This window comes from Massilia pinisoli (genome assembly GCF_024753285.1).
Taxonomy (GTDB): domain Bacteria; phylum Pseudomonadota; class Gammaproteobacteria; order Burkholderiales; family Burkholderiaceae_D; genus Telluria; species Telluria pinisoli.
In genome coordinates this window covers 1-102,058 of sequence record NZ_JANUGW010000024.1, presented here as the reverse complement: position 1 = coordinate 102,058, position 102,058 = coordinate 1, and the positions used below count along the sequence as shown (strand labels likewise).

Annotated in this window: 80 protein-coding genes and 1 tRNA gene; 29 read left to right on the top strand and 52 right to left on the bottom strand. The window is 67.7% G+C overall.

What is annotated here, in order from left to right:
- Positions 1-167: 167 nt before the first annotated feature.
- From NX784_RS24545 to NX784_RS24500, 10 genes are all read right to left on the bottom strand, one after another.
- Entirely contained in the window at positions 168-449 is a 282-nt protein-coding gene (locus NX784_RS24545; protein WP_258819305.1) for a protealysin inhibitor emfourin, read from the bottom strand.
- Positions 449-1,477, bottom strand: a complete 1,029-nt coding sequence (locus tag NX784_RS24540) for a M4 family metallopeptidase (protein ID WP_307736121.1) — start codon at positions 1,475-1,477, stop codon at positions 449-451. Before NX784_RS24540 ends, NX784_RS24545 begins: the two co-directional genes overlap by 1 nt.
- Positions 1,478-1,586: 109 nt before the next feature.
- Complete coding sequence (locus tag NX784_RS24535) at positions 1,587-2,525, bottom strand: 2-hydroxyacid dehydrogenase (RefSeq protein WP_258819304.1); 939 nt, start codon at positions 2,523-2,525, stop codon at positions 1,587-1,589.
- The gene (locus tag NX784_RS24530; protein WP_258819303.1) at positions 2,522-3,220 is read right to left on the bottom strand and encodes a fumarylacetoacetate hydrolase family protein; all 699 of its coding nucleotides are present in this window, start codon (positions 3,218-3,220) and stop codon (positions 2,522-2,524) included. The genes NX784_RS24535 and NX784_RS24530 overlap by 4 nt, the downstream gene beginning before the upstream one ends.
- A 102-nt stretch (positions 3,221-3,322) precedes the next feature.
- A complete protein-coding gene (locus NX784_RS24525; RefSeq protein WP_258819302.1) occupies positions 3,323-4,264 on the bottom strand; it encodes a LysR family transcriptional regulator in 942 nt (313 codons plus the stop codon).
- 56 nt (positions 4,265-4,320) lie between these two features.
- Positions 4,321-5,271 (bottom strand): glycoside hydrolase family 43 protein, encoded by a 951-nt coding sequence (locus tag NX784_RS24520; RefSeq protein ID WP_258819301.1) that lies wholly within the window; start codon positions 5,269-5,271, stop codon positions 4,321-4,323.
- 105 nt (positions 5,272-5,376) lie between these two features.
- Entirely contained in the window at positions 5,377-6,369 is a 993-nt protein-coding gene (gene yjfF, locus NX784_RS24515; RefSeq protein WP_258819300.1) for a galactofuranose ABC transporter, permease protein YjfF, read from the bottom strand.
- Entirely contained in the window at positions 6,366-7,403 is a 1,038-nt protein-coding gene (locus NX784_RS24510) for an ABC transporter permease (RefSeq protein ID WP_258819299.1), read from the bottom strand. Before NX784_RS24510 ends, yjfF begins: the two co-directional genes overlap by 4 nt.
- Positions 7,400-8,914, bottom strand: a complete 1,515-nt coding sequence (locus NX784_RS24505; protein WP_258819298.1) for a sugar ABC transporter ATP-binding protein — start codon at positions 8,912-8,914, stop codon at positions 7,400-7,402. The genes NX784_RS24510 and NX784_RS24505 overlap by 4 nt, the downstream gene beginning before the upstream one ends.
- An 11-nt stretch (positions 8,915-8,925) precedes the next feature.
- Entirely contained in the window at positions 8,926-9,888 is a 963-nt protein-coding gene (locus tag NX784_RS24500; RefSeq protein WP_307736127.1) for an ABC transporter substrate-binding protein, read from the bottom strand.
- Between the two features lie 296 nt (positions 9,889-10,184).
- Here NX784_RS24500 and rsgA point away from each other — a divergent pair, with 296 nt between their 5' ends.
- Positions 10,185-11,267 (top strand): ribosome small subunit-dependent GTPase A, encoded by a 1,083-nt coding sequence (gene rsgA, locus NX784_RS24495; protein ID WP_258819297.1) that lies wholly within the window; start codon positions 10,185-10,187, stop codon positions 11,265-11,267.
- A gap of 32 nt (positions 11,268-11,299) precedes the next feature.
- On the opposite strand, the gene NX784_RS24490 is transcribed toward rsgA, so the two are convergent.
- Genes NX784_RS24490 through NX784_RS24480 form a run of 3 tightly spaced genes read right to left on the bottom strand, consistent with a single transcriptional unit; the run spans position 11,300 to position 14,760 of the window.
- A complete protein-coding gene (locus NX784_RS24490) occupies positions 11,300-12,976 on the bottom strand; it encodes a GH39 family glycosyl hydrolase (protein WP_258819296.1) in 1,677 nt (558 codons plus the stop codon).
- A gap of 8 nt (positions 12,977-12,984) precedes the next feature.
- On the bottom strand, positions 12,985-13,971 hold the full coding sequence (locus NX784_RS24485; RefSeq protein ID WP_258819295.1) for an aldo/keto reductase: 987 nt from the start codon (positions 13,969-13,971) through the stop codon (positions 12,985-12,987).
- 12 nt (positions 13,972-13,983) lie between these two features.
- On the bottom strand, positions 13,984-14,760 hold the full coding sequence (locus NX784_RS24480; RefSeq protein ID WP_258819294.1) for an SDR family NAD(P)-dependent oxidoreductase: 777 nt from the start codon (positions 14,758-14,760) through the stop codon (positions 13,984-13,986).
- Between the two features lie 107 nt (positions 14,761-14,867).
- Here NX784_RS24480 and NX784_RS24475 point away from each other — a divergent pair, with 107 nt between their 5' ends.
- A complete protein-coding gene (locus NX784_RS24475; protein ID WP_258819293.1) occupies positions 14,868-15,782 on the top strand; it encodes a LysR family transcriptional regulator in 915 nt (304 codons plus the stop codon).
- Between the two features lie 16 nt (positions 15,783-15,798).
- Here the strand turns inward: NX784_RS24475 and NX784_RS24470 are convergent, their stop codons facing one another.
- The 12 genes from NX784_RS24470 to NX784_RS24415 form a co-directional block, all read right to left on the bottom strand.
- Positions 15,799-18,165 carry a glycoside hydrolase family 127 protein gene (locus tag NX784_RS24470; RefSeq protein WP_258819292.1) on the bottom strand — a complete coding sequence of 789 codons (2,367 nt, stop codon included), beginning with the start codon at positions 18,163-18,165 and terminating at the stop codon, positions 15,799-15,801.
- Positions 18,162-19,187: an arabinan endo-1,5-alpha-L-arabinosidase gene (locus tag NX784_RS24465; protein ID WP_258819291.1), complete on the bottom strand. Its 1,026-nt coding sequence runs from the start codon at positions 19,185-19,187 to the stop codon at positions 18,162-18,164. The genes NX784_RS24470 and NX784_RS24465 overlap by 4 nt, the downstream gene beginning before the upstream one ends.
- Before the next feature lie 15 nt (positions 19,188-19,202).
- Positions 19,203-20,717, bottom strand: coding sequence for a glycoside hydrolase family 43 protein (locus NX784_RS24460; RefSeq protein WP_258819290.1), 1,515 nt, complete (start codon positions 20,715-20,717; stop codon positions 19,203-19,205).
- 2 nt (positions 20,718-20,719) lie between these two features.
- Positions 20,720-22,273 carry an alpha-N-arabinofuranosidase gene (locus NX784_RS24455; RefSeq protein WP_258819289.1) on the bottom strand — a complete coding sequence of 518 codons (1,554 nt, stop codon included), beginning with the start codon at positions 22,271-22,273 and terminating at the stop codon, positions 20,720-20,722.
- 144 nt (positions 22,274-22,417) lie between these two features.
- Complete coding sequence (locus NX784_RS24450) at positions 22,418-23,185, bottom strand: SDR family NAD(P)-dependent oxidoreductase (RefSeq protein ID WP_258819288.1); 768 nt, start codon at positions 23,183-23,185, stop codon at positions 22,418-22,420.
- Positions 23,186-23,313: 128 nt separating this feature from the next.
- Positions 23,314-24,894, bottom strand: coding sequence for an aldehyde dehydrogenase (NADP(+)) (locus NX784_RS24445; RefSeq protein WP_258819287.1), 1,581 nt, complete (start codon positions 24,892-24,894; stop codon positions 23,314-23,316).
- On the bottom strand, positions 24,891-25,883 hold the full coding sequence (araD1, locus tag NX784_RS24440; RefSeq protein WP_258819286.1) for an AraD1 family protein: 993 nt from the start codon (positions 25,881-25,883) through the stop codon (positions 24,891-24,893). The genes NX784_RS24445 and araD1 overlap by 4 nt, the downstream gene beginning before the upstream one ends.
- Before the next feature lie 107 nt (positions 25,884-25,990).
- The gene (locus NX784_RS24435) at positions 25,991-27,733 is read right to left on the bottom strand and encodes an IlvD/Edd family dehydratase (RefSeq protein WP_258819285.1); all 1,743 of its coding nucleotides are present in this window, start codon (positions 27,731-27,733) and stop codon (positions 25,991-25,993) included.
- A gap of 154 nt (positions 27,734-27,887) precedes the next feature.
- Positions 27,888-28,766 carry an SMP-30/gluconolactonase/LRE family protein gene (locus NX784_RS24430; protein WP_258819284.1) on the bottom strand — a complete coding sequence of 293 codons (879 nt, stop codon included), beginning with the start codon at positions 28,764-28,766 and terminating at the stop codon, positions 27,888-27,890.
- Between the two features lie 27 nt (positions 28,767-28,793).
- The gene (locus tag NX784_RS24425; RefSeq protein ID WP_258819283.1) at positions 28,794-29,852 is read right to left on the bottom strand and encodes an aldose epimerase family protein; all 1,059 of its coding nucleotides are present in this window, start codon (positions 29,850-29,852) and stop codon (positions 28,794-28,796) included.
- Positions 29,853-29,864: 12 nt separating this feature from the next.
- The gene (locus NX784_RS24420; RefSeq protein ID WP_258819282.1) at positions 29,865-30,815 is read right to left on the bottom strand and encodes a glycoside hydrolase family 43 protein; all 951 of its coding nucleotides are present in this window, start codon (positions 30,813-30,815) and stop codon (positions 29,865-29,867) included.
- Between the two features lie 25 nt (positions 30,816-30,840).
- Positions 30,841-32,181 carry an MFS transporter gene (locus tag NX784_RS24415; RefSeq protein ID WP_258819281.1) on the bottom strand — a complete coding sequence of 447 codons (1,341 nt, stop codon included), beginning with the start codon at positions 32,179-32,181 and terminating at the stop codon, positions 30,841-30,843.
- A 267-nt stretch (positions 32,182-32,448) separates the two neighbouring features.
- Between NX784_RS24415 and NX784_RS24410 the strand changes: the two genes are divergently transcribed.
- Entirely contained in the window at positions 32,449-33,246 is a 798-nt protein-coding gene (locus NX784_RS24410; protein ID WP_258819280.1) for a hypothetical protein, read from the top strand.
- 109 nt (positions 33,247-33,355) lie between these two features.
- Positions 33,356-35,446 carry a sensor domain-containing protein gene (locus NX784_RS24405; RefSeq protein WP_258819279.1) on the top strand — a complete coding sequence of 697 codons (2,091 nt, stop codon included), beginning with the start codon at positions 33,356-33,358 and terminating at the stop codon, positions 35,444-35,446.
- A gap of 151 nt (positions 35,447-35,597) precedes the next feature.
- Here the strand turns inward: NX784_RS24405 and NX784_RS24400 are convergent, their stop codons facing one another.
- Genes NX784_RS24400 through NX784_RS24385 form a run of 4 tightly spaced genes read right to left on the bottom strand, consistent with a single transcriptional unit; the run spans position 35,598 to position 40,925 of the window.
- Entirely contained in the window at positions 35,598-36,848 is a 1,251-nt protein-coding gene (locus tag NX784_RS24400; protein WP_258819278.1) for an MFS transporter, read from the bottom strand.
- Between the two features lie 34 nt (positions 36,849-36,882).
- On the bottom strand, positions 36,883-37,527 hold the full coding sequence (pgmB, locus tag NX784_RS24395) for a beta-phosphoglucomutase (protein WP_258819277.1): 645 nt from the start codon (positions 37,525-37,527) through the stop codon (positions 36,883-36,885).
- Positions 37,524-39,857: a glycoside hydrolase family 65 protein gene (locus NX784_RS24390; RefSeq protein WP_258819276.1), complete on the bottom strand. Its 2,334-nt coding sequence runs from the start codon at positions 39,855-39,857 to the stop codon at positions 37,524-37,526. The genes pgmB and NX784_RS24390 overlap by 4 nt, the downstream gene beginning before the upstream one ends.
- Before the next feature lie 60 nt (positions 39,858-39,917).
- Positions 39,918-40,925, bottom strand: a complete 1,008-nt coding sequence (locus NX784_RS24385; protein ID WP_258819275.1) for a LacI family DNA-binding transcriptional regulator — start codon at positions 40,923-40,925, stop codon at positions 39,918-39,920.
- Between the two features lie 242 nt (positions 40,926-41,167).
- Here NX784_RS24385 and NX784_RS24380 point away from each other — a divergent pair, with 242 nt between their 5' ends.
- The 3 genes from NX784_RS24380 to NX784_RS24370 all read left to right on the top strand — a co-directional run bounded on the left by NX784_RS24380 (position 41,168) and on the right by NX784_RS24370 (position 47,205).
- Complete coding sequence (locus tag NX784_RS24380; protein ID WP_258819274.1) at positions 41,168-43,642, top strand: TonB-dependent receptor; 2,475 nt, start codon at positions 41,168-41,170, stop codon at positions 43,640-43,642.
- 142 nt (positions 43,643-43,784) lie between these two features.
- Positions 43,785-43,985 (top strand): hypothetical protein, encoded by a 201-nt coding sequence (locus NX784_RS24375; protein WP_258819273.1) that lies wholly within the window; start codon positions 43,785-43,787, stop codon positions 43,983-43,985.
- A gap of 361 nt (positions 43,986-44,346) precedes the next feature.
- The gene (locus tag NX784_RS24370; protein ID WP_258819272.1) at positions 44,347-47,205 is read left to right on the top strand and encodes a TonB-dependent receptor; all 2,859 of its coding nucleotides are present in this window, start codon (positions 44,347-44,349) and stop codon (positions 47,203-47,205) included.
- Between the two features lie 454 nt (positions 47,206-47,659).
- On the opposite strand, the gene NX784_RS24365 is transcribed toward NX784_RS24370, so the two are convergent.
- The 3 genes from NX784_RS24365 to NX784_RS24355 form a co-directional block, all read right to left on the bottom strand.
- Complete coding sequence (locus tag NX784_RS24365) at positions 47,660-48,472, bottom strand: prohibitin family protein (RefSeq protein WP_258819271.1); 813 nt, start codon at positions 48,470-48,472, stop codon at positions 47,660-47,662.
- Positions 48,473-48,621: 149 nt separating this feature from the next.
- Positions 48,622-49,095 (bottom strand): AtaL-like protein, encoded by a 474-nt coding sequence (locus tag NX784_RS24360; RefSeq protein ID WP_258819270.1) that lies wholly within the window; start codon positions 49,093-49,095, stop codon positions 48,622-48,624.
- A 14-nt stretch (positions 49,096-49,109) separates the two neighbouring features.
- Positions 49,110-49,973, bottom strand: a complete 864-nt coding sequence (locus NX784_RS24355; RefSeq protein WP_258819269.1) for an NmrA/HSCARG family protein — start codon at positions 49,971-49,973, stop codon at positions 49,110-49,112.
- Positions 49,974-50,086: 113 nt separating this feature from the next.
- On the opposite strand from NX784_RS24355, the gene NX784_RS24350 reads away from it, so the two are divergent.
- Positions 50,087-50,965: a LysR family transcriptional regulator gene (locus NX784_RS24350; protein WP_258819268.1), complete on the top strand. Its 879-nt coding sequence runs from the start codon at positions 50,087-50,089 to the stop codon at positions 50,963-50,965.
- Here NX784_RS24350 and NX784_RS24345 read toward each other — a convergent pair.
- The 3 genes from NX784_RS24345 to NX784_RS24335 form a co-directional block, all read right to left on the bottom strand.
- A complete protein-coding gene (locus tag NX784_RS24345) occupies positions 50,950-51,705 on the bottom strand; it encodes a hypothetical protein (protein ID WP_258819267.1) in 756 nt (251 codons plus the stop codon). The genes NX784_RS24350 and NX784_RS24345 overlap by 16 nt on opposite strands.
- A gap of 56 nt (positions 51,706-51,761) precedes the next feature.
- Positions 51,762-53,330 (bottom strand): sensor domain-containing diguanylate cyclase, encoded by a 1,569-nt coding sequence (locus NX784_RS24340; protein ID WP_258819266.1) that lies wholly within the window; start codon positions 53,328-53,330, stop codon positions 51,762-51,764.
- Between the two features lie 94 nt (positions 53,331-53,424).
- Positions 53,425-55,302 carry a potassium transporter Kup gene (locus NX784_RS24335; protein ID WP_258819265.1) on the bottom strand — a complete coding sequence of 626 codons (1,878 nt, stop codon included), beginning with the start codon at positions 55,300-55,302 and terminating at the stop codon, positions 53,425-53,427.
- A gap of 227 nt (positions 55,303-55,529) precedes the next feature.
- Here NX784_RS24335 and NX784_RS24330 point away from each other — a divergent pair, with 227 nt between their 5' ends.
- The 7 genes from NX784_RS24330 (at position 55,530) to kdpE (ending at position 64,310) form a co-directional block, all read left to right on the top strand.
- A complete protein-coding gene (locus NX784_RS24330) occupies positions 55,530-56,171 on the top strand; it encodes a P-loop NTPase family protein (protein WP_258819264.1) in 642 nt (213 codons plus the stop codon).
- 11 nt (positions 56,172-56,182) lie between these two features.
- Positions 56,183-56,275, top strand: coding sequence for a potassium ABC transporter ATPase (locus NX784_RS24325; RefSeq protein ID WP_258819263.1), 93 nt, complete (start codon positions 56,183-56,185; stop codon positions 56,273-56,275).
- 85 nt (positions 56,276-56,360) lie between these two features.
- Positions 56,361-58,166 carry a potassium-transporting ATPase subunit KdpA gene (gene kdpA / locus NX784_RS24315; protein ID WP_258819261.1) on the top strand — a complete coding sequence of 602 codons (1,806 nt, stop codon included), beginning with the start codon at positions 56,361-56,363 and terminating at the stop codon, positions 58,164-58,166.
- A gap of 21 nt (positions 58,167-58,187) precedes the next feature.
- Entirely contained in the window at positions 58,188-60,299 is a 2,112-nt protein-coding gene (gene kdpB, locus NX784_RS24310) for a potassium-transporting ATPase subunit KdpB (RefSeq protein ID WP_370662970.1), read from the top strand.
- A gap of 13 nt (positions 60,300-60,312) precedes the next feature.
- On the top strand, positions 60,313-60,888 hold the full coding sequence (gene kdpC, locus NX784_RS24305) for a potassium-transporting ATPase subunit KdpC (RefSeq protein ID WP_258819260.1): 576 nt from the start codon (positions 60,313-60,315) through the stop codon (positions 60,886-60,888).
- Positions 60,889-60,898: 10 nt separating this feature from the next.
- Entirely contained in the window at positions 60,899-63,622 is a 2,724-nt protein-coding gene (locus tag NX784_RS24300) for a DUF4118 domain-containing protein (protein WP_258819259.1), read from the top strand.
- Positions 63,615-64,310 carry a two-component system response regulator KdpE gene (kdpE, locus tag NX784_RS24295; protein WP_258819258.1) on the top strand — a complete coding sequence of 232 codons (696 nt, stop codon included), beginning with the start codon at positions 63,615-63,617 and terminating at the stop codon, positions 64,308-64,310. Before NX784_RS24300 ends, kdpE begins: the two co-directional genes overlap by 8 nt.
- Before the next feature lies 1 nt (position 64,311).
- Here the strand turns inward: kdpE and NX784_RS24290 are convergent, their stop codons facing one another.
- Positions 64,312-66,144, bottom strand: a complete 1,833-nt coding sequence (locus NX784_RS24290; RefSeq protein ID WP_258819257.1) for a sensor domain-containing diguanylate cyclase — start codon at positions 66,142-66,144, stop codon at positions 64,312-64,314.
- A gap of 345 nt (positions 66,145-66,489) precedes the next feature.
- Between NX784_RS24290 and NX784_RS24285 the strand changes: the two genes are divergently transcribed.
- The 3 genes from NX784_RS24285 to NX784_RS24275 are packed head-to-tail and all read left to right on the top strand — an operon-like array spanning position 66,490 to position 70,300.
- Positions 66,490-66,987: a (2Fe-2S)-binding protein gene (locus NX784_RS24285; RefSeq protein WP_258819256.1), complete on the top strand. Its 498-nt coding sequence runs from the start codon at positions 66,490-66,492 to the stop codon at positions 66,985-66,987.
- On the top strand, positions 66,984-67,985 hold the full coding sequence (locus NX784_RS24280; RefSeq protein WP_258819255.1) for an FAD binding domain-containing protein: 1,002 nt from the start codon (positions 66,984-66,986) through the stop codon (positions 67,983-67,985). Before NX784_RS24285 ends, NX784_RS24280 begins: the two co-directional genes overlap by 4 nt.
- On the top strand, positions 67,982-70,300 hold the full coding sequence (locus NX784_RS24275) for a xanthine dehydrogenase family protein molybdopterin-binding subunit (RefSeq protein ID WP_258819254.1): 2,319 nt from the start codon (positions 67,982-67,984) through the stop codon (positions 70,298-70,300). Before NX784_RS24280 ends, NX784_RS24275 begins: the two co-directional genes overlap by 4 nt.
- Here NX784_RS24275 and hisN read toward each other — a convergent pair.
- Complete coding sequence (gene hisN / locus NX784_RS24270; protein ID WP_258819253.1) at positions 70,278-71,060, bottom strand: histidinol-phosphatase; 783 nt, start codon at positions 71,058-71,060, stop codon at positions 70,278-70,280. The genes NX784_RS24275 and hisN overlap by 23 nt on opposite strands.
- Positions 71,061-71,105: 45 nt before the next feature.
- Complete coding sequence (locus tag NX784_RS24265; protein ID WP_258819252.1) at positions 71,106-71,906, bottom strand: MBL fold metallo-hydrolase; 801 nt, start codon at positions 71,904-71,906, stop codon at positions 71,106-71,108.
- Positions 71,907-71,996: 90 nt separating this feature from the next.
- Between NX784_RS24265 and NX784_RS24260 the strand changes: the two genes are divergently transcribed.
- A complete protein-coding gene (locus NX784_RS24260) occupies positions 71,997-72,977 on the top strand; it encodes a GlxA family transcriptional regulator (RefSeq protein WP_258819251.1) in 981 nt (326 codons plus the stop codon).
- A gap of 82 nt (positions 72,978-73,059) precedes the next feature.
- On the opposite strand, the gene NX784_RS24255 is transcribed toward NX784_RS24260, so the two are convergent.
- The 3 genes from NX784_RS24255 to NX784_RS24245 form a co-directional block, all read right to left on the bottom strand.
- Positions 73,060-75,630 carry a PAS domain S-box protein gene (locus NX784_RS24255; RefSeq protein ID WP_258819250.1) on the bottom strand — a complete coding sequence of 857 codons (2,571 nt, stop codon included), beginning with the start codon at positions 75,628-75,630 and terminating at the stop codon, positions 73,060-73,062.
- 81 nt (positions 75,631-75,711) lie between these two features.
- Positions 75,712-75,930 (bottom strand): tautomerase family protein, encoded by a 219-nt coding sequence (locus NX784_RS24250; protein WP_258819249.1) that lies wholly within the window; start codon positions 75,928-75,930, stop codon positions 75,712-75,714.
- A 130-nt stretch (positions 75,931-76,060) separates the two neighbouring features.
- On the bottom strand, positions 76,061-76,618 hold the full coding sequence (locus NX784_RS24245; RefSeq protein WP_258819248.1) for a type II secretion system protein: 558 nt from the start codon (positions 76,616-76,618) through the stop codon (positions 76,061-76,063).
- Between the two features lie 209 nt (positions 76,619-76,827).
- On the opposite strand from NX784_RS24245, the gene NX784_RS24240 reads away from it, so the two are divergent.
- The 4 genes from NX784_RS24240 to NX784_RS24225 all read left to right on the top strand — a co-directional run bounded on the left by NX784_RS24240 (position 76,828) and on the right by NX784_RS24225 (position 79,694).
- On the top strand, positions 76,828-77,628 hold the full coding sequence (locus tag NX784_RS24240) for an alpha/beta hydrolase (RefSeq protein WP_258819247.1): 801 nt from the start codon (positions 76,828-76,830) through the stop codon (positions 77,626-77,628).
- A 48-nt stretch (positions 77,629-77,676) separates the two neighbouring features.
- Positions 77,677-78,357: a GNAT family N-acetyltransferase gene (locus NX784_RS24235; RefSeq protein WP_258819246.1), complete on the top strand. Its 681-nt coding sequence runs from the start codon at positions 77,677-77,679 to the stop codon at positions 78,355-78,357.
- Positions 78,358-78,478: 121 nt separating this feature from the next.
- Positions 78,479-78,814 carry an antibiotic biosynthesis monooxygenase family protein gene (locus NX784_RS24230; protein ID WP_258819245.1) on the top strand — a complete coding sequence of 112 codons (336 nt, stop codon included), beginning with the start codon at positions 78,479-78,481 and terminating at the stop codon, positions 78,812-78,814.
- 4 nt (positions 78,815-78,818) lie between these two features.
- Positions 78,819-79,694 carry a sigma-70 family RNA polymerase sigma factor gene (locus tag NX784_RS24225; RefSeq protein ID WP_258819244.1) on the top strand — a complete coding sequence of 292 codons (876 nt, stop codon included), beginning with the start codon at positions 78,819-78,821 and terminating at the stop codon, positions 79,692-79,694.
- Here NX784_RS24225 and NX784_RS24220 read toward each other — a convergent pair.
- Complete coding sequence (locus NX784_RS24220) at positions 79,678-81,078, bottom strand: GntP family permease (RefSeq protein ID WP_258819243.1); 1,401 nt, start codon at positions 81,076-81,078, stop codon at positions 79,678-79,680. The two genes, NX784_RS24225 and NX784_RS24220, sit on opposite strands and share 17 nt — an antisense overlap.
- A gap of 325 nt (positions 81,079-81,403) precedes the next feature.
- Here NX784_RS24220 and NX784_RS24215 point away from each other — a divergent pair, with 325 nt between their 5' ends.
- On the top strand, positions 81,404-82,294 hold the full coding sequence (locus tag NX784_RS24215) for a PAS domain-containing protein (RefSeq protein WP_258819306.1): 891 nt from the start codon (positions 81,404-81,406) through the stop codon (positions 82,292-82,294).
- 7 nt (positions 82,295-82,301) lie between these two features.
- On the opposite strand, the gene NX784_RS24210 is transcribed toward NX784_RS24215, so the two are convergent.
- The 6 genes from NX784_RS24210 to NX784_RS24185 all read right to left on the bottom strand — a co-directional run bounded on the left by NX784_RS24210 (position 82,302) and on the right by NX784_RS24185 (position 89,195).
- On the bottom strand, positions 82,302-84,569 hold the full coding sequence (locus NX784_RS24210) for a putative bifunctional diguanylate cyclase/phosphodiesterase (protein ID WP_258819242.1): 2,268 nt from the start codon (positions 84,567-84,569) through the stop codon (positions 82,302-82,304).
- Between the two features lies 1 nt (position 84,570).
- A complete protein-coding gene (locus NX784_RS24205) occupies positions 84,571-85,212 on the bottom strand; it encodes a methylamine utilization protein (protein ID WP_258819241.1) in 642 nt (213 codons plus the stop codon).
- Positions 85,212-85,625, bottom strand: coding sequence for a nuclear transport factor 2 family protein (locus NX784_RS24200; protein WP_258819240.1), 414 nt, complete (start codon positions 85,623-85,625; stop codon positions 85,212-85,214). Before NX784_RS24200 ends, NX784_RS24205 begins: the two co-directional genes overlap by 1 nt.
- Before the next feature lie 142 nt (positions 85,626-85,767).
- Positions 85,768-86,739 carry an HDOD domain-containing protein gene (locus NX784_RS24195; protein ID WP_258819239.1) on the bottom strand — a complete coding sequence of 324 codons (972 nt, stop codon included), beginning with the start codon at positions 86,737-86,739 and terminating at the stop codon, positions 85,768-85,770.
- Positions 86,740-86,774: 35 nt separating this feature from the next.
- On the bottom strand, positions 86,775-88,340 hold the full coding sequence (locus NX784_RS24190; RefSeq protein WP_258819238.1) for an FAD-dependent monooxygenase: 1,566 nt from the start codon (positions 88,338-88,340) through the stop codon (positions 86,775-86,777).
- A 51-nt stretch (positions 88,341-88,391) separates the two neighbouring features.
- A complete protein-coding gene (locus NX784_RS24185) occupies positions 88,392-89,195 on the bottom strand; it encodes a helix-turn-helix transcriptional regulator (RefSeq protein WP_258819237.1) in 804 nt (267 codons plus the stop codon).
- Between the two features lie 230 nt (positions 89,196-89,425).
- On the opposite strand from NX784_RS24185, the gene NX784_RS24180 reads away from it, so the two are divergent.
- The 3 genes from NX784_RS24180 (at position 89,426) to NX784_RS24170 (ending at position 96,258) form a co-directional block, all read left to right on the top strand.
- Positions 89,426-90,271, top strand: coding sequence for a sigma-70 family RNA polymerase sigma factor (locus NX784_RS24180; protein WP_258819236.1), 846 nt, complete (start codon positions 89,426-89,428; stop codon positions 90,269-90,271).
- A 77-nt stretch (positions 90,272-90,348) separates the two neighbouring features.
- The gene (locus NX784_RS24175; RefSeq protein WP_258819235.1) at positions 90,349-90,498 is read left to right on the top strand and encodes a hypothetical protein; all 150 of its coding nucleotides are present in this window, start codon (positions 90,349-90,351) and stop codon (positions 90,496-90,498) included.
- Between the two features lie 51 nt (positions 90,499-90,549).
- On the top strand, positions 90,550-96,258 hold the full coding sequence (locus NX784_RS24170) for an alpha-2-macroglobulin family protein (protein WP_258819234.1): 5,709 nt from the start codon (positions 90,550-90,552) through the stop codon (positions 96,256-96,258).
- A gap of 51 nt (positions 96,259-96,309) precedes the next feature.
- Here the strand turns inward: NX784_RS24170 and NX784_RS24165 are convergent.
- Positions 96,310-96,400 (bottom strand) — tRNA-Ser (locus tag NX784_RS24165).
- Positions 96,401-96,621: 221 nt separating this feature from the next.
- On the opposite strand from NX784_RS24165, the gene NX784_RS24160 reads away from it, so the two are divergent.
- Positions 96,622-99,327, top strand: a complete 2,706-nt coding sequence (locus tag NX784_RS24160; protein WP_258819233.1) for a polysaccharide deacetylase family protein — start codon at positions 96,622-96,624, stop codon at positions 99,325-99,327.
- 138 nt (positions 99,328-99,465) lie between these two features.
- Here the strand turns inward: NX784_RS24160 and NX784_RS24155 are convergent, their stop codons facing one another.
- Together NX784_RS24155 and NX784_RS24150 are read right to left on the bottom strand one after the other, a co-directional pair.
- The gene (locus NX784_RS24155) at positions 99,466-100,398 is read right to left on the bottom strand and encodes a lipase secretion chaperone (RefSeq protein WP_258819232.1); all 933 of its coding nucleotides are present in this window, start codon (positions 100,396-100,398) and stop codon (positions 99,466-99,468) included.
- Positions 100,399-100,409: 11 nt separating this feature from the next.
- A complete protein-coding gene (locus tag NX784_RS24150; RefSeq protein WP_258819231.1) occupies positions 100,410-101,336 on the bottom strand; it encodes an esterase/lipase family protein in 927 nt (308 codons plus the stop codon).
- Between the two features lie 159 nt (positions 101,337-101,495).
- Here NX784_RS24150 and NX784_RS24145 point away from each other — a divergent pair, with 159 nt between their 5' ends.
- Positions 101,496-101,816, top strand: a complete 321-nt coding sequence (locus NX784_RS24145) for a KTSC domain-containing protein (RefSeq protein ID WP_258819230.1) — start codon at positions 101,496-101,498, stop codon at positions 101,814-101,816.
- Between the two features lie 8 nt (positions 101,817-101,824).
- Here NX784_RS24145 and NX784_RS24140 read toward each other — a convergent pair.
- Positions 101,825-102,058, bottom strand: a 234-nt coding sequence (locus NX784_RS24140) for a transposase (RefSeq protein WP_258819229.1), incomplete at its 5' end; no start/stop codon positions are given.

The window sequence follows — 102,058 nt, the reverse complement described above, 5'->3', positions numbered from 1 at the left end:
AGACAAGTGTTACCTATGTCTATGTGCTGAACAGGTTGCCCACCCTACGGCCGATGCCGCGTCCGGTAGGGTGGACGGCTTGCCGTCCACGCGTTCAACTACCGTATGAGCTGGCGCTACGGCCGTTTCACCACTGGTTGAACGCGTGGACGGGGAACCCGTCCACCCTACGTGTTCTCGATGAATTCGACGAGGTCGCGCAACGCTGCCGGCGCGGCATCCAGGTGAAAGCGCACCTGCCTGTCATCAACCGTCAACGTGTACGTGAAATCCCACGACTGCGGCCGCGGCTTCAGCAACGTGGCCGGCAGGTGCGCGACGTCGAGCGCCTGCACGAGCGCGCGCACGCGCGCCGCGTCGGCCGCGGGCAGGCGCTCGACGTCGACACTGCGCGTCTGCGCCCCCGCCGGCCCCGTGAAGCCGCCCACGCTGTGCAGCGTCAGGCGCATCAGACGACACCCACCTCGTGCCACGCGCCCTGCACGGCCGCCGCTTCCGCCGACCCGGCGCCGTAGCGCAGCTCGGCCGCCTTCATCGTGGCCTGGGCGGCATCGGCGAACGTCGCGTCCGGATGCAGCAGCGGCAACGCCTGGTACCAGATCGGCGCCGCCTTGTCCCAGCTGTGCCCGCCCAGCTTCATCGCGGCGAGGTAGAACGCGTGGTTGGGGATGCCGGAATTCGTGTGCACGTCCCCGCCGTCCACATACCCTTTCATCGTGCCCGGCTGGTCGTCGCCCGACCATGTGAGGCTCGTGTTCCCCGGATCGGCCATGGAGCGCAGCGCCTTGCCGACGGCCGGCGTCATGATGCCGGCACCGATCAGCCAGTCAGCTTTCTTCACCGTCTGCTTGAGGTGCCATTGCTTGACGACGGAGCCGAACACGTCGGACATCGATTCATTCAGCGCCCCGCTCTGGCCGTCGTAGACGAGGCCCCCGCCCGGCACCGTGTACTGCGTGACGCCGTGCGTCAGCTCGTGCGCGATCACGTCGAGCGCGTGCGTGAATCCCGTGAACAGCTTGCCGTCGCCGTCGCCATAGACCATCTGGCGGCCGTTCCAGAACGCGTTGTTGAAGCGCTTGCTGTAATGGACGCTCGAGTCGATGCCCATGCCGCGGCCGTCGATCGAATTGCGGTGCAGGACCTGCAGGTAAAAGTCGTAAGTGGCACCGGCGCCGTCGAACGCTTCATTGACGGCCGCGTCGGCGACGGGGCCCGCCGTCTCCGTGCGAACGAGCTTGCCGGGCAGGCGCGTGCCGTTGTGCGCGTCGTAGACGGTGCGGTGCTTCTGGCCGGACGCGACGAGCAGGCCCGGCGCCGCGAGGCCGCTGGCCGCACGCTGGCCGCGCAGGAAGGCCGAGCGTTCCAGCTGTTCCAGCAGGCGGCGGCGTTCCGCCCCGTCGGCCTCGTCGGCCAGCTTGCGCAGCATGGAGGAAGGGATGATGAAGCAGGTGCATGCGGGCGTGTGGATGTGCATAAGACCTCCGGCTAAGGAACTCTGGTAACGCGTGCTCGTCCCGCCGAGCGTAATCCACACGACCGCGTTGCGGCGCACAATAGCGAAGGCAGCGAAGGCCGGCGCGCCGTCAGTCCGGCTCGACGGGCGTCAGCGCGCGGCCGCTGCGGAACCACGAGCGCACGTTGTCCAGCATGAGCTGCGCCATCGCCGCCCGGGTCTCGTGCGTGGCGCTGCCGAGGTGCGGCGTGAGCAGCACGTTGTCGAGCAGGAGGAAGCGCGGATCGATGTCCGGCTCGTTGTCGAACACGTCCAGCGCGGCGCCCGCGATGCCGCCCGCGGTGCCGCCCGCCTCCAGCGCCGCGAGCAGCGCCGTCTCGTCCACGAGCGAGCCGCGCGCCACGTTCACGAGGTAGCCGTGCGGCCCCAGCGCGTTTAGCACGCGCGCGTCGACGAGGTGGTGCGTGTCCGCGCCGCCGGGTGCGCACAGGATGAGGATGTCGCAGTCGCGCGCGAGCGCCGCAAGGTCGGCCTCGTAGCGCCACGCCAGCCGCTGGTCCGTGCGGCCGTGGTAGGCGAGCGCCACGCCGAACATCTCGAGCTTGCGCGCGATCTCCTTGCCGATGCGGCCCATGCCGACGATGCCCACGTGCTTGCCCGCGAGGCTCGTCGCGAGGGGAAATGCCGCGGTCTTCCAGCGGCCGTCGCGCACGAAGCGGTCGGCCTGCGGCAGGCGGCGCAGCAGCGCCAGCAGGGAACCGATGCACAGCTCGGCCACGGCGGCGTTCAGCACGTCCGGCGTGTTCGCCACGACGATGCCGCGCTCCGCCGCGAGCGCGCGCGGGATCAGGTCGTAGCCGACGCCGCACGTGGCGATGATCTCGAGCGCGGGCAGCCGGCGCACGACGTCGGCCGGCACCTCCTGGTTGCTGCGTGTGACGATGGCGGAGACGGTGTCCGCCAGGCCCGGCTCGCGATCGAGGTCGGCGAGGTCCAGGCAGCGGAATTCGGCGTCGAGCTGGGCCTGGATCTCGGGCGCGAAGCCTCCGATCTGCAGCACAGTCTTCATGCCGTGGCGCCGATGGCCAGCTCGAACGTGGTGACGCCGTCGACGCCGCCGCGCACTTTGTCGCCCGGGTTCAGCGCGTCGACGCCGGCCGGCGTGCCCGTGTAGATCAGGTCTCCCGGTGCCAGCGCGACGAGGCGCGACAGCGCGGCGATCACGTCGGCCACGGGCCAGATCATCTCGTTCAGGTTGCCCTCCTGCTTCAGCTGGCCGTTCACTTCGAGCCAGATGCGCGCGTCCCGCGGGTGGCCCGTCCGTTCGGCGGGGATGAGCGGGCTGCATGGCGCCGACGCGTCGAAGCCTTTCGACATGTCCCACGGACGGCCATCCTTCTTGGCGATGGCCTGCATGTCGCGCCGCGTGAGGTCCAGGCCGACGCCATAGCCCCACACGAGGTCCAGCGCCTGCTCGGGCGCGATGTCCTTGCCGCCGCCTTTCAATGCGACGACCAGCTCGACCTCGTGGTGCAGCTCGCGCGTGGCGGGCGGATACGGCACGGTGCCGCTGGCCGGCACGACGGCGTCGGCCGGCTTGGTGAAGAAGAACGGGGGTTCACGGTTCGGGTCGGCACCCATCTCGCGCGCGTGGGCGGCGTAGTTGCGGCCGACGCAGAACACGCGGCGCAGCGGGAAAACCTGGTCGGAGCCGGCCACGGCGAGGGCCGGGACGGCGGGTGGCGTGATGACGAAGCCAGTCATGTGATTCCTTGTATTGACGATGTCCGATGCCTCCGGACGACGGCCGGAGGCATCGGAAAGCCTAACACAATCGCGCCGTGGGCGAAGGGGCGGTACGCCGCCTCAGTACATCTCTTTCGCCGCCGCCCGCACCGCCCGCAGCAGCAGATCCGCACCCGGCGACAGCAAATGGTCCTGATGACGGATGATGCCGAACGCGTCCATCTTGCACGGCAGTTCGATGGGCAGGATGCGCATCACGTTCAGCGACGCATAGTATTGCGCGACCTCGATCGGCATCACGTGCAGCGAATCGGTCTGCTGCAGCAGCGCCGTGATCATCAGCATCGCCGTCGTGTCGACGACGTTCGCGGGCGGCTCGAGGCTCGCGCGGCGGAACATCATGTCGAAGCGGTAGCGCAGGATACTGCCGTGCGGCGGCACGATCCACGGCAGCGGCGCGATGTCCGCCAGCTTCAGGTCGCGGCGCTCCAGCAGCGGATGGCCGGGCCGCACGACGGCGCACGCCGGCTCCTCCGTCAACTCTTCGTAGATCAGGCCGGACGTGTCTCCGGTGTCGAAGATACGGCCGATCATGAAGTCAAGCATGCCGTGCTGCAGCTTGTCGAGCAGGAGGTTACTCGTCTCCAGCTGCACGCCGATGCGCAGCAGCGGTGCCGACTCCTTCACGCGGGCGATCGCGCGCGGCAGCAGCGCCATCGCGGGGGTCATGATCACGCCGACCTCGACCTGGCCCGTCAAACCCGCCTTCAACGTGACGATGTCGTCGTGCGCGAGCGCGAGGCTCGTCAGGGCCATGCGCGCGTGGCGGATCATCGTCTCGCCGTAGATCGTCGGCTCCATGCCGCGCGGCAGGCGCTCGAACAGCTTGACGTCCAGCATCTCCTCGAGATCCTTGATCTGCTTGGAGGCGGCCGGCTGCGTCATGTGCAGTTCGTCGGCCGCGCGGTGGATGTTGCGGTAGTCGTCGAGCGCGATCAGCAGCAGCAGCTGCCGCGTCTTCAGGCGGGCCTTGAGAAACCAGTTTGGATTGGTCGTGTCCATACATGCATCATATCATTATCGATATTGCTTTAGCGGAATTCTCCGCAAAACCGTCATCACTTGCAGGCGGCCGACGGATTCGCGGCCGGCCCTTCTGCCGTCTGCGGCACGGGCAGGATCTTGCCGTCCGGGCCGTAGTGCAATTCCTCGACGGCGACGGAGCGGCGGTACTCGCCGCCCGTCGGCAGCTTGCCGTTGTGATAGATGATGTAGGACTTGCCGTTGAAGTCGACGATCGCATGGTGGATCGTGCCGACGTTCGTGTTCTTTTCCATGATCACGCCGCCGTACGACCACGGGCCGGTCGCGGTCGGTCCCGTCATGTACACGGTCTCTTCCGGCCACTTGCGCGAGTACGACAGATAGTATTTGCCCGCGTGCTTGTGCAGGTACGACGCTTCCGTGAACGCTTCCAGGCCCACCGTGTGGATCGGGCCGTCCAGCTCCGTCATGTTGGCCTTCAGCTTCGCGTACTTCATGACCGTGTTGCCCCAGTACAGATACGCCTGGCCGTCGTCGTCGACGAAGATGGCGGGGTCGATGTCGTCCCAGCCGATCGGCGTCTCGTGCGTCATGTCGTTCGTGACGAGGGCCGAACCGCGCGCGTCGACGAACGGGCCCGTCGGGCTGTCGGAGACCGCGACGCCGATCGCCTTGCCGGGAATGGTCTTGTGCTCGACCGTCACGTACAGGTAGTACTTGCCGCCCCGCTTCGTGACGTCGCTGGCCCACGCGTCGCGCGCCGCCCACTTGAACGTGGAGACGGGGACGGCGGCCGGGTGCTCCGTCCAGTGCTGCATGTCGCAGCTGGAGAACACGCGCCACTCGTTCATCAGGTAGTCCTTGCCGCCGACCGGGGCCTCGTCATGGCCCACGTACAGGTACACGCGGCCGTTGTCGACGAGGGCCGCGGGGTCCGCGGTGAAGATCCTGCTGGTGACGGGATTGGCGGCACCGGCGAGCGCCGTCATCGCGGCCAAGGCCGCGGCAAGGATGGGTTTCAGCATGTAGTCTCCGTTATTTTTATAAATCGCCGGCGTTGGCAGCGCCGGCGTACAACAGCGCGGAGCCGCCCCCGTTATGGCCGGGGGTCGGCGCGCGCGAACCGCCTTTTATTCCTTGGAACGGCCGCCCATCACCCGCTGCACGACGCAGAAGATGAACAGCAGCGCTCCGATGACGATCTTGGTCCACCACGAGCTGAGCGTGCCATCGAAGGCGATCAGCGTCTGGATGGCACCCAGCACGAGCACGCCGGACAGCGCGCCCGCGATATAACCGTAGCCGCCCGTGAGCAGCGTACCGCCGATGACGACGGCCGCGATGGCGTCGAGCTCCGTGCCCTGCCCGTGCAGGCCGTAACCGGACAGCATGTAGAAGGCGAACAGCACGCCACCCAGCGATGCGCAGAAGCCCGACAGCGCATACACGAGCACCTTCGTGCGGCCCACGTTCAAGCCCATCATCGCGGCCGACTGCTCGTTGCCGCCGACGGCGTACACCGCGCGGCCGAACGCCGTGAAGTGCGCGAGCCAGATGGCGACGAGCAGCACGACGAGCGCGATGATGGCGCCCGGCGACAGGAAGCCGCCCAGGATCGGCACCTGCGTCTGCGACATCGCCGTGAACACCGGATCGTCGATCGTGATGGATTCGACGCTGATGAGATAACAGAGGCCACGCGCCAGGAACATGCCGGCCAACGTGACGATGAACGGCTGCAGCTTGAACAGGTGGATGATCGCGCCCATCGCGCCGCCGAAGCAGGCGCCCAGCAGCAGCACGAGCGCGACGACGGCGACGGGCGGCCAGTGCGCATGCTGCAGCAGCCAGGCCGAGATCATCGTCGCCAGCGCCAGCACGGAGCCGACGGACAGGTCGATGCCGCCCGACAGGATCACGAAGCCCATACCGACCGCAATCACGAGCAGGAAGGCGTTGTCGATCAGGAGATTGAAGATCACCTGCAGCGACAGGAAGCCCGGATACACGGCGCCGCCGATGCCCAGCATCGCCACCAGCAGGATCACGGTGACGAGGGACGTGAACCACGGCGCGCCGGTGAAGGCGGCGCGGCCGCGGGTTGGGGTTGCGACCGCGCTCATGCGGACCTCCGCAGGATGGTCTTGAATTCGCTCGACTGCGAGATGCAGACGGCGAAGACGACGATGGATTTGACGACCATGTTCACTTCGGGCGGCACGCCCAGCGAGTAGATGGTGGACGTGAGCGTCTGGATGATCAGCGCGCCGATCATGCTGCCCACGAGGCTGAACTTGCCGCCGGCGAGCGACGTGCCGCCCAGCGTGACGGCGAGGATCGCGTCCAGTTCCAGCAGCAGGCCCGCGTTGTTGGCGTCCGCGCTCTTGATGTTCGACGTGATCAGCATGCCGGCCAGGCCCGCGCAGGCGCTGCAGAACACGTACACGAACGTGATCAGGGTGGCCGTGCGCAGGCCCGCGAGGCGCGCCGCGACCGGGTTGATGCCGACGGCCTGAATGAACAGGCCCAGCGCCGTCTTCTTCACGAGGAGCAGCGTGACCGCGAACACGGCCGCCACGACGAACAGCGAGAACGGCAGGCCGGCGAGGTAGCCGCCGCCGAGGAAGAAGAACGGTTCGTAGTACACGGTGACGATCTGGCCGTCCGTCAGCAGCTGCGCGAGGCCGCGCCCCGCCACCATCAGGATCAGGGTGGCGACGATCGGCTGCAGCTTGATGCCGGCGACGAGCACGCCGTTCCACAAGCCGCACAGCAGTGCGACACCGAGCGACGCCGCCAGCGCGAGCGCCATCGGAGTGGACGGCGTGCTGCCGCCGATGAGCATCGCGGAGACGGTGCCGGACAGCGCGACGACGGCGCCGACGGAGATGTCGATGCCGCGCGTGGCGATGACGAGGGTCATGCCCAGCGCCGCCAGCATCAGCGGCGCGGCGCGATTCAGGATGTCGATGATCGCACCGTACAGGTGGCCTTCCTTGACCTCGAGGTGGAAGAAGCCCGGCACGAGGAACGCGTCGACGAGGAGCAGCGCGACGAGCGCGCCGATCGGGCGCACGAGCGGATGCTGCAGCCACGTGGTGCGCTTGCCTTCCTGCGCCGTCGGTTTGACGGCGGCTTCGGTAACGCGCGCGTTCATGCCGTCTCTCCCGCGATCACGTGCAGCACGGACGTCTCGTCGAGCTCACCGCGCCGGTATTCGCCGCAGGCCTTGCGGTCACGCATGACGACCATGCGGTCCGACACGCGCAGCACTTCCGGCAGCTCGGACGAGATGAAGAGGATGGACATGCCCTTGCGGCACAGGTTACTGACGTAATCCATGATTTCCTGCTTCGCGCGCACGTCGATGCCGCGCGTCGGTTCGTCGAGGATCATCAGGCGCGGATCGGTCGCGAGCCAGCGCGCCAGCAAGACCTTCTGCTGGTTGCCGCCGGAGAGCGTCCCGATCGGCGTCTCGATGCTGGCCGTCTTGATGCCCAGCCATTTGACGTAGTCGGTCGCCAGCTGCTGCTGGCGCTTGAATGGAATGGCGCGGAAGATGCCCTGGCGCGCCTGCAGCGCGAGGATCAGGTTTTCGCGCACGGACAGCGCGAGGATCGCGCCTTCGTGCTTGCGGTCTTCCGAGCAGAAGCCGATGCCCTCGCGGATCGCGTCGCGCGGGTTCGAGAAGGTCACCTGCTTGCCGTCGATGTCGAAGGTGCCGGCATCCGCTTTATCCGCACCAAACAGCAGGCGCGCCGTTTCCGTGCGGCCGGAGCCGAGCAGGCCCGCGAGACCCAGCAGCTCGCCGCGGCGGATTTCCAGGTCGACCGGCGACAAGACTCCCTTGCGCGCGATGCCGCGGGCGCGCAGGAAGACCTCGCCGTGTTCGTTCGTATCAGCCGTCGCCGTCTCCGTCGCGTGCTCCGCGTCGGCCGGCGCGCCGATCATCTTGTTGACGAGCGCGAGGCGCGACAGCTCCGCGCACGCGTACTCGCCTTCGCGCTCGCCGTTGCGCATCACCGTGATGCGGTCGGAGATCGCGTAGGTCTGGTCGAGGAAGTGCGTGACGAACAGGATCGCCATGCCCTCTTCGCGCAGGCGGCGCAGCACGGAGAACAGCATCTGCACTTCGGCCTCGTCCAGGCTGGACGTGGGTTCGTCGAGGATCAGCACGCGCGATTTCGTGTTCAGCGCGCGCGCGATCGCGACCATCTGCTGGATCGCGAGCGGGTAGTCTGCGAGCGGCTTGCTGACGTCGACGTGGATCTGCAGGCGTTCGAGCAGCGCGGTGGCCTGCGTGCGCATCGAGCGCCAGTCGACCATGCCGAAACGGCGCGGGTAGCGCCCGATGAAGATGTTTTCCGCGACCGACAGATTCGGGCACAGATTGACTTCCTGGTAGACGGTGCTGATGCCGAGGTTTTGCGCGTCCTGCGTGGAGCGCGGGCGAATGGTCCGGCCTTCGAGGACGATGCTGCCGGCATCCGGCTGGTAGACGCCGGTGAGGACCTTGATCAGCGTGGACTTGCCCGCGCCGTTCTGGCCCATCAGCGTGTGCACTTCGCCGGGGAACAGTCGCAGCCCAGCTTCGGACAGCGCCTTCACACCCGGGAAGGCTTTATGGATGCCGGTGACTTCGAGCACCGGCTGCTTCGAATCGATCATGCCCCGCCCGATCAGTATTTGCGGTTCGGGAGTTCCTTCGCCGCCACCTCGGCCGGGAACACGCCTTCGTTCACGACGATGCGCTTCGGCACGGGCTTGCCCGCGACGACGTCCTGCGCCGTCTGGATCAGCGTGGGGCCCAGCAGCGGGTTGCACTCGACGGTGACGTTCAGCTTACCGGCCTTCATGGCCTCGAACGCGCCCTTCACGCCGTCGATCGAGATGACGATGATGTCCTTGCCCGGCTTCAGGCCCGCTTCCTCGATGGCCTGGATGGCGCCGATGGCCATGTCGTCGTTGTGCGCGTACAGCACGTTGATGTTCTTGCCCTCGGACTTCAGGAAGGCTTCCATCACTTCCTTGCCCTTGGCGCGGGTGAAGTCGCCCGTCTGCGAGCGGATGATCTTCAGCTTCGGATTCGCGGCGATGACTTCGGCGAAGCCGGTCTTGCGGTCGATCGCCGGCGCGGCGCCCGTCGTGCCCTGCAGCTCGACGATGTTCAGCGGCTTGCCGCCGTTCTTCTTGTCGTAGTCGAGCAGCCAGCGTCCGGCGCGGCGGCCCTCTTCCACGAAGTCGGAACCGATGAAGCTGACGTACAGCGACGGATCGGTGACCTTGACGGCGCGGTCGGTCAGGATCACGGGGATCTTGGCGTTCTTCGCTTCGCGCAGCACGGTCTCCCAGCCGGTTTCCACGACCGGCGAGAACGCGATCACGTCCACGTGCTGGGCGATGAAGGAACGGATGGCCTTGACCTGGTTCTGCTGCTGTTGCTGGGCGTCGGCGAACTTCAGGGTGACGCCGGCCTTCTTGGCGGCGTCCTTGATCGACGCGGTGTTCGCGGTGCGCCATTCGCTTTCGGCGCCGACCTGCGAGAAGCCGATCGTGAGGGGTTTGGCGGCAAAGGCCGGGATGGCGGTTGCGCACGCGATGGCGGCGGCAACGCCCAGGAGGGTTCTGCGGGTGATGATCATCACTTGGTCTCCGGAATTGTTGTGCACGGATACTATGACAGAACTGGGATATCTATCCAATCATTTTTTTGATGGAATCAATACCCATTTCGACATCAATACACGCTGCGCCCCACGGCGACAATGGCCGCGCTATACTGTGCGTCTTCTTCCACCCGACAGGAGCGTGCCATGACCCACCCGGACCTTGCCTTCCTGTCGGCTGCCTGATTCTCCGCCTCCGTCGATCACCGACGTCGTGACCGGGCGCGCCAGGCGCGCCGACTTCCCTGACCGAATCTCCGCTGCCGCACCGTGTGCGGCAGCGTACCCGCGCGTTCGCGCTTCGCAACAGGAACACAACGATCACGATCGACTTCGACATCGCGGCACTGCGCCGCATCGGACTCACCCACGCCATCGCCGCCCGGCTGGCGATCCACGACCGCGGCACGCCCGCGCGCGTGGCAGCCGTGCACCGCAACGCACTCGTGCTGCACGACGGCACCCAGGAATTTCCGGCCCGGCCGCATCCCGGCCTCGATACCCTGCCCGCCGTCGGCGACTGGGTGCTGTTCGACCACAACGACCTCGGCGAAGCGTGGGTACACACCCTCGTCGACCCGCTGAACGAATTGGCGAGGCGCGACGCCGACGGCGCGCGCCAGCGGCTCGCCGCCAACGTCGACACGGCGCTGTTCGTGATGGGCCTCGACGGCGACTTCAACCCGCGCCGGCTGGAACGCTACCTCATGGTGGCGCGGTCGGCCGACGTGTCGCCCGTCGTCGTGCTGACGAAGGGCGACCTCGTCGACGATGCGGACGCGAAGGCGGCGCAGCTCGGCGCACGCCTGCCGCCGGCGATTCCCATCGTGCGCGTGCACGCGCAGGAGGCCGGCGCCGCCGCGCTGCTTGCGCCGTGGACGGGCGCGGGGCAGACGCTCGTCCTGCTCGGCACGTCGGGCGTGGGCAAGTCCACGCTCACGAACACGTTGACCGGCGCGCACCAGCCGACGGGCGGCGTGCGCAAGGGCGACGACCGGGGCCGCCACACGACCACATCACGCTCGCTGCACCTGTGCGCGGGCGGCGCCTGCGTGATCGACACGCCGGGACTGCGCAGCTGGCAGCCGGACGGCGACGAGGACGACGTCAACGCGGCGTTCGACGACATCGAGGCGCTGGCCGCTGACTGCCGCTTCCACGATTGCAAGCATGACGAGGAGCCGGGATGCGCGGTGCGGGGCGCCGTCGATGCGGACCGGCTGCGCAATTACCACAAGCTGTTGCGCGAAGTGCGGCATGCGGCGGCGACGCCGCTCGACCGCATCGCCGAGCGGTCGAAGTGGAAAGTGTTGAACCGCATGGCCCGGGCGCGCGCGCAGGCCAAACGTCCGTAGGCGGGCTCCCTGCACAGCACGCTCACGGCGCTTCAGTAGGTGAGTGTCACCAGCGACACCGCCTGCCGCGGCAACTGCATCCTGACCGTGGCGGCGCCATCCTGCGTCGCCACAGTCGCCGCCTCGACTTGCGCCAGTTCGCTCGCCTTCTGCAACTCGGCCACCTGCGCCGCCGTCGGATGCGAGGGCGATCCCATGCGCTTCCATGCGGCGTACGAATTGCTGTGCTCCTGGTCGATACGGTAATGCCGTAACTGCACCCGTTTGGCGGGAATGCCGGCGATGTGCAGCTCGACCGGTGAGCCGGCGTCGATGACGTCGTCGTCGTGGTAATTCCAGACCATGATGGCAATGTGGTGGGCGTCCTTCGCCGCCAGCGCGTCGATGTCGGTGCGCGCGCCGCGCACGCCGGCCGCCTGGATGCGCGCGGCGTCATAGGTCCGGTCGCCCGTCACGGCCACGCGGTCGCCGCGCATCTTGCCGAGCATGCGGAAGACGTTCAGCACGGGCTTGTCGACGCCGTTGGTCGCGAGGTCGCGGAAGCCCGCGAACCAGGGCTGGTCTTCGAACTCGAACGACCAGTTCACGGCGCCGATCAGGTTGACGCCCCGCCGCGTGGCCAGGTCGTACTCGCGCGCGATCGAGGCGGCCGTGTAGCTCGCGTACAAGGTGCCGTTGCGGTAGGCGTTTTCCGGATTCGTCTGCATGCTGCACGCGGCGCAGCCTTCCGGATCGGATTCGCCGACGATGACGGGGATGCCATTCAGTTCCGGGTATTTTGCGACGACCGCGAAGCCTTCGTCGAGGTGGCGGAAATGCGTGTCCATGCCCATCCGCACGACGCCATCGACCACCTTCGGCGCGCCCTTCGCGTGGAACGCGACGAAGTCGAGCGGCGTGCCCGTCTTGCCGGTCGCGTAGTTGGTCTCGCGCAGGCAGTGGCGCAGGAAATCGTCCATGAAGCGGCCCGCGCCGGCCGTGTGCGGCCCGCCGATGCGCGCCGTCGGCAGCGCGCGCTTCACCGCATCGGCCGCGTAGTCGTACATCTTGAAGTACTCGTGCTTCGGGTCCGGCGCGCTCAGGTAGCCCCCGTCCGGCTCGTTCCACACTTCCCAGTACCAGCTCTCGACTTCCTTCCGGCCGTAGCGTGCCACGCTGTGCTTGACCCATTGGTAGATCAGCTCGGACCACTTGCCGTAGTCCTTCGGCGGCGTGGCCCAACCGGTGAAGAGTTCCGGGTACGGCGGGCCCGGCTTCCAGTGGTGGCGGTAGGGCTGCGGACGCTGCGACAGCGCTTCCGGCATGAAGCCGATCTGCGCCAGCGGTTTCATGCCGCGTTCGATGTACTTGTCGAAGATGCCGTCGATGATGGTCCAGTCATAGACCGGCTTGCCATCCTTGTCTTCGCTGTACATATTCGTCGAGCCCCACTTGAGCGCATAACTGCCGTCGCCCGACGTCATGAGGTTGTGCGTGCGGACGTGGACCGGAACCGGGCTCAGGGCGGCGATATCGCTCAGCAGTTTCTTGCCGTTCGGCGCCGTCGTGTAATTCGGTTCGTCGTAGCCGAACCAGGCCCAGATGGGCGTCATCGGACCCGTGACGTGCGTGGCATCGATGGCGAGTTTGACGGGGGACGGCATCGTGGCTTCCGCAACGCACAGCGGCGCCACGGCCGCCAGCACCAGGGCGGCGAGATGTCTCTTCATGTCGACGATCACCAGAGATGGTGCACGTGGGGGGCGATCCGCTCGCGGTACAGCGCGCGCAGCTGTTCCATCGCGGCCGGCGACACGGCGTCCAGCGCGCTGGCCTGGCTGTTCGCGATCGCCTGCGCGGCATTCCTGGCGCCCGGGATCACGGTGCTGACACTGTGCTCCATCAGGATCCAGCGCAGCGCGAATTGCGCCATCGTCGCGCCGCCCGGCACCAGTGCGCGGATCCGTTCGACGGCCTCGAGCGCGAGGTCGTAAGGGACGCCGGCAAACGTCTCGCCCTTGTCGAAGGATTCCCCCTCGCGGTTGAACGCGCGGTGATCGTCCGCGGCGAACGTCGTGCTGGCGCTCATCTTCCCGGTCAGCAGGCCCGACGCGAGCGGGACGCGCACGATCACGCCGACGTCGCGCCGCGCCGCTTCCGCGAAGAACAGCGTGGCCGGACGCTGGCGGAACATGTTGTAGATGATCTGCACGGTGGCGACATTCGGGTATTCGATGGCCTTCAGGCCCTCTTCGACCTTCTCGACAGAGACGCCGTAGTGGCGGATCTTGCCGGCCGCGACCAGGTCGTCCATGGCGCCGAAGACATCCGGCTGATAAAAGACCGGCGTCGGCGGGCAATGCAGCTGCACGAGGTCCAGGCAGTCGACGCGCAGGTTGCGCAGCGACCGCTCGACGAATGCCGTCAGGTTGGCCTTCGTATAGCCTTCCGCCACGTGGGGCGACAGGCGGCGCCCGGCCTTGGTGGCCACGAACGGCCGCGCGCCGCCCCGTTCCGCGAGCACGTCCGCGATGATCCGCTCGGACCGGCCGTCGCCATACACGTCGGCGGTATCGATGAACGTGACGCCATTGTCGAGGGCCGCATGCAGCGCACCCTTGGCATCCTCCACGCTGACATCGCCCCAGGAGCCGCCGATCGCCCAGGCGCCGAAGCCGATGTCCGAGACTGCCGCGCCGGTGCGGCCCAGTTTTCTTTGTTGCATGTTTTTTCCTTCTTAAAGCATCAGTTGTCCACCATTGACTTCGATGACCTGGCCGGTGAGATAGCCGGACAGTTCTTTCGAAGCGAGAAACAGGTAGGCGCCCACGCACTCTTCCGGGGTGCCGGCGCGTCCCATCGGGATCGTGCCGACCTGGGCCGACAGCAGGTCGGCGGGCGTGTAGCGGTCATGTAAGGCCGTCTGGATCACCCCGGGCGCGACGGCGTTGACGCGGATACCGTCGGCCACGAACTCCTTCGCATGCCCGCGCGTGAGATTGCTGACAAAACTCTTCGCTGCGGCATACAGGACCGCCCCCTGGCCGCCGCCGTTGCGCGCGGCAACCGACGTCGTGTTGATGATGAAGCCGCCGCCGGCCTGCCGCAGGTAGGGCACTGCCGTGATGGTGGCCTGCCACACCGAACGGGCGTTGAGATCGACGACCCGGTCGAAATGATCGGCCGTCGCCGCTTCCGTCGGGATGCGGCCGAGCATGTTGCCGGCATTGTTCACGATGCCGTCGAGGCCGCCAAGCAGGCGGGCGGCCTCGTGCACGACGCGCTCGGTGTCCGCCAGGTCGGCCATGTCGCCGTCTAGGACCACGGCACGGTCCGGTGCGCCGGCGGCGACGCGCTCGGCGCCGGCACGGTTGGCGCCGTAGTGGATCGCCACACGGGCGCCCTGCCCGAGGAACCCGAGCGCAACCGCTGCGCCGATGCCGGCCGAGGCCCCCGTGACGAGGATGCGCTTGCCGGCGAGGTCGGGGATGGTGAGTTCGCTGCGAGATGACATGGGGATGGTCGCGAGTTGTCGAGCCATCTTTATACCGCCCGGCCTTGCCGCAGTGCTATCATTCGAAGATGAGCCGCATTCATCGCGGCGATGATTCCCTCTCAACCATGTCCCTGATCGACCGCGTCGATTTCGCCGACCTGCGCCTGTTCCTCGCCATCGTGCGTACGCGCAGCTTCAAGGCGGCCGCCATCCAGCTGGGCTTGTCCCCGTCTGCAGCCAGCCACGCCATGCGCCGGCTGGAAGCGCGCCTCGCCGTGAAGCTGCTGAACCGTTCCGCGCGTTCCGTCACCCCGACCGATATCGGCCTCGAACTTGCAAAGCGCCTGGGGGACGGCTTCGACGCGATCGGTGCGGCGCTCGGGCTCATCGACTCGGCCACGCCGGCCCATGGCGAACTGCGCATCAACGTGTTCGCGGACGCGGCCCATCTGTTGATCGAAGAGGCGATCGTGGCATTCGCCCGTGTCTATCCCAACGTACGGCTGACCGTCGTCGTGGAAGACCGGCCCATCGACATCGTCGAGGAAGGCTACGATGCCGGCGTCCGGTACGGGCATTACGTTCCGGAAGACATGATCGCCGTGCCCCTGAGCGGGCCCCAGCGCTGGGTCGTGGCGGCGGCCCCGGCGTATCTGGCCGAATACGGCGAGCCGGCGCATCCCGACGACCTGGCGCAGCACCGGTGCCTGCAGCTGCTCCTCGGCGATAACTCGGCCTACAAATGGGAATTCGACATCGATGGCGAACGCCGCCGGGTCCGCGTGCCGGGACCGATCACGATCAACGATACGGCCACGACGATCGCCGTGGCGAAATCCGGCGCGGGCCTGGCCTATCTTCTCGAATCGAGGATCGCGGGCGAACTGGCCGAAGGCAGCCTGCGCATCGTGCTGGATGCGTTCGCCGCGCACGGCGAGCCTTTTCACATGTACTACAGCAGCCGGCGCCACAGCCATCCGGCGCTGCGCAGCCTGATCAACATCATCCGTGCGCGGCAGTCCCTGCCGGCCGTCGGCTGAAAGCCTGCCCAGTGGTTCAGCGCAGCAGCCGCAGCCCGTACAAGCCGCCCGCCATCGAGCCTTCCTTCGCGACGAACTTGACTTCCAGCCTGCCGTCCGCCGCACCCTGCACGAGCGCGGGCGGCAGCGCGACGTCGCGCGTATAGAAATCCTGCGGCGCGTCGCCCGCCAGTTCGACCTCCGCGATGCGCTGCCCGTTCACGACGATGTCGAACTTGCGGCCCGCGTCCCCGCGCGCGAACGTCAGCCGGAGCAGCTTCGCTTCGTGCTTCGGATCGCTCAACTGGTAGCTGAACCACTTGCTCGCGTGGCGCCAGTGGCGGCCGTTGTTGACACCCGCGTCCGCGCCCTCGCCCTTGAATCCGTGGTCCACTTCCGGCTGCTGTTCGCCGGGTGCCACCTGGTCGACCGTCTGCGCATCCAGAGCGAGACGCTCCGCTTCCTTCGCGGCGTCTTCCTCCTTCAGGCGCGCATACTCGGCCGGCGTGCTCTGCTGCCAGTACATCATGTAGCGCGAATCGTGCAGGCGGAAGAACGGGATGAATTCGGTGGCCGCGCCCGCCCCACCCTGCACGATGCCGGGCGCCGTGAACGTCAGCGGCTTGCCCTTCACGGGCTTGAACTTGCGCGTGAAGTCGCGGCTGTCGGAGACGAACGTGGGCGCCGCCTCCAGCGGGCACACCTGGCCGGACGGGCTGTGGCCCATGCGCGAATCGTCCGCAAAGAAATTCAGGTGCTCGGTCGGGAACGGGTTCGTCTTCGCGGCCAGCACGATCGGGCCGTACAGCACCGCGTAGTAATTCGACTTGTCCGGCATCTGCTCCAGCTTCATCGCCATCGGCAGGCTCACGTCGACGCGGTCGCCCTTCTTCCACGCACGCTCGATGCTCACGTAGCTGCCCGGCTGCGCCGTCACCTTCACGGGCTTGCCGTTCACTTTCACACCCAGCTTGCCCGCCGCGACCCAGGCCGGATAGCGGATCTTCATTGCGAAGCGCACATCGCCATCGACCGTGATGCGCGTGCTGGCCTGGTCCGGGAAGTTGTTCGCCTGCGTGATCTTGACGTTCTTCTCGCGCCAATCCAGCGTGGACGGGATGAACAGATTCACGAACAGCGCCGCATTGCCATCCTTCTCTTCATGCGCGTAGATGAACTCACCGTACTTCGCATGGCTCTCGATGCCGGAGCCCACGCAGCACCACATGGCCTTGTCCACCTGCGAATAGACGCGGTAGTGGTTCGGGCGCATCGGCGTGAAGTAGACGAAGCCGCCCGTGCCCGGATGCTCGGACGCGAGGATGTGGTTGTACAGCGCCCGCTCGTAATAGTCTGCGTAGCTGGCCTTGTCCGAGGTCTCGAACAGCATCTCCGTCAGCTTCAGCATGTTGTAGGTGTTGCAGGTCTCCGGCCCCTCGACCTCGTTGATCATGGGGCTGAAGTCCTTGTCGTCATGGAAGTGCTCCCTGACGCTGTTGCCGCCGATGGCCACCGTGCGGTGGTCGACGACGGTCTGCCAGAAGAACGCGGCCGCATCCGCCATGTCCTTGCGACCCGTGAGTTCGCCGATGCGCTTGAAGCCGATGACTTTCGGGATCTGCGTGTTGGCGTGCAGGCCCGTGAGCTTGTCCTCGTGGTGTTCCAGCGGCTGCAGGATGGCCTGGTGCGAGAACCGCAGCGCGAGGTCCATGTACTTGCTGTCGCCCGTCATCTGGGCGACGTCGGCCAGCACCTCGTTCATGCCGCCATGTTCGGCGCTGAGCATCTGCTGCATCTGCGCGTCCGTGAGGTGACTCGTCAGGCGCACCGCCCAATCCGCCATCGCGATCAGCATCGCCTTCGCATCCTCGTTGCCGGCATAGCGGTACGCGTCGCGCAGGCCCGCGAAGATCTTGTGCAGGTTGTACCACGGGACCCATTTGCCGTTGACGGAGAAGTTGTCGGCATGGAGCTTGCCCGCCGCGACGTCGCGCCACGCGGCCCGGCCGCCCGGCACGCCGCCGACATAGCCGTCACCGTTCGCCTGCTGCGCGCGCTTCAGCTCCGCGACGAAGTAATCGAGACGCCGCTTGACCTCCGCGTCGCCCGTCGACGCATACATCAATGCCAGCGCCGACAGGTAGTGGCCGCCCATATGGCCGTCCAGGCCCGACGACTCCCAGTTGCCGTAGCTGGGCTGCTTCGGCGTGAGCCCCGCTTCGCGCAGGAATGGCGCCAGCAGGCGGTCCGGTTCCAGCGCCATCAGGTAGTTCAGGTCCGTCGTCTGGGCGTCGAGGAAGGGGCTGGGGCCCAGGCGGACGTCCTTCAGCGGGAACAGGTCGGCGGCGTGGGCGGCCGTCGCCCCCAGTGCTAATAACAGCGCGGCGATTCGGTTCAGTTTCATTTGATTTCATCCATCACGATTTCGTCCTCCACGCTCACGTACCGGTTGAGGTCTTTCGGATCCACCGTCGGCCAGCCATCCTTGTCCCAGTGGATGCCCATCACCTTCAGCTTCTGCTTGTAGTGATCGGCCGTTTCGTACGCATGCAGCACGAGATAGTCCTTGCCGTCGAACGTGTAGGCGCTGTTGTGGCCCAGCGCCTTCCAGTCCTTGTCGCCTTTCACCACGAGCGAGCCGCCGCCCTGCGCCATGTCCCGGCCCTGGCGGTCGAGGTACGGCCCCCTGACGTCCCGCGCGCGGCCGACGACGACCTGGTAGGTGCTCTGCGGCCCCCGGCAGCAAAGTCCCCACGACACGAACAGGTAATAATAGCCATTCTTTTTGAAGATGAACGGCCCTTCGATCTCGGCCGGCCCCGCCTGCTCGTCCGGCGTAAACGCGGGACGCTCACGGCGCGCGATCGTATGCCATTCCTGCGGCTCGGCGATCTTCGTCCAGAGGTCGTCCAGCCTGACGAGCTTGATGCCGCCCCAGAACGAGCCGAACGTCATCCAGCCTAGCCCGTCGTCGTCCTCGACGACGTTCGGGTCGATCGCATTCCACATGTCGCGGCCCGGCACCGACTGCACGACGATCCCCTGGTCTTCCCAGCGGTAGTTCGGCGCGCGCGGGTCGAGCGTCGCATTGGTCGTCACGCCGATGGCCGACGCGTTCTTGCCGAAGCCGGACACCGAGTAGTACAGCAGCCAGCGGCCGTCGTGCCGCTGAATGTCCGGTGCCCAGATATGGCCGTCGAACGTCGGTGCGGCGTATTTGGCCCACGCCGGTTCGCGCGGGAAGACGCGACCTTCCTCGGACCAGTTCCGCATATCGCTCGACCGATAGAACGTGATGCCGGGACCCGTGCTGTACAGGTAGTACGTGTTGCCTTCCTTTGCCATCACCGGATCGTGCACGCCCACCTGGGCCGCCTGCGCCGTCAGCGCGAGCATGGCGGCGCAGAGAAATCCCGCTTTACGCATGGTCCATCCTTTCGATCACGGGCCCGTGCGGATGCCCCACAGGGACACGCCGGTCTTCGACTGCGCCGTGAACGTCACTGCGAAGGCGTTCGCGTTCGGGTTCCACTGGCGCGACAGCACGCCGCTGTAGGTGACGCCGTCGATCACGATGGACACATCGTTGTTGCCCTTGTGCGTCCAGGTGCCGCTCGCTCCACCGCTCACCGTGCCGGTGCCATCCAGGCGGATCGCGACGGACGGCTTCACCATGGCCGAGATGTCCTTGCCGTGGTTGACCATCTTGTACGCGCCCGCCGTGTCGGCGCTCGTGACGGTCGGCGAGATCGTCGTCGCGCTCTTCGACAGCGGCACATAGCGCAGCGGCGCCGCCACCGGCCAGCCGTCGTCGTTGATGAACATCTCGTGCACGCGCACTTCGTGGTATTCGCCCTGGCCCGGGAAGCGGGTGTGGAAGATCAGGAAGTACTGGTTCGTCGCCGCTTCGTAGCGCGCCGAGTTGTGGCCCGGCGACACGTAGCCCAGCTGCGCGCCCGTCTCGCCGCTCGCCAGCGCGAACTGGTGGCTGCCCACGAGCTTCTGGCCGTACGGCGCGATGCTCGCGTCGTCGAACAGCGGCTTGGTCGGATCGGCCTTCACGTCCGCCATGTCCTTGCCGGATGCGTCGAGGTACGGCCCGTCCGGATTCGTCGAACGCGCCACGCGCAGGTTGTAGCCTCCCGCCGCATCGAGCCCGCCGAACGACGTGAACAGGTAGTAGTACTTCGTCGCCGGGCTGTACATCACGTACGCGCCCTCGATGCGCGCATGGTTGCCGCCCATGAGGTGCTTGCCGTAGCCCTGGCCCGCGACGGGCATGCCCGTGGCCGGGTCCATCGCCATGATGAAGATGCCGCCGGAGTACGAACCGTAGATCATCCACAGCTTGCCCGCCGCGTCGCGGAACGTGTTCGGGTCGACCGTGTTCGGATGCTTCAGCGCGTCGTAGATCGTGCCGTCGGGACTGGCCTCGTTCCACATGCCCGATTTCAGGAACACGCCCTTGTTGACGTACGGTCCTTCGACCTTGTCGGCGACGGCCACGCCCAGGGCGGAGCGCGGCGAATCGCCCTTGCAGGCGTCGTAGTACATGTAGAACTTGCCGTCGTCCAGCTGGATCACGTCCGGCGCCCACAGGTCCGTGACCTGCGCCCACGCGAACGTGTCGGCCAGCGCCGTCGTCACTTTCGTGAACAACGGGTTGGCGTCGGTGACGCCGTCCGCGATCTTCGTCCAGTTCATCAAGTCCGTCGACTTCGCGGCGGCCAGGTGCGAACCGAACGCATACCACGTGTCGCCGACCTTCAGCACGGCTGGGTCGTGCACGGAGACGTTCGCGAACGTGACCGCCGCCGTCTGCACGGGTGTGTTGACCACTGGCGTGGAGGTGGCAGGCGCGGACGCGCCGCCGCCCCCGCCTCCGCCGCAACCGGCGAGGACACAGGCCGCGGCGACCGCAGCCATCAACGCACGCGGTGCCGCAGCGCGCGCCATGATCAGCCCTCGACGGCGACGACGAGCACCGACTTGGCCGGCACCTTGATCGTCAGCTTGCCGCCGTTCGCGTTGGCGCTGAACGGCACGGGCTTGACGGCGTCCTTGTGCTCGAACGTGTTGTGAGCGTCCATCGCGTCGGCCGTCAACAGCTGGCCGCGCACGGCGCCGACGTTCTGGCCGGCGACGTTCAGCACGACGTCGGTGGCGTCGTGCGGGTTCGTGTTGACGAGGGCCACGTAGGTCTTGCCGTCCTTGCCCTTGGCGGCCGATGCGCTGATGCCCGGTACGCCCTGGCCGTTCTCGGCGTAGGTCGTGTTGTTCGACAGCGCGACCGGCAGCGACGTCGCGCCCTGGAACGGCACGTACATCTTGAAGGCGTAGTACGTCGGCGTCAGCAGCATCTTGTCGTTGTCGGTGATGATCATCGCCTGCAGCACGTTGACCATCTGCGCGATGTTCGTCATGCGCACGCGGTCGGCGTGGGCATGGAAGATGTTGAAGTTCAGGGCCGCCACGACGGCGTCGCGGATCGTATTACGCTGGAACAGGAAGCCCGGGTTCGTGCCCTTCTCCACGTCGTACCAGGTGCCCCACTCGTCCACGTCGAAGCCGATCTTCTTCTCCGGGTCGTTCTTGTCGAGGATGGCGACGTTCTTGCGGACGAAGTCTTCCATGCGCAGCGTCTGGCTCATCGTCGAGAACCATTCCGATTCCGGGAAGCCCGTCGCGGCGCCCTTCTTCTCCCAGTTCCCCGTCGGCAGCGTGTAGTAGTGGAAGCTGATGCCGTCCGTGCGGCCCTTCAGGTCGCGCGACAGCACGTCGGTCCAGGCGGTGTCGTCACCGGTGCCGCCGCTGGCGATCATCTTCGGACGCAGATTGTGCGGCGCCTTCAGGAACGTGTTCCACTGGCGGTACAGGTCGGCGTAGTACTCGGGCCGCATGTTGCCGCCGCAGCCCCACGACTCGTTACCGACCGCGAAATACGCGACCTTGAACGGCGCCGGGTGGCCGTTCTTCGCGCGCTGCTCGGCCAGCGTCGACTTGCCTTCCGACGTCATGTATTCGATCCACTCCGCCGCTTCCTGCGCGGTGCCGGTGCCCAGGTTGCCGTTGACGTAGGCGTCGGCGCCCAGCTGTTCGACGAGGTCGAAGAATTCGTGCGTGCCCACGGCGTTCGATTCCGGCACGCCGCCCCAGTTCGTGTTGACCTTCACCGGACGCTTGCTGCGCGGGCCGATGCCTTCGCGCCAGTGGTATTCGTCGGCGAAGCAGCCGCCCGGCCAGCGCACGAGCGGCACGTGCATGGCCTTCAGCGCGCCGACGACGTCGTTGCGCCAGCCGCGCGTATTCGGGATCTTCGAATCCGGACCGACCCACAGGCCGCCGTAGATGCCGGTGCCGAGGTGTTCGGCGAACTGGCCGTAGACGTCCTTGTCGATCGTCGCACCCGGCTTCGTCGTGTCGACGGTGACGTTCACCTGCGCGAACGCGGCGTTGGCGCAGAACGCCGCGGCGAGGCCGAGGGCGAGGACGGTGGGTTGGAATGGCTTCATGATGTCTCCCTTGTTATTTGGTCGGTGAGTGTTGGCGGTGCGGGGCGCGACGACGCCGCCGCGCTCCCTCGTAGTCTGGTCGTGCTGGTAAAACGACGATGGCGCCGGCGTTGCGGCGCCATCAACGGCGCGAGGAATGTCCCGTCACACCCAGCCGGCGTCGACGATGAATTCCTGGCCCGTGCACATCTTGCTGTCGTCGGCGGACAGGAACAGCACCATCGCGGCGATATCCTCGGGCATGAGCTTGCCCGGCAGGCATTGCGAGCGCGCGATCTCGGCCTCGCCCGCCTCGTCCAGCCACAGGTCGATCTGGCGCTGGGTCATCACCCAGCCCGGCGTCACGGTGTTGACGCGGATGTTGAATTTACCGAGGTCGCGCGCGAGGCAGCGCGTGAGGCCGATGACGGACGCCTTTGTGGTCGCGTAGATCGGGTAGTTCGGGTTCTTGGCATGCCACGACATCGAGCTGAAATTGATGACGGAGCCGCCGCCGCGCCGCTTCATGCCTTCCAGCGCGGCCTGCACGGTGAAGAACATCGGGCGCTGGTTGATGGCGATGCGCTCGTCCCAGTACTCGACCGAGACGTCGCCGATCTGGTGGCGCTGGTCGTTGGCGGCGTTGTTGACGACGACGTCGAAGTCGCCCAGCTTGGCGGCCATCTCGACCATCACGGCCTGCAGGCTCGCGATGTCGGTGATGTCGCAGTAGCGGTACATCGGTGCCGTGTGACCTGCGGCAGCGAGCCGCGCGACGAGGGCTTCGCTCGCGTCGCGCATGATATCGACAAAGCCCACCAGCGCGCCCTGCTCCACCAGCGCCTCGACGATCGCTTCGCCGATCCCGCTGCCGCCACCCGTCACGAACACCCGCTTGCCTTCAAGGCTGCCGTACTTGGCTAAAGTACCCATCGTCGTCTCCATCCGATAATCTTATTCTAAGCGGCGCCACGAAAAGCCGGGCGCCGGGTCTTACTTTTGCGTCTGGTGGGCACCCCGTGCCCACCGAACGTTTGCGTACCGGCTACCGCGACAGGCTGTCAGTCCTTGCCCAGCGCACCGTCGCGACGGCGCCAGATGCCGCGCGGGTTCTCGTCGCGCAGCACGGCCGGCAGCAGCGCCTGCGGCAGGTTCTGGTACGCCACCGGGCGCAGGAAGCGGAAGATCGCGCCCGTGCCCACCGACGTGCTGCGGCCGTCGGCCGTCGCCGGGAACGGACCGCCGTGCACCATCGCGTGCGCCACTTCCACGCCGGTGCCGAAGCCGTTGGCCAGGATGCGGCCGACCTTGCGCTCCAGCGTCGGCATCAGGACCTGCGCCGCCGCGATGTCGCCTTCTTCCAGGTGGATGGCGGCCGTCAGCTGGCCTTCCAGGTGCTCGACGATGGCGCGCATCTGCTCGACGTCCTTGCACACGACCAGCAGCGAGGCCGGGCCGAACACTTCTTCATGCAGCTCCTTGCGGGACAGGAAGTCGGCGGCTTCCACGCGGAACAGCGCGGCGTGGCCCTGGTTGTCTTCATGGTCGAGGCGCAGCAGCGTGGTCACGGCTTCGTTGCTGCCCAGCGCGGCGACGCCGCGGCGGAAGCTCGATGCGATACCGGCCGACAGCATCGTCGCAGGCTGCGTGTCGTTCAGCGCGGCCGTCGCGGCAGCGCAGAACGTGGACAGGCCCGGACCGTCGATCGCCAGCACGAGGCCGGGGTTGGTGCAGAACTGGCCGACACCCAACGTCAGCGACGCGGCGAATTCGCGGCCGATGCGCTCGGCGTGCTGTTCCAGCGCCTGCGGCAGCAGGAACACCGGGTTAATGCTGCTCATCTCGGCGTAGACCGGGATCGGCTGCTGGCGGCCGGCGGCGACGGCCATCAGCGCGGTGCCGCCCGAACGCGAACCGGTGAAGCCGACGGCCTGGATGGCCGGATGCGCGACGAGCGCCTGGCCGATGCCGTTGCCCGTGCCGGTCAGCAGTGCGAACGTGCCGGCCGGCAGGCCGCACAGTTCGACGGCTTTCACGATGGCGCGCGCCACCAGTTCCGACGTGCCCGGGTGGGCCGAGTGGGCCTTCAGCACGACGGGGCAGCCGGCCGCGAACGCGGACGCGGTGTCGCCGCCGGCGACGGAGAACGCGAGCGGGAAGTTCGATGCGGCGAACACGGCGACGGGGCCCACGCCGATCAGGCGGCTGCGCAGGTCCGGACGCGGCGGCGTGCGCTGCGGCAGGGCCGGATCGATGCGCGGATCCTGCCACGACCCTTCGCGCAGCAGGCTGCCGAACAGTTTCAGCTGGTTGCACGTGCGGCCACGCTCGCCCTCGATGCGGCCGCGCGGCAGGCCGGTTTCCGCCATCGCGCGCTCGACGAGCGCATCGCCCAGGGCCATGATCTGCTCGGCGACGGTGTCGAGGAACACGGCGCGCTCTTCATCGGTCGTGTTGCGGAAGACGTCGAACGCCTTGCCGGCCAGGCTGCACGCCTGGTCGATCTGGTTCACGTCGACCATGTGGAACGCGGGTTCCATGTGCTCGCGCTTGGCGGGGTTCCACGCCTTGAACGAGTTGCCGGCGCCGCGCTGGGCGACGCCGCCGATGAGGGCTTCGCCGGTAATTTGTGCAATGGTCATAAGGTCTTCACTTTCGCGAATTGAGTAGGATGGACAGCCAGCTTGTTGCGCAGGGCGGGGCCGAATTGCGGCGACTCGACTTCGAACGTCTCCCCGGCCTGCACGCTGATGTTGTCGGCGAAGCTCAGGGTGGCGGTGCCGAAGAAGTGGATGTGCACGTCGCCCGGGCGGTTGAACAAGCCGTATTTGAAGTGGTGGTATTCCAGGTTGCCGATGGTGTGCGACATGTTCTGTTCGCCGGACACGAACGCCTTCTCCCAACGCACGGAACCATCCGCCGCGCGGATGCGCGAGACGCCCTGCACGTGGGCCGGCAGTTCGCCGACGAGCAGCGCCGGGCCGACGCCGCAGTTGCGCAGCTTCGAGTGGGCGAGGTACAGGTAGTTCTGGCGTTCCGTGACGTGGTCGGAGAACTCGTTGCCGAGCGCGAAACCGACGCGGTACGGCTGGCCGTCGGCGCCGATCACGTACAGGCCGGCGATCTCCGGTTCCTCGCCGCCGTCCAGCGAGAAGTCCGGCATCTCCATGTCCTGGCCGCCGGCGCGCACGATCGAGCCGTCGCCTTTATAAAACCATTCCGGCTGCACGCCGGCCTTGCCCGCTTCCGGCTTGCCGCCTTCGACGCCCATGCGGAACATCTTCATGGAGTCCGACAGGGTCTCGACGTCGCCGCCGATCTTCTTGTGCATGGCGTCGCGCGTGTCGGCGCTGCCCAGGTGCGTGAGGCCCGTGCCCGTGACATAGGTATGTGCGGCGTCCGGGTGGTCGATCGGGGGCAGGACGCGGCCTGCTTGCGCGATCGCTTCGTAGGATTCTTTGTCGCCGTTGGCGGCGGCATCGGCCAGCGCGGCGAGACCCTTGCCTTGCGCGATGGCGGCGTTGGCCAGTTCCAAGGTGGTGGCGTAGCCCGTGATGGCGGTGACGGTGTCGCCGTTCAGGATGCCGACGCGGCGGTCGCCGGCGGCGGTTTTGTATTGGATGAGCAGCATAGTGATTGTCCGTTCGTTCACATGTGAGTTGGACGCGTGGACGGGAAACCCGTCCACCCTACGTAGGGTGGACAGCTCCGCTGTCCACGCGTCCAACGTCCATCAGATTAGTGAGAATGCTTGGGCACGGCCGAACCGCGGCAACCGACGAGGAAGTCGAAATCGCAACCCTCGTCCGCCTGCAGCACGTGATCCAGGTACAGGCCCGCGTAACCGGTGCGTGGCGCTTCCTTCTGGTTCTCGGCGCGGTCCGCCAGGCGGGCCTGGATCTCTGCGTCCGGCACGTCCAGGTGCAGGCGGCCGTTCTTGCAATCGAGTTCGATGAAGTCGCCGTCCTTGACGATGCCCAGCGGGCCGCCGGCCATCGCTTCGGGCGCCACGTGCAGCACGACGGTGCCGTACGCGGTGCCGCTCATGCGCGCGTCCGAGATGCGGACCATGTCGGTGATGCCCTTCGCCAGCAGCTTCGGCGGCAGGCCCATATTGCCCACTTCGGCCATGCCCGGGTAGCCTTTCGGGCCGCAGTTCTTCATCACGAGGACCGAGTTCTCATCGACGTCCAGGTCCGGATCGACGATGCGCTCCTTGTAGTGATCGAAGTCCTCGAACACGACGGCCTTGCCGCGGTGCTTCATCAGGTGCGGCGACGCAGCCGACGGTTTCAGCACGGCGCCGCGCGGCGCCAGGTTGCCGCGCAGGATGCAGATGCCGCCGTCGTCGATCAGCGGGTTGTCGATCTTGCGGATCACTTCATCGTTGTAGATCGGGGCGTCCTGCACGTTTTCCCAGATCGTCTTGCCGTTGACGGTCAGCGCGTCCTTGTGCGGCAGCAGGTTCGCTTCGCCCAGGCGGCGCAGCACGCCCGGCAGGCCGCCGGCGTAGTAAAACTCTTCCATCAGGTAGCGGCCGGACGGCAGCAGGTCGACGATGGTCGGGGTGCCCTTGCCGATCGCGGTCCAGTCTTCCAGCTCCAGCGGCACGCCCATGCGGCCGGCGATGGCCTTCAGGTGGATCACGGCGTTCGTGGAACCGCCGATCGCGGCGTTCGTGCGGATCGCGTTCTCGAAGTTCTCGCGCTTGAGGATCTTCGACAGCTTGAGGTCTTCGTTGACCATCTCGACGATGCGGATGCCGGACATGTGGGCCAGCACGTAGCGGCGCGCGTCGACGGCGGGGATCGCGGCGTTGTGCGGCAGCGAGACGCCCAGCGATTCCGCCATGCAGGCCATTGTCGATGCCGTACCCATCGTGTTGCAGGTACCGGCCGAGCGCGAGTGGCCGGCTTCGGCGGCGAGGAAGTCGTGCATCGAGATCTGGCCGCCCTTGGCCTGTTCGTGCAGCTGCCAGACGGCGGTACCGGAACCGATGTCCTTGCCGTTCAGCTTACCGTTCAGCATCGGGCCGCCCGTCACGACGATGGCCGGAATGTCGACGCTGGCCGCACCCATCAGCAGCGCGGGCGTCGTCTTGTCGCAGCCGACGAGCAGCACGACGCCGTCCATCGGATTGCCGCGGATGGATTCTTCGACGTCCATGCTGGCCAGGTTACGGGTCAGCATGGCGGTCGGACGCAGGTTCGACTCGCCGTTCGAGAACACGGGGAATTCGACGGGGAAGCCGCCCGCCTCCAGGATGCCGCGCTTGACGTGCTCGGCCAGCTTGCGGAAATGCGCGTTACAGGGCGTGAGTTCGGACCAGGTGTTGCAGATACCGATGATCGGCTTGCCCTGGAATTCGTGATCGGGGATACCCTGGTTCTTCATCCAGCTCCGATACATGAAGCCGTTCTTGTCCTGGGTACCGAACCACGCTGCGGAACGCAGGGTGGGCTTCTTCTTTGTCTCGGACATGGGTTCCTTCCTCCGTCGTTTTTGTAGTTCTGAGCGATGTGCGCGTCGTCCAGCTCAGCGATGGAGAAAGTCTAAAGGCCGATCAGATAACTTTCCAATCAATTTTTAACAGCAATCGATATCGATATCGGCATCGATGTTATCGCAACCATCCCTAACCGCCGAAGCGAACCTCCGGTAAACCCCGGATTTTCACGGGTTGTGCGAACACGCCACCCGACTTCGGGGCGTCCGCCAGCTGGCCCGCGCGCAGCCCGACTGTTGCCGAAGTAACATACAAAATATCCAGGCCGGGACCGCCGAACGCGGGACACGTCGGCTGCGGCGCGGGCAACGTGAGCACCCGGTCGACGGTGCCGTCCGGCGCGAAGCGCACGACCTGGCCGGCGCCCCAGCGCGTGCTCCACAGGCAACCGTCGGCGTCGATCGTCGAGCCGTCCGGGTCGCCGGGCGCGGCGTCGGCCGGCGCGAACTGCCGCACGTTGGCGATGGCGCCGGTCTCGGGGTCGTAGTCGCAGCAGCGGATCTCGCGCGTGCCCGAGTCGGCGTAATACATCGTACGGCCGTCCGGGCTGAAGCAGATGCTGTTGGCGATGGCGACGCCGCCCAGCGGCAGGCGTTCCAAGGTGAGGTCGTGGTTCAGGCGGTAGAAGCCGCCGATCGGCAACTTCGGGTCCTCGGCCTGGTTGAACATGCCGAACACGAAGCGGCCCTGGCGGTCGGTGCGGCCGTCGTTCAGGCGAGTGGTGGGCACGTCGGCTTCGACGTCGCAGATGCGCTGGATGTCGCCACGCCCGAGGTCGAAGAACGCGAGGCCGGACGCGAGGCCCAGCAGCAGGCGGCCGCCGTCCGTCGTCAGGGCCATCGAGCACAGGCGCTCGGGCAGCGGCCAGCGCTGCAGCGCGCCCGTCGCGGGCGCGTGCGACCACAGCTCGCTGCGTTCTATGTCGGTCCAGTACAGGCACCCGCCGCGGTCGTCCCAGACGATGCCTTCGCCCAGCACGTGCCGGCCATCCACCACCAGTTCCATCATAGAATCAGATCTCCTTCCCTACCAATGTTATGGCGCCACCGAGAAGCGGAAGCGCGATTCCGTTTCGTACACGTCGCCCGGACGCAGGATCGTGTTCGGGTACGCCGGCTGGTTCGGGGAATCGGGGAAGTGCTCGGGCTCGATGCAGAAGCCGCTGCGGAACGTCCACGGATGCCCCTTGCCTTGCAGAGAGCCGTCGAGGAAGTTACCGCTGTAGAACTGGACGCCCGGTTCCTGCGTAAACAGTTCCAGCACGCGGCCCGTGACCGGATCGGCCACGTGCACGGCCCGCTGCAGGCCGCGCTCGCCCAGCTTCTTGTTCAGCACCCAGCAATGGTCATAGCCGGTACCGTGGCGTAGCTGCTTGTCCGGCTGGCCGATGCGTTCGCCGATCGTGCGCGGCTTGCGGAAGTCGAACGGCGTGCCCGTCACAGGGGCCAGTTCGCCGAACGGGATCGATTCCGCGTCGATGGGCACGAACTTGTCGGCGTCGATCGTCATCTCGTGGCCAAGGATGTCGCCCTGCCCCGCACCGCACAGGTTGAAGTAGCTGTGCTGCGTGAGGTTCACGGGCGTCGGCTGGTCGGTGACGGCGTGGAAGCGCACGACGATCTCGTTGGCATCCGTCAGCAGGTACGTGGCCGTCGCGACGAGGTTGCCGGGGTAGCCCTGCTCGCCGTCCGGGCTGTCGTAGCGCAGCACGAGGCTGTCGCCCTCGACGACCGCCGTCCACAGCACCTTGTCGTAGCCGGGGTTGCCGCCGTGCAGGTGGTTGTTGCCGTCGTTGGTCGTCAGTTGCACTTCCTTGCCGTCCAGGGTGAAGCGGCCCTTGGCGATACGGTTGCCGTAGCGGCCGATCAACGCGCCGAAATACGGGCTGTCCTTGACGTAGGGGCCCAGCGTGTCGAAGCCGAGCGCCACGTCGGCGAAGACGCCGTCGCGGTCCGGGACGTGGATCTCGGTGATGATCCCGCCGAAATCGAGGATCTTCACGACCATGCCGTTGTTGTTCTTCAGCGTGTACTGGGTGACTTGCCTGCCGTCGGGCAAGGTCCCGAACGGCGCGTGGATGATTCCGTTTTGCACGTTGTTATGTCCTCAGAGGGTGGAAGGCCGCCCGAATACCGGCATGCCGCTCTCGTCCCAGCGCAGCGGTTTGACGAAGGTATGGCGGTCCGGGTTCCACAGCGGATCGCCGACGATTTCGGTATAGGTGCGCGCGTGGTACACGAGCATGACGGTGTCGCCATCTTCAGCATAGGTGAAGCTGTTGTGGCCGGGTCCGTAGATGCCGTGATCGTAGCATGTACGGAACACGGGATCGCGCGACTTTGTCCATGACACCGGGTCGAGCAGGTCCGCATTCTCGTCCGCCCACAAGAGGCCCATCGCGTAGTTCTCGTCGGTGGCGCTGGCGGAATACGAGATGAAGATCTTGCCGTTGCGGCGCAGGACGGACGGGCCTTCGTTGACCCAGAAGCCGCGGATTTCCCAGTCGTATTCGGGCTTCGACAGCAGCACGGGCGCGCCCTCGATCTGCCACGGCGTCTTCATCTTCGCGATGTACAGGTTCGAGTTGCCTTCGATCGCGTTGTCCTTCTGCGCCCACAGGTAGTACAGCGCGCCGTTGTGGTTGAACGTCGTCGCGTCGAGGCAGAACGTGTCGATGCCCGTATCGACCTGGCCCATGAATTCCCACGTGCCTTCGAGCGGATTCGCATTGGTATTGCGAATCGCGTACATGCGGTGCTGGAACAGCTTGTACTTGATCTCGCGGCTGGGCGCGGCGGCGAAGTACACGTACCACGCCCCCATGTTGAAATGCAGTTCCGGTGCCCAGATCAGTTCGCTGTACGGGCCCGTGTCCGGCTTGATCCACGCGTCGACGGTGGGCGCCGCCGCCAGCTCGGCGATCGTCTTCGCGCGGCGCAGCTCGATGCGGTCGTATTGCGGGACGGAGGCCGTGAAATAATAATAGCCGTCCGTGTGCTTGTAGATGTACGGATCGGCGCGTTGCTCGATCAGGGGTGTCAGTACGGTGTCTTGCATGGTGATATCCATCGAATTCATGTTTTTACGCGCTGACTCTCAGCTCCTCTTTGACGGTGGAGTAATACTCGTCGCTGATGCGGTACTTGAACATCAGCGCGCCCATCAGGAAATGGAAGAAGCCCGGAATCACGGACAGCATCAGCGCGATGCCTTGCAGCGCCAGCGCGCCCTGCTCCTGGTTCGGCTGGTACTGGAAATAATTCAGCAGCAGGCCCACCATGCCGCCCGCGAGCCCCATGCCGGCCTTTTGCGCGACGGAGATGCCGCCAAATGCAAAACCGGACACGCGCTTGCCCGTCTTCACCTGGCCATAGTCGATGGTCTCGGCGATGGCCGACCAGAACACGGGCGCATGCAGGTCGACGACGAGCGACAGCAGGAAATACAGCACGAACGCCAGCGCAGTGTCGCCCGGTTTCACCAGGAAATAAATCATCACGGACAGCACGGCCACCACCAGCTGCGTGTAGCGGAACAGTTTGACCTTGCAATAGAACTTCGTGACCCACGTGGACACGACCATCGCGATGATGGCGGCCGCGACGCCGGTCGACAGGAACGCGGACACCGTCGCCGTGTCCCCATGCAGATAATACTTCGCGTAATAGATCGCGACGGAGCCGCGGATCACGTAGCCGATGGTGCCCGTCACGCAGACGGCGCACAGGATCAGCCACTGGTCGTTCTGCGCCAGCACCTCGATCTGCTCCATGAGCGGCTGGCGTTTGGTCTTGTACACGACGCGCTCCGTCGTCGTGAAGAACGCGAACAGGAATAACACGACGCCCAGCAAGGCCATCAGTGCCATCGCCGCCTGGTAGCCGGCGGCCTGGTTGCCGTTGCCCCAGCGCTGCGCGAGGATCGGCACGACGATCGTCACCATGAACGCGCCGACCTTCGCGAGGAACAGCCGATAACCGTTCGCGGACAGGCGCTCCTGCGGGTCGCTCGTCAGGCCGCTGATCAGCGAGATGTACGGCACGCCCACGCCCGACGTCATCAAGGTCATCACGATGTACGTGGAATATGCCCACACGAGCTTGGCGTCATAGCCCCAGGCCGGCGTGCTGAACACGGCGAACACGGACAAGCCGTAGGGAATGGCGAGGAACAGCAGATACGGCCGGTAGCGGCCCCAGCGCGACAAGAACGTGTCCGTCATCTGACCGACGACGAGGTCGGAGCAGGCGCCGATGATCTTCACGAGCACGAACAGCAACGCCAGGTCCGTCGTCTTGAGTCCGTAGACGTCCGTGTAGAAGAACGTGATGATCAGCATCATCGACGAGATCACCACGTTGAGCGCCATGTCGCCGGCGCCGAAACCCACTTTTTCGAGGGTCGATAATTTCTGGCTTTGCATGCGGACCTCCTCCAAACGACGAGGGTGCTACCCGGATCATCCCGCGCAGCACCCTGGTTTAATTCCTGTATGTATTGTTATGTTTCTGAAAGCCATGAAAAGCGTTCAGATGGCATGCTCATCGGTAATGTTAGGCGCAACACCGAGAACGATCCAATCAATTTTTCCGCACTTCCGATATCGTTTTGGGTATGTATTCGGCGCCACATCGGCATGTGACAACGCTTTCGCAATGCATAATGGGCCAAAACGACTTTTGCCATCCCCATGACGCCCCCGCCCCTCGCCTCATTTTCGTCATTTCGCAACCTCATCCTGGAAACCGACCCGGACGCCATCGCGACACCCGAGCAGATTCCGGACGGCTTCCTGCTGGCGCAGGCGGGCACGCTCAGCGCGCACTACATCCCGTTCGACTACGTGAACCGGTCGGCGCGGCTGGTGCTCGTCGGCATCTCGCCCGGCTTCGTGCAATGGAAGAACGCCGTGCGCGAGGCGCGCCGCCTGCTCGCGCTGGGCGCCCCGGAGGACGACGTGCTGCGTGCGGCCAAGTACACGGGTGCGTTCAGCGGCGCCATCCGGCCGAACCTCGTCGCCCTGCTCGACCACGTGGGCCTGCAGCGCTGGCTCGGCATCCCGAGTTGCGCGTCGCTGTTCGGCGAACATGCACACCTGATGCATGTGACGGCCGTGCTGCGCCACCCGATCTTTGTCGCCGGCAAGAACTACAACGGCGCGTCGCCGAACATGCTCACGACGCCGCTGCTGCAAGCCCAGCTGCTCGACTATTTCGCAGCCGAAGCCAGCGCGCTGCCCGGCGCGGTGTACGTGCCGCTGGGGCCGAAGGTCGGGCTCGCACTCGACTGGCTCGCGCGACGCGGCATGCTCGCGCCCGAGCGCATCCTGCACGGCGTCCCGCACCCGTCCGGCGCGAACGCGGAGCGCATCGCCTACTTCCTCGGCCGCAAGGACAAGGCGACGTTGTCGAGCCGCACGAACGGCGCGCAGATCGATGCGGACCGCCGCGCGCTGCGGGCACGCATGGCCGCGCTGGGCGTGGATTGATGCGGCATGCATGGGACGGCAGCCGATAGCGTGCCCGTCCGCCTTTCGTGCTGCATCCGGAACGCGCGCGGCGTTACACTGATAACGTCCAGCGCCAAGGTAGACGATCATGCAGAATTGTTCTCCTGAAGAAGTACGGTCCCTCCTCGAGAAAATCGAACAGCTGCCGGTGCCGTTCTTCAAGCGCCTGATCGAGGCGAGCAACACGGGCATCATCATTTCCGATGCGAGCCTGCCGGACAATCCGATCGCCTACGTCAACCCCGCCTTCGAGAAAATGACGGGCTACGCGCTGTGCGAGGTGGTGGGCCGCAACTGCCGCTTCCTCCAGCGCGACGACCGCGACCAGCCCGAGATCGCGCGCATCCGCCACGCCGTGGAAACCGCCGGGATCTTCACGGGCGTGCTGCGCAATTACCGCAAGGACGGCAGCCTGTTCTGGAGCCGCATGCACCTGTTTCCCGTATGCGAAACCGGTACGACCCCGACCCATTTCGTCGCCTTCCTGCAGGACGTGACGGAAGTGGTCGAGGCGCAATGCGCGGCCGTGCACGCACGCGAACGCCTGAGCACCGTGCTGGAAAGCGTCGCCGACGGCTGCTTCTCGGTGGACCGCGAGTGGCGCTTCACGTACATCAACGCGCGCGGCGCCGCCGCGATCTCGCGCCGCCCGGAAGACCTGATCGGCAAGATCATGTGGGACGAGTTCCCGGAAGCCGTGGGCGGCCCGTTCTACGACACGTACAAGCGCGCGATGGAAGACGAGGAATTCGCCACCTGCGAGAGCTATTACGCACCGCTGGGCATCTGGATCGAAGTGCGCGCCTATCCGTCGCGCGAAGGCCTGACCGTGTTCTTTGCCGACGTCACGGAACGCAAGGAAGCGGAATCGCGGCTCCTGCACCAGGCCACGCACGACAGCCTGACGGGATTGCACAACCGCCTGTCCTGCCTGCGCGCGCTCGACGAGGCGCTCGCGCGCTCGGTCCAGGATAATTGTCCGGTGGGCGTGCTGTTCGTCGACCTCGACCACTTCAAGGAAGTCAACGACGCGCACGGCCACCGCGCCGGCGACACCGCGCTGGTCGAGATCGGCCGCCGCCTGGACGCGCTCGGCGGCGGCGGCGTCACGGTCGCGCGCATCAGCGGCGACGAATTCGTGTTCATCCTCGAGGACAAGGACGTCGACGCGGCGAAGGCGCTCGCCGCGGACGTGCTGAAGCAGCTGGCGCTGCCCATCGCCGTCGACGGCCATCACGTGACCGTGGGCGGCAGCATCGGCATCGCCATCGGCACCGGCCGCGAATACTCGGCCGACGAACTAATCAACAACGCGGACGCCGCCATGTACGAGGCCAAGGACAACGGCCGCCACACGTTCGCCGTGTTTTCCACGGCCGCGCGCCATCTGCTCAAGCAGCGCCTCGAGCTCCGCCAGGACGTGTTCTCTGCCCTCGAGCGCCGCCAGTTCGTGCTGTTCTACCAGCCGCAGGTCAACGCCAGCGACGGCGTCGTGGTCGGCGCGGAAGCGCTGCTGCGCTGGGAACACCCACGCCTCGGCCTGCTCGCGCCCGACCTGTTCCTGCCGATGCTGGAAGGCTCGCCCGCCATCACGGAAGTCGGCGCGTGGGTGTGCGAGGAAGCGTGCCGCCAGGCCCGCGAATGGGAGCTGCTGGGCTACCGGCTGCGCATGGCCGTCAACGTCTCGCCGCGCCAGCTGATGGACGAAAACCTGCCGCCTCTGCTCGAGAACATCATCGCGCACTACGGCCTGGACGCCGAGTGCATCAAGCTCGAAGTCACCGAGAGCATGCTGATGCAGGACATCGACAAGGCGGCCCTCATCCTGCGTTCACTGCGCAACGTGGGCTTCCGCATCGCGCTCGACGACTTCGGCACGGGTTACTCGAACCTGTCGTACCTGCGCCAGCTGCCGATCACGGCGATCAAGATCGACCGCTCGTTCGTGCGCGAGATCGAGCGCGACCGGCGCTGCCTGGACATCGTCAACGGCGTGATCGCGTTCGCCAAGTCGCTCAAGCTGGACGTGATCTGCGAAGGCATCGAGACGGAGCTGCAGAAGGAAGCGATCCGCTCGACGGGATGCGACGTCTTGCAGGGCTACCTGATCGGCAAGCCGATGCGGGCCGCCGATTTCCGCGCGCTGCTGCTGGCGCAGGGCACGGCACCGAACTTGTAGGGTGGACGGCTTGTCATTGAGTCCCCCGGACTCAATGACTCCACGCGTCCAACCGACGGGTGATTTGGCCGCACCGCTTTCGCACCTTCGCCGGACGCGTGGACGGCGCACGCACCGCGTTGCATCAACGTGCACGGTCGAGCCGTCCACCCTACGCGACCACCGGAACTTCCGCGGGATTGCGGTCCACCTGCCGCTTGAACGCGTACAGGCTGCCCAGCATCAGCACGATCGGCACGAGCGTCAGGTAGAACGCGAAGTGGCCGTTGACATGCCCGAACACATAGCCCGTGATCAGCGACCCCGTCGTGCCCCCGAGCGCCGAAAAGATCACGAGCAGTCCCGTCATCGGCGCATGCTGGTGGCGCGGCAGGGAACTGAGCATCACCGAATTGATGCCCGGGTAGATCGGCGCCATGAACAGGCCGATGAGCGGAAACAGGAACGCGGCCACGGGTGCCGTCGCCCACGTCACGTGCGGATCGAGTGCGATGCCGTGCGTGAGGGGCAGCGCCAGCAGCACCGTGGCGCCCATCCCCACCATGCACGCGGTCAGCACGGGATACCAGTTCAGGCGACGCATGATGACGCCGGCCGACAATCGCCCGATCGCGAGGCAGCCCGCGTAGATGCTTGTCACCTGCACGCTCATCGCGGCGGGCAGCTTCAGGATCTCGTTGTTGAATGTGGGAAGCCACGTGCCGACGGCCTGCTCCACGAGCACGTACAGGAAGGCCGTCAGCACGAACACGCACACGAGCGGCCGCGCGAACAGGCGCAGCATCTCGATGAAGTCGGCGGCCGGGCCGCGGCTGTGCGGCGCCGCGGCGCCACGTTCGTCGAAGGACGTCGACAGCACCAGCAGGAACGTGGCCGCGCACAGGCCGGACAGCACCCAATACACGTTCAGCCAGCTGGTCGACTGCGGATGGTCGGAATCGATGAAGAAGCCGAAGATCCAGTACGCCGACAGCACGCCGACCATGAAGAAGCCTTCCAGCAGGTTCGTGATGCCGGCATGCTGCTTGCGGTCGCGCGCGACGAGGCCGATGGTCGAATACACGGACACCTTCGCCAGCGCGAACGCGACGCCCACGCACAGGAACAGCAGCTTCGCGGTGGCGAAGGCCGGGATCAGCGGCATCGCCAGCGTCGCGGCGGCGACGATCGCGAGCGCCAGCAGCATCGCCTTCTTGTAGCCGAAGCGCGGCAACGTGGAGGCGACGAGGAACGACACGATTGCGATCGGAAGATCCTTGAACCCTTCCAGCACGCTGGCCGAACCCTTGTCGACGCCGTAGTTGTGGATGACCTGCAGGATCACCGTGCCCACGCTGTTGAGCAGGATGGCGAACACGAAGTAGATGAGGAAGAGCGCGAGCAGGATGCGTCGTTGGTTCACGTTTGTCTCCGTATTTTTTATTGTCATGCACGCATCAGTAGTCGGCCAGCCGGAACGCCGCCATCGACGGTATCACACGGTCGGCGCGGTGCAGCACGTCCGGGCTGCCGACGCCGACGGCGACCATGCCCGCGTCCTTGATCGACGCGACGCCGGCGGCGGCATCTTCCACGCCCAGGCAGTCGCGCGGCTCGACGCCCAGGTGCGCGGCGGCCGTCAGGAAAATCTCCGGGTCTGGCTTGCCGTTGACGACCGTCGCAGCGTCGACGACGTCGTCGAAGCGGTCGCGGATACCGAGGCGGTCGAGCACCGTGAATGCGTTGCGGCTCACGGACGCGAGGCCGATCTTCAGGCCCGCCGCGCGTACCTCTTCCAGCGCGCGCACGGCGCCGGGCAGCAGGTCGCTCGGCGTCATCGTCGCGATCAACTCCTGATAGTGGCCGTTCTTCGCATCGGCCAGCGCACGCTTTTCGTCAGGCGTGTACGTGCGCGGCGCGCGCGCGAGGATCAGCTCCAGGGATCCCATGCGGTCGACGCCTTTCAGCTGTTCGTTGAACGCTTCGTCGAACGGCGCGCCGACGCTGTCCGCCAGGCGCTTCCACGCCAGGTAGTGATAGTGCGCCGTGTCCGTGATGACGCCATCGAGGTCGAAGATGACCGCTTTGAATCGGGTGCTCATTGTGGGTTCTCCATGCGGATGTGCGCGCGCTGCGCGTCCAGCGCGACGGGCGTGCCCGTGTGCGCGAAGTTGAGTTGGTCGCCGCGCAGCAGGCGGTAGTCGGTGCCGGTGGCGTCGATGGCGACGTCCAGCAGCGCGCCGCGCACCTGGACCTTGAAGCAGTAGCCCGTCCACTGGTCGGGCAACGTCGGTGCGAAGCGCAGGCCGGCCTCGTCGAGGCGCATGCCGGCGAAGCCGTAGGCGACGCCCAGCCACGTGCCGGCCATCGCGGCCGTGTGCACGCCGTATTGCGTGTTCGCGTGCGTGTTGTCGAGGTCCAGGCGCGCCGTCTCCATGAAGTAGCTGTACGCCTTGTCCCGATAGCCGATCTCGCTCGCGACGATGCTGAAGATGCACGAGGACAGCGAGGAATCGTGCGTCGTCACGCGTTCGTAGAAATCGAAGTCGCGGCGCTTGTCGTCCAGCGAGAATTCCTTCGACAACAGCAGCAGCGCCAGCACGACGTCCGCCTGCTTGCATACCTGGTGGCGGTAGATGACGAGCGGGTGGTAGTTGAGCAGCAGCGGATAGTTCTCCTTCGGCGTGTTCGCGAAGTCCCACACTTTCTTGGACAGGAAGCTGTCGTCCTGTTCGTGGATGCCGAGATCGTCGTCGTACGGCAGGAACATCGCGGCACTCGCTGCGCGCCACGCGCGGATCTCGGCGTCGTCCAGGCCGATGGCGTGCGCGACGCGCGCATAGTCGGCGGGCCGCTCGCTGCGCAGGCGCTCGGCGACGTCGGCCGCGAACGTCATGTGCATGCGCGCCATCGCGTTCGTGTAATAGTTGTTGTTGACGAGGGCCGTGTATTCGTCCGGGCCCGTCACCTCGTTGATGCAGAAGCGTCCCTTGCGATCGTAGCTGCCGATCCCGGTCCAGATGCGCGCCGTCTCCAGCACGATCTCGGCGCCCTGCTCCGCTATGAAGTCGAAGTCGCCCGTCGCGAGCAGGTACAGGCGGATCGAGTACGCGACGTCCGCATTGATGTGGTATTGCGCCGTGCCGGCCGGGAAGTAGGCGGAGCACTCCTCGCCCGCGATCGTGCGCCACGGGTAGAGCGCGCCCTTGTCGTGCGCCATCTGGCGCGCCCGCTCGCGCGCCTTCGGCAAGCCGTTGTAGCGGTACTGCAGCAGCGCGCGCGCGATCTCGGGGCGCGAGTACAGGAAGAACGGGAACACATAGATTTCCGTGTCCCAGAAATAGTGGCCTTCATAGCCCTCGCCCGTCACGCCCTTCGCGGCGATATTCGTCTTGCCGTCGCGGCCGACGGATTGCAGCAGGTGGAACTGATTGAAGCGCACGCCCTGCTGCAGCGCGTCGTCGCCGGCGATGGCGACGTTCGCCTCGTCCCAGAAGCGCGCGAGATACGAGGCCTGCTCCGCTGCGAGCGCGTCGAAGCCTGCATCGCGGGCGGCGGCCACTTCGGCGCGCGCGTGAGGGCCGACGGCATCGTCACCCATGTCGCGCGAGCTCGCGTACGCCACGTATTTGTGCACGGTGAACGTGGTGCCCTGCGCGACGTCGGCCTCGAACGCCTGGCCCAGTGCGACCGGTTCCACGCGCACGGCGCTTGCTGCGGACGGCACGGATGCCGTGGCCGTCGCCAATGTGAAGCCGCTGTGGCGCGTCTTCTGCAACAGCAGCACGTCCTGCGCGCCGACCTCGCGCGCCACGTCGATCAACGATGGCCCGGTCAGCGCGGACCCGACGCGCGGATCGTCGCCGGCCTGCAGGTTCGTCACGTCGGCATCGACGTCCGCAACGATACGTACCGCGCCCGAAAAATTCAGCGGCGTGACGGCGTATTCGATCGCGGCCACGTGCTTGCGCGTGAGGGATACCAGGCGGCGGCTCGCGATGCGCAGGCGCTTGCAGGTAGCGGTCTCCCACTCCACCGTGCGCACGAGGAGGCCCGTGCGGAAGTCCAGCGTGCGCTCCCACGCGAGCACGCGGCCGGTGTCCAGTGCAAAGCGTTCGCCATCGACGACGGCCGCCACGCGCTTCGCGTTCGGCACGTTCAGCATGAATTCGTTCACGCGCGCGAGGCCGTATGCGTTCTCGGGATAGCGGATCGATTCCGTGTCGTGGAAGCCGTTCAGGTACGTGCCTTCCAGTGTCTGGCCCGCAGCGCCGACGGTCCCCTCGTCCGGCGTGCCGCGCATGCCGATCCAGCCATTCCCCAACGTGAACAGGGTCTCGTGCAGGAACGCGCGCGCAGGCTCCAGCGCGTCCTCGCGGATGCGCCAGGGCTCGGCCGCGATCGCGCTATTGTTATCGATGTCATTTGTCACTTCGGTTTCCTCGTTCGTGCGCGGGGCGCGGATTCAAGCGTTATCGGTGGTAATGGGCGATCAGGTGTGGCGGACGATCAGCGTGGTGGGCAGCATTTCGGACTGCGCCGGCTGGCCTTCGATCATGGCCAGCATTTTTTTCGCGAGCAGCACGCCGCCGTCGCGCAGGTATTGGTGAACGCTCGTCAGCGGCGGCACGAAGCTGGCGGCGCCGGGCGTGTCGTCGTAGCCGATCACGGAGATGTCGTCGGGCACGCGCAGCCCCGCTTCCGTCAGCGCGCGGATCGCGCCCATCGCGAGCAGGTCGCTGGCGGCGAACAAGCCGTCGATGCTGTGGCCGCTCTTCTTTTTCAACAGCGACGTCACGCAGTCGAAGCCCGCTTCGAACGTGAACGCCTTCGGGCGCAGAATGTGCACGGTGGCGCGGCCGGACAGCGCGTCGATGAAACCGGCGCACCGTTCCTGCACCTCGGCGTGGTCGACGTCGCCGACAAAAATCAGCTTGCGCCGGCCCTGCTCCAGGAAGCGCTCGGCGACGCTGGCACCGCCCTTGCGGTTGTCGGAACCGACGACCGTGTACGTCGCGCCCTCTTCCGGCGCGCCCCACACGACGAGCGGCAACGTGGTCTGCTGCAAGGCTTTCACCGCTTCGCCATGCGAGCCCTGGCCCAGCAGGATCAGGCCGTCGGCGCCCTGCACCGGGGCCGTGTCGAGCAACTGCTTCGACGTGAGCACGACGCTGTAGCCGGCCGTCGTGAGTTCCTGCGTGATGCCGCCCAGGAGTTCGAGCGGATACGGGTCGGACATCGGCCGGCCCTTCACGGGCGTCATCTCGACGACGACGGCGACGGAATACGACCGGCGCATGCGCAGGTTGCGCGCGCTGATGTTGAAGCGGTAGCCCTGTTCCTGCGCGATCTTGCGGATCTTTTCCCGCGTGTTGTCCGTCACGAGCGGACTGTCGCGCAGGGCGCGCGATACCGTGATTGTGGAGACGCCGGCGATCTTCGCCAGGTCTTCCATCGTCACGGCCGATTCGCCGGCCAGGGGTTTCTTCGCGTGCGCCATGTTCGTTCGTTTCGGTATTGCAGAGGTAGCGATATCAGATTACTTGAGCGGACCGCATTATGACAGATTTTTTTGCCGTGTCGACAAAAAATGACATCGATAGCATTTTGATTGACATCGATGTCAATCCGATGTTTCAATGGCCGCACTTTCCTTATCGATTCATCAATCGACGGGAAAACCGGGGAGGAGACGCCCCGTAGCCAGGTCCCAATCACAGAGAGCACAATATGAACAGCCCAATGCTGAAAAACACCATGCAGTTCCCGCAACTGTCGGCAGTCGCCCTCGCCGTCCTCGCGCTCGTGGCCCAGTCCGAGGCCAGCGCCCAGCAGGCTTCGCCTGCGCCCGCGGTCCAGAACGAGATCCAGCAAGTCGTCGTGACCGGTACGGCATCGGCCTCCGGTACGCGCAAGATCGACACGAGCTTTTCGATCACGACGGCGACGGAAGAGCAGCTGAAGCAGGCCGCCCCGTCCAGCACCGCGGACGTGCTGAAGATCGTGCCGGGCGTGTACGCCGAGGCGACGGGCGGCCAGTCCGGCGCCAACATCGAGGTGCGCGGCTTCCCGTCGGGCAGCGACTCGCCGTTCGTCTCCGTACAGATGAATGGCAACCCGATCTATCCGGTTCCCGTGCTGTCGTTCTTCGAAGGCTCGTCCGCCTTCCGCCTCGACGACACGATCGAGCGCGTGGAAGTGCTGCGCGGCGGCCCGAGCACCATCTACTCGAGCGGCCAGCCGGGCGCCACGATGAACTTCATCATGAAGAAAGGCGGCGACACGCCGGAAGGCAGCCTGCGCTTCACGACGGGCACGGGCAGCCTGCGCCGCTTCGACGGCGTCTACAGCGGCAAGATCGCCGACGGCTGGTACGGCATGATCGGCGGCTTCTACCGCACGACGAACGGCGTGCGCGACGCGGGCTTCCCGGCGGACGACGGCGGCCAGCTGTCCGCATCGCTCACCCGCAAGCTGGACCAGGGCGAGCTGACCGTGTACGCCCGCTCCACGTCGGACAAGAACGCGTTCTACACGGGCGTGCCGCTGATCTCGTCGAACAACGGCCACACGATCTCGTCGTTCCCCGGCTTCGACCCGCTGCGCGGCACCCTGATGAGCAACGAGATGCGCAACTTCACGGTGGAAGCGGGTCCGGGCAAGACGCTGACGTACGACCTGGGCGACGGCCGCGGCCTGTCGTCGAACCTGATCGGCGCCGACTTCCAGCAGAAGCTGAACGGCTGGGACGTGTCGAACAAGTTCAACTACTTCAAGGGCGACCTGAACACGATCGCCATGTTCACGGGTAACAACCCGCTGAGCGCGGCCGACTACGTCAGCCAGGCCATCGCATCGAGCAACGGCAACGCGGCCGTACTGGCGGCGGCCGGCGCGCCGGCCACGAGCGGCGCCATCACGTACGTCAACGGCGGCGGCGCCGTCGCGGCGGATCAGCAAGTCGTGCAGGCGGGCCTGTGGGCCGTCGAGAAGAAGCTGCGCTCGTTCACGGACGAATTCCGCGTCAGCCGCGACATCGGCTACAACAACACGATCACGGCCGGCGCCTACGTGGCGAACTACTCGTCGCACGACGTCTGGTACCTCGGCAACAGCCACCTGATGACGGCGACGCCGAACGCGCGCCTCATCAACGTCCAGCTGAACAACGGTGCCGTCATCGCCAAGAACGGCACGGACGGCAACGTGTTCTACGCACCGGTGGCATCGTACGACGGCCACAACACGGCGGTATTCCTCGCCGACGAATGGCGCATCAACGACCGCATCAAGGTCGATGCCGGCATGCGCCACGAGAAGCAGCACATCTCGGGCACGATCTCGAACCTGACGTCGGCCGACACGGACAACAATCCGCTGACCGTGTACAACAACGGCACCTCGATGCCGAGCGGCAGCTTCACGGGACTGTCGCGCGACGACACCGCCAACTCGTTCACCGCGGGCGGCCTGGTCAAGCTGACGAAGGATTCCAGCGTGTTCGTGCGCGCCAATCAGGGCCACACGTTCATCTACTTCGACGACCTGCGCAACGCCGGCAGCCAGGACGTCGTGAACGACCGCAACCGCGTCCCGACGCCGAAGGTCACGCAGTACGAGATCGGCTACAAGACGGCCACGCCGCTGTACAGCGCGTACGTGAACGCGTTCTACACGGACTTCACGGGCATCTCGTTCCAGCAGATCACGACGAACGGCGTGCTGTATTCGGTGAGCGGCTCGCACGGCAAGGGCGTGGAATTCGAACTCGCCGTGCGCCCCATCACTGGCCTGCAACTGCAGCTGACGGGCGACTGGCAGGACTCCACGTACAAGGACAACCCATCCATCTCCGGCAACCAGGTGCAGCGCCAGCCGAAGTTCCAGTACCGCTTCTCGCCGAGCTACCGTCTGCCGATCGGCGACTACGCGCCGGGCGTCGCTTCGCTGCGCTTCTACGGCACGTACGCGCACGTGGGCGCGCGCTGGGCGGACCAGCAGAACACCCAGTACCTGCCGTCGTATAACACGCTGGACCTGGGCATCCTGGCCGAGCTGTCGGACAAGCTGGAATTCCGCGTCACGGGCACGAACGTCAACAACGCGCTGGGCCTGACCGAAGGTAACTCGCGCCTCGTCGGCGCCAGCGTTGGGCCCATCAACGCCCGTCCTATCTTCGGCCGCGCGTGGGAGGCTTCGCTGACCTACCGTTTCTGATGTAGCGCTTCTCCTCTTCTGCTGTACCCTCTTGGCGGGACTTCGGTCCCGCTTTTTTTTGCTCGTCGCCGTATGACTCGCGCCATTTGATGCTAGCCTGTGAAGGAAAGGCGACCTGCCCAGGCCCGCACCGGAGGTATCGATGACCGCCGTAAAAGTCTACCGTTTCGCGCAGCAGCCGATCGACAATGACGCGACGTTATCGCATGCTTACGCGACGATGGAATTCATCATCCGCAACAAGCTGACTGCCGTGCCGGACAGCGAGATGGATGTCGACCCAACGCACGTCGACCAGGACGGACGCTACCTCGGGTTGAACAGCAGCAATCCCACCCATTGACTGGTGCGTCAACTCACGTCATCCGGAAAGACACGTTTGTTGCCGATCCGCTACGTTCCGACCCGCACGGCCTTGGCGGCCGCTTGATTTCTCCGCTTCGTGATCGCTTTACTCATTGCGGCTGATCACGCTCGTTTTCCCTTCCTCTCGGCACTGTTTTCCCCTCTGTAAAACGTGCTTTTTGGCCATTTTCTGTATGCAAAATGCATGCCAGCATTTGTTGTCAAACAGACTATGTTGATATCGAAATCGATATGAGAAACCCAGAAAAATTGATTGGATCGATAATCGCTGGGTCTCTAACATGATTTAACAGCCAGGTTGGGAAGTAAATTTTCATAACTACAAATACAGGAGACGTATGAAATCGCAAGCATCTGCACGTCCATTGGTCTTGAAGCTGAGCGTGACTGCCCTGATGGGCGCCGGCCTGCTCACAAGCGCCTCGGTATGGGCGCAAGCGGCCGCCGACAAGACCGAGCCGGTCGAAACCGTGGTCGTCACGGGCCTCAGGGCATCGCTGAGCAAGAGTCTGGCGCTCAAGCGCACCAACGACCAGGTCGTGGAATCGATCGTCGCCGAAGACATCGGCAAACTGCCCGACAACAACGTCGTCGAAGCGCTGCAGCGCGTGACGGGTATCCAGGTCACCGACCGCGCCGGCGGCGAGGTCGGCACCCTGTCCATCCGTGGTATGCCCGACGTCCAGACCACCTGGAACGGCCGCACGATTTTTACCGCATCCGGCGCGCAGGTCGCGCTCCAGGACATTCCGTCGACCCTGGTCCGCCAGATCGACGTCTACAAGACGCGCGACGCCAGCCAGTTGGAAACCGGGATCGCAGGACAGATTGACGTCAAGTCGCTGCGTCCGTTCGATTTCAAGGGTGCGAAAATTTCGCTTTCGGCGCGTGAAACCTATCTCGAACCCGCGAAAAAGGCGAACCCGCAGCTCAGCGCCTTGTTAAGTAACCGCTGGAAAACCGACGCCGGCGAATTCGGTGCCCTGGTCAATCTGTCGGATACCAAGACGAAATACCGCAATGAAAGCGTGGCGCCGGGTGCGATGGTGCCGTTTGTCAGCCCCAATGCCGCCGAAGATCCCGCAGGTTATACGCCCCTGCAGCGCATCTTCGACAATAAAGTCTGGGCGCCTGGTACCCGTACCGGCTTGCCGATGGCTGCCGGTTCGACGCTGGATTTCAACGGCAAAGCGTATCCTTATTACCTGTCGCGTGACGCCGTTTTCCAGAGCGACCTCAAGGGAGAGCGTGAACGTCCTGCCGCCAATATCGCCTTGCAGTGGAAACCGAACAGCGATTCGGTCTACACCTTCGAATCGATGTACAACGGTTATCGTAACAAGACCTTCAACCAGTTGCTGTTCAGCTTTGTCGACTGGTGGGGCGATCTCGGCAGCAACCCTGCGGGCTCGATCACGACCTTCCCGGGAACGAACGTCATCAGGAGCCGTACGGTCAATAACGTCTATGGCTTCAACAGCGGCGACTACACCACCTCGGCAACGGATTCCTACGTATATGCGCTGAACGGCAAGTGGAACGTTGGCGACCGTCTGAAGCTGGACGGTGATCTGTCGTACCAGACCAGCACCTTCCACTCGGAATTCACGGCCACCCGGATCGATCGCGTCGCGCCGTCCATCAACGTCAACTTCAATGACGGCAGCAATAACACGTCGTTCCATTTCAATAACGATGCCGACCTGGTCGACCCGACCAAGTGGAATGTCGCGCAGTTCTACGATAACGCCAACCGCAACAAGGGCAGCGCCGCGACGGCCAATCTGTCGGGCATCTTTGATGCCGACTGGGGTGCGCTGGAGACGATCCACTTCGGCGCGCGCTTCGACGACCGCAAGGCGTCGGAGGCCAACCGCACGCAATCGGCCTTCCTGGGCCGCAACCTCGGCTCGCTGGACCCGGCGTATTCCTCCACCAACGCGAACTTCGGCACGGACATCTCGGACGTTCCGCGCTCGTGGATCGAGCCGAATGCCTACTACATCCGCGACCATATCGACGACTGGCGTAACCTTTATCACTCGGTCGACGCGAACTTCATGACGACGGACCAACTGCGCTTGCAGAAGACGTTCGAGGTCGATGAAAAGACGACCAACCTGTTCGTGATGGGGAATACCCAGAACGAGCTGTTCGGCCATCCCCTGCGCGGCAATTTCGGCGTGCGCTACGTCAAGGTCAAAACCGACATGACGTTCTACAAGGTGGATGCCACCACCAAGGCCGTCACGCCGACCGGCGCCAGCAAGTCGACGAGCAAGCTGCTGCCGAGCATGACCCTGATTTACGAGCCATCCAAGGACGTCATGGTGCGCGCCAACTACGGTGAAACGCTGCGCCGCCCGAACTTCGGTGATCTGAATCCTGTCTATCAACTCGCCGACGACGTGTCGCGGGTTGGTTATGGCTCGGGCAGCGGCGGCAATCCGGACCTGAAACCGACGCAGTCGAAGAACCTCGACCTGACGGCTGAATGGTATTTCCAGAAGGACAGTGCACTCTACGGCACGCTGTTCAAGCGCAAGATCGACGGCCTGGTCGTGCCCTTGCGTCGCAGGGTTCACGTCGATCCGGCGAACGATCCGTACCGTAACTCGACCGGAGGCGGCGACCATACGAACGGCTATGACTACGTCATTACCTCGCCGACCAACGCCTCGAACGGCACCATGAAGGGCGCCGAGCTCGGCTTGATCTACTTCCCGAAGTGGCTGCCGAGCGTGCTGGACGGTCTGGGCATCCAGGGCAGCTATACGCGACTCACGTCGTCGCAGAACGTGCCCGAGGCCAATGATGCCGGCATCATCGTCTCGCAGCTCGAGACACCGTTCTTCGGCGTGTCCAACAAGTCGTACAACGCCACGCTGGCTTATGAAAAAGGCCCGATCAGCGCGCGCTTGTCCCAGGTCTGGCGCTCCGGCTTCCTGGCCACCAACGAAGCCGCCCTGTTTGCCAATCCGATCGGTATCTGGCGTCATCCGGAAAAGAGCGTGGACATGCAGATCTCCTACAAGATCAACGACAACATGTCGTTCGATATCAGTGGTGTCAACCTGACCAACGAAGTGCAACAGGCGTACTACCACTTCGGCACTGCGGGTAACGCGCAGCTGACGAATTTCGGTACGCTCCAGATCGGACGTTCGGTCTCGGCTGCAGTTCACTGGAAGCTGTAAACCTCGACGGTCAAAACGATCCGCCAGCAAGACAGGGCGTTGCTCGGTTCATACCGGCAACGCCCTTTTTTTGGATTAGGCAGCCGGGAGAGCATGCGTGAACGGTGAAGTGAAGGCGAGACGGCATGACGAAAAAAAGCTGCCGTTCAACCCGGCAAAGTGCCTTGCTGGACTTATTCGTCGCCAAGGCTAAAGTTGTACGCCCGCTTCTGCCATGCTTCTTCCGGATCAGGGTCAAACACACATGCAGAAAGTGCCTCCAAGGCCGACAGTAGACCAACCTGGACGCCTGCAATCGCCCTTAAGCGGTCACTACGCTCCGAGTCCGCTTCATACAGCTTCAGCCGTGAGACTCAGCATAGCAGCTTGTCGAGCCGCAAAAGTCGCCGAATATCACGACCGAAACATGGACGCCACGGTACGCCTGTCAAAGTCTATCGTTCGTCCACAACGCTCACTTCGCTGCGCCAGCCACATTGATGAACGGCACCGCCCCACCGGCCACGCTGGGCAGCTTGCCATCCCACTTCTCGATCGCCATGCGCTGGTTCTCCATCTCGCGCAGGCGGATCAGTTCCGGCGTCACCTGCTGGCGCTGCACGGCCAGCGACTCGGCCTCGGCCTTCGCCTGCGCCACGCGCTGTTTCGCTTCCACCTCGATGCGCTGCAGGTCGCGTTCCGCCTTCAGCTTCAGCTGCTCGGCCGTCGTCTTCGCTTCGATCGCGTCGTTGAATGAACGCGAGAAATTGAAGTTCACGATCGAGAACTCGTCGACCATGATGCCGTGCCGCGCCAGCCGTTCGCGCAACTGCGCGATGATCTGGTCGCGCACGTCGGTGCGCTTGGCGATCAGCTCTTCCGCCGTGAAGCGCGCCGTGACGGCCTTCACGGCTTCCTGCACGGACGGAATGATGATGCGCTGGCCGGGCTCGTTGCCCAGGTCGCGGAACACGGTCACCGCGGCGTCTGGCCGCACGTGGTAGTTCAGCGCCACGCGCGTGTGCACGGTCTGCAGGTCGCGCGACGCGGCGTCACCCTCGCCTTCCCCCTTCTGGATCGAGACGTTGACGAGGTTCAGCCTTTGCGCCAGCGGCACGCGGAAGTGGATGCCCTCGCTCAGCACCTGGTCGCTCGGGCTGCCAAACGTCGTCATCACGCCGCGGTAGCCGGCCGGCACCGTGCCGAACGGCGCCAGCGCGAACAACAGGATTACCACGACCACCGCGGCGACGAGCTTCATCCCCGCATTCAAAGACCTTCCGTTCATGTTGCATCCCTTTCAGCTTGGTTCCGCCGATCGCTTCCGGATCGGCGGGTCGTCATATGTCTTGACGATGGACAAAGTGTATAGCTGTCAGGCGAGCAAAAGAATCAGAAATATCAGAGGTTCGACTGCGGGAAAGCCGAAGCTGGCCGTCAGAGCCGGCCCCCGACGACGAGCTCGCGCGTGCGCTTCAAGGTCGACAGCAAGGCGGTCTTGTACCCCTTCTCGCTGTCCATCCACGCCTGCTCGGCCTGTTCTTCCAGGCCGCCCGGCGCCTTGTCGCGCAAGCCTGTGTAGCAATAAAACTTCAGGCACAGCGCGCCCGTCTCGTCCTCGAACAATTCGTTGACGATCACGCCTTCGCGCGGCCCGCTCGCCTGGAAGAACGAGACCTTGTGTCCGGGCTCGAACACGATGATCTCGCGCAGGTCGGCGCCGCCGATGGTGGCGTCGCGCACGATGTGCGTGGCGCTTTCCTCGACGACGACGCAGCGGGTGCACAGGTTGGGCGGCAGGAATTCGCGGGCGTCGCGCGCCTTCAGTACGAGGCCGTTCCAGGCCTGGGTGCGCGTCAGCGGGGTTTCGCCGTCCGGATTGACGGGAACGGTGGCGGTCGAATAGATCATGATGTTCTCCTCGTTCAGGCGGCGATGCCAGCGGCGAAGTCGCGGTACGTGCGCAGCGGACGGCCCAGTAGCGCGGTCAAGCGGTCGACGTCGCCCGCTGCCGGCACCATGCCGTCGGTAAGGAAGCGCTCACTCATCAGGCGCATGTCGTAGGCCATCCAGGCCGGCATGAACTGGCGCAGGTTCTGTTCAAAGCCGGCCGTGTCGTCGCCGCCGTAGGTCACGGTGCGGCCCAGCACGGCCGACCAGATGGCGGCGACGTCCCCGCCCGTCAGCGTGTCCGGGCCGACGAGGTTGATGCGTTCGAGCGGCAGCGGCCGGGTGGCTTCGGCGCGGCGGATCAATTCGATCGCCGCGATCTCGCCGATGTCGCGCGCATCGATCATCGCGAGGCCCTTCGCGCCGATCGGCATCGGGTACGTGCCGTAGCCGAGCATGACGTCCTTGATCGTCACGTCGTTGTCCATGAAGTAGGCGGGACGCAGGATCGTGGCCGAAAAGCCCATGCGCTCGATCATCCGCTCGACGCCGAACTTGCCCGCGAAGTGAGGCACGTTGACGTACAGATCGCTGTGGATGACGGACAAGTACACGACCCGGTCCACGCCCGCTTCCCGCGCCACGTTCAGGGTGACGAGCGCCTGCGTGAATTCGTCGGGCACGACCGCGTTGAGCAGGAACAAGGTCGACACGCCGTCGAACGCGCGGCGCAGCGCGTCCACGTCCAGCAGGTCGCCCTGCACGACATCGACGCCGGCCGGGAAGTCGGCTTTGGCAGGGTCGCGGACGAGCGCACGCACCTTGGCGCCGCGTTGTACGAGTTGGTTGACGACATGGCGGCCCACATTGCCCGTTGCGCCGGTGACGAGGATGGTCATGGTGTTCTCCTGTTTGAAGTTGAGAGTTGTCGGTTGACGCTTCACAGCTTAGGCGTCCCAACAGCGATCCGATAGACGGTAGAATTGGACATCCCGTCTCACAGGTGGAACACATGGATTTACTTGCCCTCGCCGATTTCAACCTCGTCGCCCGCCACGGCGGCTTCGGCCGCGCCGCACGGGCGAGCGGCCGACCGAAGGCGACGCTGTCGCGCCGCGTCGCGGAACTGGAGGCGGGCCTCGGCCTGCGCCTGCTCGAACGGGGCGCGCGGACGCTCAAGCTCACGCAGGAGGGCCGCGCGCTGCACGAGCGCACGGCGGCATTGCTGACGGAGATCGACGAGACGGCGGCCGCGCTCACATCCGGCGGCGACCGTCCGCGCGGCCGGATGCGCATCAGCGCCCCGCTGCTGTTCTCGCAGACGGCGATGGGCAAGCTGGCCGCGGGGTTCGCGCTGCGCTACCCGGACGTGCGTCTGGAAGTGACGACGGACGACCGGCCCGTGGACATGATCGAGGAAGGCTACGACCTCGTGATCCGCGTGAATCCCGATCCCGATGACAACCTCATCGGTCGCATCTTCCTGCGCGACCGCCTGGTTGTCGTCGCGGCCCCGTCGCTCGCGCGACCGGCGGACGGCGTGCCCGTCCCCGCCGTCGTGCGCGACGAAGGCAGCCGCGCGTGGGCCGTGACGGGACAGCCCGCCATCGCCATCGCGCCCGTGCTGCGGCTGTCGTCGCTCATGATGGTGCGCGATGCGGTGCGGACGGGCATCGGCGCCGCGTGCCTGCCCGTCTCCCTCGTCGGCCGCGACCTCGCCGCCGGCACGCTGGTCTGCTGGGGCGACGTGGACGGGCCGGAGATCGCCCTGTGGGCGCTGTACCCGTCACGGCGCCTGCTGAGCGCGCGCGTGTCCGCCTTCCTCGACTGGATCAAGGAAGCGTTTCCGCGCGGGACGCCGGACGAGCTGGCGAACTATCTCGGCGCTTGATCGACGAGGAAGCGGAACGTGGGTTCGATGTTGCGCGCGTGCAGGTGGCGGACGATGTCGTCCAAGGTGGCATCCTTCAGCAGCAGGCCGTCGGGCGCGCCGCCGTCACGCGGGGCCGAGGCGGCGGCTGCCCGCACCGGTGCCGGCGCTGCCGTGGCCGTCAGACGCGCCAGCGCGGCCTGGAACTGCTCGGCGCCGATGCTCTCGAGTCCGTCGAGGAACGCGACCTGTCCCGGCGCCGGCGGCGCCATCTCGAGCCCCGATTCGTCCGCGAACGAGGCACCCATGCCGGGATGGATGAACGCGGCCCAGCGGCCCGTCGCCGCGTCCAGGCACGGCGGCAGCTCGACGGGCGCGCCGACGACGGCATCGGCCGGCGGCAGCGTGTCGGGCCACAGGCGGGCAAGGCCATCGACGAAGCGGCGTACGTCGGCCAGCGGAATGGGCATCGCCAGCGACAGCCACAACACATAGCCGCCCGCGCTCGCAACGCTCACGGCCGGCGCGGGAAAGCCGAACTCCGCCTGCAGGGCGTTCGCGACGGTGCACAGCCGGTCCCAATGGTGGGCGTCCTCGCCGGCCGCCCTGCGGAACGGGAGCACGATGGCGCGCGTGACCCCGTCCGATGTGAGGTCGACGGGCGCGCATGCCCGGCCTTCCCCGCGTTGCGTCAACGCCTGCGCTGCCGGGCTGCCCGGCAGCAGGTACAGGCGGATCAATTCCGAAATCAGCTTTTCCATGGTGTCCTCGACGTCGAACGGGCCGCCATTCTGACACAACCACGTTCAGCCCGGCCTCAGGCCGCCGCAGCGTGGCCCTCGCGCGCGACGACGCGGTTGCGCCCCGCGCCCTTCGCTTCGTACAGCAGGCGGTCGGCCACGTCGACCCAGGCCAGCGGATCGTTGCGGTCCGCCAGCGCGGGATGGCCGACGTACAGGCCCATGCTGAGCGTGACGCGGCCGGCGGGATTGTCCTGGTGGCGCAGGTCGAGGCCGGCCACCGCGGCGCGGATGCGGTCGGCCACGGCTTGCGCGCCGGCGAGGTCGGTGTCGGCCAGGATGACGGCGAATTCCTCGCCGCCGTAGCGCGCCGCGAGGTCGGCGGGACGGCGCGCGCCGGCCGCGATGGCGCCGGCCACCCGGCGCAGGCAATCGTCGCCGGCCACGTGGCCGTAGCGGTCGTTGTACAGCTTGAAGTGGTCGATGTCGATCATGACGAGGGCGAACGGCGCGCCGCTGCGGCGCGCGCGCTCGTACTCGCGCACGAGACGGTCCTCGAACAGGCGGCGGTTGGCGAGGCCCGTCAGGCTGTCGCTGTCGGCCAGGTTCTGCAGCGACGCGTTGTGGCGCTGCAGCGCCGCACTCGCGCGGCGCAGGTCGCCTTCGAGCCGCTCGCGGATGCGGATCTGGGTCACGAGGAGGCCGCCGGCCCAGGCCAGCAACAGCAGCGCGGCCAGTCCCAGCACGGCCGTCTGCAGCGTGCTGCGGCGCCAGCCGGCGAGGATCTCGTCCACGGCCACGCCGCACGCGACGAACAGCGGAAAGCCCTGCAGGTGGCGGTAGCTGTACATGCGCTCGATGTTGTCGATGCGGGGCGTCAGCGTGACCGATCCCGGCTTGGCATTGTTCTGCGCGAGTTGCCAGATGGTGCCGTTGCGGATGTCCATGCCGACCTGGTCCTCGTTGAACGGCCGGCGGAAGATCAGCGTGCCGTTGTCGAGCGCAAGGACGATGGTGCCGTTCTTGCCGACGTCGAAACTCTCGTAGAAGCGGCCGAACCAGGCCAGGTTCAGGGTGGCCAGCGCCACCCCGGCGAAGCTGCCGTCGGGCGCTTCGATGCGGCGCGACAGCGGCAGTATCCAGGCGCCCGTCGAGCGGCTGCGCACGGGCACGCTCACGTGCGTGCCCCGCTCGTTGTGCAGCAGGTGGTACTGGAAATACTCGCGGTCGAAATTATTGCCCTGCATGGGCCGCGGCAGCGACGACGTCAGCCACTTGCCGTCCGGGCCGTACACGAACAGGCCGTGCAGCTCGCCCACGTCGTGCGTGATGGTGCGCAGCCGCTGCGTGAGGCGCGCGGCCGCGGCGTCGTCCATGCCGTCGTGTTCGATGCGCTCGACCATCTCGGCAAGCACGGCGTCGCCCAGCTTGATCGACGTTTCCGCGTGCGACGCGAGGGCGCGTGCCATATTGGCCGTGGTGACGCGGCTGTCGTCCAGCTCCGTCTGATATGCACGCCACGCGCTCCACGCCTGCAGGGCGGCCAGCAACACGCAAAAACACGACAGCAAAACGATGGCGAGCGTCGCCAGCGGACGGCGCGATCCGTCGGGCACGGGCAATGCGGGGTCGGCGGGTTTGTCCATGCGGTGCTCCGGATCCTCTCGGCCCCCAGCTTAGCCGCGTCGCGGCGCCGCGTCCACCGGCGCACGGCATACGGGCCGTCGCTCGCGCTAGATGCTAGATTTCCACTTGCGTGCCCAGTTCGATGACCCGGTTGGTCGGAATGCGATAGTAGTCGGCGGCATCGCGCGCGTTGCGCTGCATCGCGACGTACAAGTGCTCGCGCCACGGCGCCATGCCGCCGCCCGGTGTCGAGATCACGGTCTGGCGCGCAACGAAGAACGACGTCTGCATCATGTCGAACGGCAGTCCGTGCGCCGCGCATTGCTCGAGGACGTCGGGGATGTCCGGCTCGTCCTTGAAACCGAACCTGACGTCGACCTGGTGGCAGCCGTGCCCCAATGCCGTGATGCGGATCCGCGCCGACGCGTCGACCCGGGGCTCGTCCGCGATGTGCACGGTAAGAAACACGACGCGTTCATGCAATACCTTGTTGTGCAAGAGATTGTGCAACATCGCATGAGGTACGCCATCGCTCTCGCCGCGCAGGAAGATGGCGGTGCCGGGAACCCGCGTCGGCGGGGCAATGAACAATGACTCCAGGAAAGCATCGAGCGGAATGGCATGCTTTTGCAGATTGTCGAACACCTGCTGGCGGCCGCGGCGCCAGGTCAGCATCACGGTGAACAGCAGCACGCCCAGCGTCAGCGGGAACCAGCCGCCATGCAGCAGTTTCAGCACGTTGGCCGAGAAGAAGGCCGCGTCGATCACGAAGAACAAGCCGGTCGCGCCCAGGCACAGCAGCAGGTTCAGGCGCCAGCGGTAGCGGATCACGAAATAGGTGAGGATTGTCGTCGCCAGCATCGTCGCCGTGACCGCGATGCCGTATGCCGACGCCAGGTTGTCGGACGAACCGAATCCGATCACGGCCAGCAGCACCGCGATCAGTTGCAGCCAGTTGACGAGCGGAAGATAGACCTGGCCGATCTCGCGCTCCGACGTGTGCACCGTGCGCATGCGCGGCAGGAAGCCCAGCGCGATCGCTTCCTTCGTCATCGAGAACGTGCCGGAAATCGTCGCCTGCGACGCGATGACTGTCGCGATGGTCGACAGCACCACGAGCGGATACACGCTCCAGGCACCCAGTTGCTGGTAGAACGGATTGACGATCGCATCCGGCCGGGCCAGCAGCAGGCCGCCCTGGCCGAGATAGTTCAGCGCGAGCGACGGAAAGGCAACGGCGAACCACGCGAGCCGGATCGGCGCGCGGCCGAAGTGGCCCATGTCGGCATACAGCGCCTCGGCGCCCGTGAAGGCCAGCACGATCGCGCCGAGCGCGAGAAACCCCGTGCCGCGGTTGTCGATGAAGAAGCGCAGCGCGTGCCACGGATTCAAGGCGACGAGGATGCCGGGGCTCTCGACGATGTTCAGCACGCCCATCGCCGCCAGCGCCGCGAACCACAGCAGCATGATGGGGCCGAACCAGCGGCCGATGCCCGCGGTGCCATGGCGCTGCGCCGCGTACAGGCCGACCAGGACGACGATCGTCAGCGGCACCACGTAGGCCTTCAGCGCCGGCGTGGCGACTTCCAGACCTTCGATCGCCGACAGCACGGAAATGGCCGGCGTGATCACGCTGTCGCCGTAGAACAGCGATGCGCCGAACACGCCGATCAGCAGGAGCGCGACGTGCAGCCGCTGGCGGTTGCCGATGGCGCCCAGCGCGAGCGCCAGCAGCGCCATGATGCCGCCCTCGCCGCGGTTGTCCGCGCGCAGGACCAGCGTCACGTACTTGAAGGAGACGATGATGGTCAGGCCCCAGAAAATCAGCGACACGACGCCAATCAGGTTGGCCGGCGTGAGGGCCAGCCCGTGCTCGGGATCGAACACGGTCTTCAACGAATACAGCGGGCTGGTGCCGATGTCGCCGTAGACGATGCCGACGGCGGCCAGCGCGAGGCCGGCGACGTTCTTCTTGTTGTGCTGCGTATCCAACCAGATTCTCCAGGCAATGTTCGTGACCGGTATCGTACCGGCCGGCCCGTAAAGATTTTGTAAAAACAGCGCCGCGGCCGGTCGTCCGCGCCATATAAACAGAGCCTTTATCCGGGCCGGACGTCTTTTTAGAAAATTTTTACGTGCCCTTTCCTACACTCCTGGCATCGCAATCAACGACAGCAAGGAGTGCACATGCAGGCAGCGAATTCCGGAGTGGCAGGGACATGATCGTCACGATCGTTCACGCCGCCCTGCCGGCCGCCGGCGCCCAGCTGGCGGCAAACCTGGCGCTGCTGCGCGGGCGCCACGGACGGCAGGTGTCGTTGCTGGACGCCAGCCCGGAGCGGACGTGCGCGCGGTGGGGCCTCGACCGCGCACGGTCGCGCCTGCGCCCGGCTGTCGCCGCCCGCGCGGTGTCCGGCGGCAGCTTCGCCGACGCCCTGGAACGGCTCGCCTCGCACCATCACGACGTCGTCATCGACACCGACGGCGCCGACAGTCCCGATTGCCGCCGTGCGCTGATCGCGGCCCGCGTCGCGCTGGTTCCGCTCGTGGCCGAACACGCCGACGGCGGCCGCGACCTCGTCAAGCGGCTCGCCAACGCACGCATGTTCAATCCCGGCCTGCGCGTGCTGTTCGTGGCGGTGGGCGGCGAACGCGATCCGGCGCCCGCGGCATGGGCCGCCATGCGCGCGTTCGCGGACCAGGTGCCGGCGGCACGCGTCGCAGCGACCATCGTGCACCTGCCGGCGCTGCATTGGGGCGCCCACGTGCCCGGGCGCTGTGCGAGCGACATCGACGGCAGCGCCGGTGCCGCCGAGATGGCGGCCCTGTACGCGGAGGTCTACCGGTTTTTTCAAGAATGAGGAAAAGTCACATGGATATCGTCTTCATCGGCGCCATCGTCCTGTTCGCCGCCCTGACCTGGGGCATGGCAAGCGGCTGCGCCAAACTCGGAGAACGCAAATGACACTGTTCTACCTGATCGGCGCCAGCGCATCCGGCGCCCTGCTCGCGTACCTGCTGTACGCCATGTTCTGCGCGGAGGACCTGTGATGGACATCCGTTCGCTGGCGCTGCCGGCGCTGCTTTTCGCGATCCTGCTGGCCACGTCGTGGCCGCTCGGGATCCTGCTCGCGCGCGTGGCCGAAGGCGGCCGCGTGCGCGGCTTCGGCTGGCTGCATCGCTTCGAAACCTCTCTCTACCGCGCGGCCGGCGTCGACGCGGGCGCGGGCATGGACTGGAAAGCCTATGCGCTGGCCCTGCTGGCATTCAATGCGCTCGGCACGCTGGTCGTCTACGTGCTGCAGCGGACGCAGGCATGGCTGCCGCTGAATCCGCAGGGCATCGCCAACGTCAGCCCCGATTCGGCGTTCAACACCGCCGTCAGCTTCGTCAGCAATACCAACTGGCAGGGCTACAGCGGCGAGCAGGCGATGAGCTACCTCACGCAGATGCTCGCCCTCACGTGCCAGAACTTCTTCTCGGCCGCCACCGGCGTCGCCGTCGTGTTCGCGCTGATCCGCGGCTTCTCGTCGAAGTCCGCGCGCGCCATCGGCAACTTCTGGGTCGACGTCACCCGCACCACGCTGTACGTGCTGCTGCCGTTGTCGCTCGTGTTCGCCGTGTTCCTGATGGGCCAGGGCGTGATCCAGAACTTCTCGAGCTACCGGGAAGTCCAGTTGCTCGAACCGCTCACGTACACGCAGCCGCAGACGGGCGCGGACGGCCAGCCCGTGCTGGACGCGAAAGGCCAGCCCGTCACCGAGACGCTGACCACAACGACGCAGACGATCGCGATGGGCCCGGTGGCGTCGCAGGAAGCCATCAAGATGCTGGGCACGAACGGCGGCGGCTTCTTCAACGCCAACTCCGCCCATCCTTATGAAAATCCGACGCCGTTGTCGAACCTGTTCCAGATGGTGGCCATCTTCCTGATCCCCGCCGGGCTGTGCTTCGCGTTCGGCCGCCTCGTCGGAGACCGCCGCCAGGGCTGGGCGATCCTGGCAGCCATGACGTTCCTGTTCGTCGTAATGACGGCATGCGTGATGACGGCCGAGCACCAGGCCCACCCGGCGCTCACCGCGCTGGGCATCGACCAGCAGGCGAGCCCCCTGCAGGCGGGTGGCAACATGGAAGGCAAGGAGACCCGCTTCGGCATCGACGCGTCCGCGCTGTTCGCCGCGGTCACGACGGCCGCGTCATGCGGCGCGGTGAACGCGATGCACGATTCGTTCACGCCGCTGGGCGGCGCCGTGCCCCTGCTGCTGATCCAGTTCGGCGAAGTGATCTTCGGCGGCGTCGGCTCCGGCCTGTACGGCATGCTGATCTTCGCGATCATGGCCGTGTTCATCGCCGGCCTGATGATCGGCCGCACGCCGGAATACCTGGGCAAGAAGATCCAGGCCTACGAAATGAAGATGACGTCGGTCGCCATCCTCGTCACGCCCGTGCTGGTGCTGGCCGGCACTGCGATCGCGGTGCTGACGGCGGCCGGCCAGGCCGGCGTCGCCAACCCCGGCGCGCACGGCTTCTCGGAAATCCTGTACGCGTTCAGCTCGGCCGCCAACAACAACGGCAGCGCGTTCGCCGGCCTGTCCGTCAACACGCCGTTCTACAACTGGATGCTGGCGATCGCGATCTGGTTCGGGCGCTTCGGCGTCATCGTTCCGGTGCTGGCGATCGCCGGTTCGCTCGCGGCCAAGCAGCGCCTGCAGACGACGGCCGGGACCATGCCCACGCATGGCCCGATGTTCGTGGGCCTGCTGGTCGGCGTGGTCGTGCTGGTCGGCGTGCTGAACTACGTGCCCGCGCTCGCGCTCGGCCCCGTCGTCGAACACCTGCAGCTGTTTGCCAAATAATCTGGAGTCGCCATGAACCAAATGAATTCCCCGGTGACGGCACCCGCGGCCGCGCCGGCCGATGCGGCGTCGGGCCAGCGCCTGTCGATGTTCGACACGACGCTGTTCGGCCCCGCCATCGTCGACGCCTTCAGGAAGCTCGGCGTGCGCACGCAGCTGCGCAGCCCCGTCATGTTCGTCGTGTACGTCGGCAGCATCGTCACGACCCTGCTGTACGTGCAGGCGCTGCTCGGGAACGGCGAAGCACCGACCGGCTTCATCCTCGCCTGCGCAATCTGGCTGTGGTTCACGGTGCTGTTCGCGAACTTCGCGGAAGCGCTGGCCGAAGGCCGCAGCAAGGCGCAGGCGGCCTCGCTGCGCGGCCTGAAGGAAGCCGTGACCGCGAAGAAGCTGGCCGTGCCGAAGCACGGCACCACGTGGTTGCCCTGCCCCGCCACCGACCTGCGCAAGGGCCACCACATCCTGATCGAGGCCGGCGACGTGGTGCCCATCGACGGCGACGTCGTCGAAGGCGTCGCCTCGGTGGACGAGAGCGCGATCACGGGCGAATCGGCACCGGTGATCCGCGAATCCGGTGGCGATTTTTCCAGCGTCACCGGCGGCACGCGCATGCTGTCCGACTGGCTGGTCGTGAGGGTGACGGCGAACCCCGGCGAGACCTTCCTCGACCGCATGATCGCGATGGTCGAAGGCGCGAAGCGCAAGAAGACCCCGAACGAGATCACCCTGACGATCCTGCTCGTGGCGCTCACCATCGTGTTCCTGGTCGTCACGGTGACCCTGCTGCCGTTCTCGCTGTACGCGGTGGAGGTGGCCAAGGCCGGCACGCCCGTCACGATCACCGTGCTGATCGCGCTGCTCGTCTGCCTGATCCCGACCACCATCGGCGGCCTGCTGTCTGCCATCGGCGTGGCGGGCATGAGCCGCATGATGCGCGCCAACGTCATCGCGACGTCCGGCCGCGCGGTGGAAGCCGCGGGCGACGTCGACGTCCTCCTGCTCGACAAGACCGGCACCATCACGCTCGGCAACCGCCAGGCGGCCGCCTTCCTGCCCGCGCCGGGCGTGACGGAGCGCGACCTGGCCGACGTGGCGCAACTGGCGTCGCTGGCCGACGAGACGCCGGAAGGCCGCAGCATCGTGGTGCTGGCCAAGCAGCGCTTCAACATCCGCCAGCGCGAGCTGGAAAGCCTGCACGCCGTGTTCGTGCCGTTTTCCGCGCAGACCCGCATGAGCGGCGTCGATTGCGGCGAGCGCCGCATCCGCAAGGGCGCGTTCGACGCCGTGCGGCGCCACGTCGAGGCGCTCGGCATGCCCTTCCCGCCCGAGGTCGCGCGCACCGTCGAAGACGCCGCCCGGCGCGGCAGCACGCCACTCGTCGTGGCCGACGGCGAGCGCGTGATGGGCGTCGTCGAGCTGAAGGACATCGTCAAGGGCGGCATCAAGGAACGCTTCGCCGAACTGCGCCGCATGGGCATCAAGACCGTGATGATCACCGGCGACAACAAGCTGACGGCCGCCGCGATCGCCGCCGAGGCCGGGGTCGACGACTTCCTCGCGGAGGCCACGCCGGAGGACAAGCTGAAGCTGATCCGGCAGTACCAGTCGGACGGCCGCATGGTGGCGATGACGGGCGACGGCACCAACGACGCGCCGGCGCTCGCGCAGGCCGACGTGGCGGTGGCGATGAATTCCGGCACCCAGGCCGCGAAGGAGGCGGGCAATATGGTGGACCTCGACTCGAACCCCACGAAGCTGCTGGAGATCGTCGAGATCGGCAAGCAGATGCTGATGACGCGCGGCGCGCTGACCACGTTCTCGATCGCCAACGACGTGGCCAAGTACTTCGCGATCATCCCGGCCGCCTTCGTCGGCACCTATCCGCAACTGAAGGCGCTCGACGTCATGCACCTTGCCAGCCCGTCGTCGGCGATCATGTCGGCACTGATCTTCAACGCGCTGATCATCGTGTTCCTGATTCCACTCGCGCTGCGCGGCGTGCGCTACCGCGCGATCGGCGCCACCGCCCTGCTGCGCCGCAACCTGCTCGTCTACGGCATCGGCGGTATCATTCTGCCGTTCATCGGCATCAAGCTGATCGACCTGCTGCTGGCGGCGCTCGGCCTCGTCTGAACAAGGAGACTCCATGGCTTCCCTCTTTCGCCCTCTGCTCGCCGTGTTCGGCGCCCTGACCCTGCTCTGCGGCGTGCTGTACCCGGCCGCCGTCACCGCCATCGGCCGCGTCGCCTTCGCCCGCCAGGCCGACGGCAGCCTCGTCGACGCCGGCGGCAAGATCGTCGGCTCGAGCCTGATCGGCCAGCCGTTCTCGCGGCCGGGCTATTTCTGGGGCCGGCCGTCGGCCACGACGCCGATGCCGGACAATGCGGCCGGCTCCGGCGGTTCCAACCTGGGGCCGACCAACCCTGCCCTGCTCGACGCCGTCAAGGCGCGCGTGGCGGCGCTGAAGGCGGCCGACCCGGACAACCGGGCGCCCATCCCCGTCGACCTCGTCACCGCTTCCGCCAGCGGGGTCGACCCGGAAATCAGCCTGGCGGCGGCCGAGTACCAGGCGGCACGCGTCGCCGCGGCGCGCAAGCTGCCGGTGGAGCAGGTCCGCGCGCTCATCGCGCGTTACCGGCACGAGCCCGTCCTGGGATTCCTCGGCGAGGCCCGTGTGAACGTGCTCGCGTTGAACCTCGCGCTGGACGGCAAGACACGATGAGGACCTTCGCATGAGCGTTCCCGGCGACGAGCCGCGGCGCGATCCCGACGCGCTGCTGGCACAGGTGCAGGACGAAGAACGCCGCGCGGCGCGAGGCCGGTTGCGCATCTATTTCGGGGCCTCGGCCGGCGTGGGCAAGACATATGCGATGCTGTCCGCGGCGCGCCAGCTCGCGGCCACGCGCACCGTGCTGGTCGGCATTGCAGAGACCCATGGGCGCGCCGAGACCGAGACGCTGCTGGAAGGCCTGGACGTGCTGCCGCGCCGGCACATCGACTACCGCGGCAAGACACTGACCGAGTTCGACATCGACGCCGCGCTGGCACGGCGCCCGCAACTGATCCTCGTCGACGAGCTGGCCCACTCGAACGTGCCCGGCTCGCGCCACCCCAAGCGCTGGCAGGACGTCGACGAACTGCTGGCCGCCGGCATCGACGTGTTCACGACGGTGAACGTGCAGCACCTCGAAAGCCTGAACGACGTGGTCGGCGGCATCACCGGCGTGCGTGTCGCCGAGACCGTGCCGGACTGCGTGTTCGACGGGGCCGACGAGGTGGTGCTGGTGGACGTGCCGGCCGACGAGCTGCTCGCGCGCCTGAAACTCGGCAAGGTGTACCAGCCGGCCCAGGCCGAACGGGCGGGCCGGAATTTCTTCCGCAAGGGGAACCTCATCGCGCTGCGCGAACTCGCGCTGCGCCGCACCGCGGAGCGCATCGGCGACGACGTGCGCGCCTACCGCGTCGAACAGTCCATCGACGCCGTGTGGCGCACGGGGACGGCGCTGCTGGCCTGCGTCGGACCGGGCCCTGGAGCGGAAGGCGTGGTGCGCAGCGCGGCCCGGCTGGCCGCGCAGCTCGGCGCCGACTGGCATGCCGTGTACGTGGAGACGCCGGCGCTGCAGCGCCTCGACGCCGGCCGACGCGAGCGGATCCTGGGGACGCTCAAGCTGGCACGCGATCTCGGTGCGGCGACCGCCGTCCTGTCGGGCGACAGCGTGGAAGCGGCCGTCGTCGAGTACGCGCGCAGCCACAACCTGGCACGCATCGCACTCGGCCGCGGCCGCGAGCGCTTCCCGTGGCAAGCGACGTGCGGCCGGCGCATCTCCCGGCGTGCGCCGGATGTCGAACTGCTCGAAGTGGCCGTGCCGCCCGGCCCCGCGCAGGACAGCGGCCGGGAGGCGCGTACCGTGGAACGCACGGCCGCCCGCGCGACCGTCATCGCGCATGGTGCGGCGGTATTGTCGAGCCTGTGCATGGCGCTGGCCGCGGCACCGACCATCGCCTGGCTGGACCTGGCCAACATCGCCATGCTGTTCCTGCTCGTGGTGCTTCTGGTTGCCGTGCGTTTCGGCCGGGGGCCGTCCGTCACCGCGACCTGCGTCAGCGTGGCCTGCTTCGACTTCTTCTTCGTGCCGCCGCGCTTCACGTTCGCGATCTCCGATTTCCAGTACCTGGTGACGTTCGGCGTGATGTTGGCGGTCGGCCTGATCACGGGACATCTCACCGCGGGCCTGCGGTTCCAAGCGCACGTCGCCGCGCGGCGCGAGAGCCGCACACGCGCGCTGTACGAGTTCGCCCGCGCCCTCTCGGGCGTGCTGCAGACCGAGCAGATCCAGGAAGCCACGCGTGACGCGATCGGGCATGCGTTCGGCGTGCGCACTGTCCTGCTGCTGCCGGACGCCGACGGACGCCTGGGCGCCGCCGGCGATGGCGGCGATGCGCCGGCCTTCGCCTTCGACACCGGCATCGCCCAATGGGCGTACGACCACGGCGCCAGCGCCGGCATGGGCACCGACACGCTGCCCGGCAGTCCCCTCTTCTACATGCCGCTGGTCGCGCCGATGCGCACCCGTGGCGTGCTCGCGATCGATGCCACGGCGCCGCACTGGTTGCTGGCGCCGGAACAGCGCCAGCAGCTGGACACCTTCGCGACGCTGGCCGCCATCGCGCTGGAGCGGGTGCACTACATCGAGGTAGCGCAGGAAGCGCTGGTAAAAATCGAATCCGAGCGCCTTCGCAACTCGTTGCTGGCGGCGCTGTCGCACGATCTGCGCACGCCGCTCACGTCGCTGATGGCGCAGGCCGAGTCGCTGGCGCGTTCCGCGCCGCCGCTGGCGCCGGCCCAGCGCACGATGGCGGACGCGCTGCGCGACGAAATGGTCCGTATGAGCATGCTGGTGACGAACCTGCTCGACATGGCCCGCATCGAAAGCGGCGACGTCAAGCTCAAGCTGCAGTGGCAGCCCATTGAGGAGGTCATCGGCAGCGCGCTCTCGGCCAGCCGCGCGGCGCTCGCGGGCCATGCGGTCGAAACGCACGTGCCGGCCGACCTGCCGCTGGTGCAGTACGACGCCGTACTGATCGAGCGGGTGCTGGCCAACCTGCTCGAGAACGCGGGCAAGTACACGCCGCCGGGCAGCACGGTCGCCGTCTCGGCCGAGCGCCGTGGGCAGTGGCTGAGCGTCGCCGTTGCGGACGACGGCCCCGGACTGCCGCCCGGCCAGGAAGAAGCGGTGTTCGATAAATTCATGCGCGGCGAGCGCGAATCCGCGAAGCCCGGCGTCGGCCTGGGCCTGGCCATCTGCCGCGCGATCGTGGGCGCGCACGGCGGCTCGATCCATGGGGCGAACCGTCCCCAAGGCGGCGCCGCGTTCGTGTTCACGCTGCCGCTGGGGACGCCGCCGGCGCTGCCCCCGCTGGACGAGGATCTGGAAGTCGAGGAACAGGATGAGTGATTACACCGGTATCGCCCTGCTCGTGGAGGACGAGCCCCACATCCGCCGCTTCGTGCGCGGCGCGCTGGAACAGGAAGGATGGCAGGTGCACGAGGCGGAAACCGTCCGGCGCGGCCTGACGGAAGCCGGCACGCGCAAGCCGGACATCGTCATCCTCGACCTCGGCCTGCCCGACGGCGACGGCGTCGACTTCATCGCCGACCTGCGCAAGTGGTCCGCCGTGCCCGTCATCGTGCTGTCGGCCCGCGTGAACGAAGAAGAGAAGATCCGCGCGCTCGACCAGGGCGCCGACGACTATCTGACCAAGCCGTTCGGCGTCGGCGAGCTGCTGGCGCGCGTGCGCGCGTCGCAGCGGCGCCAGCGCGGTCCGGCGACGGGCGGCGACGGCAGGGTGCGGTTCGGCGACGTCGTGGTCGACGTGCAGAACCGGCGCGTGACCAAGGGGGGCGTCATCGTGCGGCTCACGCCGACGGAACACCGACTGCTGGCGGTGCTCGTGGCCAATCCCGGCAAGGTCATGACGACGCCCCAGCTGCTGCGCACCGTGTGGGGCCCGAACCTGGCCGACCATGCGCATTACCTGCGGATCTACATGGGGCACCTGCGGCACAAGTTGGAAGACAACCCGGCCCAGCCCCGGTACATGATCACGGAAACCGGCGTGGGCTACCGCTTCCAGCTGCCGTGATTCAGGCGCCGGCGACCAGCACCGACGCCCTGTCGCGCCCCGCGTTCTTCGAGCGGTACAGCGCCTCGTCCGCCGCCTGCGCGAGCGCCGCCTGGTCTGGATGCGCGCTCCACGCGATGCCGACGCTGCTCGCTACCCGCACGACGCGGCCGTCCAGCTCGAATGGCGGACGTAGCGCGTCCTGCAGCTTGGCCGCGATCCGCTCGCACTCTAATGGCGAACCCACCTGCTCCAGCACGACGACGAATTCGTCGCCGGCCAGGCGCGCCACGATGTCGGAGCTGCGCACGGCGCCGGCCAGGCGGCGGCCGAACTCGCGCAGCACGGCGTCGCCGACGGCGTGGCCGAGACTGTCGTTGATCTGCTTGAAGTGGTCGACGTCGAGGTAGGCCAGCGCCAGCGGCGCGGCCGTGCGGCGCGTGCGCGCGATCGCCTGCGCGAGGCGTTCCTCGTAGCTGCGCCGGTTGGGCAGCCCGGTCAGGTGGTCGGAATGCGCGAGCGCGTGCAATTGGCGTTCGTACTCGCGTGCCGACGTGGCGTCCGTCGACAGCACGTAGATGCCCTGCACGACGCCGTCGCGCAGATGCGGCAGATAGGTCGAACTGACCACGCGGGTGCGGCCGCGCCGCACTTCCTCGATCTCCAGGTGCGACGCGTGGCCGTCCAGGCAGCGCGCCAGCGCGGCGCGGCGCGACGCAAAGAACGCCTCGCCCATCGCTTCCAGCACCGTCTTGCCGATCATGTCCTGGCTCTTCACGCCGAACCACTCGCGATAACGTTCGTTGGCGAAGCGGTAGCGCAGGTCGGTGTCGACGTAGGCGATCAGCGCGGGCACGTTGTCGGCAATCGTGCGCAGCCATTCGCCGCTCTCGGCCAGCCGGGCGCGCGACGCGTCCAGTTCCGTCACGTCCTTCAGCGCGACGACGGCACCCAGCGGCTCGCCGCCGCGACCCGTCAGCGCCCGCCCGCTCGCCAGCACGCGGCGCGGCGCGGCGCCCCCTGCGCGGATCGTCATGCCGGCGTCGACCACGCGTTCGCCGCGCAGCGCACGCACGAGCGGGACCTCGTCCGGCGTCAGCGGCGTGATGCCGTCCTCGCCGTACAGGTCGTAGCGGGTGGGCCAGTCGGCCGCCGGCAAGCCGGCATCCGCATCGAGACCGTGGAAGGCGCGCGCGGCGCGGTTGAACAACGTCAGGTGGCCGTCCGCGTCGCACGCGACGACGCCCACGTCCACCGTTTCCAGCACGGCGTCGAGCAACTCCTGCTTCTGCCGCACCACCTGTTCCGCCGTCGCCCGCAAACGCATCGCCAGTTCGAGCGCGGCGTTCCGGTCGTGCAGCGCGCGCTGGTCCGCGTCGTGTGCGCCATCGGCGTCGCGGTGCAGCTCTTCCTGCGCCATGCGCGCGAGGTCGAGCAGCAGGCGCCGGTCGGCGTCGCCGAAGGCGCGCGGCGCCGTGTCGGCGATGCACAAGGTACCGAGAGGCTGGCCATCGGGGCTGCGCAGCGGCTGGCTCGCATAGAAACGGATGCGTGCGTCGCCGGCGAAGCGCTCGTCGAGCGCGATGTCGGGGACGACCAGCATGTCGCCGTGGTCGAGGGCGCGGGGATACAAGGCGAGCGGATGCGGCATCCCGCAGGCGTCGAGGCCCACCTGCGACTTGCACGAGGGGTGCTCGCGGTCGCCGAGCACGAGGAGCGCGATGGGCACGCGGAACGCGGCCGCGGCGAGGCGCGTGTAGCGGTCGAACCGGTCTTCCGGCGACGCGTCGGCCATCGCCGGCGCGACGGGCGCCGTGATGCGTGCTTCTTCTGCGAGTTCCTGGTGACTGAGCATGAGCATCCTTGCCTGGACGGCGAAGAAAGAACCGGCGGATCAAGGCCGGAAACGAGGCAATTCAGCGCAATACGCAGCCTTTGCAATAAATTCTATCCGATTCTCACCGAACTGTGCATTGGAGCCACATCCGTTGCAACGCGGGCACATCCTATGCCGTCATAAAACTTCGCAAACATTCTACAGTGAAATAATTGGCGAGAATTCATTTTTTATGCAGAAGAGATCAGTTTTGCTGCACAAATGTCACACCGACCTGCCGAGGCGGCCGGACTGTGTGTGTCAGCGAACCGAACGGCGGCTGGCCGGACCGTATGGTTGAACCTTCGCCCGTACGAGGACGCCATGGACGCTTGCCCGCACTACCCCATCCGCCTGCACATCAACGGACAGGAACGCACGTTCGCCGTCGAGGCGTGGGTCACCCTGCTCGACCTGCTGCGCGAACGGGCCGGCCTGACGGGGACGAAGAAAGGCTGCGACCACGGCCAGTGCGGCGCCTGCACGGTGCTGCTGGACGGGCGCCGCATCAACGCCTGTCTCACTCTCGCCGTCATGCAGGACGGCCACGCCGTCACGACGATCGAGGGCCTGGCGGACGGCGACCGCCTGCATCCGCTGCAGCAGGCCTTCATCGAGCACGACGCTTTCCAGTGCGGCTACTGCACGCCGGGCCAGATCTGTTCGGCGGCCGGCCTCGCCGCCGAGGGCCAGGCGACAACCTACGACGACGTGCGTGAGCTGATGAGCGGGAACCTGTGCCGCTGCGGCGCGTATCCGCAGATCGCGCGCGCCGTATGCGCCGTGCAGGGCATCGCCATTCCCGGCCCGGAATCCACATGAACCCCTTCGCCTACACGCAGCCGCAGGACGTCGGCGCGGCCCTCGCCGCGCTCGCGGCGCCGGGCGCCCGTCCCGTCGCCGGCGGCACCAATCTGGTCGACCTGATGAAGGCCGGCGTGATGGCGCCGTCCGCCCTCGTCGACATCAACGCGCTCGCCGGCGCGGGCCTCGATGCGATCGCGGAAGACGGTGCCGGCCTGCGCCTGGGCGCCCTCGCCCGCAACGCCGACACCGCGTATCACCCGCTGGTGCGCGAACGCTATCCGCTGCTGTCCGCCGCGATCCTCGCAGGCGCGTCGCCCCAGTTGCGCAATATGGCGACGAACGGCGGCAACGTGCTGCAGCGCACCCGCTGCGTGTATTTCTACGACACGGGGGCGCCGTGCAACAAGCGCGAGCCGGGCACGGGCTGCCCCGCGAAGGCCGGCATCAACCGCCAGTTGGCGATCCTCGGCACGAGCGAGCGCTGCATCGCCACGCATCCGTCCGACATGTGCGTGGCGCTGCGCGCGCTCGACGCGACCGTGCACGTGCGCGCGGCGAACGGCGAGCGGGCCATTCCGTTCGCCGACTTCCACCGCCTGCCCGGCGACACGCCCGACGTCGACAACACGTTGCAGCCGGGAGAACTCGTCACGCACATCGCCTTGCCGGACGGGCGCCGTTTCGCGCGGCACAGCGCGTACGTGAAGGTGCGCGACCGCCTGTCATATGCGTTCGCGCTCGTGTCGGTGGCCGCCGCGCTCGACCTCGACGAAGACGGCACGATCCGCGCCGCCCGCATCGCACTGGGCGGCGTCGCGCACAAGCCGTGGCGCGTCGAGGACGCGGAAGAACGACTGGTGGGCCACCCGGCGGGCGAGCCTGCGTTCGCCGCGGCGGCGGACCGCATCCTGCATGGCGCGCGCGGCTGGGGCCAGAACGATTTCAAGATACCGCTCGCGCACAACGCCGTCGTGCAGGCCCTGACGAACGCCATGCGGGGAGGCGCGCGATGACGGACCTGATTCCCGAGCTGCGCACGCCGGTCGCGCCGGACGGCACGGGCCCCGTGCAAAGCGGCATGGCCGTGTCGCGCGTCGACGGCCGCGCGAAAGTCACGGGCGCGGCGCAGTACGCGGCCGAGGTCGCGGCGCCGGACCTCGCGTACGGCGTCGTCGTCACCAGCACCGTCGCGCGCGGCCGCATCAAGGCCATCGACGCGACGGCCGCCCTCGGCGTGCCCGGCGTGATCGACGTGCTCACGCACGAGAACCGCCCGAAGATGCGCGCGCACGACCTCGCGTACAAGGACATGACGGCGCCGGGCGGCTCGCCGTTCCGTCCCCTGTTTTCCAGCCGCGTGTTCTGGAGCGGCCAGCCCGTGGCGCTCGTCGTGGCGGAGACGTTCGAGGCCGCGCGCCACGCCGCGCGCCTCGTGGGCGTCACGTACGACGTGGAGGAACACGACACGGACATGCTGGCGGGCCTGCACAAGGCGTACGCGCCGCGCCCGATGACACCGGGCTTCGCACCGCCGAAGTCGAAAGGCGATGCGACGCAGGCGTGGAACTCGGCGCCCGTGAAGATCGAGGCGGAGTACTACAACGCCGTCGAGCACCACAACCCGATGGAGATGTTCGCCTCCACCGTCGTGGTGGGCGCGGACGGCCACCTGACGATCTACGACAAGACCCAGAGCTCGCAGAACAGCCGCTGGTACGTGTCGCACGTGTTCGGCCTCGGCAAGGACAAGGTCACGGTGCGCAACCCGTACGTGGGCGGTGCGTTCGGCGCCGGCCTGCGCCCGCAATACCAGCTGCCGCTCGCCGTGATGGCCGCGCTGCAGCTGAAGCGTTCCGTGCGCGTCGTGCTCACGCGCCAGCAGATGTTCAGCTTCGGCCACCGGCCCGAGACGTGGCACCGCGTGCGGCTCGCGGCCGACGCGGTCGGCAAGCTGCAGGCCGTGTGGCACGAGGCCGTGCAGGAGACGTCGCGCCTCGAAGACTACGTGCAGGTCGTCGTCAACTGGTCCGGCCATCTGTACGCCTGCGACAACATCCACCTGGACTACCGGCTCGTCGAACAGGACCGCGCGACGCCCATCGACATGCGTGCACCGGGCGCCGCGCACGGCGTGCACGCGATGGAAGTGGCGATGGACGAGCTGGCGTACGCGCTCCGGATGGACCCGCTCGAACTGCGCCTGACGAACTACGCGGAGCACGACCACCTCGACGACAAACCCTACTCCAGCAAGGAACTGCGCCAGTGCTACCGGCTGGGCGCCGACCGCTTCGGCTGGCACGACCGCCCCATCGAGCCCCGCTCGATGCGCGCCGGCGATGAACTCGTCGGCTGGGGCATGGCGACGGGCGTGTGGGATTCGCTCGTGATGATCGCGCGCGCATCGGCCGTGCTGCATGCGGACGGACGCCTCGTCGTGTCGAGCGCAGCGTCCGATATCGGCACCGGCACGTACACGGTGATGGCGATGATCGCGGCGGAGCGCCTCGGCCTGCCGCTCGAGCGGGTGACGTTCCAGCTCGGCGATTCCACCTTGCCGCTGGCGCCCGTCGAAGGCGGCTCGTCGCACGTGACGACCGTGGGCGGCGCCGTCGCCGGCGCCTGCGACAAACTCAAGAACACCTTGTTCAAGCTGGCACGCTGCCGCGACGACGGGCTGTTCAAGGAGTGCAAGCCGAAGGACGTGGAATTCTCCGGCGGCCGCCTCCACCTGCTCGGGCAGCCGGAGCGCGGCGTGGCGCTGGCGGACGTGCTGGCGCAGGCGGGCCGCGACCGGGTCGAGGAAAAATTCTTCATGACGCCGCAATTGCTCAAGCAGCGCAAGTTCGCGCGCGCCGTGCATTCCGCCGTGTTCGTCGAGGTGCGCGTGAACGAGCGGCTCGGCATGGTGCGCGTCACGCGCGCCGTCAGCGCCGTCGCGGCGGGCCGCATCATCAACGCGAAGACGGCCGCGAGCCAGGTCAGCGGCGCCGTCGTGTGGGGCATCAGCCAGGCGCTGCACGAGGAGACGTTCACGGACCACCGTCTGGGCCGCTTCATGAACCACGACTTCGCGGAATACCACGTGGCCGTCAATGCCGACATTCCCGACGTGCAGGTGATCTTCGCCGACGAGGAAGACCGCATCGTCAGCCGCCAGCTGGGCGCGAAGGGCGTGGGCGAGATCGGCATCGTCGGCGTGGCGGCCGCCGTCGCCAATGCCGTCTTCCACGCGACGGGCAAGCGCCTGCGCACGACGCCCATCACGCCCGACAAGCTGCTGCTGGGCGACCGCGACCTGCCCGCTACGACCCGCCCAGCGCCGTGACGAGCTGCGCGTGCAGGCGCGCGTCGCCGCACGCGAGCACCGTGCCGCCATGCTGGACGTCGCCACCGTCCCACGTCGTGACGATGCCGCCCGCACCTTCGATGATCGGGACGAGCGCCTGCACGTCCCACGGTTTCAGCCCGGCCTCGATGACGGCGTCGACGTGGCCGGACGCCAGCATGCAGTAGGCGTAGCAATCGCCGCCGTAGCGCAGCAGCCGCGCGCGGGCGGCCACGGCGTCGAACGTGGCGCGCTGCGCGGGATCGAAGATGTCGGGCGACGTGCACATCACGTGCGCGTCGGCCGGTTGCGCGCACGCACGCGTGTGCAGCACGTGGCCGCCGTTCCACGCGCAGTGCGCCGTGCCGACGAAGCGCTCGCGCGTGAACGGTTGATTCATCAGGCCCAGCACGGGGCGCGTGCCGTCGTTCAGCGCGATCAATGTCCCCCACAACGGCAGGCCGAGCAGGAAGGCCTTTGTGCCGTCGATGGGGTCGAGCACCCACGTGAGGCCGGTGCCGGCCTGGCCGCCCTCTTCCTCGCCGAGGATCGCGTGGTGCGGGTAGCGCGCCTGGATCAGCGCACGCATCGCCCGTTCGGCGCCGCGGTCGGCCGCGGTGACGGGATCGAAGCCGTGCGCGCTCTTGTTCTCGGCGCCGCCGCCGGCACGGAAATGCGGCAGGATGGCGGCGGCAGCCGCATCGGCCAGTTCGTTGGCGAACTGCAGGTACTCGTCGAAGTCGGTGGCATCGATGGACATGGCTCATCTCGTCGGTGCGCGGCGCCGCGCCGCATTCCCCGCATACTACCTCGAACCCGCGCCGGGTAGCGCAAATACGCGCGCCTCGCCGTCGTCGGGCACGTGCACGCGCGCGCCCAGGCCCTGTGCGTGCACCCACTCGCGCAACGTGACGCGCGACAGCATGCAGTGGTTCACGGCTTCCAGGTGGCTCGCGACGATGGTTGCGCGCGGTGCCGCCTGCGCGACACGCCCCACGTCGTCCAGGTCCATGATGATGGCGCCCAGTCCCGGCACCTGCGCATCGCCGCAGTTCAGCACGACGACGTCCGGGTCGTAGGCGGCCAGCGCCGCCGCCACGTGGCCGTTCCACACGGTGTCGCCGGCGATGTACACGGTCGGCTCGTCCGGATGGCGCAGCACGATGCCGCTCACTTCGCCCATGCGCGCGCCGATGGCGGCCATTACGGCGTCGCTGCCGTGCTGCCCGTCCGTGCGGGCGATGCGGATGGCGCCGAACGCCGTGTGGCCGTGCGTGGCGAGCGTGCGCACGTCCGTGAAGCCGTCGGCGCGGATGGCCGCGGCATCCGCCTCGTTCTGCGCGAACAGCGGCAGGCCGCGCGGCAGCACGCGCCGCGCCGCCTCGTCCCAGTGGTCGAGGTGCAGGTGCGTGACGATCACCGCGTCGACGTCCGTCAGCGTGGCCAGCGGCACGGGCAGGTCGACGAGCGGATTGGCGAGATGGCTGTTCGCCGTGCCCGCGAAGCCCGGGTAGGCGCCCCGGTCGGCCAGCAGCGGATCGACGAGGAAGCGCTTGCCGGCGTAGTCGACGAGCAGGGTGGCGTTGCGGATCTGGGTCAGTTGCATGGCGGCTCCTTGGTAAGTGTGCAGCCATTGTCGCGGCGCAGAGAAGTCTCCGATAGTGGCCCGCAGGACACCTTTCGATATAATCGGGCCATGACCCGATCCCAGCCAGCCAAGTACCGTGTGGCCGTCGTCGCCTTCGACGGCATGACGCCATTCCACCTGTCCGTGCCCTGCCTCGTGTTCAGCGGCCGGCCCGGCACGGACGCGCGCGCCCGCTTCGAACTGACCGTGTGCGGCGCCGGCCCGGAAGCGCCGCTCGCGACGAGCGCCGGCTTCGGCATCGTGCCGCGCCACGGCCTGGAAGCGCTGGCCAAGGCCGACATCGTCGTGATGCCCGCGTGGCACGACGACTGCCGCCCCGCGCCGCCCGCGCTGCTGCAGGCATTGCGCGCCGCGCACGCGCGCGGTGCCTGCATCGTCGCGCTGTGCCTGGGCGCGTTTCCCGTTGCGGAGGCGGGCCTGCTGGACGGCCGCACGGCCGCCACGCACTGGGCCGCGGCGGACGAACTGGCACGGCGCCACCCGCGCGTAAAGGTCGATCCGGACGTGCTGTACGTGGACGACGGCGACGTGCTGACGTCGGCCGGCGTGGCGGCCGGTATCGACTGCTGCCTGCACCTGCTGCGCCGGCTGTGCGGCGCGGACGCGGCGAACCACGTGGCGCGCATGCTCGTGGTGGCGCCGCACCGGCAAGGCGGTCAGGCGCAATTCATCGAGCGGCCGCTTCCCGTATCCGGCAGCGACGGCCGGCTGTCCGCCGTGCTGGACTGGGTGACGCGGCACCTCGGCAGCGACCATTCGCTCGACGACCTGGCGCACCGCGCCGCCATGAGCCGGCGTAACTTCACGCGCCACTTCCGCCAGGCGACGGGCACGTCGTTCAAGCAATGGCTGTTGGCCCAGCGGCTGGCGCACGCGCGCGACATGCTGGAGACCGGCGACGCGGCCGTCGAGGTGGTGGCGCAGGAAGCGGGCTTCGGGTCGGCGCTGTCGCTGCGCCAGCATTTCCGCGCCGCGCTGCAGATGTCGCCGGCGGCCTATCGCAAGGCGTTTCGCGCGCGCGCCGGGTGAATACGTGGCGTTACCGCCCGAGGCGTATCGCAAGGCGTTGGGGCGTAGGGTGGACGGCGCGCACGTTTGTGTCGAAGCAGGGTTATTGCGTCCGCCGCGTCCCGAGCCACGCGTGCAGCAGGGCCAGGTCGACAGGCTTGGTGAGGTGAAAATCGAACCCGGCCCCGCGCGTGCGTTCGCGGTCGCTTTCCTGGCCCCATCCCGTCAGCGCGACGATGCGCACGCCGGCCCAGGCGGGCTCGGCGCGGATGCGGCGCGCCACCTCGAGGCCGTCCATCTCGGGCATGCCCAGGTCGAGCAGCACCGTGTGCGGACGCAGGGAGGGCAACGCTTCCAGCGCCGCCTCGCCGCCGTACACGGCGCGCGCCTGGGCACCGTCCGCCTCGAGCAGCATCGCGAGCGTGTCGGCCGCGTCCCGGTTGTCGTCCACGACGAGGATGCGCTGGCCCGCGAGCGGTGCCGCGCCCGCGGCCGCGTCCGCGTCGTCGTCCGCGTCGTGCGCCTCGGCCAGCGGCAGGCGCACGAGGAATTCGCTCCCCCGCCCCGCCCCCGCGCTGCGCGCCTCCACCGTGCCGCCATGCATCTGCACGAGGCTGCGCACCATCGCGAGCCCGATCCCGAGGCCGCCCTGCCCGCGCCCGGCCGCGCGATGCGCCTGCGTGAACATGTCGAACACTTCGGGCAGGTGGCCGGCCGGAATGCCGATGCCGTTGTCGCGCACCGCGATCTCGACGTCGAGCCCGGCCCGCCGCGCTTCCAGTTCGATGCGGCCGCCGTGGTCCGTGTACTTGGCCGCGTTGTTGAGCAGGTTGGCGAGCACCTGCGTCAGGCGCACGCTGTCCGCGTGGACGGTGAGCGGCTCGTCGGGCAGGCGCACGTCCAGGTGGTGGTGGTGCTGGTCGATCAGGGGGCGGCTCGTCTCGACGGCCGCGTGCACGACGTCCGCCAGCAGCAACGGCTGGGAATCGAGCTCGATCTTGTCGCGCGTGATGCGCGAGATTTCCAGCAGGTCGTCGACGAGCTTGATCATCTGGCGTACCTGGCGGCCCAGCATCTCGACGAGGCGGTCGGCGCGGCGGCGCCCGTCCGGATGGCGCAGCAGGTGCACGGCGTTGCTGATCGGCGCGAGCGGGTTGCGCAGCTCGTGCGCCAGCACGGCGAGGAATTCGTCCTTGCGCCGGTCCGTCTCCTTCAGCGCCTGCTCGGCCAGCACGGCGTCCGTGATGTCGAGCGAGGCGCCGACGTGGCCCGCGTACTTGCCATCCGGCCCGAACAGCGGCTGCGCATAATTGTCGAACCAGCGCCACTGGCCGTCGCGCCGGCGCACGCGGTCGAGGTTGCGCCACGGCCGGCGCGTGCGCACGGCATCCATGTAGTCGGCGATGTAGCCGGGTGCGTCGTCCGGATGCACGAGGTCGTGCCAGCGCACGCCCATCACGTCCTCCAGGCCCAGGCCCGTGAAGTCGAGGTAGTACTGGTTGACGTAGACGTTGCGGCCCACTTCGTCGTTCTGCCAGATCAGCACGGGCACCGTGTCGGCCAAGGTGCGGAAGCGCAGCTCGGACGCGCGCAACGCCGTCTCCACGCGCTTGCGCGCCGTGATGTCCTGCACGATGTTCACGGCCCCCGTGACGGCGCCCGCATGGTCGCGCAGCGGCGTGATGTTGAGCAGGACGTCGATGCGGCTGCCGTCCGGTCGCTCGATGGCCAGTTCGCGGTCGACGACGGGCTCGCCGCCGGCCAGCACATCGTGCAGCGGCGCCGTGAAATTGGCGAGACTGTGGCCGTTCGCGGCGCACGCGTCCGCGCCCCAGCAGGCCGGCGCCTCGCCGGGCGGACCGGCGCACAGCTGCGCGGCACACGCGTTGTAGAACACGACCGTGCCCGCCGCGTCGCATGCGACCACGCCGGCCGGGATCGCGCCAATCAGGTCGCGGTAGCGCTGCTCGCTGGCGCGCAGCGCGTCGTCGGCCTGGCGCCGCTGGGCGATCTCGTGTTCGAGCATGCGGTTGTGTCCGGCCAGCACGCGGGTACGCTCCTCCGCGGCCTGCACCAGCTCGCGCCGGCTCTCGGCCGTTTCCTCGAGCGCGACGATGGTCTGGTACGCGGCGGCCGCGAAATCGGCCAGGTTGCGCAGCACGCGTGCATCCTCGGCGTCGAACTGGCGGCCGGACCGGTTGCTGATCAACCAGACGGTACCGACGGCACGGCCTTCCGCCCGCCACGGCACCAGCAGGATCTCGATCATCGGCGGGTCGAAGCCGGCCATCGCGCTGAAGTAGCGCTCGCCGTGCCGCATCAGCATGGTTTGATTGCGCTCGACTACGACGCCGCACGGGCTCCTGGCGTAGTCGATCGTGCCGCCCAGGTGGTCGGCAAACAAGCCGGCCGCCGCCTGCCAGCGGAAGATGCGCTCACCGTCCCGTTCCTCGAGCAGGCTGATGCCGGCCGAGTCGGCGTCGCACAGGTCCAGCACGAGTTCCGCCAGCTTCTGCGGCGCACCGTGCGGATCGGCCGCCAGCTGCCGGGCGAGCGCGGCCATGGCGCGGTTCTCGGCCGCGTGGTCCGGCGGGCGGCGCGGACGCTGCTCCAATTCCGCCGTGATGAGGACGTCGTCGATACGGGACGGGACGGCTGAGGATTGGGTCACCATCGAAACAGAACCAGATGTGCGGAGGACCCATGCTACCGAAAAGCACCACCTTGCGGCGCGCCGTTTGCATTGCGCATGCAATCAAGCGGGGTCGGCAGCGAGCCCCATCTTGGCCAGCGTGAGGGTCTCGTCGGCCCGGCCCCAGCCGCCGTCGGCCACCTCTTCGACCAGCACCATCGAATGGGGCCTGGCCTGCTCGCCGAAATACTCGACGAACATCGCGGTCGTGCGGTGGATGATCTCTTCCTTGCGCGCGGCATCGACGACGCCCTGGGGAAACTTGAAATTTGCGAACGGCATGAATGCTCCTGTCATGGATGGCGGCGACGGGTGTCGCCGTCCATGCATTGTGGGCGTTCGCGGGCGTGGGATAAATGCCGTGAGATGGAACAAACTGTTCGGCGCCGAGCAACAGTGCCCGGCGCCATGGTCAGCAGCCGCTCGTGTTGGCCTTGACGACGGGAACGCCGGTGCCGTTGTACGTGTACTGGACGGAGCACTGCGTGGGATTGGGCGCGCTCTCGATGCGCCATCCGGCGTCGCCGTTGGGCAGTTTGTTGTTGCCGAAGCCGTAGAACGTGTAGTCGTCGCCCTGGACCGCCGCGGACGACAGGTAGCAGCCGTTCGTCGGGACCGTCGCGCCCTGCAGCACCGCGCCGATGCCATCGCACCAGCGGTCGGGGTAGCCGCTCCAGACGCGTACCTGGGTCGAGTTGTCCATCGTGACGAAGGTCAGGTTGACGGGGCCGGCCGGCGTGCCCGCCCCGCGCAGCGCCGTGAGCGACTTGACGAGGCCGATGCCCGTCTTGACGGATCCGGCCAGCGCCTGGATCGACGCCGTCCGCGCCGACGACCCGAGGTCGACGAATTTCGGCAACGCGACGGCCGACAGCACGCCGAGGATGACGATCACGACAATCAGTTCGATCAGCGTGAACCCGCCGACCCGCCCGGTGCCGGCTTTGATGCCATGCAGATTTCGGTACATCGCAAAACCCCAGATTGGATAGAAAACAAGCGTAAAGGGTCAAATCTATTGCCCGTTGGAATTATTCAGTATAGCCGCGTCGTGCCCGATTGCCTACGACATCGTGGGCAAACCGTTGTAAGGACGCGCCGCCCGGACTGGCGGCGGCCCGGCGTGCGGCCCGTGTGGATTACGCTACCATACGGTCGACAGCACTTGCCACCCTGACCATGGAACTCGAACTGATCACGCGCCGCCCGCCCCGCCCCCGTCCCGACAGCCCGCGCCTGCTGCTGGTGCACGGCATCTGCGTGGGCGCGTGGGTGTGGGAAGAGCACGTCATGCCATGGTTCGCCGATGCCGGCTTCGAGGTGCACGCGCTCAGCCTGCGCGGCCACGGCGGCAGCGCGGGACGCGAGCGCCTGAACGACTGGCACCTGGCGGACTACACGGACGACTTGCGCGCCACGGTCGCGCGGCTGGGTGATGGCCCGCTCGTCGTCGTCGGCCACTCGCTCGGCGGCGCCGTCGTGCAGGACTGGATCCGCAGCGGCGGGCACGCGGCCGGGGTCGCGCTGCTCGCGTCCGTGCCGCCGTGGGGTCTCGCGTATTCGGCCTGGCAGATGATGCTGTCGTCTCCCGACCTGTTCCAGCAGCTGGCGCGCCTCTCCTTCGCCGAGGCGCAGGCGCTCGACCCGGACATCATGCGCCACCACCTGTTTTCCGACGCCCTGCCCGATGCCGACTATGCCCGCTTCGCCCGCCGCGTGCAGGGCGAATCGCGCCACGTCGGCATCGAACTGCAGGGCTGGCGTCCGTTCGCGCCGATGCCCTGGCAGGCGCCGCCGATGTTCGTGCTGGGCGGCCTGGACGACCGCTTCATCCGCCCCGACGCCGTGCGCGGCACGGCCACCTATTACGGCGTCGGGGCCCACCTCGTGCCGGGCCTGGCCCATGCGCTGATGCTCGATCCGCAGTGGGAAGACGGGGCGCGGCTCCTGCTCGAGTGGGTGCTGCGGCTGCCCGCGTGAACGCGGCCGCCGCATGCTAGAGTGACATTTTTTGCGCACGCCCGGATCATGCCCCACCCGCTCGACAACATCTTCTGGAACTGCCTTTCCGGCCCGCACCGCCACCTGTCCACCGGGACCGACCGCGCGCGCCGCTACGCGCCGGGCTTTTCGCCGATCGTCGGCTTTCCCGATCCGCATGCGCCCGACTTCGCCGCGCTGCGTCCGTTCTGCGCACCCGGCGAGTTGTTCTATTGCGACGCCTGGTGCGGTCCCGCCCCGGACGGCTGGCGCATCGAGGTCGAGGCCACGATGTTCCGCCTCGTGTGGGACGGCCGCCCGGGCCCGGCCTTTGATCCCGCCCCGGACGCCGTGCCGCTGGGCCACGCGCACGTGGACGACGCGATGGCGCTGGCCCAGCTGACGCGTCCCGGCCCGTTCGGTCCGCGCACCATCGAGCTGGGCGAGTACTTCGGCGTCATCGACGACGGCCGCCTCGTCGCGATGGCCGGCGAGCGCATGGCGGCAAGCGGCCTGCGCGAGATCAGCGGCGTGTGCACGCATCCCGATCACCAGGGCCGCGGCCACGCGAAACGCCTGATGGAAAAGCTCATCCTGCGCCAGCTGGCGCGCGGCGAGACGCCGTTCCTGCACGTGATGAGCGCGAACGCGCGCGCACACGACCTGTACCTGCGCATGGGCTTTCGCGACTATTGCGAGACGGTCGTGCGGGTCGTCACGCCCTGCTGATCCATGGCGCCGGCGTCGCCGCGACATAATATTTTCGGCGGACCGATTCGTTTTGCCGCGCGCCGTCGTCTATGCAATGGGGCGGACACACCGTCCGCCCATTTCGAACGGAGACGACACTATGACACAGCACATAGCCCCCAACGCCGACCACACGGCCCTGATCAACGTCTTCACTGCCGCGCCCGAAGACCGCGACCGCCTCGTGGCCTTGCTGAAGGCAGGCACGGACGAGTGGATCTCGAAGGTCCCCGGCTTCATCGGCTCGTCACTGCACCTGGCGCGCGACGACCGCCGCGTCGTGGTCTATGGCCAGTGGCGCAGCGCGGACGCCATCGCCGCGATGCGCGAGCATCCGGCGATGCCCGCCTACGCCGAACGCGTACGGGCGCTCGCGCAGATGGAATCCATCGTCTGCGACGTCGCAGCCACCTTCGCCGGCGCAGTTGCCGCATAACCCCATGAGCACACCGTCTTCCCCGGTTCTCGCACTCGACCTGGAACGCCTGCGGCCCCGGCTGCATCGCTATTGCGCGCGCATGGTCGGATCGGTGCTCGACGGCGAGGACGTCGTGCAGGATGCGCTCGTGCGCGCGCTGGAATCGTCCGTGCGCACGGGTCCCATCGACAATCCGGAAGGCTGGCTGTTCCGCATCGCGCACAACCTGGCGCTCGACCTGTTGCGACGCCGCGTGCGCACGCCCGACGCGCGCGACGGCGACGACATCGACCTCGTCGCCGACCCGGTCGACGAGCGCGCGCGGCGCGACGCGGCGGCCGCCAGCCTGCCCGCGTTCATGCACCTCCCGCCGTCGCAACGCAGCGTCGTGATCCTGTTCGACGTACTGGATTATTCGGCCGAGGAGATCGGCGCGATCCTGGAGACCACGGTGCCCGCCGTGAAATCGGCGCTGCAGCGCGGGCGCGCCCATCTGCGCGAGCTGGGGGACCGTCCGGCCCCGGACGTCGTCCTGCCGGATGCCGAACGCAGCCTGCTGCACCGCTATGTCGACCTGTTCAACGCGCGCGACTTCGATGCGCTGCGCGAGATGCTGGCCGCCGACGTGCGGCTCGACCTCGTGAACCGGCTGCGGCTGCAGGGCGCCGCCGTCGACGACTACTTCACGCGCTACGGCCAGGTGCCCGGCTGGACGGCGTGGGCGGGCATCGTGGAAGGACGGCCGGCGGTGCTGGTCCGCCAGAATGGCGGCGCCGATGCGACGGACTATATCGTCGTTCTGGACTTCACCGACGGCCGCGTGGCCGCGATCCGCGATTTCGTCTTTGCCCGCTACGTGATGCAGGACACCGCGTACATCGTCACACGAGACCCGTGACGTAGTAAAACCCGATCACGAAGAACACGGCCAGGGTCTTGATGACGGTGACGGCGAAGATCTCGCGGTACGATTCCTTGTGCGTGAGACCCGTCACCGCGAGCAGTGTGATGACGGCGCCGTTGTGCGGCAACGTGTCCATGCCGCCGCTGGCCATCGACACGACGCGGTGCAGCACTTCCAGCGGAATCTGCGCGGCCTGCGCGCCCTTGATGAACAGGTCGGACATTGCGGCCAGTGCGATGCTCATGCCCCCCGACGCGGAGCCCGTGATGCCGGCCAGCGAACTCACCGACACGGCCGCGTTGACGAGCGGGTTCGGGATGCTTTTGAGCGCATCGCTCACGACGATGAAGCCCGGCAGCGCCGCGATCACGCCGCCGAAGCCATACTCCGACGCCGTGTTCATCGCGGCCAGCAGTGCGCCGCCGACGGCCGCCTTCGAGCCGTCCGCGAAGCGACTGCTGACGCGCCGGAACGCCGTCACGATCACGACGACGATCCCCAGCAGCAGCGCCGCCTCCACCGACCAGATCGCGACGACGGTCTTGATGGTGGCCGTGACCGGCGTGTGCACACCAGGCAGGATCTCGGCCGGCACCGTGAACGAATCGCCGTACCACTGCGGGATCATGCGCGTGAGGATGAAGTTCGCCACGCCCACGACGACGAGCGGCAGCAGCGCCAGCGCCGGATGCGGCAGCGACGTGGCGGCAATGCGTTCCGGCTCGTTGACGAGCGACGTGCCGTAGCCCTCGCCGCGCGCCACGGCCGCACGGCGGCGCCATTCGAGGTACGACAGGCCGACGACGACGATGAACAGCGAACCGGCGGTGCCCAGCACCGGTGCCGCCCACGACGTCGTCTTGAAGAACGTGGTCGGGATGATGTTCTGGATCTGCGGGGTGCCCGGCAGCGAATCCATCGTGAACGAGAACGCGCCCAGCGCGATCGCGCCCGGCATCAGGCGTTTCGGGATATTGCTCTGGCGGTAGAGCTCGGCCGCGAACGGGTACACGGCGAACACGACGACGAACAGCGACACGCCGCCATACGTCAGCAGCGCGCACACGGCGACGATCACGGCGTTCGCGCGCGAGCGGCCGATGTAGCGGATGGCGGCATTGACGATCGATTCCGAAAAGCCGGACAGCTCAATCACCTTGCCGAACACGGCGCCCAGCATGAACACGGGGAAGTACAGCTTGACGAAGCCGACCATCTTCTCCATGAAGATGCCGGAAAAGACCGGAGCGACGGCGTCCGGTGCCGTGAGCAGCACGGCGCCCAGCGCGGCGATCGGTGCGAACAGGATGACGCTGTAGCCGCGGTAGGCGGCGAACATCAGGAACGCCAGCGCGGCGAGAACGATTACGAATGACATGGGTCTCCTCTTTTTTTGACCTGCCCGGCAGCAGATTATTATTGATTCGACAAATCTTTGATATACGTAAAATTACTGTCGCATACACGCCCTTGGCAACCGAGGGGCAGTGACCTTAATAACGTGATACGGCCGCAAGTGAGTGCGCAAACATCGTCGCTTCCCTCGGTCGCGGCCGCAGTTTGACATGCAGATATTGAGCAGTTCGCCGATGTAATGATATGTTGGCGAATCGTCGACCTGGCATTGTTAAATTCACCCGGCAAAAGGTCGTCTTCGGAGGAGAGTCGTGCCCGTCGCAAGTGCAGAGCTTTTGTTGCTGTTGATGCCCCTCGCGGCCGTCATCGCCATTCTCCTGGGCCGACAGCAGCAACGCCTGGCGGACGCCGAGCGCGACGGCCGCGACGTGCGCCGCATGGCGCTGACCCTCGAGGCCGCGTTCAACCACGTCCCGGTCGGCCTGGCCCTGCTGGACCTCGACCTGCGCTACGTGCGCCTGAACCGCCTGCTGGCCGACATCAACGGCCTGCCCGTCGAGGACCACATCGGCAAGTCGATCCACGACGTCATCCCCGAAATCGCGCCTGCCGCCGAGGTGCGCCTGCGCCAGGTGATGGCGACGGGACGGCCGATCGTCGGCTCCGTGTTCGAAGGCGCGACGCCGGCCCAGCCGCACGTGCGCCGCGTCTGGCGCGAGAGCCTGCATCCCGTGTACGACCGCGACGACACGCTGCTGGGCGTGACGGTCGTCGTCGAGGAGATCACGGAACAACGGCGCCTGGCGGGCGCGCTGCAGGACAGCCAGCGGCGCGAGCAGCGCCGCACGAGCGAGCTGGAAGGCGTCATGCAGGCCGCACCATCCGCCCTGTTCGTCGCCAGCGACCGCGAATGCCGGCGCATCAAGGCCAACCCGGCCGCCGAACGGCTGCTGCGGCTGCACGGCGGCGATTGCCCGCGGCCGGACATCCGCGGCGGCCGCGCGTTCGCCGTGTATGCCGGCAGCACCTTGCTGGGCCTCGACGAACTGCCGCTGCAGCGCGCCGCCGCCACCGGCGAGGAAGTGCGCGGCGAGGCGTTGACGGTGCGCTTCTCGGACGACGAGCGGATGCACGTCGTGATCAACGCCGTGCCCGTGCGCGACGAGGCGGGCGAAGTCGTGGGCGCCGTCGCCGCCTTCGTCGAGGCGCCGCCGTCCGGCGCCACGGTCGGCGACTGAACCCGCGTCAGACGGTCATGTCGGGCACGAACGCGGCCAGCCAGTCCTGCAGCTGCGCCGCCGTCATCGGCCGCCCGATGACGTAGCCCTGTGCAATGTCGCAGCCGTGCGCGCGCAGCCAATGCAGCTCGGCCTGCGTCTCCACGCCTTCCGCGACGACGGTGAGGCCCAGCGCGTGACTGAGCATGATGGTCGACTCGACGATCGCGGCGTTGCGCGGCGATTCCGTGATGGCCGTGATGAAGCTGCGGTCGAGCTTCAATTCGTCGACGGGCAGGCTTTTCAGGTAGGCCAGCGACGCCTGGCCGACGCCGTAATCGTCGATCGATAGCTTGATGCCGAGGCCCGCCAGCTCATCCAGGTGTGCCTGCGCCAGGGCGGGATCGTCCATCAGCGCGCTCTCCGTGATTTCCAGGCACAGGCGGCGCGCCGGCACGCCGTGGCGCTCCAGCAGGCCGCGCACGCGCCGGCCCAGGTGCGGGTCGAGCAGGTCCAGTGTCGACAGGTTCGCCGACACCGCGATGTCCAGCCCCGCCGCATGCCACACGGCGGCCTGGCGCACGGCGGTGTCGAGCACCCACGGCGTGATCTCGCGGATGAAGCCCGTCTGCTCGGCGAACGGGATGAAGCGCGCCGGCGCGATGCTGCCGCGCTCCGGGTGCTGCCAGCGCACCAGCGCTTCCACCGCCACGACGCGGCCGGTACCGAGCGCCAGCTTGGGCTGGTACGCGAGCGTGAATTCGCCGGCCGCCAGTGCGCGCCGCATGTCGCCGATGAGGGACAGCTGTTCGTGCGCGGGCTCGGCGCCCGTCTCGGACGCGAACGCGACGCCGGAATGGCGCCGCTTGGCCGCGGCCAGCGCCAGTTCCGCGCGGCGCAGCAGCGTGCTCGGGTCAAGGCCATCGTCCGGATACAGCGCGATGCCGACACCCGCTTCGATGTCGAGGCGCTGGCCGTCCAGGGTGACGGGGTCGCGCAGCGCATTGAGGACGGCGTCGGCGAAGGCGCGCGCCGCGTCGGCGTCCGCGCGCTCCAGCAGGAACGCGAACTGGTCGCCCCACAGGCGCGCCAGCATGCCGCCGGGCGGCACCAGGGGCGCGAGCTGGCCCGCGACGGCGCGCAGCAGGCGGTCGCCGACGAGGTGGCCCAGCGCGTTGTTGATGAGGGCGAAGCGGTCGACGTTCACCACCATGACGGCGCCGCCGCCGCCCGGCGTCAGGCGGCCGAACGCTTCCAGGAAGCGCGTGCGGTTCGGCAGGTCGGTCAGTTCGTCGACATAGGCCTGCCGGCCGATGCGCTCCTCGCGGCTCGCGATCCCCGTGCGCATCTGTTCGAAACTGGCGGCCAGCTGGCCGATCTCGTCGCCCTTTGCGGGCGGCAGCGGCTGCGCATAATCGCCCAGCGCGATGCGGCGCGCGGCCGCGGACAATTCGTTCAGCGGCCGCACGATGCGCCCGGCCAGCATCACGCTGCCCAGCGCGAACACGAGCACCGCCGCGCCGATCACCCCCAGCAGGCGCCCCTGCAGCTGCTCGAACGGCGCCTGTACCTGCGCGACCGGAAGCTGCAGCACGGCCTGCAGGCCGCCGTCCAGCGGCACGTCCACGTGCGCGTAGCGCGCGCCGCCCTCGAGCGCGGCCCGTTGCGCGGGCGGCGCGGACGATGCGAGCAGGCCAGGCGTCCCCGCACGCACGATGTGCACGCCGAGGCCCGTCACGTCCGCCATGTCGCGCGCCCACTGGTCGTCCACGTGGAAGCCCATCGCGACCCAGGCGATGCGCGTGGGCGCCATGATCGGCACGAGCACCACCTGGTACAGCTGGCCGTTCTTCATCTGGCGGAAGCCCGCGCTGCGCCCCGCCGCCTCGGCGGCCGCCAGCAGGTCGGGGAACGGGAACGGATCGCCGGCCGCCGCCGCGCGCTGCGTCGTCGCGATCATCTTGCCGTCGATGCCAGTGACCATCATGACCTGCGCGTGGATGCGCTGGCCGTGGTTGCGGATCACGGAGCGCACGGTCGGCTGGTCCTGCGTGGCGATGGCCTCGCGGAACGCGAAGTCGGCCGACAGCACGGTGGCCGCCGTCTCCAGCTGGCGCTGGTTCTGTTCGAGCAGGCGCTGGAACACCTTGGCGCCGACGGCCAGCTCGCGTTGCGTCTCGCGTTCGACGATGCGCGCGCTGCTGCTGTGGACGAGCGCGAGCACGAAGCCCATGACCAGCACGAGCAGGCCGACGAAGACGATGGCGATCCTGTGCCGCAGCGATCTCGATGACATGTCAGTAGCGGTCCGGGTCGTCCTCGGTATGCGGCTTGGGCTCGCGCGGTTTCGCATCCAGCGCGAGCGTCAGGCGCACGGGCGCGTCGTCCACGTCGATCTCGTCCGGCGCGACCTGCACCTTCTGGCGCGGATGCCACAGGCGCAGGCGGTAGCGGCCTGCGGGCACGCCCGCGACGGTGGCGCGGCCGTCCGCGCCCGTGCGGGCGAAGTACGGCGTGTCGACGACGAGCACGTGCGCCTCCATCCAGTCGTGGATGTTGCAGCCGATGTCGACCTGGCCCGGCTTGTCGAACACGACGGGCTTGCCCGGCTTGCCGGCATACAGCTTGATCTCGAAACGCTTCGGTTCCGAGAACGAATAGACGTGGTGGCGGATCGTGTCGTTGTTGGGAAAGTCGACGCTGGTCCCGGTCTGCACGACCGTCATCCACGGCAGGAATTCGCGGCCCCGCTGCTCGATGGCGGCATGCGCGCCGGCGCGCGCGCGCGGGACCGGGCCCGCGAGCGGCTCGACGATCACGGCGGCATCGGCCACCGGGCCGCCGGCCGGCGTCTGCACGAGCACCTCGACGGGCGCCGCAGAGACAGAGGCAGCGGCGGCGCCGGCCAGCAGCAGCGCCGCCCGGGACAACGACGGCATCACGGATCGATCTGCAGCGTGGGCGCGATCTGCCAGACCTCGGTCGTGAGGTCGCCGTCGCGGTAGGTCAGCACGTGCCACACTTTCACCGGCACGGCGCCGCCGTAGTCGGCCTTCGCCTGCAGCGACGTGCCGCGCGGATTGCCGAGCGCCGTCAGCTTGCCGAAGCTGGCCGGACGGGGCTTGCCGGCGTTCGCCGCGATGAATTTCTGCCAGACGGCGCGGATCGCGGCCTTGCCGTGGTAGCGTCCGTCGAGCGGGCCGCCGACCCACTCCAGGTAGGCGTCGTCCGCATAGTCGCGCATCAGCGCGTCCAGGTCGCCCGCGGCGACGGCGTCGAGGTGGACCTTCGCCTTCGCCTCGTCCAGGGGGCCGGCGACGGCGTGGCCGCCGCACCAGGGCAACACGGACATAGCCAATATCAGGGATGCAACTTTCGTCTTGCGGATCATCGTGTCTCCTCCACGTCCGGTAAAAAGTTTCCTATCCGAAAATCATGATTACACGGAAACACGGTCGTGGCAACACAGGTGTGGCGCAACGGTGCGCGCCAGGTCAGCTTTCGACGTTGCTCAGCTTGCCGAGGCAGCGGCGTTGGAAGTTGTCGAGGCCTTCGGAGACGAAGTCGTCGTCCTCGCCGATGATGTGGGCGTCGATCAGCAGGCGCAGCTTGGCGATGCGGTCGCCCAGCGCAAGGGCTTGCGCCAGGTTTTCCTCGCCCGGCTCGCCCGCGTGCGCGATGGCGTCGGCGACGGGCGCCGGAAAGTCCCAGTGGCGGGCGATGGCGGCCGACAGCATGCGGCCCTCGTCCAGCAATTGCAGGCCGAAGTCGCTCGAACCGGGCACCTTGCCGTCCTCGCACACGCGGTCGGCCAGGCGGAAGCCGACGACGAGGCCCAGGTTCTGCATCAGGCCCGCGAGATAGGCCTCGAACGCGCCTGCCGTCAGGCCCGGTGCCATCAGGCTCGCGGCCAGCGCGCATTTCTCGGACTGGTTCCAGACGAGCGGCGCGGCCACGCGCGCGAACCCCGTCGACTGCAGCTTGATGATGGGACGGAAGGCGACGCGCGCAAGCAGCATGCGCAAGCCGTTCTGGCCCAGCATCATGAGGGCCGCCTCGACCGTCTTGACGGGCGACATTGGCCGGTAATACGCGCTGTTCGCCTCGCGGATGACTTCCGCCACGAGCACGACGTCCTGCGCGACCTGGCGCGCCAGTTCCGCGTTCGACGCCTCGTCGTGCAGGCTGCGCAGCAGTTGCGGGATCACTTCCGGCACGCGCGGCACCAGCTCGGCCGCCGTTCCGGGGTCGCGCGCGAGCCCGCGCACCTCGTCGAGGATCGCGTTCTCGACGGCGGCCGGCGCGGCATAGCCCGCGGACGCCGTCAGCCAGCGGTAATACGTGGCCTCGATCTCGGCGGCCATGCCCACTTGTTCGTCCGGCTCGGCGCCGGGCGTGGGAACGGCCGGTTTCGTCCCGGCCGTGTTGTCGGCTCCGCCCCGCAGGCGATTGATCCAGTTTTTCATGCGCTTATTGTAGCCCGATGCGGACCGCGCGCGGATTACCGCTGATGCCGCGCTGCGGCATGATCCCAAGCTCGACAGGCGCCGAGCCAGCGCGCCGCCGCCCGTTCCAGCCCGGCCGGATCGGGACGACCAACGCACGCCCATGCGACGATGCCGTCGGGCCGCACCAGCAGCGCATCCGCGCCGAGCCGCTCGCGCACGCTGCCCGCCACATGGCGTAGCCGGGCGCCATAGCGTCCGGCGCAGGCGGCCAGTGCCGCGTCGGCCGTGAAGTCGAGCAGCAGGGCCGTGCCGCCGCGCAGCGCGTCCGCCACCGTCGTGCCGTCGTCGAACACGTAGTCGGGGACGCTGCGGCCCGCCAGCGGATGCTCGCCGCCGAGATCGTAATGCACATGCATGCCCCACACTCGGCCTGCGACGTACGTGGCGCCGTCGCGCGTGGCGATCAGGTCGCGCATGATGGCGTTCAGCGCACGGGCCGCCGGCTCCGGCCGCATGAGCGCGACCTGGGCGCGCGACCAGTCCAGCACCCGCGCCCCGACCGGATGCCGCTCCGCGTGGTAGCTGTCGAGCAGCGCGTCGGGCGCCGTGCCGTGGACGGTCGCGGCGAGCTTCCAGCCCAGGTTCAGCGCGTCGCCAATGCCCAGATTCAGGCCCTGCCCGCCCAGCGGCGAATGGATGTGCGCCGCGTCTCCGGCCAGCAGGATCCTGCCGTCGCGGTAGGCCGTCGCCTGGCGCGCGCGGTCCGTCCACGTGGTGCCGTGATGGAGCGCCGCGACCGTCGCGTCGGTGCCGGAGACGCGGCGCAGCACCGCCTGCACGCGCTCGCGCGTGAGTGGCGTTCCCGCATCGTGGCCGGCGCCGCCGTCGAAATCGCCGAGTGCAAGGTGTCCCGGCTGGAACTGGATCGTCATGCCGGCCGCAGTCATCGTGCGGCCCACCGCGATGTAGTGCGGCTCGGCGAGGTCGACATTGAGTGTATAGCCCGTGAATTCGGGCTCCGTGCCTGCGAACGCGAAGCCGGCTGCCTTGCGCACGACGCTGCGGGCACCGTCGCAGCCGACGAGCCAGCGCGCCGTGAAGACGTCTGCGCCCGCGTGCACGGTGACGTCGTCCGCCGTCTGGCGCACGTCCGTGACGGAGACGCCGCGCCGGATCTCGACACCCAGCGCATGCGCGCGGCGCGCGAGCACGGCTTCCAGTTCCGCCATCTCGGCCAGCAGATGCGGGGGCACCGTGTCCGGCAGATGCCACGGCCACTGCGCGGGGTCGACGTCGTCGCGATAAAAGGGGATGCCGGCGAAGTGTCCGGCCTGGCGCCGGACGTGCGCATCCGTCGTGCCGGCGAACGGATGCGCGAGGGTCTTCGGCGCGTGGAGTTCGTCCAGCAGGCCGCGCCGGTGCAGCGCCTGGATCGTGGGCGACGACAGGCCGCGCAGGCCGAACGGCAGGCGCTTCAGCGGCGCATCCGGCTGAGCGTCCCGTTCGAGGACCAGCACGGCGCACCCGCCAAGGGCCAGCTCGCAGGCGAGGAACAGGCCGACGGGGCCCGCACCGGCGACGATCACGTCGTGGCCGGGATGGTGGTTCAGGTGAGTCATGTTCGCGATCGAAAGTGATGGACGATCGGAACGTTACCGGGTGCGTCCCCGTCAGGCTTGTACAAACCCGCCAAATTCGCCGCGCGGCCGCGCGCGCGCGAACGCGGCGGGCGTCGTGCCGCTGTAGCGCCTGAATTCACGGCCCAGGTGCGACTGGTCCACGTAACCCAGCGTCTGCGCGAGGTCCGCGATGCTGTCGTGCGGACGGCGGCACAGTGCGTTGCGCGCCCCTTCGAAGCGGATCAGGCCCGACACCTCCTTCACGGTGTGGCCGGACGACTGCTTGAACCTGCGTTCCAGCGTGCGCACCGTCGCATGCGCGGCCGCCGCGACGTCGCTGACGGCCAAGGTGCCGTGCGCCTCGCGCATTGCCGCACCGGCGCGGGCCAGCATCGTGTCGACGGGCGCACAGAGGCCGGCCCGCACGAAGTGGCGTTCGACGAGCGCGAGCGCCTCGTCGATGCGGTCGCCTTCGATGCATCGTTCCAGCATGGGCTGCAGCGCGGCGACGGGGTGACCGATCGCGCGCAGGTCAGTCGTCGCAGCCGGCATGCCGAGCAGCCCGCCCACGGCCCACGGATGGCAGCGCACGCCGACGATGTCCAGCCGTCCGCGCACGGCCAGCGTGACGGGCTGGCGCAACAACCCGATCAGGACCGGCGACGCCAGCCGCCGCATGCGCCCGCCGGCCACGCCGCACGCGTCGCCGACGTGGAACACGATTTCCGCATAACCGTCGGGCAGCACGTCGAACGGCTGCGTCACCGCGCCCGCATCCCTGCGGTCGTACCAGAAGCACGCGATCGCGCTTTTCAGTGCGTCCGGCGGTGCGAGTTCGCGGTGGTGGGTCGGCATGGCGATGGGCGTGGAGGTTGCATGGTCCTGCCAGCATAACGGCAGACGCGCAGCATGCCAACGGCTGCGGCGTCCGGCTAGTACGAATGCGACAATGTCACGCCCACTGCCCGGCGACCTGGCAGGACGGCGATGTTGGTCATACGGGCTAGCATGTTAATCTCCCAGGTCGGGCGCCGGACCGCCGGCGCGTCATCCTGTTGACGACTGCAATCGAGGAGATGTGACAAATGCGCGAACCGTTGTCGTTGTCCGAACGATTCGAAGCGAGCCGCAAGCACTTGCGCAGCGTCGCCCTGCGCATGCTCGGCAACGCCCACGAAGCCGACGACGCCGTGCAGGAAGCGTGGCTCCGCCTGGCCCGCAGCGACACGGACGACGTGGCCAACCTGCCCGGCTGGCTGACGACGGTCGTCGCGCGCATCTGCCTCGACATGCTGCGCGCCCGCACGGCGCGCGCCGAGGAACCGATCGATCCCGACTTCGACCTCGCGTCCGACGACACGCCGGAGCAGGAAGTGTTGCGCGTGGACGCGATCGGCCTCGCGATGCTCGTCGTCCTCGACCGCCTCACGCCGTCCGAACGCCTCGCGTTCGTGCTGCACGACCTGTTCGACGTGGCATTCGAAGACATCGCGACTATCCTCGACAAGACGCCCGAGGCGGCCCGGCAGCTCGCGAGCCGCGCGCGCCGGCGCGTGCGCGACGGCGACGTCGACCATGCGGTCGCCGATCGCCAGTGGCTCATCGAATCGTTCCTCGTCGCGGCGCGCGGCGGCGACATGACGGGCCTCTTGCGGGTGCTCGACCCGAACGTCGTGTTCCGCGCGGATGCGGCGGCCGTCACGCTCGGGTCGCTGGCGGAAATCCGCGGCGCCGGCGCCGTGGCCGAGGCGTTCAAGGGGCAGGCGCACGCCGCGTGGGTGGCCCTGCTCGACGGCGAGCTGGGGGTCGCGGTGGTGCCGGAGAATTTATTGCTCGTGCTGCGGGTCGAGGTGCGCGACGGGCGGATCGTGGCGATCGACGCGGTGGCGGATCGCACGGTGCTGGACGCAGTGGACGTCGTCGTGGGGTGACGGCTGCCGTGGAAATTCGTGCATTTTCCGCACAAACATTTTGCTAGAGTGGCGGCATACCCACTACGCGCCCTCCCATGCGACCGACACTCTCCCTTCATGCCGCCGTCGCTTGCGGCCTCGCCAGCTTCGCGCTGGGCGCCGCAGCCGCGCCGGTGGCCACCAAGCAAACGCTGGGCAAGCCGCCGACCATCTGGGACGTCATCAACAATCCGACCAAGTTGTAATCCGCGCCGGCCGCGCCAAAACCACCCGCCCTGCACGACACCGGAGACCCGATGCCCAGTTTTCGCCCTCACCTCGCGCACGCCGTCCTGGCGATCGCAACGCTGGCCTGCGTGCCGGCGCTGGCCGCCACCACCGTCGTCGACGTCGGCCCCGCCAAGACGCAGCGCGACGTGCGCCAGGTCCGGATCCGGTTCAGCGACGACGTGGCCGCGCTGGGCAATGATCGCGCCGGCGATGCCGCCACCGTGGCCTGCAGCGACCCGGACCTCAAGGCAGTCGGCCACTGGATCGACGCCCGCAACTGGGTGGGCGAGTTTGCCCGGGCGCTGCCGGACGGCGTGGCCTGCATCGTGCGTCCGCTGCCGGTGTCCGACCTGAAGGGCCAGCCCGTCGCGATGCCCGCGCCATGGCGCTTCGATACCGGCGGGCCGCTGGCCGCCATCCGGTTCTTCCAATCCCCGCTCAAGGCCAACCTCGCTCTGGAAGAGCCGGTGGCCATGTTCGCCCCGTCGGCCCCCGTCGACCCGGCGTCGCTCGCCCACCTGGCGTGCAACGTGAACGGCGCGGCGCAACCGGTCAGCGTGCTGGCGGGCGCGCAGGCGCAGGACGTCATCGACCGCTACCGCAAGGCCAATCCGCGCGCGGAGAGCCGCCAGGACTGGGTGGTCGCCCGCTGCGGCAGCCAGGCGTGGCCGAACGACGCGGACGTTACCTGGGTGTGGGGCAAGGACATCCGCTCCCGCTACGACGTGGCCCATTCGCTCGACCAGACCTTCCGCCTGCGCGTGCGCCCGCCGCTGACGGTGTCCGTGGAATGCACCGTCATGGCCGGTACGCCGGGATGCGATCCCCGCGGACCCGTCACCTTCGAATTTTCCGAAAAGATGACACTGCCGGCGGATGACGCTATCGCGCTGGTGGGCGGCGCCGGCCGGCGCTATCCGGTCAAGCACGCGTCCGGCTACGCGTACGACGCGAACCGGTTCCAGACCGACGCCCTGATGGCGGAAGGCGAGCAGCTGGCACCCGTCCTCGACAAACCGCTGACCGACATGACCGGCCGCACCATCCGCACAGTAACGCCGCAGAAAACGCCGCTCGTGGTGAGCCACTTGCCCGCGTACGCCGCCATGGCGCAGCAACAGGGCGTGATACCGTGGAAGCCCGGACGGCAAGCCCGCTGGGCACTCGCCCTGCGCAACACGGAGCCCAAGGTCGGTGTGCGGGCCTGGCACCTGGACGGCGCCCGCGACCGCAACGCCGCCCTGCTCGCGCTGCACCGCAGCGCGGCGCTGGACGGGCTCCGGACCACCTCCAACGCGCCGCACCAACCGGCGTTCGCACGTTCGGCCGCCCTGCTCGACGAGGTCGGCGCACGGGCCGCCAGCATGCACGTCGACCAGCAGGTCGTCCCGTCGGGCCGCGCGCTGGAGCTGGCGCCCGTGACCCTGTCCGGCTACGGCACGTGGCTCGTCGAAGTCGACAGCCCGCGCTACCGCGCCCGCCTGGCGGCCGACGCCAAGGCGCTCGCGGCGCGCTACCCGGGCCCCAACGGCGCACGGCAGCTCGACAGCGCGCGCCTCGCCCTCGTCCAGCTCACGAATCTGCGCATCCACGCGCGCCTGTCCGACCGCTACCCATCGCTCGTCTGGGTGACCGCCATCGACAGCGCGGCCCCGCAGGCCGACACGCTCGTCGACGTGCACGATTGCCGCGGTACGCGCCTGTTCTCCGGCCGGACCGACGCGCAGGGACGCTTGCGGATAGCCCAGCCGCTGGCGCCGCCGACCTGCGGCGACGCCAGCGACGGCCTGTGGTTCGTCGCCCGCCACGGCGCCGACGTCGCGGTCCTGCAGCATCGCCCTGGCCTGCCACACACGGAAGCGCCGCGCCAGATCGTCCACGCCATCCTCGACCGCACGCTGCTGAGCCCTGGCGAGACGCTGTCGATGCAGGCCGTGGCACGCCTGCCCGACGCGAACGGCTACACGGTGCCGCACGCGCAGACGGGCAAGCTCAGGATCGTCGATGCAAGCGGTGCCAAGGTGCACGAGGCCCCGCTGGCCTTTGACGCCCGCGGCAGCGCGCTGCACCAGTGGCGCGTGCCGCCGGGCGCCCGGCTGGGCACCTACGACTACATGATCTTCGGCGACGACGGCCGGCAAGTGGGCTGGGGCACCTTTCAGGTCGAAGCGTTCCGCCTGCCCGTGTTCGAGGCACGCCTGAACGCGCACGTCACCGGCGAGGGCAAGGCACCAGCCGTCGACCTGGCGGGCAGCCTCGCGTTCCTGGCCGGCGGTTCGGCGGCGAACCAGCCTGTCGTGGTCCGCGGCAGGTATACGGCCGGCGCGGCCGACCCGGTACCGGGCTACGGCTTCGCCGACATGAGCCGGCCGCCCATCGACCCGCCTTCCTTCGCGGAACGCCGCGCCACGCTCGACCTCGCCGGCCGTTATCACGCCAAGGTCGACGTGCCGGTGCTGGATACGCCGCTCACGCTGCATGCCGAGATGGAGTTCGCCGATCCGAACGGCGAGACCAATGTGCAACCCGCGGACGTGGCCGTGTGGCCGCGTGCGCGCAAGGTCGGGCTGGCGGTGCGGCGCGGCACGGTCGCCGACAGCGCCAGCATTTCCGTGATCGTGGTGGACGCCGCCAACCATCCGGTGCCTGGCCAGGTCGTGACGGTGGATGCCGCGCGGGCTCACTACGTTCGCGGCATCGACTGGCGCGGCTACTGGAGCGAAGAGCCGGGCGCGCGCATTCCCGCTTGTACGGCGCGCACCGACGAGCATGGCAAAGCACAATGCACGGTCCCCTGGACGGGCAGGACGGCCAACGAATGGCTGTTCCGGGCTGCCGCGCCGGATGCATCGAGCGGCACGGCCCTCGTCCACCCGGGCCTGTTCCGGTGGGGCAGCCAGGAGTCGGCGATCGCGCTGGCGGACGAGCACGAACCCGAGGCAGGCCAGCCCGTGAAGCTGCGCCTGCGCCCGCCGTTCCTGCCCGCGACCGCGCTGCTGACGGTGGAGCGCGAAGGCGTGCTCGCGAGCCACGTGCTGGCCGTGACCTCGGCGGACGAGGAGATCATGCTGCCGAGCGAACCCGAATTCGCGCCCGGCGTGAGGCTGGTCGCACAGTTCGTGCGCGCGGCCGACGGCGTCCGGGACGACATCGACCCGGACGCCGAGCTGGAACACGACGGCACGCTCGACCTGCATTTCGCCCGCGCCAGCCACGAGCTGGACGTCGAAGTGACGCTGGACCGTGCGACGGCGCGGCCCGGCGACACGGTCCAGGCCGACGTGCGGGTGCGCCACGCCGGCGCCGGCGCGGCCGGTGCGAGGGTGACGCTGGTCGCCGTGGACGACGCGCTGAACCTGCTCAAGCCGAACGACACCTGGGCGCTGATGGACAGCTTCTGGCGCGACCGCTACATCGTGATGGGGAACGCGCACAGCATCCTGACCTTGCAGCGGTCCTTCCCGTTCGGACCGATCGCGCGCGCCTGGCCGGAACTCGAGTCGCTGCTGCAACGGTACGCCGCGCGGACATCGAATGAATCCCGCGGGATGGCGGAAGCGGCGGCGCCCGCGCCGGCCCCGCCCGCGAGCGAGAAGCCGGTCGTGGTCACCGGACAGCGCGCGGTCGGCGTCACCATGGACAGGAATCGCGGTCCCCTCCAGGACCTCGTCGTGGCCGAGGACGTGGGCGCGCTGCCCGGCATGGGCGCGCCGCGCGCCGACTTTTCCAGCTTGGCCATGTGGAAGGCCGACGTGCAGCTCGACCAGGACGGCCACGCGCGCGTCGCCATCCCGCTGCCGGATTCGTTGACGCGCTGGCGCATCGTCGCGCTGGCGATGGACGGCGCGGACTCGTACGGCATCGGCAAGGCCACCGTCCGGACGCGCAAGGAGTTGCAAATGCTGTCCGGCCTGCCGCCCGTCGTGCGCGGTGGCGACGAACTGGATCAGAAGATCACGCTGCGCAACGACAGCGACCGCGCGCTGACGGTCCGCGTCCGCGCGGAAGCATCGGCCGGCGCGTCATCGCCGCTCGAGCGCGCGGTCACGCTGCCGGCGCGCGCGAGCCAGTCCGTCTCGTGGCGCGTCCGCGTGCCGACGGGCGTCGACCGCATCGACTGGCGGATCGCAGCCCGCGCAGACCGGGGCGAGGAGAGCGATGCGCTGCTCGTCACCCAGCGCGTGACGGGGATGCCCGTCACCGTGCGCGACAGCATGCTGGTGCGGGTCGACCACGCCCGCAGCGTTCCCGTCGCGCTGCCGCACGATGCGCTGCCGGGCCTGGGCGGCGTGACCGTGCAGTGGACCGGCAGCCCGGGCGCCGCCGCGGTGGCGGGGGCGCAGGCGTGGATGGCCGCGTATCCGTATCGGTGCATGGAGCAGATGGTGTCGATGGCCGTCGTCAGCGGCGACGTCGAGGCGTGGAATGCCGCGATGGACAAGCTGCCGCAACACCTGGCCGCGAACGGCCTGGTCGAGTATTTCCCCGACACGCCGGGCAGCGACGTCCTGACCGCCTACCTGCTCGACATGTCGGCGGCCACCGGCTGGCCGCTCCCCGGCAACGCGCGCGACCGCATGGAAACGGGCCTGCGCAACGTGCTGGCCCATCCCGATCTCGCCCAGTGGCCGTACGACCTGGGCTTGCTGGACCGCCGCCTGGCGCTGCAGGCCGCCCTCGGCGCGACCGTGCGCGCGGCCGATGCGGTCGTGCCGAAGAACCTCGACGCCCTGCCCACCATCGCCCTGCTGGACTGGGTGCGCTATGTGCTGACCACCCCCGACGACGCGCTGCGCCGCGAGCGCCTGGACAGCGCCGCCGCGAGCCTCCGCAACCGCTACGACCTGCAGGGTACGCGCCTGCGCTGGCGCGGGGACGGATCGCAGCAGCGCTGGTGGATGATGTGGACCGGCGACGTGGTCGCGGCCCGCACTGCCCTGCTGGTGCAGCAATGGGCGCAGTCGGACGCGCGCTGGCGGGACGACGTGCCGCGCATGATCCTGTCGCTCGTCGACGTGCAGGCGAACGGCCACTGGAACACGACCGTGGCGAACGCGTGGGCCGTGGTTGCGCTGCGCCGGCTCGCGCTGGCGTCGGACGGTGCGCCGGTGACCGGGACGTCGACGGCGACCTTGGGGACGCAGAGCGTGGCGCGCGCCTGGCCTGATCCGGCGCCTGCGCTGCTGTCCTTACCTGGGGACGGCACCGGTGCCGCGCTGGCGCTCGACCACAAGGGAACGGGCGCGCCTTGGGCGACGGTGCAGGTCAAGGCTGCCACGCGGACGGAGCACACGATCGCGCACGGCCTGGCCGTCAGCAAGACCATCGCACCGGTCCAACAGCGCGTGCCCGGCCGCTGGTCCGAAGGCGACGTGATGCGCGTGACCTTGCATATCGTGTCGCACGGCGACAATGGCTGGCTCGCCATCGACGACCCGATTCCGTCCGGCGCGACCATCCTGGGCAAGGGTCTGGGCGGCGAAAGCCTCACGGCCCAATTGAAGGACGTCGCTGCCCGCGTGCCGTGGATGGCCCGGCCGACCTACGTCGAGCGCGGCAGCGACAGTTATCGCGCCTATTACGCCCGGGTCACGGCCGGGGAATGGGACCTCAGCTACACGGTGCGGCTGAACAATGCGGGTAGTTTCCGGTTTCCGGCGACGCGCGTCGAAGCGATGTATGCGCCTGAAATTTTCGGGGAAGCGCCCAACGTTAACCTGGACGTCGCGCAGTGAGATGGAGGTAGAAACGACAAAGCGGTCCGAAGGCCGCTTTGTGTGGATTCTTGGCGGAGAGAGGGGGATTCGAACCCCCGATAGGCTATGAACCTATACACGCTTTCCAGGCGTGCGACTTAAACCACTCATCCATCTCTCCTGATGGGTTTTCGCAAGCACATGGCTGGCCATGCGCGCGAAGCCGCCTATTATAACAAGGATTCTCGGCAGTACAAGAGTGTCATGCTGCCGGCATCGATCGGCTCAACCCATGCGCCCGACGGCCCTGCCGCTTGCGCCACCACAAGAATCCCATTTTCCTTGCCGCCCCACAGCCAAGTGATGGTATTGTTGCCGCGATAAAACTTTTTCAATATCGCCGTGAAACGCAAAGCCCTCTATCTCGTCATCTTCGCCGTCGCCGCGGCCGGTGCCGCCAGCGGCACCTATCTCGTCAACCGCAGGCCGGCGCCCCAGGCGCAACAGCCGCTGGCACAGTCCCCGGAAGCCGTCGCCATTGCCGCCGACATGCAGCAAATGCTGGCCGCCTACCGCAAGATGATCGTGCTCACACAGGACGAAGCCGGCCTGTCGGCGCAGGGCCAGGAAGAGGTCAACCGCGTCGGGCAGCAGTTGTTCCACGAGAACCAGGAACGCATCGCGAAGGTCGACGGCGCGCTCGCGACTCTCGCCGGCTCGCAGAATCCGCGTCGGTTCGAGGCCATCGGCAGCCTGCTCGATTACGTCGAGACGAACGAAGGCCTGTACGACGCGGACCGTCTCGCCTTCCGCGAGCTGATGCGGTCGCTGCTGGACCACGTGGCGAAGGACTCGTCGCTGCCTGCGATCAAGCTGCACAAGCGGATCTCGGAAGACCTCGACGCGCTGGCCGAGATCGAGCGCACTTACGAGAAAGAGATCCAGGCCGTGTTCGGCCGCTTCGAGTCGCGCGCGATCGTGCTCAAGCGCGAGAAGTGGGAAAGCTACGTCGCCTACCTGAAAACGCTGTACCAGCGCGACCGCATCCTCAAGGACTACGGCGTCGTGCTGCCCTACCCCGCCAAGCCCGAGCCGGCGGAACCGCCGGCGGCGCAAGGCGCGGACAAAGCCCAGGCTGCGCAAAAGGACGAAGACGAAATCTTCGGCAAGGGCCTGCCGAAGAAGACGATCGTGCTGACGTTCGACGACGGTCCGCACCGCCGCTACAGCGAGGAAATCGCCGCGATCCTCAAGCAGTACGATGCGCCGGCCGTGTTCTTCACAGTCGGCCGCAACCTCGGCACGCTCGATGCGCACGGCGCCGCGCAGCTCAACGCGGGCGCGGAAGTCAGCCGCAAGCTGAAGGCGGCCGGCTACGTGCTGGCCAACCACAGCCTCACGCATGCGCAGCTGTCGAAGGAAAGCGGCGACAGCCTGAAAGCCGAGATCTTCGATACCGACAAGCTGCTGAAAGCCGTCGACCCGCAGCGATCGAGCCTGTTCCGCTTTCCCTACGGCGCGCGCAACAAGGAAGGCATGCACCTGCTGGCCGACGCGCACCTGAAGTCCGTCATGTGGAACATCGACTCGCTCGACTGGGCCGATCCGGTGCCGTCGTCGATCGCCGACCGCGTGCTGCGCGCCGTCGACAAGGAGGGTCGCGGCATCATCCTGTTCCACGACATCCACGAGCGCACCGTGAAGGCGCTGCCCGCGATCCTCGACCGCCTCGTCGCCGAGGGCTACCAGTTCGCCGGCTGGGACGGCACGACGTTCCGCGTGGCCGGCGGCGCGGCCGCGGCGCCGGCACCCGTCGCGCGCGCGGCCGCGACCGGGTATGCGAGTTCGTGGGCGATCGTCGTCGGCGTCGACGGCTATCCGAAATGGCCGCACCTGCAATACGCCGTGCGCGACGCGGAAGGCGTGGGCCAGACGCTCGTGCAGAAGTTCGGCTTCGCGCCGGACCACGTGATCACCCTGAAGAACGAGCAGGCCACGCGCCGCAACATCCTCGCTGCCTTCCACGACCTCGCGGGCCACGGCGGCACGGGAGGCCTGCAGTCGAACGACCGCGTGTTCGTGTTCTTCGCGGGCCACGGCGCGACGCGCAAGCTGAGTTCCGGCCGCGACCTCGGCTACATCGTGCCGTACGACGCCGATCCGGAGAACCTCGCCAGCGACGCGATCCCGATGACGGAAATCCAGAACATCGCGGAGAGCCTGCCCGCCAAGCACGTGCTGTTCGTGATGGACGCGTGCTACAGCGGCCTCGGACTCACGCGCGGCGGCGCCAATGCGGCCTTCCTGCGCGATAACGCGAAGCGGCTCGGCCGCCAGATGCTGACGGCCGGCGGCACGGACCAGATGGTGTCCGACGGCGGCCCGAACGGCCATTCCGTGTTCACGTGGACGCTGCTGCAAGGCCTCGGCGGCAAGGCCGACTTGAACGGCGACGGCTTGATCACGGCGACCGAGCTGGCGGCGTACGTGGCGCCGGCCGTGTCCAGCGTGTCGCAGCAGACGCCGGCCTTCGGCAGCCTGCCCGGCTCGGAAGGCGGCGACTTCGTGTTCGAGCTGCCGGAAGAAAGCGAGTTCCTGAATACGAGCACGGCGCAGCTGTCGAACGACGCCATCGCCCTCAACACGAAGCTCGAGGCGAAGGCGTCGGCGCCGTCGGCGCCCGTCGTCGTGAAGGATTTGCAGGGCGGCGAGCAGACGATCAAGGCACCGGCCGCCGTGCCGGTCTCGAGCCGCCAGCAGGCGCAACGCGCCAACGACCACGGCCTGCAGCTGTACAAGGAAAAACAGTACGCACAGGCCGAAGCCCAGTTCACGGAAGCGCTGAAGCTGCGGCCGGACTTCGCGCTGGCGGCTAACAATCTCGGCTTCGTGTTCTACAAGCAGGACAAGTTCGCGGAGGCCGCGCGCTGGTTCGAGAACGCGATCAAGATGGACCCGTCGCGCGCCATCGCGTACATGAACCTGGGCGACGCGTACGCGCGCGCGGGTGCGGGCGACAAGGCCAAGGCCGCGTACAAGACCTATCTCGAACTGGCGCCGAACGGGGCGGGTGCGGGGTATGCGCGCGGTCAGATCGAGAAGTTGTGATCGGCCTGTATCAGCCGCGACATCATCACGCCCCTCCGGCTAGCCGGGTTGACGTAGGGTGGGCTCCCCGAGCCCACGCGGACGTTCGCAAGTCGCATACGTAACGCGTGGGCACAGGATGCCCACCCTACGATTCCGTCATTGCAGCGGAGTGGTGCCCGTTTCGGGCGGTGCCGGGTCGTATGCCGCCAAGCGCCGCTGCTCGTCCGCACTGAACATGCGGCTGCGCAGCGCCGCCACCGCAGCCTCGTCGTGCAGGCCGCGGCGCTCGGCGAGGTAGGCATCGATACGCCGCTTCCACGCGGCCTCCTCGCGGTCCACGTCGGCCAGGCGCACGGCCGCGTCGGCACCGAACGCCGCGGCGCGCAGGCGGAACACGTCGTCGTCGCTACCACCGCTCGCGCGCAGCCGCTCCGCTTCCTCGTGCACCCGCACGATCTTCAACGGCGCCTCGCGCGCGGCACGCACGTCCGCCGGCAAGCCGGCATCCAGCGCAGCCAGCCGGTCCCGCTTCTGCTGCGGCGTCAGCGTGCGGTCATCGCGGATTTCCAGGCGCGCCAGCGCATCCGCATTCGCGGCCTCTTCGCGGCCGAAGATGGCGGCCATTTCGCGCTGGCTGAAATACTGCGCGCGCAGTCCGTGCAGTGCCGCCAGGCGCCGCTTCAACGCGGCCGCGTCGGGGCCAACCAGACGACGGTCCGCTTCGAGTCCCGCCATCGCCTGGCGGTACGCGACGTAGCGCGCGAGCACGCGCTTGGCCGCGGCGGATGCTTGCGGCTGCAGCGTCCGATCCAGTTCCCGCTCGATCTCCGCGCGCACGGCATCGGGCGATTTCTCGCCCACGGTGCTCAGGTAGTAGTCGAACAGCTCGATCAGCTGGGCGTCCGCGACGACGCTGTCGTCCGGCGCCACGCGCACGGCGCCGTCCGGCCGCGTGCCCCGCAGCGAAGGCGCGAACGGCGTGGCGGGCGGCGCCACCGTCACGACCTGCGGCGCCACCGGCGGTGCATGGCGGCCCGCCAGCGCGGCGAGGAACAACGCCGCCGCCGCGGTCGCGGCGACGAGTGGCATCGAGCGTCCCTTCACAGCCCCATCTCGCGCAGGCGGTTCGCGTGCTGGCGGTACAGGGTGACGGGGCTCGTCTCGAACAGATTGACGAGGCCCGCGACCTGGTTCACCTCGTCCAGGTGGTTCATCGCGTAGTCGTCGCGGATCACGCGACCCAGGTGGCTGGAGCAGCTGCCCACTAAGCCATCGTTCTTCTCGCCGAGGAAAGCCAGCGACAGCAGGCCGAGCGATCCGTCGAGCGGGTCGAACAGGTTCGTGAACGGCTGCGCGCCGCTCCACGAAAAATAATAGACGCCGCGCGCCTGGTACGCGCCTTCGCCGCACGCCGTGGCGGGCACGCCTTCCGGATGCGCCGCATTGAATTTGGCGGCGCCTGCCGTCGTCATCGAATCGAGGGCCGCCGTCGACATCTGCGTGCTGCTGTCGCCGGACAGGAACGCGATGGTGCCGGCGACGCCGTCGACGATCGATCCCAGCACCGCCTCCGAGAACGTGCCCGGCGCGACGGTGCCGCGGATGACATCGGCCACCTTGGATCCCTTGTTGACGCCGCCGACGCTCGTCACGGACGCGACGAGGCTAGGGGCCACCGACGCGACGTAGCGCACGGTCGGGCCGCCGTGGCTGTGGCCGATCAGGTTGACCTTGGGCGCGCCCGTCGCCGCCAGCACCTGCTTGACGTAGGTGAGCAGCTGCTCGCCGCGCACTTCCGTGCTGTTGGATGCAGTGACCTGAGCGACGTAGACTTGCGCCCCGTCGCGGCGCAGGGCGTCGGCGATGCCGAACCAGTAATCGTACGGGCCGATGCTGTCCCAACCGAGAAAGCCGTGCACGAGCACGATCGGGTAGCGGGTCTGTGTATAGCCGGTGGCGGATGCGGTCAGGGGCAGGAACGAAAGGGCGAGCACAAGGGCACTCAGCCATCTTGCGAAGGTTTTCATCGGTCGGTCTCCTTTGTCGTCGTGGTCGATACAGCCGAGCCAGCGTACGGACAAAGGAGAGGACGCAACAAGCCGCGCACGGTTGCGCACGCCGTCTTGGCTTGCCGAATCAGGCGAATGTCCCAATAATCCATGCATCGCAGAGGAGAAAACGACACCATGGACATGAAACGCATCAACGCAGGCAAGCTGCGCGCCATCGGCTACGACGCGCGCGAGCGCATCCTGCGCGTGGAATTCGACGACGGCAGCGCGATCGATTATGCGGGCGTCGGCAGCGAGGTCTGGCGCCGGTTCTCGACGTCGGGCGCGGCCTGGAGTTTTTATCGGGACAATATCGAGGAAGAGTTCGCGGGCAAGCGCGGGCGCGCGGCCGTGGCGAACCAGCGGGCGGAGCTGGATGCGCTGTTCGGCGGGGCCGAGGTGCCGAAGAAGCCGAATCCGCTCGATGCCTTGTTCAAGGACCCCGGCGAGGAATAAAAAAAGGTTCATCGCGCTTTGCCGGGGAACGCATCCTTGATTTTTAGGAAGAAGTAGGATGCGTCCCGAAAGCCGTAGGCCATGCGTTTGATGACCTTGATGCGGTTGTTGACGCCTTCCAAGACCGACGAGTTCATCGGATAGATGGCTGAAGCCAGGATGCCCCGCCGGTACTTGCTCAGACGTTTGGCAAACTGGATCAGCGGTGCGATCTGGCTTTCCAAGGCGAGTTTGAGCCAGGT

Excerpts from the sequence above, each read along its gene's own strand:
- NX784_RS24545 (WP_258819305.1), bottom strand. The coding sequence starts at position 449 with ATGCGCCTGACGCTGCACAGCGTGGGCGGCTTCACGGGGCCGGCGGGG.
- NX784_RS24540 (WP_307736121.1), bottom strand. The coding sequence starts at position 1,477 with ATGCACATCCACACGCCCGCATGCACCTGCTTCATCATCCCTTCCTCC.
- NX784_RS24535 (WP_258819304.1), bottom strand. The coding sequence starts at position 2,525 with ATGAAGACTGTGCTGCAGATCGGAGGCTTCGCGCCCGAGATCCAGGCC.
- NX784_RS24530 (WP_258819303.1), bottom strand. The coding sequence starts at position 3,220 with ATGACTGGCTTCGTCATCACGCCACCCGCCGTCCCGGCCCTCGCCGTG.
- NX784_RS24525 (WP_258819302.1), bottom strand. The coding sequence starts at position 4,264 with ATGGACACGACCAATCCAAACTGGTTTCTCAAGGCCCGCCTGAAGACG.
- NX784_RS24520 (WP_258819301.1), bottom strand. The coding sequence starts at position 5,271 with ATGCTGAAACCCATCCTTGCCGCGGCCTTGGCCGCGATGACGGCGCTC.
- yjfF (WP_258819300.1), bottom strand. The coding sequence starts at position 6,369 with ATGAGCGCGGTCGCAACCCCAACCCGCGGCCGCGCCGCCTTCACCGGC.
- NX784_RS24510 (WP_258819299.1), bottom strand. The coding sequence starts at position 7,403 with ATGAACGCGCGCGTTACCGAAGCCGCCGTCAAACCGACGGCGCAGGAA.
- NX784_RS24505 (WP_258819298.1), bottom strand. The coding sequence starts at position 8,914 with ATGATCGATTCGAAGCAGCCGGTGCTCGAAGTCACCGGCATCCATAAA.
- NX784_RS24500 (WP_307736127.1), bottom strand. The coding sequence starts at position 9,888 with ATGATCATCACCCGCAGAACCCTCCTGGGCGTTGCCGCCGCCATCGCG.
- NX784_RS24490 (WP_258819296.1), bottom strand. The coding sequence starts at position 12,976 with ATGAAGAGACATCTCGCCGCCCTGGTGCTGGCGGCCGTGGCGCCGCTG.
- NX784_RS24485 (WP_258819295.1), bottom strand. The coding sequence starts at position 13,971 with ATGCAACAAAGAAAACTGGGCCGCACCGGCGCGGCAGTCTCGGACATC.
- NX784_RS24480 (WP_258819294.1), bottom strand. The coding sequence starts at position 14,760 with ATGTCATCTCGCAGCGAACTCACCATCCCCGACCTCGCCGGCAAGCGC.
- NX784_RS24475 (WP_258819293.1), top strand. The coding sequence starts at position 14,868 with ATGTCCCTGATCGACCGCGTCGATTTCGCCGACCTGCGCCTGTTCCTC.
- NX784_RS24470 (WP_258819292.1), bottom strand. The coding sequence starts at position 18,165 with ATGAAACTGAACCGAATCGCCGCGCTGTTATTAGCACTGGGGGCGACG.
- NX784_RS24465 (WP_258819291.1), bottom strand. The coding sequence starts at position 19,187 with ATGCGTAAAGCGGGATTTCTCTGCGCCGCCATGCTCGCGCTGACGGCG.
- NX784_RS24460 (WP_258819290.1), bottom strand. The coding sequence starts at position 20,717 with ATGGCGCGCGCTGCGGCACCGCGTGCGTTGATGGCTGCGGTCGCCGCG.
- NX784_RS24455 (WP_258819289.1), bottom strand. The coding sequence starts at position 22,273 with ATGAAGCCATTCCAACCCACCGTCCTCGCCCTCGGCCTCGCCGCGGCG.
- NX784_RS24450 (WP_258819288.1), bottom strand. The coding sequence starts at position 23,185 with ATGGGTACTTTAGCCAAGTACGGCAGCCTTGAAGGCAAGCGGGTGTTC.
- NX784_RS24445 (WP_258819287.1), bottom strand. The coding sequence starts at position 24,894 with ATGACCATTGCACAAATTACCGGCGAAGCCCTCATCGGCGGCGTCGCC.
- araD1 (WP_258819286.1), bottom strand. The coding sequence starts at position 25,883 with ATGCTGCTCATCCAATACAAAACCGCCGCCGGCGACCGCCGCGTCGGC.
- NX784_RS24435 (WP_258819285.1), bottom strand. The coding sequence starts at position 27,733 with ATGTCCGAGACAAAGAAGAAGCCCACCCTGCGTTCCGCAGCGTGGTTC.
- NX784_RS24430 (WP_258819284.1), bottom strand. The coding sequence starts at position 28,766 with ATGATGGAACTGGTGGTGGATGGCCGGCACGTGCTGGGCGAAGGCATC.
- NX784_RS24420 (WP_258819282.1), bottom strand. The coding sequence starts at position 30,815 with ATGCAAGACACCGTACTGACACCCCTGATCGAGCAACGCGCCGATCCG.
- NX784_RS24415 (WP_258819281.1), bottom strand. The coding sequence starts at position 32,181 with ATGCAAAGCCAGAAATTATCGACCCTCGAAAAAGTGGGTTTCGGCGCC.
- NX784_RS24410 (WP_258819280.1), top strand. The coding sequence starts at position 32,449 with ATGACGCCCCCGCCCCTCGCCTCATTTTCGTCATTTCGCAACCTCATC.
- NX784_RS24405 (WP_258819279.1), top strand. The coding sequence starts at position 33,356 with ATGCAGAATTGTTCTCCTGAAGAAGTACGGTCCCTCCTCGAGAAAATC.
- pgmB (WP_258819277.1), bottom strand. The coding sequence starts at position 37,527 with ATGAGCACCCGATTCAAAGCGGTCATCTTCGACCTCGATGGCGTCATC.
- NX784_RS24385 (WP_258819275.1), bottom strand. The coding sequence starts at position 40,925 with ATGGCGCACGCGAAGAAACCCCTGGCCGGCGAATCGGCCGTGACGATG.
- NX784_RS24380 (WP_258819274.1), top strand. The coding sequence starts at position 41,168 with ATGCTGAAAAACACCATGCAGTTCCCGCAACTGTCGGCAGTCGCCCTC.
- NX784_RS24375 (WP_258819273.1), top strand. The coding sequence starts at position 43,785 with ATGACCGCCGTAAAAGTCTACCGTTTCGCGCAGCAGCCGATCGACAAT.
- NX784_RS24370 (WP_258819272.1), top strand. The coding sequence starts at position 44,347 with ATGAAATCGCAAGCATCTGCACGTCCATTGGTCTTGAAGCTGAGCGTG.
- NX784_RS24365 (WP_258819271.1), bottom strand. The coding sequence starts at position 48,472 with ATGAACGGAAGGTCTTTGAATGCGGGGATGAAGCTCGTCGCCGCGGTG.
- NX784_RS24360 (WP_258819270.1), bottom strand. The coding sequence starts at position 49,095 with ATGATCTATTCGACCGCCACCGTTCCCGTCAATCCGGACGGCGAAACC.
- NX784_RS24355 (WP_258819269.1), bottom strand. The coding sequence starts at position 49,973 with ATGACCATCCTCGTCACCGGCGCAACGGGCAATGTGGGCCGCCATGTC.
- NX784_RS24350 (WP_258819268.1), top strand. The coding sequence starts at position 50,087 with ATGGATTTACTTGCCCTCGCCGATTTCAACCTCGTCGCCCGCCACGGC.
- NX784_RS24345 (WP_258819267.1), bottom strand. The coding sequence starts at position 51,705 with ATGGAAAAGCTGATTTCGGAATTGATCCGCCTGTACCTGCTGCCGGGC.
- NX784_RS24340 (WP_258819266.1), bottom strand. The coding sequence starts at position 53,330 with ATGGACAAACCCGCCGACCCCGCATTGCCCGTGCCCGACGGATCGCGC.
- NX784_RS24330 (WP_258819264.1), top strand. The coding sequence starts at position 55,530 with ATGATCGTCACGATCGTTCACGCCGCCCTGCCGGCCGCCGGCGCCCAG.
- NX784_RS24325 (WP_258819263.1), top strand. The coding sequence starts at position 56,183 with ATGGATATCGTCTTCATCGGCGCCATCGTCCTGTTCGCCGCCCTGACC.
- kdpA (WP_258819261.1), top strand. The coding sequence starts at position 56,361 with ATGGACATCCGTTCGCTGGCGCTGCCGGCGCTGCTTTTCGCGATCCTG.
- kdpB (WP_370662970.1), top strand. The coding sequence starts at position 58,188 with ATGAATTCCCCGGTGACGGCACCCGCGGCCGCGCCGGCCGATGCGGCG.
- kdpC (WP_258819260.1), top strand. The coding sequence starts at position 60,313 with ATGGCTTCCCTCTTTCGCCCTCTGCTCGCCGTGTTCGGCGCCCTGACC.
- NX784_RS24300 (WP_258819259.1), top strand. The coding sequence starts at position 60,899 with ATGAGCGTTCCCGGCGACGAGCCGCGGCGCGATCCCGACGCGCTGCTG.
- kdpE (WP_258819258.1), top strand. The coding sequence starts at position 63,615 with ATGAGTGATTACACCGGTATCGCCCTGCTCGTGGAGGACGAGCCCCAC.
- NX784_RS24290 (WP_258819257.1), bottom strand. The coding sequence starts at position 66,144 with ATGCTCAGTCACCAGGAACTCGCAGAAGAAGCACGCATCACGGCGCCC.
- NX784_RS24285 (WP_258819256.1), top strand. The coding sequence starts at position 66,490 with ATGGACGCTTGCCCGCACTACCCCATCCGCCTGCACATCAACGGACAG.
- NX784_RS24280 (WP_258819255.1), top strand. The coding sequence starts at position 66,984 with ATGAACCCCTTCGCCTACACGCAGCCGCAGGACGTCGGCGCGGCCCTC.
- NX784_RS24275 (WP_258819254.1), top strand. The coding sequence starts at position 67,982 with ATGACGGACCTGATTCCCGAGCTGCGCACGCCGGTCGCGCCGGACGGC.
- hisN (WP_258819253.1), bottom strand. The coding sequence starts at position 71,060 with ATGTCCATCGATGCCACCGACTTCGACGAGTACCTGCAGTTCGCCAAC.
- NX784_RS24265 (WP_258819252.1), bottom strand. The coding sequence starts at position 71,906 with ATGCAACTGACCCAGATCCGCAACGCCACCCTGCTCGTCGACTACGCC.
- NX784_RS24260 (WP_258819251.1), top strand. The coding sequence starts at position 71,997 with ATGACCCGATCCCAGCCAGCCAAGTACCGTGTGGCCGTCGTCGCCTTC.
- NX784_RS24255 (WP_258819250.1), bottom strand. The coding sequence starts at position 75,630 with ATGGTGACCCAATCCTCAGCCGTCCCGTCCCGTATCGACGACGTCCTC.
- NX784_RS24250 (WP_258819249.1), bottom strand. The coding sequence starts at position 75,930 with ATGCCGTTCGCAAATTTCAAGTTTCCCCAGGGCGTCGTCGATGCCGCG.
- NX784_RS24245 (WP_258819248.1), bottom strand. The coding sequence starts at position 76,618 with ATGTACCGAAATCTGCATGGCATCAAAGCCGGCACCGGGCGGGTCGGC.
- NX784_RS24240 (WP_258819247.1), top strand. The coding sequence starts at position 76,828 with ATGGAACTCGAACTGATCACGCGCCGCCCGCCCCGCCCCCGTCCCGAC.
- NX784_RS24235 (WP_258819246.1), top strand. The coding sequence starts at position 77,677 with ATGCCCCACCCGCTCGACAACATCTTCTGGAACTGCCTTTCCGGCCCG.
- NX784_RS24230 (WP_258819245.1), top strand. The coding sequence starts at position 78,479 with ATGACACAGCACATAGCCCCCAACGCCGACCACACGGCCCTGATCAAC.
- NX784_RS24225 (WP_258819244.1), top strand. The coding sequence starts at position 78,819 with ATGAGCACACCGTCTTCCCCGGTTCTCGCACTCGACCTGGAACGCCTG.
- NX784_RS24220 (WP_258819243.1), bottom strand. The coding sequence starts at position 81,078 with ATGTCATTCGTAATCGTTCTCGCCGCGCTGGCGTTCCTGATGTTCGCC.
- NX784_RS24215 (WP_258819306.1), top strand. The coding sequence starts at position 81,404 with ATGCCCCTCGCGGCCGTCATCGCCATTCTCCTGGGCCGACAGCAGCAA.
- NX784_RS24210 (WP_258819242.1), bottom strand. The coding sequence starts at position 84,569 with ATGTCATCGAGATCGCTGCGGCACAGGATCGCCATCGTCTTCGTCGGC.
- NX784_RS24205 (WP_258819241.1), bottom strand. The coding sequence starts at position 85,212 with ATGCCGTCGTTGTCCCGGGCGGCGCTGCTGCTGGCCGGCGCCGCCGCT.
- NX784_RS24200 (WP_258819240.1), bottom strand. The coding sequence starts at position 85,625 with ATGTCCGTGTTGCCCTGGTGCGGCGGCCACGCCGTCGCCGGCCCCCTG.
- NX784_RS24195 (WP_258819239.1), bottom strand. The coding sequence starts at position 86,739 with ATGAAAAACTGGATCAATCGCCTGCGGGGCGGAGCCGACAACACGGCC.
- NX784_RS24190 (WP_258819238.1), bottom strand. The coding sequence starts at position 88,340 with ATGACTCACCTGAACCACCATCCCGGCCACGACGTGATCGTCGCCGGT.
- NX784_RS24185 (WP_258819237.1), bottom strand. The coding sequence starts at position 89,195 with ATGCCGACCCACCACCGCGAACTCGCACCGCCGGACGCACTGAAAAGC.
- NX784_RS24180 (WP_258819236.1), top strand. The coding sequence starts at position 89,426 with ATGCGCGAACCGTTGTCGTTGTCCGAACGATTCGAAGCGAGCCGCAAG.
- NX784_RS24175 (WP_258819235.1), top strand. The coding sequence starts at position 90,349 with ATGCGACCGACACTCTCCCTTCATGCCGCCGTCGCTTGCGGCCTCGCC.
- NX784_RS24170 (WP_258819234.1), top strand. The coding sequence starts at position 90,550 with ATGCCCAGTTTTCGCCCTCACCTCGCGCACGCCGTCCTGGCGATCGCA.
- NX784_RS24155 (WP_258819232.1), bottom strand. The coding sequence starts at position 100,398 with ATGCCACTCGTCGCCGCGACCGCGGCGGCGGCGTTGTTCCTCGCCGCG.
- NX784_RS24150 (WP_258819231.1), bottom strand. The coding sequence starts at position 101,336 with ATGAAAACCTTCGCAAGATGGCTGAGTGCCCTTGTGCTCGCCCTTTCG.
- NX784_RS24145 (WP_258819230.1), top strand. The coding sequence starts at position 101,496 with ATGGACATGAAACGCATCAACGCAGGCAAGCTGCGCGCCATCGGCTAC.